The sequence below is a fragment of the Pseudoalteromonas sp. H105 genome (assembly GCF_001469215.1).
Taxonomy (GTDB): domain Bacteria; phylum Pseudomonadota; class Gammaproteobacteria; order Enterobacterales; family Alteromonadaceae; genus Pseudoalteromonas.
This window is the reverse complement of sequence record NZ_LOFH01000009.1, coordinates 1-115,343: the sequence shown is the minus strand read 5'-3', so window position 1 is coordinate 115,343 and position 115,343 is coordinate 1. Positions and strand designations below refer to the sequence as shown.

85 protein-coding genes, 6 tRNA genes and 1 other RNA gene (1 of these 92 running past the window's edge) are annotated in these 115,343 nt (G+C 40.3%); 27 read left to right on the top strand and 65 right to left on the bottom strand.

The window, feature by feature from the left end; genetic code table 11:
• Together rimP and ATS75_RS15215 are read right to left on the bottom strand one after the other, a co-directional pair.
• Positions 1 to 264, bottom strand: the 5' portion of a protein-coding gene (rimP, locus tag ATS75_RS15220) for a ribosome maturation factor RimP (RefSeq protein ID WP_058561276.1). Its footprint begins 192 nt before the window's first position; 264 of the gene's 456 nt are visible here — the first part of the coding sequence; the start codon lies at positions 262 to 264; its stop codon lies beyond the left edge, outside the window.
• Between the two features lie 329 nt (positions 265 to 593).
• Positions 594 to 670, bottom strand: a tRNA-Met gene (locus tag ATS75_RS15215).
• 380 nt (positions 671 to 1,050) lie between these two features.
• Between ATS75_RS15215 and ATS75_RS15210 the strand changes: the two genes are divergently transcribed.
• Together ATS75_RS15210 and ATS75_RS15205 are read left to right on the top strand one after the other, a co-directional pair.
• Positions 1,051 to 1,521, top strand: coding sequence for a globin (locus ATS75_RS15210; protein ID WP_058561275.1), 471 nt, complete (start codon positions 1,051 to 1,053; stop codon positions 1,519 to 1,521).
• 157 nt (positions 1,522 to 1,678) lie between these two features.
• Positions 1,679 to 3,232: a cryptochrome/photolyase family protein gene (locus ATS75_RS15205; protein ID WP_058561274.1), complete on the top strand. Its 1,554-nt coding sequence runs from the start codon at positions 1,679 to 1,681 to the stop codon at positions 3,230 to 3,232.
• Positions 3,233 to 3,331: 99 nt separating this feature from the next.
• Here ATS75_RS15205 and ATS75_RS15200 read toward each other — a convergent pair whose 3' ends face one another.
• Positions 3,332 to 3,778, bottom strand: a complete 447-nt coding sequence (locus ATS75_RS15200; RefSeq protein WP_058561273.1) for an Hsp20 family protein — start codon at positions 3,776 to 3,778, stop codon at positions 3,332 to 3,334.
• Positions 3,779 to 4,056: 278 nt separating this feature from the next.
• Here ATS75_RS15200 and ATS75_RS15195 point away from each other — a divergent pair, with 278 nt between their 5' ends.
• From ATS75_RS15195 to ATS75_RS15180, 4 genes are all read left to right on the top strand, one after another.
• Positions 4,057 to 4,551 (top strand): TlpA family protein disulfide reductase, encoded by a 495-nt coding sequence (locus ATS75_RS15195; RefSeq protein ID WP_058561272.1) that lies wholly within the window; start codon positions 4,057 to 4,059, stop codon positions 4,549 to 4,551.
• Between the two features lie 127 nt (positions 4,552 to 4,678).
• A complete protein-coding gene (locus ATS75_RS15190) occupies positions 4,679 to 6,757 on the top strand; it encodes a TonB-dependent receptor plug domain-containing protein (protein ID WP_058561271.1) in 2,079 nt (692 codons plus the stop codon).
• 137 nt (positions 6,758 to 6,894) lie between these two features.
• A complete protein-coding gene (locus ATS75_RS15185; protein ID WP_058561270.1) occupies positions 6,895 to 7,158 on the top strand; it encodes a GrxA family glutaredoxin in 264 nt (87 codons plus the stop codon).
• A 161-nt stretch (positions 7,159 to 7,319) separates the two neighbouring features.
• Positions 7,320 to 9,140: a DEAD/DEAH box helicase gene (locus ATS75_RS15180; protein ID WP_058561269.1), complete on the top strand. Its 1,821-nt coding sequence runs from the start codon at positions 7,320 to 7,322 to the stop codon at positions 9,138 to 9,140.
• A gap of 784 nt (positions 9,141 to 9,924) precedes the next feature.
• Here the strand turns inward: ATS75_RS15180 and ppiD are convergent.
• The 11 genes from ppiD to ATS75_RS15125 form a co-directional block, all read right to left on the bottom strand.
• Entirely contained in the window at positions 9,925 to 11,829 is a 1,905-nt protein-coding gene (gene ppiD, locus ATS75_RS15175) for a peptidylprolyl isomerase (RefSeq protein ID WP_058561268.1), read from the bottom strand.
• 170 nt (positions 11,830 to 11,999) lie between these two features.
• A complete protein-coding gene (locus tag ATS75_RS15170) occupies positions 12,000 to 12,302 on the bottom strand; it encodes an HU family DNA-binding protein (protein ID WP_290209683.1) in 303 nt (100 codons plus the stop codon).
• A gap of 184 nt (positions 12,303 to 12,486) precedes the next feature.
• Complete coding sequence (gene lon, locus ATS75_RS15165) at positions 12,487 to 14,847, bottom strand: endopeptidase La (protein WP_058561267.1); 2,361 nt, start codon at positions 14,845 to 14,847, stop codon at positions 12,487 to 12,489.
• A gap of 145 nt (positions 14,848 to 14,992) precedes the next feature.
• Positions 14,993 to 16,276 (bottom strand): ATP-dependent protease ATP-binding subunit ClpX, encoded by a 1,284-nt coding sequence (gene clpX, locus ATS75_RS15160; RefSeq protein ID WP_058561266.1) that lies wholly within the window; start codon positions 16,274 to 16,276, stop codon positions 14,993 to 14,995.
• 136 nt (positions 16,277 to 16,412) lie between these two features.
• Positions 16,413 to 17,033, bottom strand: a complete 621-nt coding sequence (gene clpP, locus ATS75_RS15155) for an ATP-dependent Clp endopeptidase proteolytic subunit ClpP (RefSeq protein ID WP_058561265.1) — start codon at positions 17,031 to 17,033, stop codon at positions 16,413 to 16,415.
• A 166-nt stretch (positions 17,034 to 17,199) separates the two neighbouring features.
• The gene (gene tig, locus ATS75_RS15150; protein ID WP_058561264.1) at positions 17,200 to 18,504 is read right to left on the bottom strand and encodes a trigger factor; all 1,305 of its coding nucleotides are present in this window, start codon (positions 18,502 to 18,504) and stop codon (positions 17,200 to 17,202) included.
• A gap of 394 nt (positions 18,505 to 18,898) precedes the next feature.
• Positions 18,899 to 18,975 (bottom strand) — tRNA-Pro (locus tag ATS75_RS15145).
• A 70-nt stretch (positions 18,976 to 19,045) separates the two neighbouring features.
• A tRNA-Pro gene (locus ATS75_RS15140) sits at positions 19,046 to 19,122 on the bottom strand.
• Between the two features lie 16 nt (positions 19,123 to 19,138).
• A tRNA-His gene (locus ATS75_RS15135) sits at positions 19,139 to 19,214 on the bottom strand.
• A 24-nt stretch (positions 19,215 to 19,238) separates the two neighbouring features.
• A tRNA-Arg gene (locus tag ATS75_RS15130) sits at positions 19,239 to 19,315 on the bottom strand.
• Positions 19,316 to 19,441: 126 nt separating this feature from the next.
• Positions 19,442 to 19,518 (bottom strand) — tRNA-Pro (locus tag ATS75_RS15125).
• Positions 19,519 to 19,865: 347 nt separating this feature from the next.
• Between ATS75_RS15125 and folD the strand changes: the two genes are divergently transcribed.
• The gene (folD, locus tag ATS75_RS15120) at positions 19,866 to 20,720 is read left to right on the top strand and encodes a bifunctional methylenetetrahydrofolate dehydrogenase/methenyltetrahydrofolate cyclohydrolase FolD (protein WP_058561263.1); all 855 of its coding nucleotides are present in this window, start codon (positions 19,866 to 19,868) and stop codon (positions 20,718 to 20,720) included.
• A gap of 60 nt (positions 20,721 to 20,780) precedes the next feature.
• Here the strand turns inward: folD and ATS75_RS15115 are convergent, their stop codons facing one another.
• The gene (locus ATS75_RS15115; RefSeq protein ID WP_058561262.1) at positions 20,781 to 21,677 is read right to left on the bottom strand and encodes a DMT family transporter; all 897 of its coding nucleotides are present in this window, start codon (positions 21,675 to 21,677) and stop codon (positions 20,781 to 20,783) included.
• A 140-nt stretch (positions 21,678 to 21,817) separates the two neighbouring features.
• Positions 21,818 to 23,197 carry a cysteine--tRNA ligase gene (cysS, locus tag ATS75_RS15110; RefSeq protein WP_058561261.1) on the bottom strand — a complete coding sequence of 460 codons (1,380 nt, stop codon included), beginning with the start codon at positions 23,195 to 23,197 and terminating at the stop codon, positions 21,818 to 21,820.
• 151 nt (positions 23,198 to 23,348) lie between these two features.
• Between cysS and ATS75_RS15105 the strand changes: the two genes are divergently transcribed.
• Together ATS75_RS15105 and ATS75_RS15100 are read left to right on the top strand one after the other, a co-directional pair.
• Positions 23,349 to 23,840, top strand: a complete 492-nt coding sequence (locus ATS75_RS15105; protein ID WP_058561260.1) for a peptidylprolyl isomerase — start codon at positions 23,349 to 23,351, stop codon at positions 23,838 to 23,840.
• Between the two features lie 69 nt (positions 23,841 to 23,909).
• On the top strand, positions 23,910 to 24,641 hold the full coding sequence (locus ATS75_RS15100) for a UDP-2,3-diacylglucosamine diphosphatase (protein WP_058561259.1): 732 nt from the start codon (positions 23,910 to 23,912) through the stop codon (positions 24,639 to 24,641).
• Positions 24,642 to 24,949: 308 nt separating this feature from the next.
• Here ATS75_RS15100 and ATS75_RS15095 read toward each other — a convergent pair whose 3' ends face one another.
• From ATS75_RS15095 to ATS75_RS20765, 4 genes are all read right to left on the bottom strand, one after another.
• Positions 24,950 to 25,588: a type 1 glutamine amidotransferase gene (locus ATS75_RS15095; protein WP_058561258.1), complete on the bottom strand. Its 639-nt coding sequence runs from the start codon at positions 25,586 to 25,588 to the stop codon at positions 24,950 to 24,952.
• Positions 25,585 to 26,274, bottom strand: coding sequence for a hypothetical protein (locus tag ATS75_RS15090; protein ID WP_058561257.1), 690 nt, complete (start codon positions 26,272 to 26,274; stop codon positions 25,585 to 25,587). The genes ATS75_RS15095 and ATS75_RS15090 overlap by 4 nt, the downstream gene beginning before the upstream one ends.
• Positions 26,275 to 26,807: 533 nt before the next feature.
• Positions 26,808 to 27,566 carry a tRNA isopentenyl-2-thiomethyl-A-37 hydroxylase MiaE gene (miaE, locus tag ATS75_RS15085; protein ID WP_058561256.1) on the bottom strand — a complete coding sequence of 253 codons (759 nt, stop codon included), beginning with the start codon at positions 27,564 to 27,566 and terminating at the stop codon, positions 26,808 to 26,810.
• Between the two features lie 58 nt (positions 27,567 to 27,624).
• Complete coding sequence (locus ATS75_RS20765) at positions 27,625 to 27,747, bottom strand: hypothetical protein (RefSeq protein ID WP_268801573.1); 123 nt, start codon at positions 27,745 to 27,747, stop codon at positions 27,625 to 27,627.
• A 23-nt stretch (positions 27,748 to 27,770) separates the two neighbouring features.
• On the opposite strand from ATS75_RS20765, the gene ATS75_RS15080 reads away from it, so the two are divergent.
• Positions 27,771 to 28,370 carry a Yip1 family protein gene (locus ATS75_RS15080; protein WP_058561255.1) on the top strand — a complete coding sequence of 200 codons (600 nt, stop codon included), beginning with the start codon at positions 27,771 to 27,773 and terminating at the stop codon, positions 28,368 to 28,370.
• 136 nt (positions 28,371 to 28,506) lie between these two features.
• On the opposite strand, the gene purF is transcribed toward ATS75_RS15080, so the two are convergent.
• From purF to fabB, 10 genes are all read right to left on the bottom strand, one after another.
• On the bottom strand, positions 28,507 to 30,033 hold the full coding sequence (gene purF, locus ATS75_RS15075) for an amidophosphoribosyltransferase (RefSeq protein WP_058561254.1): 1,527 nt from the start codon (positions 30,031 to 30,033) through the stop codon (positions 28,507 to 28,509).
• Positions 30,034 to 30,051: 18 nt separating this feature from the next.
• Positions 30,052 to 30,546: a CvpA family protein gene (locus ATS75_RS15070; protein WP_058561253.1), complete on the bottom strand. Its 495-nt coding sequence runs from the start codon at positions 30,544 to 30,546 to the stop codon at positions 30,052 to 30,054.
• 61 nt (positions 30,547 to 30,607) lie between these two features.
• Complete coding sequence (locus ATS75_RS15065; protein ID WP_058561252.1) at positions 30,608 to 31,270, bottom strand: SPOR domain-containing protein; 663 nt, start codon at positions 31,268 to 31,270, stop codon at positions 30,608 to 30,610.
• Between the two features lie 11 nt (positions 31,271 to 31,281).
• The gene (folC, locus tag ATS75_RS15060; RefSeq protein WP_058561251.1) at positions 31,282 to 32,547 is read right to left on the bottom strand and encodes a bifunctional tetrahydrofolate synthase/dihydrofolate synthase; all 1,266 of its coding nucleotides are present in this window, start codon (positions 32,545 to 32,547) and stop codon (positions 31,282 to 31,284) included.
• 25 nt (positions 32,548 to 32,572) lie between these two features.
• A complete protein-coding gene (accD, locus tag ATS75_RS15055; protein WP_058561250.1) occupies positions 32,573 to 33,448 on the bottom strand; it encodes an acetyl-CoA carboxylase, carboxyltransferase subunit beta in 876 nt (291 codons plus the stop codon).
• Between the two features lie 151 nt (positions 33,449 to 33,599).
• Complete coding sequence (truA, locus tag ATS75_RS15050; RefSeq protein ID WP_058561249.1) at positions 33,600 to 34,394, bottom strand: tRNA pseudouridine(38-40) synthase TruA; 795 nt, start codon at positions 34,392 to 34,394, stop codon at positions 33,600 to 33,602.
• 432 nt (positions 34,395 to 34,826) lie between these two features.
• The gene (locus tag ATS75_RS15045; RefSeq protein WP_058561248.1) at positions 34,827 to 39,743 is read right to left on the bottom strand and encodes a FimV/HubP family polar landmark protein; all 4,917 of its coding nucleotides are present in this window, start codon (positions 39,741 to 39,743) and stop codon (positions 34,827 to 34,829) included.
• A gap of 308 nt (positions 39,744 to 40,051) precedes the next feature.
• Positions 40,052 to 41,068, bottom strand: a complete 1,017-nt coding sequence (locus ATS75_RS15040; protein WP_058561247.1) for an aspartate-semialdehyde dehydrogenase — start codon at positions 41,066 to 41,068, stop codon at positions 40,052 to 40,054.
• A 10-nt stretch (positions 41,069 to 41,078) separates the two neighbouring features.
• Positions 41,079 to 42,224 carry a 4-phosphoerythronate dehydrogenase gene (locus ATS75_RS15035; protein WP_058561246.1) on the bottom strand — a complete coding sequence of 382 codons (1,146 nt, stop codon included), beginning with the start codon at positions 42,222 to 42,224 and terminating at the stop codon, positions 41,079 to 41,081.
• Between the two features lie 109 nt (positions 42,225 to 42,333).
• Positions 42,334 to 43,548, bottom strand: a complete 1,215-nt coding sequence (fabB, locus tag ATS75_RS15030; protein WP_058561245.1) for a beta-ketoacyl-ACP synthase I — start codon at positions 43,546 to 43,548, stop codon at positions 42,334 to 42,336.
• A gap of 181 nt (positions 43,549 to 43,729) precedes the next feature.
• Between fabB and mnmC the strand changes: the two genes are divergently transcribed.
• The 4 genes from mnmC to ATS75_RS15010 all read left to right on the top strand — a co-directional run bounded on the left by mnmC (position 43,730) and on the right by ATS75_RS15010 (position 48,572).
• Entirely contained in the window at positions 43,730 to 45,754 is a 2,025-nt protein-coding gene (mnmC, locus tag ATS75_RS15025) for a bifunctional tRNA (5-methylaminomethyl-2-thiouridine)(34)-methyltransferase MnmD/FAD-dependent 5-carboxymethylaminomethyl-2-thiouridine(34) oxidoreductase MnmC (RefSeq protein ID WP_058561244.1), read from the top strand.
• A gap of 48 nt (positions 45,755 to 45,802) precedes the next feature.
• Positions 45,803 to 46,129: a hypothetical protein gene (locus ATS75_RS15020; RefSeq protein ID WP_058561243.1), complete on the top strand. Its 327-nt coding sequence runs from the start codon at positions 45,803 to 45,805 to the stop codon at positions 46,127 to 46,129.
• A 143-nt stretch (positions 46,130 to 46,272) separates the two neighbouring features.
• Positions 46,273 to 47,094, top strand: a complete 822-nt coding sequence (locus tag ATS75_RS15015; protein ID WP_235591194.1) for a substrate-binding periplasmic protein — start codon at positions 46,273 to 46,275, stop codon at positions 47,092 to 47,094.
• Complete coding sequence (locus tag ATS75_RS15010) at positions 47,091 to 48,572, top strand: methyl-accepting chemotaxis protein (protein WP_058561241.1); 1,482 nt, start codon at positions 47,091 to 47,093, stop codon at positions 48,570 to 48,572. Before ATS75_RS15015 ends, ATS75_RS15010 begins: the two co-directional genes overlap by 4 nt.
• A gap of 324 nt (positions 48,573 to 48,896) precedes the next feature.
• Here ATS75_RS15010 and ATS75_RS15005 read toward each other — a convergent pair whose 3' ends face one another.
• Positions 48,897 to 50,465, bottom strand: a complete 1,569-nt coding sequence (locus ATS75_RS15005) for a methyl-accepting chemotaxis protein (protein ID WP_058561240.1) — start codon at positions 50,463 to 50,465, stop codon at positions 48,897 to 48,899.
• 52 nt (positions 50,466 to 50,517) lie between these two features.
• Positions 50,518 to 51,042, bottom strand: a complete 525-nt coding sequence (locus ATS75_RS15000) for an SCO family protein (protein ID WP_058561239.1) — start codon at positions 51,040 to 51,042, stop codon at positions 50,518 to 50,520.
• Between the two features lie 512 nt (positions 51,043 to 51,554).
• Between ATS75_RS15000 and ATS75_RS14995 the strand changes: the two genes are divergently transcribed.
• Both ATS75_RS14995 and ATS75_RS14990 read left to right on the top strand, forming a co-directional pair.
• Positions 51,555 to 52,379 carry a hypothetical protein gene (locus tag ATS75_RS14995; RefSeq protein WP_058561238.1) on the top strand — a complete coding sequence of 275 codons (825 nt, stop codon included), beginning with the start codon at positions 51,555 to 51,557 and terminating at the stop codon, positions 52,377 to 52,379.
• A gap of 70 nt (positions 52,380 to 52,449) precedes the next feature.
• Positions 52,450 to 53,520, top strand: a complete 1,071-nt coding sequence (locus tag ATS75_RS14990) for an HNH endonuclease signature motif containing protein (RefSeq protein ID WP_058561237.1) — start codon at positions 52,450 to 52,452, stop codon at positions 53,518 to 53,520.
• Positions 53,521 to 53,525: 5 nt separating this feature from the next.
• On the opposite strand, the gene ATS75_RS14985 is transcribed toward ATS75_RS14990, so the two are convergent.
• The 13 genes from ATS75_RS14985 to ssrA all read right to left on the bottom strand — a co-directional run bounded on the left by ATS75_RS14985 (position 53,526) and on the right by ssrA (position 70,386).
• Positions 53,526 to 53,891, bottom strand: coding sequence for a hypothetical protein (locus tag ATS75_RS14985; protein ID WP_058561236.1), 366 nt, complete (start codon positions 53,889 to 53,891; stop codon positions 53,526 to 53,528).
• A 328-nt stretch (positions 53,892 to 54,219) separates the two neighbouring features.
• A complete protein-coding gene (locus ATS75_RS14980) occupies positions 54,220 to 55,287 on the bottom strand; it encodes a macro domain-containing protein (RefSeq protein WP_058561235.1) in 1,068 nt (355 codons plus the stop codon).
• Positions 55,288 to 55,294: 7 nt separating this feature from the next.
• Entirely contained in the window at positions 55,295 to 55,903 is a 609-nt protein-coding gene (locus ATS75_RS14975) for a DUF4433 domain-containing protein (RefSeq protein ID WP_058561234.1), read from the bottom strand.
• Positions 55,900 to 56,739, bottom strand: coding sequence for a hypothetical protein (locus tag ATS75_RS14970; RefSeq protein WP_058561233.1), 840 nt, complete (start codon positions 56,737 to 56,739; stop codon positions 55,900 to 55,902). Before ATS75_RS14970 ends, ATS75_RS14975 begins: the two co-directional genes overlap by 4 nt.
• Positions 56,740 to 56,742: 3 nt before the next feature.
• Complete coding sequence (locus ATS75_RS14965) at positions 56,743 to 57,288, bottom strand: hypothetical protein (protein WP_058561232.1); 546 nt, start codon at positions 57,286 to 57,288, stop codon at positions 56,743 to 56,745.
• Positions 57,289 to 57,324: 36 nt separating this feature from the next.
• Positions 57,325 to 60,477 (bottom strand): type I restriction endonuclease subunit R, EcoR124 family, encoded by a 3,153-nt coding sequence (locus ATS75_RS14960; protein ID WP_058561231.1) that lies wholly within the window; start codon positions 60,475 to 60,477, stop codon positions 57,325 to 57,327.
• 18 nt (positions 60,478 to 60,495) lie between these two features.
• Positions 60,496 to 61,755: a restriction endonuclease subunit S gene (locus ATS75_RS14955; protein WP_058561230.1), complete on the bottom strand. Its 1,260-nt coding sequence runs from the start codon at positions 61,753 to 61,755 to the stop codon at positions 60,496 to 60,498.
• A gap of 1 nt (position 61,756) precedes the next feature.
• Positions 61,757 to 64,522 carry a type I restriction-modification system subunit M gene (locus ATS75_RS14950; RefSeq protein WP_058561229.1) on the bottom strand — a complete coding sequence of 922 codons (2,766 nt, stop codon included), beginning with the start codon at positions 64,520 to 64,522 and terminating at the stop codon, positions 61,757 to 61,759.
• A 613-nt stretch (positions 64,523 to 65,135) separates the two neighbouring features.
• Positions 65,136 to 66,020: a TerB family tellurite resistance protein gene (locus tag ATS75_RS14945; protein WP_152996233.1), complete on the bottom strand. Its 885-nt coding sequence runs from the start codon at positions 66,018 to 66,020 to the stop codon at positions 65,136 to 65,138.
• A 951-nt stretch (positions 66,021 to 66,971) separates the two neighbouring features.
• A complete protein-coding gene (locus ATS75_RS14940; protein WP_058561227.1) occupies positions 66,972 to 68,018 on the bottom strand; it encodes a replication initiation factor domain-containing protein in 1,047 nt (348 codons plus the stop codon).
• Positions 68,011 to 68,223 (bottom strand): helix-turn-helix transcriptional regulator, encoded by a 213-nt coding sequence (locus ATS75_RS14935; protein WP_058561226.1) that lies wholly within the window; start codon positions 68,221 to 68,223, stop codon positions 68,011 to 68,013. Before ATS75_RS14935 ends, ATS75_RS14940 begins: the two co-directional genes overlap by 8 nt.
• Positions 68,224 to 68,616: 393 nt before the next feature.
• On the bottom strand, positions 68,617 to 69,810 hold the full coding sequence (locus ATS75_RS14930) for an integrase domain-containing protein (protein ID WP_058561225.1): 1,194 nt from the start codon (positions 69,808 to 69,810) through the stop codon (positions 68,617 to 68,619).
• Between the two features lie 219 nt (positions 69,811 to 70,029).
• Positions 70,030 to 70,386: a transfer-messenger RNA gene (ssrA, locus tag ATS75_RS20175) on the bottom strand.
• A 272-nt stretch (positions 70,387 to 70,658) separates the two neighbouring features.
• On the opposite strand from ssrA, the gene ATS75_RS14925 reads away from it, so the two are divergent.
• Entirely contained in the window at positions 70,659 to 72,284 is a 1,626-nt protein-coding gene (locus ATS75_RS14925) for a DUF342 domain-containing protein (RefSeq protein ID WP_058561224.1), read from the top strand.
• Here the strand turns inward: ATS75_RS14925 and rnt are convergent.
• Positions 72,268 to 72,960 (bottom strand): ribonuclease T, encoded by a 693-nt coding sequence (rnt, locus tag ATS75_RS14920; RefSeq protein ID WP_058561223.1) that lies wholly within the window; start codon positions 72,958 to 72,960, stop codon positions 72,268 to 72,270. The two genes, ATS75_RS14925 and rnt, sit on opposite strands and share 17 nt — an antisense overlap.
• Before the next feature lie 235 nt (positions 72,961 to 73,195).
• Here rnt and ATS75_RS14915 point away from each other — a divergent pair, with 235 nt between their 5' ends.
• Positions 73,196 to 74,074 carry a flagellar protein MotY gene (locus ATS75_RS14915; protein WP_058561222.1) on the top strand — a complete coding sequence of 293 codons (879 nt, stop codon included), beginning with the start codon at positions 73,196 to 73,198 and terminating at the stop codon, positions 74,072 to 74,074.
• A gap of 11 nt (positions 74,075 to 74,085) precedes the next feature.
• Here the strand turns inward: ATS75_RS14915 and ATS75_RS14910 are convergent, their stop codons facing one another.
• A complete protein-coding gene (locus ATS75_RS14910; RefSeq protein WP_058561221.1) occupies positions 74,086 to 74,988 on the bottom strand; it encodes a DMT family transporter in 903 nt (300 codons plus the stop codon).
• Between the two features lie 401 nt (positions 74,989 to 75,389).
• Between ATS75_RS14910 and ATS75_RS14905 the strand changes: the two genes are divergently transcribed.
• A complete protein-coding gene (locus ATS75_RS14905; RefSeq protein ID WP_082665495.1) occupies positions 75,390 to 76,589 on the top strand; it encodes an aromatic amino acid transport family protein in 1,200 nt (399 codons plus the stop codon).
• Positions 76,590 to 76,928: 339 nt separating this feature from the next.
• Here ATS75_RS14905 and ATS75_RS14900 read toward each other — a convergent pair whose 3' ends face one another.
• A complete protein-coding gene (locus tag ATS75_RS14900) occupies positions 76,929 to 79,934 on the bottom strand; it encodes an EAL domain-containing protein (protein ID WP_201020971.1) in 3,006 nt (1,001 codons plus the stop codon).
• A gap of 368 nt (positions 79,935 to 80,302) precedes the next feature.
• Between ATS75_RS14900 and ATS75_RS14895 the strand changes: the two genes are divergently transcribed.
• Positions 80,303 to 81,460: a chorismate mutase gene (locus ATS75_RS14895; protein WP_058561220.1), complete on the top strand. Its 1,158-nt coding sequence runs from the start codon at positions 80,303 to 80,305 to the stop codon at positions 81,458 to 81,460.
• Between the two features lie 42 nt (positions 81,461 to 81,502).
• On the opposite strand, the gene tyrA is transcribed toward ATS75_RS14895, so the two are convergent.
• The 7 genes from tyrA to ffh form a co-directional block, all read right to left on the bottom strand.
• The gene (tyrA, locus tag ATS75_RS14890) at positions 81,503 to 82,636 is read right to left on the bottom strand and encodes a bifunctional chorismate mutase/prephenate dehydrogenase (protein WP_058561219.1); all 1,134 of its coding nucleotides are present in this window, start codon (positions 82,634 to 82,636) and stop codon (positions 81,503 to 81,505) included.
• 194 nt (positions 82,637 to 82,830) lie between these two features.
• On the bottom strand, positions 82,831 to 83,700 hold the full coding sequence (locus ATS75_RS14885; RefSeq protein WP_058561218.1) for an MYG1 family protein: 870 nt from the start codon (positions 83,698 to 83,700) through the stop codon (positions 82,831 to 82,833).
• A gap of 202 nt (positions 83,701 to 83,902) precedes the next feature.
• A complete protein-coding gene (gene rplS / locus ATS75_RS14880) occupies positions 83,903 to 84,262 on the bottom strand; it encodes a 50S ribosomal protein L19 (protein WP_058561217.1) in 360 nt (119 codons plus the stop codon).
• Positions 84,263 to 84,295: 33 nt separating this feature from the next.
• Positions 84,296 to 85,063, bottom strand: coding sequence for a tRNA (guanosine(37)-N1)-methyltransferase TrmD (trmD, locus tag ATS75_RS14875; RefSeq protein ID WP_058561216.1), 768 nt, complete (start codon positions 85,061 to 85,063; stop codon positions 84,296 to 84,298).
• The gene (rimM, locus tag ATS75_RS14870; RefSeq protein ID WP_058561215.1) at positions 85,063 to 85,599 is read right to left on the bottom strand and encodes a ribosome maturation factor RimM; all 537 of its coding nucleotides are present in this window, start codon (positions 85,597 to 85,599) and stop codon (positions 85,063 to 85,065) included. Before rimM ends, trmD begins: the two co-directional genes overlap by 1 nt.
• A 17-nt stretch (positions 85,600 to 85,616) precedes the next feature.
• Entirely contained in the window at positions 85,617 to 85,865 is a 249-nt protein-coding gene (rpsP, locus tag ATS75_RS14865) for a 30S ribosomal protein S16 (RefSeq protein ID WP_058561214.1), read from the bottom strand.
• Between the two features lie 259 nt (positions 85,866 to 86,124).
• Entirely contained in the window at positions 86,125 to 87,504 is a 1,380-nt protein-coding gene (gene ffh, locus ATS75_RS14860) for a signal recognition particle protein (RefSeq protein ID WP_058561213.1), read from the bottom strand.
• A gap of 258 nt (positions 87,505 to 87,762) precedes the next feature.
• Between ffh and ATS75_RS14855 the strand changes: the two genes are divergently transcribed.
• The 3 genes from ATS75_RS14855 (at position 87,763) to ATS75_RS14845 (ending at position 91,123) form a co-directional block, all read left to right on the top strand.
• Positions 87,763 to 88,569, top strand: coding sequence for an inner membrane protein YpjD (locus ATS75_RS14855; protein WP_058561212.1), 807 nt, complete (start codon positions 87,763 to 87,765; stop codon positions 88,567 to 88,569).
• Between the two features lie 61 nt (positions 88,570 to 88,630).
• On the top strand, positions 88,631 to 89,899 hold the full coding sequence (locus ATS75_RS14850; RefSeq protein WP_152996232.1) for an HlyC/CorC family transporter: 1,269 nt from the start codon (positions 88,631 to 88,633) through the stop codon (positions 89,897 to 89,899).
• A 387-nt stretch (positions 89,900 to 90,286) separates the two neighbouring features.
• Positions 90,287 to 91,123 (top strand): mechanosensitive ion channel family protein, encoded by an 837-nt coding sequence (locus ATS75_RS14845; RefSeq protein WP_058561211.1) that lies wholly within the window; start codon positions 90,287 to 90,289, stop codon positions 91,121 to 91,123.
• 59 nt (positions 91,124 to 91,182) lie between these two features.
• On the opposite strand, the gene aroC is transcribed toward ATS75_RS14845, so the two are convergent.
• Both aroC and prmB read right to left on the bottom strand, forming a co-directional pair.
• On the bottom strand, positions 91,183 to 92,280 hold the full coding sequence (gene aroC, locus ATS75_RS14840) for a chorismate synthase (RefSeq protein ID WP_058561210.1): 1,098 nt from the start codon (positions 92,278 to 92,280) through the stop codon (positions 91,183 to 91,185).
• A 66-nt stretch (positions 92,281 to 92,346) separates the two neighbouring features.
• Complete coding sequence (prmB, locus tag ATS75_RS14835; protein ID WP_058561209.1) at positions 92,347 to 93,282, bottom strand: 50S ribosomal protein L3 N(5)-glutamine methyltransferase; 936 nt, start codon at positions 93,280 to 93,282, stop codon at positions 92,347 to 92,349.
• 126 nt (positions 93,283 to 93,408) lie between these two features.
• On the opposite strand from prmB, the gene smrB reads away from it, so the two are divergent.
• Positions 93,409 to 93,966: an endonuclease SmrB gene (gene smrB, locus ATS75_RS14830; RefSeq protein ID WP_058561208.1), complete on the top strand. Its 558-nt coding sequence runs from the start codon at positions 93,409 to 93,411 to the stop codon at positions 93,964 to 93,966.
• Positions 93,967 to 94,004: 38 nt separating this feature from the next.
• Complete coding sequence (locus tag ATS75_RS14825) at positions 94,005 to 94,928, top strand: AEC family transporter (protein WP_058561207.1); 924 nt, start codon at positions 94,005 to 94,007, stop codon at positions 94,926 to 94,928.
• A gap of 85 nt (positions 94,929 to 95,013) precedes the next feature.
• Here the strand turns inward: ATS75_RS14825 and ATS75_RS14820 are convergent, their stop codons facing one another.
• From ATS75_RS14820 to sixA, 5 genes are all read right to left on the bottom strand, one after another.
• Positions 95,014 to 98,244, bottom strand: a complete 3,231-nt coding sequence (locus ATS75_RS14820) for a TIR domain-containing protein (protein ID WP_058561206.1) — start codon at positions 98,242 to 98,244, stop codon at positions 95,014 to 95,016.
• Between the two features lie 2 nt (positions 98,245 to 98,246).
• Positions 98,247 to 100,517 (bottom strand): RyR domain-containing protein, encoded by a 2,271-nt coding sequence (locus ATS75_RS14815; protein WP_058561205.1) that lies wholly within the window; start codon positions 100,515 to 100,517, stop codon positions 98,247 to 98,249.
• A 234-nt stretch (positions 100,518 to 100,751) separates the two neighbouring features.
• A complete protein-coding gene (locus ATS75_RS14810) occupies positions 100,752 to 101,489 on the bottom strand; it encodes an SDR family oxidoreductase (RefSeq protein ID WP_058561204.1) in 738 nt (245 codons plus the stop codon).
• A 128-nt stretch (positions 101,490 to 101,617) separates the two neighbouring features.
• Positions 101,618 to 101,968, bottom strand: a complete 351-nt coding sequence (locus tag ATS75_RS14805) for a RidA family protein (RefSeq protein WP_058561203.1) — start codon at positions 101,966 to 101,968, stop codon at positions 101,618 to 101,620.
• A gap of 108 nt (positions 101,969 to 102,076) precedes the next feature.
• On the bottom strand, positions 102,077 to 102,553 hold the full coding sequence (sixA, locus tag ATS75_RS14800; RefSeq protein WP_058561202.1) for a phosphohistidine phosphatase SixA: 477 nt from the start codon (positions 102,551 to 102,553) through the stop codon (positions 102,077 to 102,079).
• Between the two features lie 173 nt (positions 102,554 to 102,726).
• Between sixA and ATS75_RS14795 the strand changes: the two genes are divergently transcribed.
• Both ATS75_RS14795 and ATS75_RS14790 read left to right on the top strand, forming a co-directional pair.
• Positions 102,727 to 105,447: an insulinase family protein gene (locus ATS75_RS14795; RefSeq protein ID WP_058561201.1), complete on the top strand. Its 2,721-nt coding sequence runs from the start codon at positions 102,727 to 102,729 to the stop codon at positions 105,445 to 105,447.
• A 133-nt stretch (positions 105,448 to 105,580) separates the two neighbouring features.
• On the top strand, positions 105,581 to 107,734 hold the full coding sequence (locus ATS75_RS14790) for an EAL domain-containing protein (RefSeq protein WP_414858291.1): 2,154 nt from the start codon (positions 105,581 to 105,583) through the stop codon (positions 107,732 to 107,734).
• Here the strand turns inward: ATS75_RS14790 and ATS75_RS20505 are convergent.
• From ATS75_RS20505 to ATS75_RS14775, 3 genes are all read right to left on the bottom strand, one after another.
• Complete coding sequence (locus ATS75_RS20505) at positions 107,731 to 107,922, bottom strand: hypothetical protein (RefSeq protein WP_058561199.1); 192 nt, start codon at positions 107,920 to 107,922, stop codon at positions 107,731 to 107,733. The genes ATS75_RS14790 and ATS75_RS20505 overlap by 4 nt on opposite strands.
• A 162-nt stretch (positions 107,923 to 108,084) precedes the next feature.
• A complete protein-coding gene (yeiP, locus tag ATS75_RS14780) occupies positions 108,085 to 108,657 on the bottom strand; it encodes an elongation factor P-like protein YeiP (RefSeq protein ID WP_058561198.1) in 573 nt (190 codons plus the stop codon).
• A gap of 146 nt (positions 108,658 to 108,803) precedes the next feature.
• Positions 108,804 to 115,343 (bottom strand): Ig-like domain-containing protein (locus ATS75_RS14775; protein WP_152996231.1); only part of this gene is annotated, 6,540 nt, incomplete at its 5' end.

Below are 115,343 nucleotides of genomic sequence, written 5' to 3'. Positions count from 1 at the left end.
TTTGAATAATGGACGATCAACACCAGGAGACGATACTTCCAAATCATATTCATTTGTAATTGGGTCTTCGACATCTAAAATTGCACTTATTTGACGACTCGCGTCAGCACAGTTATCTACCGAAATCCCCGCTTCATGATCAATATAGACCCTCAGCGTAGAATGGCGACCAGCTTGCACAAACTCAAGACCATGTAGTTCAAAGCCTAACATCTCAACGGACGGTGAAAGCATGGTTAGTAAATCTTGCTCAAGTTTTGTCACGAAAATCCTCCATACAAACAAAAAAAGGGCTTATAGCCCTAAAATACTTCGTTTATTTCTTGGTACAAACCAAGTGGTGCAGATACAACAACGCCCCGAACCAAGCGGGGCGTCACACCTAAAGCATAAAACTGTGTGGCCATGGGCCAAGCTTGGCTGCGGGTAGCTATGCCACCTAAATAAACTCAATAGCTTAAACGCAAAACGCGCATTACATAGAATGCGCGACTTCATACAAACAGTAGACTTAGCCACCATCTATATGTTGGCTTTAGAATGTAAAGCACTAGCAAATGCGAGTTGCTTACTATTCTTAATCCAACTTAGATTGGTTGCGGGAGCCGGATTTGAACCGACGACCTTCGGGTTATGAGCCCGACGAGCTACCAGGCTGCTCCATCCCGCGCCAACTGTTACTTATTGCTAAGTAACTATTTAGCTGTATCACACCAAGCTAAACAATGCGGCTATTATAAAGGCTCTTGGCATAATTAGCAACCAATAAACCGATAAAGAATAACACTGTGAAAATGCAAATTTTATGTTTGGTTAATGTTATAAATTAGTAGTCAAAGGCAAGGTTCACATTTTTCATTTTATCCCTTGTAGGATATTCAAGAGTCATCTCACAGTCACTTTTACACGTAGCCGGTGGCAATAAATAAAAAACTTAAACTGGGAAATTTGTGCACGCCCCCCCAAATGTAAGTTGTTAGTTACTTACCCATGATAGTTTATATTGTCTATAGTTAAGGAAATACGATAGATACTTTCTCGGGGGTGGTTATGGGAATCAATACGTTCGAAAAACAGCTACTACTCAATAGTCTTACTATTATTAAACCAAACTTTCACTGCTTTTCATATACGTTTCAAATGCATGTAAAACGAGAGTCTCTCGATATGCTTTGTCTGTCTAGTAGTAAAATCAATGAAAAAACGTATATTCTTTACTGTGTACTTGAACGCATTGTTATGCACCTTGATGACCTTAGAACAGTGACACCTTTTATAAAACACTATGCTAATAATTTAAGTAACATGGGCATGAGTTATGAAGACACGGACATTCTATGTAACTCATTCTTAGCGACTTTAAAGATTCACTTAAAAGGCTGTTATTCCCCTAAACTTGAAAACGTTTGGCAACAAGCAATAAGTATATTTAGAAGCATTGTCACAGGTTATTTATTCAATACTAGCAACATCGTACATCTCAATGATTTCATTAATAAGCAACAAATAAATCAGTTCTAAAAATAAGCCTAATAGCACCTAGCTTTGTATTATAGTGCTGTAACAACACGTTTTTAGCTTTTTAATGTTATGGACAAATCGATCCCTGCACACTATGAGTTCGTATGGTCTGTATTGTTTATTACCGCATGTACTATATATTTATTTGGCTTATTTTATGAAATACAAAACTCTTAGGTTTATTTTTGGGGATCAACTTAACCCTAATCATAGTTGGTATAAAGAGCACCAACAAGACGATGTTCTTTATGTTATAGCGGAATTAAAACAAGAAACAGACTATGTAAAGCACCATATCCAAAAAGTAATTGCTTTTTTTAGTGCCATGGGGAATTTTGCAAACGCGTTAAAAAGTGCAAGGTTAAACGTGCTACATCTCACTTTGGACGATACCAAAAATGACAAAACACTTAACTGCCTGTTAGCGCGATTAGCACAACATTATGATTGCACTAACATCGAGTACCAGTTCCCTGACGAATACCGCCTACAACAACAAATGGATAACCTTAAAAAAGGCTGTGCATTTAAGGTTACAGGATTTGATACTGAGCATTTTTTATTACCCTTTGAAGATATTGATAAACACTTTAAAAAAGATAAACATGTCAAAATGGAATTTTTCTACCGCATGATGCGAAAGCGTTTTGATATCTTGATGCAGGGTGAATCGCCACAAGGTGGCCAATGGAATTTCGATCAAGATAATCGTAACAAACTCAAAAAAGCAGATTTACAAAAAATACCTCAAGCTAAAATTTTCCAAAACGATGTTCAAGCTATTGCTACGCGCATCAAACACCATAAAGTAAGTACATTTGGTCACTGCTCAGACACGTTACTTTGGCCAACAAGCCGTAATCAAGCAAAGCAATTACTCGATTATTTCTGTGCTCACTTACTCCCTCTTTTTGGCCAATTTCAAGATTCGATGACCTGTAATAGTACTGAACAATGGAGTTTGTATCATAGCCGCATCTCATTTGCGTTAAACACAAAAATGCTTCATCCAATGCAAGTCATCAGCCAAGTCCTTGAAGCATTTGATGCTCGTCCAGATGAGATAAACCTTGCACAAGTTGAAGGGTTTATTAGGCAAATTCTCGGCTGGCGTGAATATGTACGCGGTATTTACTGGCAAAATATGCCCGACTACGCAGTTAAAAACGAGCTAAATGCCAGTCGCTCTTTGCCTAAGTATTTTTGGCAGGGGAAAACCAAAATGAATTGTATGAAGCATGCTATTAACCAAAGCTTAGACACGGCATACGCGCATCATATTCAACGCTTAATGATAACAGGTAATTTTTGCTTACTAACTGCAATGGACCCTGCAGAGGTTGATAGTTGGTATTTAGGTATTTATATCGATGCCATAGAGTGGGTAGAAATGCCCAACACAAGGGGAATGAGTCAATTTGCCGATGGAGGGCTGATTGCAACTAAGCCATATGCAGCCAGTGGTAATTACATTAATAAAATGAGCGACTACTGCAAAACGTGCCATTATAACGTTAAAGAAAAGACTGAGGATTCAGCGTGCCCATTCAACAGTTTATATTGGCACTTTATGGATAAACATGAAGAACGACTTTCTCGAAACCCACGTATTGGTATGGTATATAGAAATTGGCAAAAACAAGAACCACTTCAACGCCAAGCCATTCTAAATAGAGCTCAATGGTGTTTGGATAATATTGAAATTCTTTAAACCTATTCGTTTGTCATCATCTTGGCTGGTAATAAAAATGCCGCCTTAAATAAGGCGGCCAAAGTAACACTAATCAGGGAAATGTAGTTTAAAAGTTAGTTATTTACCTTGTAGCAAATTACCACTGCCAATTTCTATTTTACGTGGTTTTAATGCTTCTGGTATTTCACGTTGTAAATCAATACTCAATAAGCCATTTGCTAAATCTGCACCCAATACTTTAACATGGTCGCCTAGTTGAAATTTGCGCTCAAAGTTACGCTGCGCAATACCCTGATGAATAAATTTACGCTCATCAGCCTCGCTTTTATCGGCTTTAATACCGGCTACTTTTAATGTGTTGTTTTCTGATTCTATGGTCAGCTCATTGTCACTAAAACCGGCTACAGCCATAGTGATACGGTATTTATCTTTATCGAGTGCTTCTATATTGTATGGAGGGAAACTTGGCTGCTTGTCAGTGCGAGCCGCTGCATCCATTAATGATGCTAAATGATCGAAACCGATGAATGAACGGTAAAGTGGTGATAAATCTACTGTACGCATAATAATATCCTCATATTTAAGCGATATTTTGCATGTGCTTTTCTGTCGAACAAGCACAAACAAAGTTTAATTTAATACTATATATTTCAATTACTTCTGTTTAATTTGGGACCCATCAGGCGTCCTCACTAAACTATATATGGACGGCAAAATTGTTTTCAAGATTATTTTAAAAAAATATTTATTTTTCAAAACGACTGTTGCCTACTCAAATTAATTAGGATGCGCTGTATACTTTTCAAGGTTAAAATAAATTTAAATAAATCTTCGAGACAAATATGAAGAAACTAAAAAGTCTGATTTTCAACATAATACTCGCTTCAGTAGTGTTTTTTGCTGTTACGGCATACCAGCAGCGTAACTTACTCGCGACTGACAACAGCCCTGCCCCCTATTTTAATTTACCCTTGCTTGATGACAGCGAGCAACGAATCAATGTAGCAATGCTAGGAGGAAAAAACACTGTCATTTATTTCTTTGCCCCATGGTGTACTATTTGCCGATACAGTATGCCCAACTTAGAATCTGCACTGAAAGGCTCTAGCATTAATGCGATTGGCATTGCTCTTGATTACAAAAACCCACAAGAAGTCACTAATTTTGTTACAGACCTAAACTTAACCATGCCTATTGTGTTAGGTAATAATCACACTCAAAGTGATTACAAAATAAGCGCCTTTCCAACCTACTATATCGTCAACGAACAATTACAGATCACCTCACGCTCAATGGGCTATTCAAGTGAATTAGGCATAAAAGTAAGGGCGTTATAAAGCACGTAATATTTTGTAACACCCACCTACATTTAGGTACAATTCACCAACACTTTTCTAAGCATTTATACGCGTTTTATCTCTATCATACGTGGCAATTACATTTGTTCACGACCATGGAAGAAATATGATAGCCAACCCATTGCACTCGCTTTTTCGCTTAACACCGCTTGCACTTTGTTTGCCATTTTTAACACAAGCAAATACTGATAAATCAGCACATACAATAGAACACATTGACGTTGTATATAAACGCAGTAGCATCGCCAGTGAAATAACGGAAAATACAGAAAAACTTGTCACGATGCCTGGCGCTATGGGCGACCCGCTGCGCGCTGTTTTTGCACTGCCCGGTGTTATTGCTGCAGGTGGCTCAATGAGTGAACCGGCGGTAAGAGGCTCATCACCTGAGGACAACTTATTTGAAGTTGATTTTATGCCTGCTGGCTATATTTTCCATGATTTTGGCAGCTCTATTTTTAACAAATACATCATTCAAGATTTTCAGCTTTACTCTGCAGGCTATGGCTCCGGCTATAGTAATGCCACAGGTGCTGTGTTTGATGTATCACTGCGTAACCCTAAGTATCAACCAATCACAACCACGCTTGATTTTACAATGTTTAATGCCGGTGTGTTCATAGAAGGTCAGTTGACAGAGAACACTGCATTTTATTTATCAGGGCGCAAAAGCACTTTACCGCTATTTTTCTCAAAGGGTGAAGAACTTGAAAATGAGGATGGTGAACCCAGTGGCGTTACTATTAATGAGCCACCCGATGACCATGACTATCAAGGGAAGTGGATATGGGATATAAACAAAAAAAATACACTTACCTTTTCATTTACAGGGGCTAAAGATTCAGTGGCAGCCGGTTTCAATCAGCGCGCTGAGTTATCTCTAAAAACCCCGGAATATCAGGGTGATGCTGATTTCATTCGTGAGTTTACCAGCCAAAGTGTTTTATGGGATCACTTCAATAAAAAATTCAGTTTACGTTTGGGTATTGGCTCACTCGATCATTCAGGACGATTAGAGTACGCCAAACGCGCCACCTTGAGTGATGGCTTCTTTGAAGAAGAGCAAGAAAAGCAACTCACCTATAAAGGACGTTTAAATTGGCGTATTAGCAAAACTCAACAATTCATATTTGATGCCGCTTATTTTGATAATAAGACGACTTACCGTTACGACAGTTTTCAATACCTTTGCACGGAGTTAGACCCCGACTGCGATTTAAATAAAGGCGACCGGATCAAAGGTAAAGATAGCCTCGCGCTCGACACATATTTTTTCGGCGCTACACATATTTGGGATATCAATGACCAATGGCAAAGTGAAGTGGGTGTTCAATACCAGAGCAATGATTACACCAATGAAAATTTTGTTATGCCGCGCCTTGCGTTTACCTACTTTATAAATGACAGAAACAGAATCAACGCCAAATATGGTCATTACAACCGAATGCAAGATGTTGATTACCTAATACCTGAACAAGGCAATCCTAACTTACGTTCGCAAACATCAAAGCATAGTAGCCTAGGTTTTGCTCAGGAGCTTGCAAGCGATTGGACATGGTCCGTTGAAGGGTATTACAAAACCATGGACGATTTACCATTAGCATTAAATGACTACCCTGACGCCGCGATTCTTTACAGCAACGATGTTTCCGGACGCGCTTACGGTGTTGATCTATTGATCAACAAAAATAAAACAGACAAGTGGTATGGTTGGGTAGCATTGAGTTATGCAAAAAGTGAGCGTACTGATGAGCGACAGAACATAACTCGTCAGTACTATGCTGACACACCATTAGTCGTGAATATGGTGTTCAATTATCAGATCAGTGAAAAATGGCAAGGCGGTTTTAACTTTACTGCACGCAGCGGACAAACTTATACACCTATCATTGGTGTTAAAGAAAACCCAGACTTCCAAGGACGCTTTTTACCTGAATATGGTGACCCTTTTTCCGAACGATTTGATGTGTATCATCGCCTTGATATTCGCTTCGAGCGTAAAACAAAATTCTTTGGATTGGATGGCCATTTAATTTTAGAGCTGATGAATGCTTACGGCCAAAGTAATGTCAGTAGCATAGATTTAGATTATCAGAAAATAGCCTCGACAAATGACTTAATAATCAAAGAAAATGATGACGATTTTGAAATGCGCCCTTCAATCGGTTTTAGCCTTACTTTCTAATCACATTAATGGGCATGTTCAAGACTTTAAACCTATGCATGCCCATCATTTAAATAGAATTAACTAATCGATTTTATACACTGTTTTTATTTTTAAAATTCGCTACCATACATGAACACTAAATCGAGGAGAGCGATATGTTAACTGTAATTTTTGGCCGTGAAGGCTGCCCTTTTTGTGTTCGCGCAAAAGACGTTGCTGAAAAGCTAGCAAATGAACGCGATGATTTTAAATACCGTTACATTGATATAATCAAAGAAGGTATTAGTAAAGCAGACTTAGAGCAATCCGCAGGAAAGCCTTGCCCAACCGTGCCACAGATATTTGTTGACCAAGCACACATCGGTGGGTTCACTGAATTTGAGGCCTACGCTAAAGAAAACCTGGGCCTTTATAAATAAACTATGTTTCGAACTTGTTAATCAGTTTGGTTTGACTAAAAATTAAACTGATTAAATTTTCACCAACATCAATCACATACAAATTAGTTGTAATTTATACAAGCAATTGCCTCGTATTTCCTATACAATGCGCGCCTCTTTAAATTCGTTGAGGCGTATTAATGTCAGAACCAGTCACGTTTGAATCTTTAAATCTTTCTCCTGCAATTTTGAAAGCAGTTGAAGAGTTGGGTTACAAGACACCATCTGAAATCCAAGCTCAATGTATACCGTTATTGCTAGAAAGAAAGGACGTACTGGGACTAGCACAAACGGGTACAGGTAAAACAGCAGCATTTGCACTGCCATTACTAAACAATATTGACCCGTCTGTGAAACAGCCACAGATCCTTGTACTCACACCTACCCGTGAGCTTGCGATCCAAGTTGCTGAGGCATTTGAACAATATGCAAAAGGTACTCGTGGTGTTGAAGTATTAGCACTATACGGTGGCCAAAGTTACAGCATTCAATTAAGCGCACTTCGTCGTGGCGCTCAAATCATTGTTGCTACTCCAGGTCGACTAATCGACCATATTAACCGTGGCACAATCAAGTTTGACGCTCTGCAAGCGCTAGTGCTTGATGAAGCCGATGAAATGTTACGCATGGGCTTTATCGATGATGTTGAAAACATCATGGAAAAAACGCCGCGCGAAAAGCAAACATGTCTTTTCTCTGCGACAATGCCTAAGCAAATTCAAAACATCAGCAGCAAATATATGAATAATCCTGAACAGGTTCATATTTCTGCGCGTAACTCGACTGTATCTTCAGTTGAACAAGTGTTTTGGAATGCCCATGTACATAAAAACAAAGCAATCGTTCGTTTCTTAGAAGCTGAGCAGTACGAAGGTGCTATTGTTTTCGTACGTACACGTAACGATACAGTACAACTTGCTGAATTATTAGAGCGCGAAGGTTTCTCTGCTGCGCCACTTAACGGTGATATGAACCAGCAAGCCCGTGAACGCACAGTTGATCGCTTAAAAAGCGGTATGCTAAATGTTGTAATTGCAACAGACGTAGCAGCTCGTGGTCTAGATGTTGACCGCTTAAGCTTAGTTATCAACTATGACATTCCACAAGATTCTGAAGCTTACGTTCACCGTATTGGCCGTACAGGCCGTGCTGGTCGTACTGGTAAAGCAATTTTATTCGTTAAGCATAATGAACGTTATTTACTTAAAAATATCATTCGTCATACTAAATCTGAAATCGCTCAGGTTGAATTACCAACAGCTAAAATTGTTGAAGAAAAACGAATCAATGCATTACAAGAAAAGCTTACATTAGCACTTGAAAATAAAGACATTACGTTCTTTAACGACGTAGCTGCTAACATGGCCCAGAAGCTTGAACTTGCCCCTGAAGATTTAGCGGGTGCATTACTATGTTTAGCACAGCAACAGTCACCAATTAAAGTTGAAGAAGTTAAAATTCAGCCTCGTGAACGTAATGAACGCAACCCTCGCAATGAGCGCAGTGATCGTGGTCGTCGTAACGAACGTGGTGGTGAGCGCGCTGAGCGTAAACCTCGCGAGCGCAATAGCCGTGATGCAGGTCCTATGGATACATACCGTATCGAAGTGGGTCGTGAGCATGGTGTTCAAGTTAAGAACATTGTTGGCGCAATCGCTAACGAAGCTGATATCTCAAGCAAGTTCATTGGTGACATTCGTCTGCATGACAGTCACAGTACGGTACAATTACCGCAAAACATGCCTAAAGATGTCCTTGATCACTTCCAAAAAGTGTTTATTTGTAAACGCCCAATGGGTATGACACTGACACAAGACCAAGGTCCAGCTGAGCCTCGTGCAGAACGCTCTGAGCGTCCAAGTGGTGACAAAAAACGTAGCTTTAACAAAGACAACCAACGCGGTGATAAGCGTGGCGGTCCTCGTAAAGAACGTCGTCCGGTTAGCTTTACATCTAACTAATATAGTTATTTAAGCTAATATGCTAAAAGCCTCTTCATTAATTTGATGAGGCTTTTTTGTTTATTGTCATTTAGTTGTTTTAAATAAGAAATTTTTAACGCCGTTAGCGTCAGGTTTAATATCCTAAACTGATTTAGCATTATTGCGGGTTGGTGTGAGCACATACTTTGCTGTTTTTTACTACACTAGGGTCTGTTTACCTTTCAAGGTTAAATTTACAGCAGTCTGTTTGGTATTTAGGCAAGGCAGTGCCTATGTGGTGTGGTTATTCCCCATAAATAGGCGATAACGCAGCTTCAATGCCAAACAGGCGCTGCCCTTCGGGTTCTGGCTAGGGGCTATTTGCTCTTTATTGCTCGGTTTTGACTTAGCCCACTAGGTTACAAACCTCGCGCCGCGATCAAACCACCCCTAGCTTGAACAAATTTTAATCCGCAAAGGTCAACAAATTTCCCCCCACCCATTAAGCCTCCTAGAAAGCTTGCTAGCCCATTTTATATTTTTAGCGAACAAAACCTAACAACCCTGATAAACACCTTTAAAAAACTCTTAGAGAACTCTTAAATTACAGGCTTAACTCAACTTCGCTTTCTTATATGGCTATACCGCGCTCTTCAATTGGGTAGACTATATAAACTCAGTTCTTAACTAAGCTAGCCATCACACAATACACTGTCTTTAATATCATGCTAATAAACACACCATTTAACTCATAAGTAAAATATTCATTAATTTACAGGCATAAAAAAACGCCTTTCGGCGTTTTTTATAAGATGACTAAAACTTACTCAGCAGCGGCTTGCGCTATTGGTATGTTTAATTCTGCTTTAGCCTTCAAAGCATCAATGAACACCATGTAGTTTTTATTGATTTGAGTCATCGTGATATTCTGCTTTTGCTGTGCTTCAATTTCGCCTTGCACAGTACCATTAGTCACTGATTTAAGTGCAACAATTGCAGCATCACCATTATTAAGCTCAACGTTTTCAACCACAGGGCTGCCTGATGGGTGAGCCATTTTAAACACTTGCTGAACAATTGCAGGAGACACGGTATAAGCTTGTCGGGTGAGTGCATCTTCATTACGAAGCTCTAAACCCTGCTCGGATGCAAGCGCTGTTAAACTTTTACCTGATGTTATTTCTGCAAATAATTCAGTCGCTTTTTCTTTAGCTAGCTCCGATGCTTTTTGGCTTACTAAGCGGGCTTTGATTTGCTCTGACACATCTGTCAATGGTTTTGTAGCTGCTGGTACATATTGATTAACACGCACAATTACTACACGCTCATCAGCCACTTCAATAACTTCTGAGTTCATACCATCTTCAAGTACATCGGGTGAAAATATTGCACTCAGTACCGCCGGAGTATTTAACGGCTCAGGTAGCGCATTACGGACTAGCAGTGGTGTTGTTGACACGTCTACATCTACAACTTCAGCTGCGTCCACTAAGTTATCAGACATTTCAAATGCGACTTCGCTCATTAGAGTCTGCTTCTCATAAAATGCATTTACTTTTTCTGTTTGTTCAAGTTCAGTACGTAGATCCGCCTTTACATCATCATAAGCTTTAGTCTGCTGGCTTTGAATATCAGTTAGTTGAATAATGTGATAACCAAATTCAGATTCAACCACATCAGAAAAATCCCCCGTTGCATTCAGTGCAAAGGCTGCATCTTCAAACGCTGGATCCATCATATCGCGTTCAATCCAATCTAAATCGCCGCCCATTTCGCCACTCACAATATCATCAGAAGACGACTGCGCTAATGCAGCAAAATCGGCCCCTTGCTGAAGTTGTGTTAACAAGTCTTCCGCTTTACTTTTAGCCGCATCATCATCTTCACTGTTATCAATTAAAATATGAGAAACACGACGTTTTTCTGGCTCTAAATATTGCGCACTACTTTGTTCGTAGTAAGCTTTTACTTGCTCTTCACTAACATTAGTTTGCAAGTCTAAATTCGCTGCATTTAAATCAATATAGCTAACAGATACTTGTTCTGGCGCCATAAACTGCGACGTGTTTAGGTCATAGTAGTCAGCTATTTCTTGCTCACCGATTTCAATACCTTCTTGAAGCGACTCTTTGCTAAGCACTACATAATCAATAGCACGGGTCTGTTGTTGCAGTGCGACAGCACTTGCTAACTCGTTATCAAGCGCAAAATCAGTTCCAGCCACAGCTGAAATAAGTTGACTGCGTGTCATGTCTTCACGAAGAAACTCACGAAACGCATCTGGCTGGTAGTTCATTTGACGAATAACTTGTAAGTAGCGATCGTTACTAAATTGGCCACCTATTTGAAAGTATGGCAATTCTAAAATTGCTTTTTTGACGCTTTCATCACTTACACGAAGACCTAACTCGTTGGCTAGTTGTGTTTGCAACTCTTGCTGTACTAGGCGATCAACGACACCTTGGCGAATTTGCGCCATATAATTTGGATCAGCAGCGATTTGCGTGAAGTATTCTCCAAACTGCTGTTCTAAGCGATTACGCTCATTCTGATAAGCACGGCTAAATTCTGTTTGGCTAATTTTAATACCGTTTACTTCAGCAACAGGCTGCTCTGTGGTTTGACCTAAGTAACCACCGATCCCCGCTAAAGCAAAAGATAAAATCACTGCCCCTAAAATAACTTTGGCTACCGGGCCTTGCGAGCCTTCTCTGATTTTCTCAAGCATTTATTTATCTCTATTCTATTCTGAGGCAGAAATCGCCTAGCTCATGTAAAAAAAGCGTATCTTACCAGATACGCTTTTTTTCTTGAAGCTGTTGGCGATAAAGATAGCTGTTTGTGCTAAAAAGCGACGAGCTTCTTTAACTACCAAAACTAACTCATTGAAAACAATAATTAGCTATTACATGCATCTTTAAGCGCTTTACCGGCTTTGAAAGCTGGGATAGTCGCTGCGGCAATTTGAATTGTTTCGCCAGTTTGTGGGTTACGGCCTGAACGCGCAGCACGCTCACGTACTGAGAAAGTACCGAAACCTACTAATGCTACTGAATCGCCATCTTTAAGAGCGCCAGATACAGACTCGATGAATGAATCTAGTGCACGACCAGCAGCCGCTTTAGAAATGTCAGCGTCAGCTGCGATTTGATCGATTAATTGAGATTTATTCACAATATCATCCTCTTTCATTGTTATTATCAAGAGCGATTGTTTTTTAAACTAACATCACTGTTTTGAAAATTTGGAGCAAACTATTTCATGCTCGTACGATTGTATTTTTTCTTCAGCCTAGGCCACATAAGGCCTAGGCTTGAAAACCAGTGCTTAACTTATCATACCATCTAGATTTGAAAAGCCCTTTGATGCACTTTTTTTAGGTTTTTTACTGGTTTTTAGGCGTTTCGACTGAAAAACTTTCAACTGGGTGTACAAGTGCTAATTTTAAAACCTCATCAATCCATGTAACTGGGTGAATATCAAGGCCTGCCAATACATTGTCAGGGATCTCTTTTAAGTCACGTTCGTTAATTTTTGGAATAATAACGGTTTTAATACCACCGCGATGCGCCGCTAATAATTTTTCTTTAAGGCCACCAATTGGCAGCACTTCACCACGTAATGTGATTTCACCTGTCATGGCCACATCAGCACGCACGGGATTACCAGTTAAACTGGATACTAAACCAGTTACCATGGCAGCACCGGCACTCGGACCATCTTTTGGTGTTGCTCCTTCAGGCACGTGAACATGAATATCACGCTTTTCGTAAAAGTCGCTATTAATACGGAAAGTATCAGCACGATTACGCACCACCGTCATCGCTGCTTGAATCGACTCTTGCATCACATCGCCCAATGAACCGGTATAACTTAATTTACCTTTACCTGGCACGGCCGCGCATTCGATAGTTAATAAGTCACCACCGACTTCTGTCCATGCTAAACCCGTCACTTGACCAATACGGTCTCCATCTTCAGCTTTACCATAATCATAGCGTTGCACACCTAAGAACTCTTCAAGGTTTTGTTCATCAATTGTGACTACTTTGGTGTCTTTTTCTAACAGGATATTTTTAACCGCTTTACGGCATAATTTAGACACTTCTCGTTCTAAATTACGCACACCCGCTTCTCGAGTGTAATAGCGAATAATACCCACGATAGCACTGTCTTCAATGACAACTTCGTTGTCTTTTAGGCCATTGCGTTTAATTTGCTTAGGAATCAAATGCTCTTTGGCAATGTTAAGTTTTTCGTCCTCGGTATAACCAGAAAGTCGAATCACTTCCATTCTGTCCAATAACGGACCTGGAATATTAAAGCTGTTTGATGTAGCAACGAACATGACATCGGATAAATCGTAATCGACTTCAAGATAATGATCAGCAAAATGGCTGTTCTGCTCAGGATCGAGTACTTCTAACAATGCTGATGCTGGATCGCCACGCATATCTGACGACATTTTATCAATTTCATCCAATAAGAATAATGGGTTTTTGACGCCCACTTTACTCATATTTTGAATCAATTTACCTGGCATAGAACCAATGTAAGTACGACGATGCCCGCGGATTTCAGCTTCATCGCGTACGCCACCTAACGCCATACGAATATACTTACGACCTGTTGAGCGAGCAATCGACTGACCTAGTGAGGTTTTACCAACACCAGGAGGACCTACTAAACACAAGATTGGACCTTTAAGCTTATTGGTACGTTGTTGAACCGCGAGGTATTCAATAATGCGTTCTTTTACTTTATCAAGACCATGATGATCGCTATCTAAAATCTTTTGCGCGCCAGCAAGGTCCTTTTTCACCTTAGAGCGCTTTTTCCATGGAACATTAATAAGCGTATCAATATATGAGCGTACAACGGTGGCCTCAGCCGACATTGGCGACATCATCTTCAATTTAGCTAATTCAGAATTGGCTTTTTCTTGTGCATCGCTGCTCATGCCTGATTCTTGAATACGCTTTTTAAGGGCTTCGAATTCATCAGGCACGTCATCAAGTTCGCCCAACTCTTTTTGAATGGCTTTCATTTGCTCGTTTAGGTAGTACTCACGCTGCGATTTTTCCATCTGTTTTTTAACGCGGGTACGAATTTTTTTCTCAACTTGCAGTAAGTCTATCTCACCTTCCATTAATGCCATTAAATACTCTAATCGCTCAGTTACATTCGCGATTTCAAGTACTTTTTGTTTTTCAGGCACTTTAAGGGGCATATGCGCCGCCATGGTGTCGGCCAAACGTGGTGCTTCATCAATCCCACTCACAGAGGTTAATACCTCTGGTGGAATCTTTTTGTTTAGCTTTACATAACCTTCAAACTGGCTGATTGCACTGCTGATGAAAATATCTTGCTCTTGCTCATCAATTTCATCAGAGCTGATAAACTGAGCATTCGCTACAAAGAAATCATCATTATCAACGAAATCTTCTAATTTTGCGCGCTGTATACCTTCAACCAGTACTTTTACCGTACCGTCTGGCAACTTAAGCAACTGTAAGACAGTCGCAATTGTACCAACACGATATATGTCGTCTTGCTCAGGCTCATCGACAGTTGCGTCTTTTTGCGCAACAAGAAAAATTTGCTTATCTTTATCCATGGCTGCTTCTAGGCATTTAATGGATTTTTCGCGGCCTACAAAAAGCGGGATTACCATGTGCGGATACACCACAACATCGCGCAATGCCAACACCGGGATTTCGACTCGATCTGTTCTCTCAAGCGTCATTATATTCTCTTCGCTCTTCATTTATTTTAATGATTACTCAAGTATATGGGGATAACTCAAGTAAAGTTCAACAATTTATGTGATTTGTAAGAAAAAATGATAAAAAAAGGAGCCTTAGGCTCCTTTTTTTATCAGAGATTAAATTTTACTCTGATGCAGCTTTATCTTGACCTGTACTTTGATAAATCAAAATAGGGTCAGATTCACCTTTAATTACAGTTTCGTCGATAACCACTTTGCTTACCTCTTCCATTGATGGAAGTTCATACATAGTATCAAGTAAGACTGCTTCAACGATTGAACGCAGGCCACGTGCACCTGTTTTACGCTCCATGGCTTTATGAGCTATTGCACGTAGTGCATCTTCACGGAATTCTAATTCTACGTCTTCCATACCAAACAATGCACTGTACTGCTTAGTCAACGCATTTTTAGGCTCATTCAATATTTGCACTAAAGCGTCTTCATCTAGCTCTGTAAGTGTTGCCACAACAGGTAAGCGCCCAATAAACTCTGGGATTAGACCATACTTAACTAAATCTTCAGGCTCTACATCTTTAAATGTTTCACTTAAAGAGCGACTAGCAGCCGATTCTTTAACACTAACACCAAAGCCTATGCCTGTGTTTTTATGGCTGCGTTGCTCAATTACTTTATCAAGCCCTGCGAATGCACCACCACAAATAAATAAGATCTTAGAGGTATCAACCTGCAAAAATTCTTGTTGCGGGTGCTTACGTCCGCCTTGTGGCGGTACTGAGGCAACAGTGCCTTCAATCAGTTTAAGTAATGCTTGTTGAACACCTTCACCTGATACATCGCGGGTTATTGAAGGATTATCCGATTTACGTGAAATTTTATCGATTTCATCAATATAAACAATACCACGTTGCGCCTTTTCAACATCGTAATCACACTTTTGCAATAACTTTTGAATGATGTTTTCAACATCTTCGCCCACGTAACCTGCTTCAGTTAAAGTGGTCGCATCAGCCATTGTAAATGGTACATCAAGTAAACGCGCTAATGTCTCTGCCAATAATGTTTTACCACTACCTGTCGGGCCAATAAGCAAGATATTACTTTTACCCAGTTCAATATCCGAATTTGTATTTTGATTACGTAAGCGCTTGTAGTGGTTATATACCGCTACTGACAATACTTTTTTAGCATGATCCTGACCGATGACGTAATCGTCTAAATGATTACGAATCTCTTTTGGTGCAGGTAACTTATCAGACGCATTGTGCTTAGGCGCAATATCTTTGATTTCTTCCCTGATAATATCATTACACAGCTCGACACATTCATCACAAATGTATACTGAAGGGCCTGCTATTAACTTACGAACTTCATGCTGGCTTTTGCCACAAAAAGAGCAGTATAACAATTTATTACTTTTGTCGCCGTCTGTAGGAGTGTCAGACATTCAGCTACCTCATCTTATACGTTGGCTGCCAAAGTGCTTAGCAGCTATTTCAATACGCTTAACTATACCAAAAAAAAGTGGTTTTCACAGTGTAAACAACTAAAGCTAGTACTTTTAGCTACCAGCTTAATCATTTTTACTTACTATCGCGATTAGTGAACACTGAATCAACTAAACCATAATCAACAGCTTGGCTTGCGCTCATAAAGTTATCACGGTCAGTATCACGTGAAATAACGTCTAATGGCTGACCTGTATGTTCTGACATTAAACGGTTAAGCTTGTCTTTAATAGACAGGATTTCTTTGGCATGTATTTCAAAGTCAGATGCTTGACCTTGGAATCCACCGAGTGGTTGGTGAATCATCACACGCGAATTTGGTAAGCAATAACGTTTACCTTTTGCACCAGCAGTGAGTAAGAAAGCGCCCATGCTAGCCGCTTGGCCAACACAGATTGTACTTACATCTGGCTTAATAAAATTCATTGTATCGTAAATTGCCATACCCGCAGTCACAGAACCGCCTGGTGAATTAATGTATAAAAAGATATCTTTCTCAGGGTTTTCTGATTCTAAAAATAGCATTTGCGCTAAAATTAGATTTGCCATGTTGTCTTCAACTTGACCCGTTAAAAAAATGATTCTCTCTTTTAATAGTCTCGAATAAATATCATACGAGCGCTCGCCTTTCGCTGTCTGTTCAACAACCATTGGAACTAATGCATTTAGAGGATCTGTAATACCAGTGTTATTCATACTTATTCTATTCCTTATGCGCTTATACTTATCTTATTTTTATGAAAAGCATAGTTATCTTTTTGGCAAAATTGAAGGCCACAAACTAAAATGGCTCGGGCACACTGTATAATACAGAGTAACACGAGCCATTTAATCGTTAGCGAGGGCTTAAGTCAATGACTTATTAAGCACCTTGCTGTGGATTCATGATGTCGTCAAATGCTTTTTCAACGTCAGACACAGTTGCTTTAGCTAAAATAGCCTCAACTGCTTGCTCTTCCATTGCTACATTACGCATTTGCTGCATAAGTTGATCATTTGCTTTGTAGTATTCTACTACTTCAGTTGGATCTTCATATGCTGATGCAACATTAGCAATTAACGCTTCAACTTTAGCGTCATCAACTTTAATCTCATTCGCTTTAATTACTTCACCTAGTAAAAGGCCAGTTTTAACGCGTGTTACTGCTTGCTCGTGGAACAATTCAGCTGGAAGCTCAGGCATGTTTTTAGCGTCGCCACCAAAACGTTGTGCTGCTTGCTGACGTAGTGCATCAATCTCTTGATCTACTAGCGCTTTTGGCACATCAATTTCGTTGTTAGCTAAAAGACCCTTGATAGCTTGGTCTTTTACGTTTGCTTTAACTGCTTGGTCAAGCTCACGTGTCATGTTCTTTTTAACTTCTTCTTTAAGTGCGTCAACGCCACCTTCAGTTACACCGAACTTAGTTGCGAATTCTTCACTAAGTTCAGGAAGTTCTTGTGCTTCAACTTTCTTCACAGTGATAGTGAATTGAGCTGCTTTACCTTTAAGATTTTCAGCATGGTAATCTTCAGGGAACGTTACATCAGCAACAACTTCTTCGCCTGCTTTCTTACCTACGATGTTATCTTCAAAACCTGGGATCATACGACCTTGGCCAAGTTCTAGTGGGAAGTCTTCAGCTTTACCGCCTTCAAATACTTCACCATCGATTTTGCCTTCAAAGTCAACTGTTACACGGTCATTTTCGCCAGCAGCAGCATCAACGTCAGCCCACTCAGCATGTTGCTTACGAAGTGTTTCTAGCATGTTAGCTAAATCTTCGTCAGTTACAGTCACAGCAGGTTTTTCTACAGCAATCTTGTCTAAACCTTGAACTTCAACTTCAGGGTAAACTTCAAATGTTGCAGAGAACTCTAAATCTTTGCCAGCTTCTAACGCTTTAGGAGCGAAAGTAGGCGTACCTGCTGGGTTGATTTTTTCAGCTACGATTGCTTCGTAGAAGTTACGTTGCATTAGTTCACCAGCAACTTCTTGACGCACTGCGCCACCGTAACGTTTGTTGATTACAGACGTTGGTACTTTACCAGGACGGAAACCATCAATACGCTGGGTTTTAGACAGTTGTTGTAAGCGTTTTTTTACTTCGGTCTCAACGTTCTCTGCAGGAACGGTGATGGTCAGACGGCGCTCAAGGCCTTGAGTCGTCTCAACAGAAACTTGCATGATTTACCTCAATCTTCAATTTTGGCGACTGTTCGCCTTCCTTACAAACACGGTTATCACTATGTATTTGATACGTTAAAAGTCACTTAAAGGACGTTTAAACTCCATCTTCACTATGAGATACCAATGCTGCTCTGCCCTTCGGGCACTATGTTAAACAATAGACGCGGCATTATAACCTAATATTTATGATAGTCGAGTCATGGGGGCAATTATTTGGTTAGAACGCGAATTATAGAAGCAAAATGAATAAAAAATGTGCTTTTAATGGGAAGTTTAAGAAGGTTGAAGTTAATTTTTACAGAATAAAATATTTGTAAATAAACAATTATTAGCTCTTTAAAGCTTAAATATAGTTTCTGGTGGGGTTACTAAAAAATCTTATTGAAGAAAGTGGTCGGCGATGCAGGATTTGAACCTGCGACCCCTTGGACCCAAACCAAGTGCGCTACCAAACTGCGCTAATCGCCGATATTGAAGTATAAAACTTCTATTTTCTATTGAACACTTAAACGGTGAGTTTAAGACCACTTTAAGAAAGTGGTCGGCGATGCAGGATTTGAACCTGCGACCCCTTGGACCCAAACCAAGTGCGCTACCAAACTGCGCTAATCGCCGATATTCTTTTGTAAATTGGGGTGACTGATGGGGCTCGAACCCACGACAACCGGAATCACAATCCGGGGCTCTACCAACTGAGCTACAATCACCACGGCATTTACATGTTTTCGAAATGGCGCACCCAGAAGGATTCGAACCTTCGACCGACGCCTTAGAAGGGCGTTGCTCTATCCAGCTGAGCTATGGGCGCATCGAAAACTTCATAGCGAACCAATAAGCTACTCTAATAAAAATCATTCGACGATACAAGTGTTTAACTTGTTATTGAATGGGATATACCCAAACCAAAATTTCGACACTTTAAACTTTAAAAAAGTGGTCGGCGATGCAGGATTTGAACCTGCGACCCCTTGGACCCAAACCAAGTGCGCTACCAAACTGCGCTAATCGCCGATGCTTACTATTGTCTGCGAGTGACCTCGTTGACAACGGGGTGCATAATAGTGATTTGGCTGGTTGAGGTCAAACCTTTTTTTAAGAAAATAAATCAATCGGTCATTTTTAGTTCATAATGCCTAAATATTGTAAATATAAGCTAAAAATCACACTGCTTTTTATAATAGTGCTGTTTATGTAAAAAAAGCAACTTGGCGCATTGCTGCTTTTCTGCGAAAATAGAATACTAAATAGTAATGACAAATTGAGCTGATTACATATCTGTCTCGCTCACCCCTTTTAGAGTCGTTTTGTCCTACTAAGTATCAGTATCAAGTTAACTAACCCCCAATTAAAGGTCACCCATGACGGCAAACATCATCGATGGTAAGGCAATAGCTAAGCAAGTACGAAGCGCAGTAGCAGAGAAAGTAAGTGAACGAGTAGCAAATGGTTTACGTGCTCCGGGACTTGCGGTTGTACTTGTAGGACAAGACCCAGCGAGCCAAGTCTATGTTGGTTCCAAGCGCAAAGCCTGTGAAGAAGTTGGTTTTGTATCTAAATCATTTGATTTACCTGCTGACACATCAGAGCAAGCACTGTTAGATCTAGTTGATGAGCTAAACAATGATAAAACAGTAGACGGTATTTTAGTTCAATTACCATTACCTGAAGGCCTTGACGCAGAGAAAATTCTTGAGCGTATAACGCCATTAAAAGATGTCGATGGTTTTCACCCGTACAATATCGGCCGTTTAGCACAGCGTATGCCTGCCCTTCGCCCTTGTACACCAAAAGGGATCATAACGTTGCTTAATTCAACGGGTGTAAAATATAAAGGCATGCATGCTGTTGTGGTTGGTGCATCGAATATTGTAGGTCGCCCAATGGCATTAGAGTTATTACTTGCAGGTTGTACTACAACTGTGTGCCATAAATTTACCCAAGACTTAGAAACGCATGTGCGTCGAGCTGATTTGCTGGTTGTTGCGGTCGGTAAACCTGAGTTTATCCCTGGCGACTGGGTTAAAGAGGGTGCGATGGTCATCGATGTAGGTATTAACCGTTTAGATACGGGTAAGTTAGTAGGCGATGTACAGTATGATATCGCTGAACAAAAAGCGCATTTCATTACCCCAGTACCGGGTGGCGTTGGCCCAATGACAGTCGCAAGTCTAATTGAAAACACACTCGAAGCGTGTGAAAAGTATCACAGTTAAACGCTAAGTTTTTTAGTGTTGTCAAAAAAAGGGTTGCTATTTAAGCAACCCTTTTTAGTATTAATTAATACCTTTAGCTTTTTGTACTCTGCGTTTAACTAACTTGATGACTTGCGGTAATACTGAAAAACATATCATTAAAACCATAATCAAATATTGCCATGCTTGGTATTGCTCATTTAATAAAACGATGGCACAAATAATACCTGCAATGGGGTTGGCAATCGTGCCAAAGGTAAACTCAACTACACTCATCCGCCCAAGAAGCCAAACATATAATGCATAGGCAAGCGCAGTATTGGGCACAACTAGCCAAAATAGTACAAACCAGTGCCTTGGAGTAAACGCCTGAGCCAGTATTTGATAAGCCTGTGGCTCAATGTAAAGTGCTTGAACTAACGCTGCAATAGCCAACAATGAGCCTCCTAAAATTAATTGCCAAGTCAGCACTGTCCACCAATGAATATGCGTAGTGATCTTCTGCACCAATGTACTACCAATAACGATTGTTAATAGTGCGCCTATCAGTGCTGCAATCCCTAGCAAGTTAAGCGTAACGTATTGTGGATCGAATAACCGCCATGCCAAATAAACTAAGGCTAATGCACACACTGACTGAAGTAGCGCTGGTCGTTGCCCTTTAAAAAGCCACGCATACAACAAAGCCACCACTGGCACGGAGACCATACCCACTCCCGCAATGGCCGCAGGTAAGTTAATCGCCATGACAAAGATAAAACTAAAAAATAACGCGATATTGACTGTTGCTAATATCATTAAACCACGCCACTGACTTAATTGCGGCCAAGTCGGCTTGATAAGTAATAACAATAAACCTGCAGGTAATGCCCGTATAGTACCAAGTAAAATGGGTGGCCAATCAGGCGTAGCATACTTGGTTACAGCGTAGGTGGTGCCCCATAAAAAAGCAGGGATCATGGCAAGCAGAATATTCATTTCATTCCTTTTTATATTTAAGAAATGCCAGGGTAAGACCTCAACTTTGGTTTAGGTCAATATACAAAAACAAAAAAGGTTGCCAATGTGGCAACCTTTAACGCGTTCAAAAAATAAATTTACGCTTTACGCTTTACGCTTTACGCTTTACGCCACGTAGTTTTACCGGCTGAATCTTCAAGTACAACTCCTAATGCATTTAATGCATCACGGGCCTCATCTGCAGCAGCCCAATCTTTATTAGCACGCGCATTGTTACGGTTTACAATCAATGCTTCGATTTCTGCGACTTCATCATCCGCTTGGCCGCCTTGTAAAAACACTTCTGGCGATTGTTGAGCAACACCAAGCACTTCACCAATACTACGTAAAATATAAGCAAGCTTACTCGCTTGTTCAGAGTCCGTATCTTTAACACGATTAAGCTCTTTTGCCAGTTCAAATAAAACGGGTAATGCTTCTGGTGTATTAAAGTCATCGTTCATCGCTTTTCTGAACTTAGCGACATACTCATTACCTTCAAGCTCACACGCAATAGGCTCAACACTGCGTAGTGCAGTATAAATACGTTCAAGTGAAGAACGTGCTTGGTCTAGATTCTCTTGTGAGTAATTTAGCTGGCTACGATAATGACCTGAGATCAAAAAGTAACGTACCGATTCAGCGTCATACTCTTTAAGTACATCGCGTACGGTGAAAAAGTTATCTAATGATTTAGACATCTTTTCTTTATTGACTTGCACCATGCCAGTGTGGATCCACGTATTGACGTATTTACCGTTATTTGCACAGCACGATTGTGCGATTTCGTTTTCATGATGCGGAAACTGTAAGTCTGAACCGCCCCCGTGAATATCAAAATGTTCACCTAAATGCTTAGAGCTCATTGCCGAACATTCGATGTGCCAACCAGGGCGACCCTCGCCCCACGGCGAAGACCATGAAGGCTCACCCGCTTTGGCTTTTTTCCACAATACAAAATCAAGCGGATCATCTTTATCTTGTGCAACTTCAACGCGTGAACCTGCTTGCAGCATAGTTAAATCTTGCTGCGAAAGCGCGCCGTATTGCTCAAACGTAGATACGTCAAATAAGACATCGCCATCCGCAGCAACATACGCGTGGCCTTTTGTGATTAAACGCTCGACCATTTCAATTATTTCATCCATATGCCCTGTTACTGTAGGCTCAATATCAGGGCGTAACATGTTCAAACTATCAAAGTCTTCATGCATCGCAACTGTCATCCGCGAAGTTAAGTCGTTAATAGATTCACCATTTTCATTTGCACGCTTAATAATTTTGTCATCAACGTCTGTGATGTTGCGTACGTACTTTAAATCGTAACCAATGTGGCGAAGGTAACGCACAATGACATCAAACCCTACGAACGTACGTGCATGTCCAATATGGCAGTAATCATAAATGGTGATACCACACACATACATGTCGATTTTGCCTTCGACCATCGGTTTAAATTGCTCTTTTTGACGCGTGAGTGTGTTGTAAATATTGACCATTTATTTTGAGTCCTTGACTGATTACTTGAATAGCTATGTTACCACTTGAAAAGCCCCTGCTCTAGCGCTTTATCAAATCAATAAGCACTTTGTTAATCTGAGCTAACTAAGATAAAATACCCTTTAAATAAATCAGCTAATAGGAAACCTCATGGTTGTTCTACATACAAACTTTGGTGATATCACCATAAACATGCACAAAGAAGATGCTCCTAACACTGTTAAAAACTTTTTACAGTACGCAAATGCAGGCTTTTACGACGGTACTATCTTTCACCGTGTAATTGATGGTTTTATGGTTCAAGGTGGTGGTTTTGAGTCTGGTATGATTCAAAAAGAAGTGCATGATCCTATTCAAAACGAAGCAAATAATGGCCTTTTAAATAAAAAAGGGACACTTGCTATGGCACGCACGCCAGATCCACATTCAGCAACTGCGCAGTTTTTCATTAATGTTAATGACAATGACTTTTTAAACTTCAGCAGTGAAACTTCACAAGGTTGGGGTTACTGTGTGTTTGCTGAGGTTGTTGAAGGCATGGATGTAGTAGAAAAAATTAAGTCTGTAGCAACGGGTAGTTCAGGCTTCCATCAAGATGTGCCACTAGATGACGTTATCATCAAAAGCGTAACTGTAAACTAAGTTAGCTTTAAACTAAAAGCGGGTATTGACTCGCTTTTTTGTCTAATCAGCGTTTAACTTCGAGCCCACATGCGCCAAACCTATTTTATAGCCGACCTACACTTATCTGAAAGCCGCCCTGATATTAGTGCTGCATTTTATCACTTTTTAGATACTCACGTTCTTAATCAAAATATAGATGCTTTATATATTTTAGGTGACTTCTTTGAAGTGTGGGTAGGTGATGATTATGTCACGCCATTATCAAAAGAGGTAGCTGCTCGTCTAAAGCAGATAAGCGATAACGCCACTCCTGTATACTTTATTCATGGCAACCGCGATTTCATTATTCGTGATAAATACGCCAAGCAAGCGGGAATCACCTTACTTCCTGAACAAACCGTCATTAATTTGTATGGCACACCCACCGTTGTTTTACACGGTGATGAAATGTGTACTCAAGACACTGAATACCAAAATTTTAGAAAAAAAGCACGTGGTTGGTGGTGGCCGCGATTAATGCTGGCATTACCTTTATGGTATCGTCGAAGCGTGGCAAAAAAAGCCCGTGAAAAATCAAAACAAAACCAAGCTGGGAAATCACTAGAAATACTCGACGTATCGCAAGAAGCGGTATTGGATGTTTTTGCAAAACACCAAGTAAAGAATATGATCCACGGGCATACCCACCGCCCTAATGTGCATCACTATAAGGAACAAGGTACAGAGCTCACTCGCACTGTCCTTGGTGATTGGTATACACAAGGGTCTTATTTAGTGGTAACACCTGATTCTCAAAAGTTAGTCTCTACCCCTTTCTAAGCTAGGTTAACCTGTAAGCCTAAACCTTATGCAATACAGGCCAACCCTTAGAGCAAGGCGCGTTTTGTATTTATATGTTGTCGACTATTTAAAGTGAGTAATACCAATTCGCTTAATTAAGGGATCTATTTTGAGGAAAGAAAACCTTGTTTTGTTAGCGTCAGGTTTAACACCTGAAAATGATTTAGTATTATTGCGAATTGGTATAAGCACACTACACAAAATCGGCGCCACCTAAATACAAAACGTACTGCATAAAAATCAAACTCGAAAGGTAAGCTAACCTGTTCACATAGAAAAATAAGGCTTCACGCTACCCCGATTGCCCTAATGAACCATGCATCAAGTTGTTTAAACCACCATTTTTGCAGCCCTGCTTCTAATGTAGAATCAACTTTATACAGTGGACAATCATCACCAAATGCATGTTTTAATTTTTCAATTTCGACATTGTTCCACTCTGGGTGAAACTGCGTAGCAAGCACATGTTGTTGGTATGAAAACATTTGGACTTTACAGCGTGATGAGCTTGCTAATAAAATCGCCCCTACCGGTAAAGTAGATTGTTGCTCATGCCATTGCGGCACTAATAATTCCAGCTTATCTGAGGTTAGAACTGACATCCAGCCAAATTCAGGTTCGCCTGATTTTAAAATTTGAGCACCTAAGCTAAACGCTATCAGTTGAGCGCCTAAGCAAATCCCTAATGTAGGTTTGTGTTGACTAATAAAATGATTAATTAATCCAACCTCTCTATTTAAAATTGCGTTAGAGACATCAATATGCATAGGGCCACCTAACACAATTAATCCATCGTATAGCTCAGCATCGCAGGGAAATGGCGTACCGTACTCAATAATCTGCCATTCATGGTTGTTCAAGTTCAACCAATGCTCAATAATTCCTAAACCTTCTGCTTTGTGGTGTTTTATCACAATAAATTTCATTCTAGGTCACCTCGCTCTTCGTAATAGGTGCTCAGATCACTATTTTTAACACCTAATTTTAAAGCGATTTTAGTGTTACCTGAACGTTGTTCATCGTGAGTCATCGTAAATCGTTTAACTAAAGGCCTACTACTGTGAACCCAAAATAAATGATCTACGCCAGGTCTCCCCTTAATTAAACGTGCATAAAACTGACGTTTCACATTATCTGGTGTTAGACGGATATATTCGACGTGCGCCTGTGGCGTCTCATCTAACAGCTCTTTTAGAATGACCTCTTTAATAATCACTGTTTGGTTCGAAAAGATGCGTTTCGCTGAGCGTTCAAAATGACCCAAATATAAATCAGCACCGAATTGCCAAATGCCTTTAACACTATTGAGGCCAAGGAAGTTTATATCAAACCTATCAGGAGATAACGTCCAATATGTTCCGCCACTAACAAGGGATTTTTGTAATTTATCCTGCGCGATTTTATCTTTCAATTCAAAACGAGTGATTAACTGAACGTCATGAGGTTTATGAAACATAGGTAAATGTGAGGCATAAAGTGAAACACCATCTGAAAATAACAGCATACCGTGTAAGCCAAACCTTGCCTCTTGATACTCTTCATTTGTATGGGCAAGTGTCATATTGACCCAACTTGACAGTAGGATACATGCTAATATTGAAAGTAATTTCATTAAATACCCCCACTCTTTATTGAAGAAATCAGCAATGGGCTTTTGAAATGAATGTATTTAAAAATAGCCCTATTAAAAAAGGGAGGCAAAGTGTATGTCGGTTTCTTTATTAGTCTGAATGAAAAACAATAAAACTCACCGTTTTGAGCAAGTTTACTGTAATGCTTAGACGTAGGAGATACTGGAGCTAGGATTAAAAAAATCGAAATAGCTTTTGAAATTGATACACAATGTAATTTGAAATAGCGCATGAAAATGACCGCCACCTTATTATTGGTGGGGCCGTCCCCAATGATAATAGAGCGGTAAGGTCGTCCTTACTTCATAACGTGCAAACAAAATAACAAACAGCACTTTTAAGTGCAATCTTAAAAACCTGTTTTTACCTAGCGCTTATTTTTAACCTTGCGGGTTAACCTCAATAGAGTGTGCATTAAAGGTGGGAGCCCAATAGCGTCGAACATTACAATCTAAAGCGCATTTATTAAATATGCTCACCGCTGTACTGACAAAGCCACGCTATCCATGAGACATCAAACAGGTAAGCCACTATGAAACTTAAAATCTTCATCGGTTGATGAAATAAGTTCAGCTTCTATTTTAGCAAAAAAATCAACGCGTTCAGTGATATCAAACTGAGCAATATCTTGCGCCAACGCTAAATAGTCTTGGTAATGACGCGCTTCAGAACGCAAAAGAGAAATATAAAAATCCCCAAGACGCTTATCCACATGTGGTGCAAGTTTTGCAAAGCGTTCACATGAACGGGCCTCTATATAGGCACCGATTATCAATTTATCGACTAAAGCGTCTGGTTCAAACGTTTTAACATGCCGCAACATCCCTTTAGCATAGCGGCACGGAGTAATACTTTGATATTCAACTCCATACTCATCCATGATCTCCAGTACTTGATAGAAGTGATGTAACTCTTCTTTTATCAACATCACCATTTTATCAATTAAATCTTGGCCATAAGGTGAGTTGGATTTAGGAATGATCGATTTAGTCAGTTTATTTTTTGCTGCTAAATCTCGCCAATTACCCTCACGCTTGTAGATAAGGGTTTCAAATGGTTTAAGCCATTCAAGTAATGCATCACCACTGTCTTTATCAACCGCATATTTACGGATTAAGAACATGGCACTTTGTGCTGCTTTTAGTTCACAGACCAAGTGATCAATTAAAATAACAGGCAGGTTTTCTTTTTTAGTTGCTTTGTCGATCCAACCATGTGGCGTTTCACAGTTTAAAAAATCGTTAATTGGTTGCAAAAGTTCGCTATGTGACACAGTTGGAGTTGCTCTTAAAATAGAATTAATGAGCCAGTATATTACCACGGAACAGCGACTAAAATAAATCAGCTCTGCCGCCACTAATGTCTAATACACCTTCGCAAATAGCACTTTCTTGACAAGGACCAATTACTGAACCATAACTTAATGCAAGCTGTATAAAAATAAAACAGTACATTTATCCTTTTTAAGGGGCACACAATGATTTTAAACCATTTATGGGGCATATATGCTCATCCACTCGAAGAGTGGCAAACCATAGACAACCGTCATGAAAGCCTAAGCTATAGCCTTTCTCACATCCTGCTTATTGCTTTATTCCCATCTGCAATGGGGTATTATTCCTCAGTGTATTTAGGCTGGAGCATAGGCGCTGGAAACCCTGTTTTTTTAACACATGACAGTGCTGTTTTAATTGCAATTGCCATGTATGCGGCACTCATTGTGGGTGTTTTTGCACTTGCCTATTTGTCTCATTGGATGGCTGTTACCTTTGGGGCTAAACCCACTTTTACGCAAACATTAGAGCTTGCAGCTTATACCTCTACACCGGTATTTATGTCTGCACTAGCAGCATTTATACCTGAGTTGTGGTTCGTTGTGTGCGCAGGCATGGTCGCATTAGCCTACTCGGTCTATTTACTATACACAGGCGTACCAATTTTAATGCACATACCCGAAGAAAGAGGGTTCATCTACGCAAGTTCAGTTGTTACATGCGGCTTAATACTGTTGGTAATTATTTTAGCAGTCACAGCCATGTTATGGACGAATGGTATTATTGATCCTGCATTTACATAGGCAACTCATGCAATCACCAAGAATTTTATGAAGTAGAAAACAGGCGTAAAAGTTATTAAATGTGTTTCGTTATTTTCCTTTCCTATACAAAAAAGGAGCTAAATTAGCTCCTTTTTTTATGCGTTTATATATTCAGTTAATCGGAACCATTTTCTTCTTGGTTATGCAACTCTAACCCAGAAGACATTGCACTTTCTCGTGTTGATTTTGCAGAGTCATTACGCAGTTTATCAATGCGATTAAGGTAATCTTGATCAATACCACCGGTAATATATTGGCCATCAAAAACTGACGTTTCAAAACGGCTAATCTCTGGGTTTTCTTGACGAACCGCAGCGATTAAGTCATCGAGTGATTGGAAGATCAAACCATCAGAACCAATGCTTGCGTTAATGTCTTCAACTTCACGACCATGAGCAATAAGCTCCGCCGCCGATGGCATATCAATACCATACACGTTCGGGAAACGAATTTCTGGCGCAGCTGATGCAAAATAAACATTCTTCGCACCAGACTCGCGAGCCATCTCAACAATTTGCGCCGAAGTAGTACCACGTACAATTGAGTCATCGACTAATAATACATTCTTACCTTTGAATTCGCGGTCTATTGCGTTTAACTTTTGGCGCACTGATTTTTTACGCATTTCTTGGCCAGGCATAATGAAAGTACGACCAATATAACGGTTCTTAACAAAGCCTTGGCGATAAGGCAAGTCAAGCACGCGGGCTATCTCAAGCGCAACATCGCACGATGTTTCTGGAATTGGAATCACCACATCTATGTCTTTTTCAGCCCACTCACGTGCAATTTTCTCACCAAGCTTTGTACCCATATTCACACGTGTTGCATACACTGACATACGATCAATGTTCGAATCTGGGCGGGCAAAGTAAACAAACTCAAAAATACACGGTGAATAAGCAGCTTTATCTGCACACGCTTGTGAATAAAATTCACCGGCTTCTGTAACGTAGATTGCTTCACCAGGGGCTACATCACGCACAAACTCAAAACCATCCGTTTTAAGCGCCACACTTTCAGAGGCAAACATATATTCAGTGCCATTTGCTGTTTCACGCTTACCAAAAACTAATGGGCGAATGCCATTTGGATCACGAAATGCAACAATACCGTGGCCAATAACCATCGCTATTGTAGCGTAACCGCCCTGAACTTTATTAATAACTTCCGTTACAGCGGTGAATACATCTTCAGGCTCAAGTTTTAGCTTGTCTGACTTACTTAACTCATGAGCCATAACATTCAGCAAGATTTCAGAGTCCGACGTTGTATTAACATGACGACGAGCTTCAGAAAACAACTGCTCTTTAAGCTGCTCTGCATTGGTTAAGTTACCATTATGTGCAAGCGCAATACCAAATGGCGAATTAACGTAAAAAGGTTGTGCTTCTGACGAGCTAGAAGAGCCTGCTGTAGGGTAACGCACATGGCCGATACCGATAGTGCCTTGTAAACGCTTCATATGGCGAGTGTGGAAAACATCCTTCACTAGGCCATTCGCTTTACGTAAACTAAACGTGTTGTTTTCAATGGTGATGATGCCTGCAGCATCTTGACCACGGTGTTGCAAAACAGTTAAGCCATCATAAATCGCCTGATTAACAGGAGATGTTCCGACTATTCCAACGATACCGCACATGCAATTTTTCCTCGGTGATTAACGGTTGACCGAATTTAAAAAGCTTGAGTTGTTTTCGAGGTACGAAAAGAACCACTCAACAACAAAGCCAAATTCTGGGATCAAAATAGAATTACCCCACCAATGCGTATTTGGCGCACCGGTAAAAGCATCAAGAAAGAAGAGTAACGCGCTCACGACCAACACGCCACGCAGTGCACCAAACACAATGCCAAAGACACGGTCGGTGCCAGATAAGCCTGTACGTTGTACAAGTTCACCTAAGAGGTAGTTTAACATTCCGCCTAACAATAGCGTCGCAAAGAATAATATGGCAATGGCCGCTGCATTTCTTAAAAGGGGTTCAGAAATACTGGTTAGGAAGGAGGCTAAATATTGGTAAAACAAACTAGATATGATGAATGCACCAGCCCAAACAGCTAAAGACATTGCTTCTTTAATAAAGCCACGAATTAAGCCTATGATAGTAGACAGTGCAATAATGCCAAGTATGGCGTAATCAACCCAGATCATAATAACCAACTAGTCGTTAATTTGGGGCGCATTCTATAAGACAACCCGCCCAATTGCCAGATCATTTTGTTACTTCAAATTGAGTAACCTTGCCGTTTAATTTTGTAAGTTCTTTTAATTCAGGTAGTTTGCTTTGTAATTGCGCTTTATCGAGTGATGGGCCTACAAATACTTTTGTTAACGTCCCATTGGGTGTTTTAATTGGACGAGTAAACGTCTTAAACCCTTTAGCCGTTAATTTAGCTTGTAATGACTTAACATTAGCGGCGTGAGAAAAGCTGCCTAACTGAATCACATACGCCATGTGTGTTAGGTTTTCTTCTGGTTGTCGAACAGGCTCCGGCTCTTCTTTTGATTGCTCTTGAGTACTGCTCGGTGCCATTTTTTTTGTGTTAACAAGCTCAGTGGTGTTTGTTGTCGCTTCAACAATAACAGGTTCAGCAGTCATTAGATCTGTCTGCTTGTCTGTCTCATTTTGTACAAATAGTTCATCATCACTTGATAAATCTTCGACTACTTGAGCTTTTGGTTGCTCTGCATGAGCAACAGAATCATCGATTGCTTCTTGTAAATCGATTGTTTTGAACTCAGGACGTTCTGGAATGGCCTTAAAACCTTCTTGGTAATGCACCTTCTCACCATCCAATATATTTGGAATAAATATAATAGCTGCAATCACTACAATGCTGGTGCCGACTAAACGATTTATGAAGCCTGAGTTCACTGTGTTTCTCTCTATTTTTTCCAATATTTAATTGCTGCTGCAACCGTAAAAAATGAACCAAAAATAATGAGTACTGAGCGTTCATCCAGTTTTGGTAGCACACTATCTAGCGCAAGTTCAACATCTTGATATTGTTCAAGCGGTGCGTGAGACTTTACATTATCCATGGCTTTGGTTAAGTTTTTTACTGTCTCACCTCTGAAGCAATCAAGGCCTGCAAGGTGCCAATGCTCAATAACTGAGCTCACCTCATTTAACACAGCGACTTTATCTTTATCTTCAAGCATAGCGGCTAACGCGTGAACTTTAAAGCCTTGATCTCTCAGCTGCTTTAACTTTTTAGTCAAATAGCGCGCTGATTCAGGGTTGTGTGCAACATCAGTATAAACCAAAGGCGATGAGCTCAACCGCTGAAAGCGCCCTTCAACAACCAAATTAGCAAAACAATCACTAATTACTCTCCGTGACGGTAATAAACCTAGCACGGCAAGCGTCGTTAATGCTGTGGCTGCATTTTGGCAAGGAATACTCGGTTTTACAAACTCATAGTCAAACTCTTTAAATTGCCAACTAAAACTGTTTTGATGTTCTTTAAAGATAAAATCTTGGCCTGAAAGGTACATATTTGCAGCAATGTCGGAGCCGTAATCAGTTACTGTATGCGGAATGTTTAAATCACCTATAATAGCGGGCGTATCAATTCTAAAAATACCGGCCTTGTCATAACCTACCAATTCTCGCGTATCGCCTAGGTATTCTTTATGATCTAAGTCTATTGTGGTGATAACACTTGCATAGGGCGTTACGATATTTGTTGCGTCAAAACGCCCACCAAGCCCAACCTCTAGTAGAACATAGTCGACCTCATGACGTTTAAATATTGCCAGAGCTCCTAAAGTACCGTACTCAAAATACGTTAATGGTGTTTCACCACGACCCTGTTCAAGTAAATCAAATGCATCAATATGAAACTGATCATCAAGCTCGGCACCATTAATGCGTACACGTTCGTTATAACGAACTAAGTGAGGGGATGCATAGGTCCCAACACTAAAACCTTGTGCTAATAAGAGTGACTCTAAGCAACGGGCAGTGGTGCCTTTACCGTTGGTTCCGCCAATCAGGATAATTTTGCTCGATGTGTTTAATAAACCAATGTTATTGGCAACATTAGCAACGCGTTCGAGGCCCATGGCAATATTTGCAGGGTGAACACTTTCTAAATAACAAAGCCAATCATCAAGGCTTGATGATTGGCTAGGGATATTTTTTGTCATAGCGTTTAATCAGTTAAGCTGAAATTTACGCTACTCTATGCTCTTGTTCGGTAGAAGGCAAGTTCATAAATTTAGCCAATACACGGGCTAGTGTATCGCGCATCTCACGACGGTCTACAATCATATCGATTGCACCGTGTTCTAATAGGAACTCACTACGCTGAAAGCCATCTGGTAAAGTTTCACGTACTGTTTGCTCTATTACACGCGGGCCAGCAAAACCAATTAACGCTTTTGGCTCTGCGACATTAATATCACCAAGCATAGCCAAAGAAGCTGAAACGCCACCCATAGTTGGGTCAGTCATAACAGAAATAAATGGCAACCCTTTCTCACTCATTTTAGCTAACGCCGCACTGGTTTTAGCCATCTGCATTAGCGACATAAGCGCTTCTTGCATACGTGCACCGCCTGATGCCGAAAAACAAATAAGTGGCATATTGTGCTCTAAACATTGGTCAACTGCATCGACAAAACGTGCACCTACCACCGATGCCATAGAGCCTCCCATAAATGAAAACTCAAACGCAACCGCTGCAACCGGAATACCTTTTAAACGACCTTTCATAGCAACGAGGGCGTCTTTTTCACCACTTGTCTTTTGTGCTGCTGTAATACGGTCTGAGTATTTTTTAGAGTCTTTAAATTTTAAAATATCTTTAGGTTCATGCTCAGTACCAAGCTCTTGGCGATCGGCATCATCTAAGAAGTGCTCTAAACGCTTACGTCCGCTTACTCGCATGTGATGATCACATTTAGGGCATACGTTTAGTGATTTTTCTAATTCTGCTTTATATAAAATTGAATCACAATCTGTACATTTAGCCCAAACCCCTTCAGGGATCTCTTTACGGCCTGAAGATTTTGTCGTTTTAGGTAAGATTTTTTCTAACCAACTCATTTGCAACTCTCTTAATACTGTTCTGTATCGCTTCCTGCCCGAATAAACAGGCAGACAATTTTACCAATTAAAACATGAATTACGCGTCGGCGGTATAAAAAACTGGTCTTAGTAGTGAGATGACCTGAGCTGTTACCGACTTGGAAGTTTTTTATTTATCAGAATCAGCTAAAAACAAAGGCCCTAGCGGGGTTGATGGGATCTCAAATTGTGCAGGGTAATCTACATCAACAAGATATAAACCCGCCGCTTTTGCCGTTGCACTTGCTTTAGCTCGCTCTTTAAAATCAAGCAGCTCTTTAAGCCATATAGGTTGCTGCTTATGCAGCCCAATATCCATCAAACAGCCTGTAATATTACGGACCATATGATGCAAAAAAGCATTCGCTTTAATATCAATGATCACATAGTTACCTTGACGTTTTACAGATAAATGATGAATAGTTCTATTTGCAGTGTTTGCTTGGCAATGCAGTGCACGAAACGAAGTAAAGTCATGCTCGCCAATTAAGTACTGACACGCTTCTTGCATTTTTACTTCGTCTAATGGGTGATGAAAGTGAGTAACCCCTTCATTCATAATTGCTCCGCGGTAAGAGTAATTATAAATAACGTACCGGTAACGTCTTGCTGTTGCGCTAAAACGAGCATGAAAATCTTCGCTGACGGGCTTTGCAAATCGGATTGCAATATCTTTTGGTAATAGCGTATTCATGCCCATAGTAAAGGCAACCATTTCTCGATCTGCATCAGTCTCAAAGTGAACGACTTGGCCTGTTCCGTGAACGCCCGCATCGGTTCGCCCTGCACATACAATTTCAACTGGGTGATTACAAATACGCGAAAGCGCTGTTTCTACTTCTTGTTGTACACTGTTAACGTGTGATTGACGCTGCCAACCACTGTATCGGGCGCCGTTGTATTCAACTCCAAGTGCTACTCGCATAATTACTGCTTTACCTACTGTGCTAATGAACGAGGCATTTTATGCTATAAAGCAACCTAATAAAAGTAACACTATACAAATAAACAATTCGCCTTACCTTTCATTTAAAAGGTGTGAATAAAAAAGGGTCTAAACGTGAATTTAGACCCTCTATAACCAAACCACCTCAGGATGCGAGTCTCAGTTGGAATTAAATGCAATTTAGACAAGACATTGATTCCAAATAATGGTAATTCCCTTGTTAAAATCAATAACGCAGTATTAGTTGCTTTTAAACCAACCCATTGGGAATTCCACTGGTACTTACTCTCATCGTTGTTACTTCTTAAAAGGGAGACCGCCATTCTTGTAAAGAATGGCCTTGATATTAAGCCACTGTGAAACGCCAAATTCTGTATCTTGAGGTGGCTTCGGTATATAAATTAATTGCTATCAAACTAGTTTAGCCTTCAAACTCTGCGCTTCTTGCTGCACTTCTTCAGGACCATTCGCTATGACATCTTCTATTGCATCAAGGGCTGAATCCATATCATCAATCTCAATATACGCTCGCGCCAAATCCAACTTGGCGGAATAGCCACCACTTTCTAAATCAACATCTGTAGGGTTATCACCCGCTAATAACGCATCATATTCACTTAGCCCAACATCCATATCAATGTCGTCATATGGTTCATGATCTGGGTTTGCTTCATCACTTTGCTCTATTAAAGCATCAATATCGACGAAATCATCTGCGGTAGCTTGAGTATCAGTTTGTTCAATTTCGGAGTCGCTTGGGACACTTGTTAATTCATCCAACTCGGTTAAGTCTTCACTGAGTAAAGCCTCAAAATCAACATCAAATTCATCACTGTCTTCAATATTCAAAGGCTCAGGCTCTGCTAACTCACTAAGTAACGCATCAAAATCCGTCTGCGTGAGATCCGCCATAAAGTCATCATCAAGCTCATCATCTGATAAGTTTGTTTCATCAATGCTGCTTTCAAGCTCAGTGGCAACATTAGGTGTCTCGTCCAGCCGCTCATCATTGAGGCCGTCTAGCTGAGCGTCAAATACAGGTTCCAACACTCCATCGTCAGCCAATAACTCATCCCCAATTAAAGGGTCATCGTCAAAATCATTTTCTAATGTATCGGCACTTTCTTCCGCGGACATTGCGTCTGCCAAATCTTGCTCAGCTTGGCTTAATTGTAATTCTGTATTATCGAGTGCTTTATCTTGTGGTAATACCTCAGGAACACTTTCCTCAATTGAATCATCAATTAAATCGTCTACGTCACTTCCAATATCACTTATTTCTTGAACATCGCTTAGCTCTTCATCAAGAGTGTTATTGGCTTCTGGCTCAATAGGTGGGGCTAATTCTGAAGCTGATTCTGATGCATCAATGCCATCATCTAACACGTGGTCGCTAATGAAGTCATCTTCAATTAACTGTTCATCATCGAGATCATGTTCTAAATTATCAATCTCTTGTTCACCGGACATGGCTTTAGCAAGATCTTGTTCAGTTTGACTAGGTGGTGACTCAACATCAACTTGCGTTGAGTCTAAATCGTCAAAATCAAGTTCAAGTTCTGGGTACTCCTCGAGTTCTTGACTCGGAATTACATCTTCAGCTTCTGGTGATTCATCTTCAACTTCTAAATCTATATCCGTTGAAATACCCTCTTCATCGAGTGGATCATCACCCAGATCTATCTCAACTTCCTCAATATCATCATTAAGTTCATCTAATGAAGACCATTGCGGATCAGCAACATAATCATCTTCTTGCTGTAACTCATTAAGTAATTCATCAACGCTTTTTAAAGAAGGATCGTCATATTCATCAAGCAGGTCTTCTTCGTCCATAGAAACATTTGAGGCATCGTCCTCTCCGAACTCAGGCTCTGCTTCAAGCTCTGGCTCTGCTTCAAGCTCTGGCTCTGCTTCAAGCTCTGGCTCTTCTTCAAGCTCTGGCTCTGCTTCAAGCTCTGGCTCTTCTTCAAGCTCTGGCTCAGTTTCAAGCTCTGGTTCAGTTTCAAGCTCTGGCTCAGTTTCAAGCTCTGGCTCTTCTTCAAGCTCTGGCTCAGTTTCAAGCTCTGGCTCAGTTTCAAGCTCTGGTTCAGTTTCAAGCTCTGGCTCAGCTTCGAGTTCTGGCTCTGCTTCGAGTTCTGGCTCTGCTTCGAGTTCTGGCTCTGCTTCGAGTTCTGGCTCAGCTTCAAGCTTTGGCTCAGCTTCGAGTTCTGGCTCAGCTTCGAGTTCTGGCTCTGCTTCGAGTTCTGGCTCAGCTTCGAGTTCTGGCTCAGCTTCGAGTTCTGGTTCAGCTTTAAGCTCTGGCTCTTCTTCAAGCTCTGGCTCTGCTTCAAGCTCTGGCTCAGCTTCGAGTTCTGGCTCAGCTTCGAGTTCTGGCTCAGCTTCGAGTTCTGGTTCAGCTTCAAGCTCTGGCTCTGCTTCAAGCTCTGGCTCTGCTTCGAGTTCTGGATCAGCTTCGAGTTCTGGCTCAGCTTCGAGTTCTGGATCAGCTTCGAATTCTGGCTCAGCTTCGAGTTCTGGCTCAGCTTCGAGTTCTGGCTCAGCTTCGAGTTCTGGCTCAGCTTCGAGTTCTGGCTCAGCTTCGAATTCTGGCTCAGCTTCAAGCTTTGGCTCAGCTTCGAGTTCTGGTTCAGCTTCTAGCTCTGGTTCAACTTCGAGTTCTGGCTCAGCCTCGAGTTCTGGTTCAGCTTCAAGCTCTGGCTCTGGCTCTGGTTCTTCTTCGAGTTCTGGTTCTGCCTCAAAAACAGGTTCATCGGTCAAAGAAGAAGCTATATTTTCAACATCATCAATATTTAATTCATCTTCAACACCTGATAAATCTTCCATTGAATCAGCTAATGCTTCATCAAGCTCTGAGCTATGCTCGTTTACTGGCACTTCACTAGCATTCTGATCGTCTTGACCTGATTGAATTTCATCATCAATTAAATTATCGATATCATCTAAATCGAATTCATCTTCTTCAGCAAGCTCTGTTGGTTCATCAACTTCGTTGTCCGTTTGTTCGGCATTATCAATTAAACCGTCAATATCATCTAAATCAAATTCATCCTCTTCTTCAGCTAGCTCTGCTGGCTGTTCCGCTTTGCTATCTGTTTGCGGCGTATCATCAATTAAGCCGTCAATATCATCTAAATCAAACTCATCTACTTCTTCAACTAGCTCTGCCGGCTGTTCCGCTTCGCTATCTGTTTGCGCCGCATCATCAATTAAACCGTCAATATCATCTAAATCAAATTCATCCTCTTCTTCAGCTAGCTCTGCTGGCTGTTCCGCTTCGCTATCTGTTTGCGCCGTATCATCAATTAAGCCGTCAATATCATCTAAATCAAACTCATCTACTTCTTCAGCTAGCTCTGCCGGCTGTTCCGCTTCGCTGTCTGTTTGCGCCGCATCATCAATTAAACCGTCAATATCATCTAAATCAAACTCATATTCTTCAGCTAACTCTGCTGGCTGTTCCGCTTCGCTATCTGTTTGCGCTGCATCATCAATTAAACCGTCAATATCATCTAAATCAAACTCATCTTCTTCAGTTAACTCTGTCGGCTGCCCTGCTTCGCTGTCTGTTTGCGCCGCATCATCAATTAAACCGTCAATATCATCTAAATCAAACTCATCCTCTTCTTCAGCTAACGCTGTCGGCTGTTCCGCTTCGCTATCTGTTTGCGCTGCATCATCAATTAAACCGTCAATATCATCTAAATCAAACTCATCTTCTTCAGTTAACTCTGTCGGCTGTTCCGCTTCGCTGTCTGTTTGCGCCGCATCATCAATTAAACCGTCAATATCATCTAAATCAAACTCATCTTCTTCTTCAGCTAACTCTGCCGGCTGCTCTGCTTCGCTATCTGTTTGCGCTGCATCATCAATTAAACCGTCAATATCATCTAAATCAAACTCATCATTTGAAGACTCATTCTCTGGGGCTGAACTTTGTTCATCGATTAAAGAGTCAATATCAAAATCATCATCTTCATCTTCATCACTAAGATCAGTCGATGCTTGCTCTTTGTTTTGCTCTTGAGACTCATCATTTGCAAATAAGTCGTCAAGATCACTTGCACTTAATATGTCGCCATCATTATCTGCTGAGTCAATATCATCTGATAAACTATCATCCGTTTGGTCAAAATCTTGTTGTAAAAAAACGTCTAGCTCATCATCCTGGCCTTCCGCTTTTTCATCATCAAAGACAATATCATCACCAAGTAGACCATCTAGCTCATCTTGACCTAACAAACTGTCGCTATCATCAAATGAATCATCAATATTGTCATCAAAAATAATATCGTCATTATCCGGTAGCATGTCGTCGTCAAGGTCATCATCGAGTTGCACGCTCAAATCGTTTAGATCATCTTCGACTGGGTCTGGAATAATTGGGTCAAGTGAAGGGCTTAAGTCGGGTTCATCATCTTGTACGGGGCTTTGTGGTAAAAACTCATCATCGTCGCTGATTTCTTCTTTTTGGTTCGCTCGTTTACGTAAAAACATAACAACAGCAAAAATAATCAACAGGGCTGGAATTGTCATCAGTAAAATGAGGACAAATGGGTTTTCTAGCAATGCGCCAAAATCAAACTCACTCTCCTCTTCCTGCTTTTTTGCTTTTTGTTGCTCTATGATCTCATTCTGTTTATCTATGAGCTCTTTTAATTGCTGTTGAATTTCACTGTCTTGACCTAACTGATTGCGAACATTTTCTAATTCTTTTGAAATACCGGTCAGCTGAGCTTTTAATTTATTATTTTCAACTAAGATTTCTTCAACATTTTCAACTGAGGATTTAAATTGGTTTTGTAGTTCGACTAGTTGAGTGCCCTGCTCAGTTTTTATAGAGTTTATTTCATTTTTTAGCTCTTGCTTTGCATCATCCACATCAATCTTGCGCGCCTGCGTTACTTTTTTTTGCGATGCAATAATTTCACTGTTAGTCAATGTGCCATTTTTTTTCTTTTCCCATAGTTCATCGTCTTGCTCTGAGCGTTGTTTAGCGAGCTCAGGGTTTATGCTGCGGATTTCAGCTAACGTAGGGATTTTTAAGTATGCGCCATCGCGCATGTGGTTGAGGTTTTGATCTAAAAATGAGTTAGGGTTTTTCTCATACAAGGCCTGCATGACTTGGTAAATACTAACAGAATTATCCTGGCGTACTTTTGCAGCTATCCGCCATAGCGTGTCTGTTGGCTTAATTGGGCCAATTGAACGTCCTTGAAGGCCGTAGTCAACGCCTTTAGGGCCCTTAAGCTGACCACCATCTTGGCTGTAGACTGGTGTTACCACCAATGCAGACGCTAATAAAAGAAGTATTGCTAAACCGCGCATGCTGATCCTTTAATGTTTAAATGTTAACGCAGCACTATTAATTAGCGCTTAAACATTGGCTATTACTTACAGAAATAGCGCACATAAATAGTTAATTAGATTTTCCTGCAAGCTTTATTCCATTTGCAAACTATAAACCAGTTACATTGTAATTTCTATTACAAGACTTTGATACTAAATAGCTTAAACTTTTTACGCTGACAGAAGTTTTTATTATTGTAGTTAAGTTTATACGCTTTTAGCCATGATGCGGCAATTATTTGGCAGTAAAAAGTTAAAAGCGGCAAAGATGCCGCTTAAAATAACGATTATAGGTAATTAGCAATTAGCTCTTCAGCTATTTGTACACTGTTTGTGGCAGCACCTTTACGAGTATTGTCGCTAACAACCCACATATTTAATCCATGTGGGTGTGAAATATCTTGGCGCAAACGACCAACATAAACAGTATCGTTACCACTTGCATCAGACACAGGTGTTGGGTAATCCCCCGCATCTTCAATAAGCTCAAGTCCTGGAGCATCATTTAATAACTGTTTGATGTGCTCAAAATCATAAGGCATGCGTGTTTCTATATTAATAGCTTCTGAGTGTCCAAAAAATACAGGCACTCTCACACAGGTCGGGTTTACCGCAATCGTAGTATCACCCAAAATTTTGTGTGTTTCATTGACCATTTTCATTTCTTCGCGGGTGTAGCCGTTTTCTTCGAAAGTGTCTATTTGTGGGATTACATTAAATGCAATCTGCTTAGAAAATACAGCGTTCTCCATCGGGCGCGCATTCATCAAGTTTGCCGTTTGCTTAGCTAACTCATCAACCGCTTCTTTACCCGCACCTGAAACAGCTTGATAGGTAGATACATTGATTCGGTCAATGCCATAAGCATCATAAATAGGCTTTAGTGCCACCATCATTTGGATTGTTGAACAATTAGGGTTTGCGATAATATTACGGTTTCTAAAGTCAGCCAAGCTTGCTGCGTTCACCTCAGGCACGATTAGTGGGACTTCAAAGTCATTTCGAAAATGCGATGTGTTATCAATAACCACACAGCCTGCATCCGCTGCAATTGGCGCATACTTTTCAGACACACTGCCACCCGCCGAGAATAACCCTATGTGTGCTTGGCTAAAATCAAACCCTGCGACATCTTGTACTTCAATATTTTCACCGCGGAACTTAATGTCTTCGCCAGCGCTGCGACTGCTGGCCAATAAAAATAACTGATCAACAGGGAATTTACGATCTTCAAGTGTTTCAATTATCTGACGGCCCACAAGGCCAGTAGCGCCTAATATGGCAACATTGTATTTTTGTGACATGTTTGTTCCTCTAATAACAGTCGCCGTCATGGCCACTGTTTAAACTATTAAATCCAAGTGCTGACAGCATTGACACATTTGTGCCTGCCGCATTGATAGAGATAGTGCTAAATTCGCGTCTAACTGGATAGTTCTTTCTTAAACTATCAAAACCTTGCTCAGCTAAATGACCACGCAAAATACCATCGTCACGACGCACGTCATAAACTAGATGAATTAACTGGCCTAAATCGCTGTAATTGAACGTATCTCGTAGGGTGACCTCAGAAAAGCTTGGCTGAGGTAAAAAGTCAGCTAACGATTTATCGGCCTCTAGTCCCTCTAATTGGCACAAAGCTTGATAAAGCATTTGTGTTCCACGCGCTTTACCTTCAAGTGTATGGCCTGCTATGTGAACACTCGCAAAACGCACGTAATCTAGTAACTCTGTCAAAATAGAGGGCTCGTTTTCCCATACATCGAGTACCAAATCTAGGTTTGCACCATTTTGCATAACCTCAAGCAAAGCGTGATTGTCAATAACATCACCTCGGCTGGCATTAATCAAAATAGCGCCACTTTTTAGTTCCTTCAAACGCGCTTCATTCATTAAGTGCAGCGTACTGTAAATTCCTTCTTTTACTAATGGTACATGAAATGTCACGATATCTGATTGTGCAAGCAGCCTATCCAAATCACAATGTTCGTCTAATAACCCTGCGTCATGTTTAGGTGGGTCGCACAGTAATACGGTGACATTTAATGCAGACAGCTTTTTACGTAAACAACTACCAATACTTCCTACCCCAACAATACCAATCGTTTTGCCTTCAAGTGTGCATGCATTTTCTTGCATCAAAGCGAACAAGCTGCTCAATACATATTCAGCTACGGCCACCGCATTACAACCAGGGGCACTGGTAAATGTTATGTCTCGTTGATTAAGTAAATCGGTATCAATATGATCAACACCTATTGTAGCCGTGCCAACAAACTTTAGTTTATTCGCTTTCTCTAATAGCAGTTCATTAACTTGCGTGACAGAGCGCGTTAAGAGCACATCAACATCAATTAATTGCTCACTCTTTAAAGAACGGCCATCAAAACGTTCTACACTTCCTAGCTCAGCGAAGTATTGTTCAACTAAAGGCATATTTTGATCAGCAAGTATTTTCATTAATGAGCTCGATTATCAATAAGAAGAAACATTGTAACGAACAACGGCCTTGTTGCACAAACGAAAAAGCCGAGCAATTTGCTCGGCTTCAAAATAGGTAGGGCTTAAATTAACCTTTGTATTTACTCATTACAAGTGTGGCATTCGTTCCGCCAAAGCCGAAGCTATTAGACATAACCGTGTTTAACTCAACGTCTTTACGCTCAGTCACAATGTTAAGGCCTTCAGCTTTTTCATCTAACTCATCAATGTTAATTGAAGGGGCTACAAAACCGTGTTCAAGCATTAGCAGTGAGAAAATAGCTTCATGAACACCAGCTGCACCCAGTGCATGACCTGTCATCGCCTTAGTTGCGCTGATCATTGGTGAATTGCCGCCAAATACTTCTTGAATAGCGCCTAACTCTTTAACATCTCCAACCGGAGTAGATGTGCCATGCGTATTTAAGTAATCAATGCCGCCTTCCAGATCTTGCATTGCTTGACGCATACAACGTACCGCGCCTTCACCTGATGGAGCAACCATGTCAAAACCGTCAGACGTTGCACCGTAACCTGTAATTTCGGCATAAATATGTGCACCACGTGCTAGTGCATGCTCTAGCTCTTCAACGACTACAATACCGCCACCACCTGAGATGACAAAACCATCTCGGTTTGCATCATACGTACGTGATGCTTTTTCTGGTGTTTCATTGTATTTAGTAGACAACGCGCCCATTGCATCAAATTCCATTGCAAGCGTCCAGTGTAGTTCTTCACCGCCACCAGCAAAAATAACATCTTGCTTACCAAGTTGGATTTGTTCAACAGCATGGCCAATACAATGTGCTGATGTAGCACACGCAGAACTAATTGAATAGTTAACACCTTTAATTTTGAAAGGCGTTGCTAGGCATGCTGAAGTCGTACTCGCCATTGTACGCGGTACCATATATGGGCCAACACGTTTCACGCCTTTTTCACGTAAAATGTCAGCCGCTTCTACTTGCCATTTTGATGAACCACCACCTGAACCCACTAAAAGACCTGTGCGCTCATTTGAAACCTGCTCTTCATTGAGACCAGCATCTTCGATTGCTTGTGCCATTGAGATATATGAATAAGCAGCTGCATCGCCCATAAAGCGCATAGCTTTACGATCAACAAACTCTTTGACGTCAATATCAATTTTACCAGATACGTTACTGCGTAACTTGTAATCTGCAAACTCTTGGTTAAAAGCAATACCGCTTTTACCAGTTTTTAACGATTCTAATACTTCTTCTTTGTTGTTGCCGATGCTTGATACAACACCGATGCCCGTAATAACGGCTCTTCTCATGGGTAATTACCTTAGCTTGATACTAAATTGTGATCTATTTTACGCTGAATTTTATAACTAAGTGGTCAGCTTTCTAGCGTACACATGTACTCTGAATGCATAGCTTATAAATAACGCCAGACTATTTCAAAGAAAACACGTAAAATAATGAAAAAAAGTACACATTAATTAATTGCAGGCCATGATAAAACACGCTGATATACACTTTAATAGCCAAGGCACTCCTGTTGCGGATAACTTCGACGACGTCTATTTTTCTAACGACAATGGATTAGCTGAATCCGATTACGTGTTTTACCAGCAAAATGATATCCCAGCCCGATTACAAAATCATGACCAGCCGCATTTTGTTATTGCTGAAACAGGTTTTGGCACAGGGCTAAACTTTCTCAATACGTGGCTGCAATTTAACGCTCATTTGGCTAATAGGCAACCTGAGCAAAATAAAGTTCCCACAAAACAAGGTAAAACGGTAAAACGCTTACATTTCATCTCGTTTGAAAAATACCCTTTAAAACGCGCAGACCTTGCCCAAGCACTGCAAGCATGGCCTGACTTAGCCCATTATAGTAACCAGTTACTTACGCACTACCCTATTAATTTAGCCGGGTGCCACCGCCTAGAGTTTGATAGTGGCCGCATAATTCTTGATTTATACTTTGGTGATGTACAAGACTCTATAAATAACATGAGTTATTCACATTCAGGAGTCGTAGATGCATGGTATCTAGATGGTTTTGCACCGAGTAAAAACCCTGATATGTGGCAACAACAACTATTTGAATTAATGGTTGATATTTCACGCTCAAACGCCACTTTGGCAACGTTTACAGCCGCAGGCTTTGTCCGAAGGGGATTAGCTGAGGCAGGCTTTGAAATGAAAAAAGCCAGAGGCTTTGGCCGAAAACGAGAAATGCTGATAGGCACACTACCACAGTCAAACAAAGCGCATTCCGCTCCCCCCTACTATGCAAACGATGCCAGTGCGTTGACCAATGTTGCCATCATCGGCGGCGGTATTGCTAGCAGCGCTGTAATGTATAGCTTAGCTAAACGAGGTATAAACAGTCAGCTATTTTGTCAGGATGAACAATTGGCAATGGGCGCATCCCATAATGTACAAGGTGCCGTTTATCCACATTTACAAGCAAAAAACTCACCTCACAGCGAGTTTTTTGCGCACAGTTTTTTATATGCAAAGCGTTTGTATCAACAATTAACTAATAATGGCTTTAGTTACGACCATCAATGGTGCGGTGTGTTGCAACATGCCGTAAAACAACCATTAGCTGAGCGTCAACAAAATATTGAAACGAAACAGCTGTGGCCAAAGGAGTTAATGCATACTGTGACGGCCGAACAAGCAGATGACATCGCGGGAATTAAAGCCGGGTATGCTGGTGTGTATTTCCCTTTAGCTGGTTGGGTTAATCCACCACAACTTGTAAAAGCACTTTTTAACCAAGCAACCTCACTAGCAAGCATTAACAGCCACTTTAACTGCGATATCGACACGCTTGAAAAAAACCCTAATGGGTGGTTACTAAAAAGTGGCGATAAACAATACGGTCCTTTTTCAGATGTGATTATCTGTGCGGGCGAACACAGCGATCGTTTTGCTCAAACAACCGCACTGCCAATTATTGGGGTACGCGGACAAGTATCGCATGTACAAGCGAGCCCTGCCTCTAATAAGCTTAAAACCGTTTTATGCCACAAAGGCTACTTTACTCCCGCCTACTTGGGCCATCATTGCATGGGCGCGACCTTTGAAAAAAACTCAAAAAGCCGAGCTGTTACCGAACAAGATAATAAAACGAACCGTGAGCAATTACTTCATTTTTATGGCAACAGCGAATTTGCAACAAGCCTAGGTGATATAAGCAATGCCAAAGCCGCTGTAAGATGCAGTTTTATTGATCACTTGCCTATGGCAGGTGAATGGACAGAGCAAGCCGACTACACGAAAGCATTTGCAAATTTACGCCAAGGCAAGCGATATCAATATCACCCCCTTGAAAAGTCACAACAAGGATTACATATATTAACGGGCTTTGGCGCCCGAGGTTTATGCAGCGCTCCCTTAGCCGCAGAACATTTAATTAGCCATTTAAATGGCGAACCTAGCCCTTTGAGCGAACGAGTCAGTCAAGCGATTCACCCTGGCCGATTTATTGTCCGTGATCTAATACGCAATAAAATCTAATAGCATATAGCCTTAAGGAAATGGCTATCCAATTTATAAGGAATAACTGTGAGTAAAGTAATACCCTTTCTATTTACCGCTATGGCATGTGCGGTATGGCCAAGCGCAGCAAACTTCAGTTCAGTACCTGTTCCCTTGGACTATAAAGTAATAATGCACGTTGATAATAAATACCCACTGGTACAAACAGGCTACTCAGCACAAACTATGTCAGAGATTGTCACGTTTTATAACCAACAACTTGGCAAACCTGATTTAAATCGCCATAACACAAGCTATTCTACCTTGTATTATTCCATCAAAGATCAAACGGTTCGTATCAGCCTACTTGAGCGTGATTACAAAACACATATTGCCATAATGATCACTAAATAGCTTTATTCGACTCGTCTGAATATTGAATACGTATGCATAAAACAAACAGTTGAGCTGTGATTGAAACAACCGTAGTTTGTAATTAACACAATTATAACAACACGGTTTTTATGTATTATTTACTCTCAACTTTCTTGCTTTGCGTGAGTTTTTTAAGCTTTTCAGCGCCCATTAAATTACAAAGCTATTCTGGCGATACCTCTTTACCGCATAAATTACTCATAGAGGCTCTCCATAAAGCCAACCTAGATTACGTTCATCCATATGAAAGCGATAAAGACATATCAAACGCCCGCATTTTAAATGATGTTAAAAACGGTCAACTTGATGTCATGTGGAGCATGACATCGCAAGCTTTGGAAAAGGATTATCAAGCCATTTATATCCCTTTATTTCGAGGGCTTCTTGGTATGCGCTTAGCGATAGTTAAACAAAAAAATGTCGAGCTGTTTAAACATGTCGCTAACCTCTCTGATCTAAAAAAATTAACCGCAGGACAAGGAAAAACATGGCCTGACACAACCATTTTAAAAGAAAACGGCCTGAATGTAGTCACCACATTAAAATACCCAAACTTGTTTCCTATGCTGGAAGGTGATCGTTTCGATTATTTTCCTCGTGGTGTAAATGAACCCTGGGATGAAATTGCCCGTTATCAAGATCTAAATCTAACCGTAGATCCCTATGTACTATTAAAATACACCGCGCCATTGTATTTCTTTGTTGCCAAAGAAAACACGCAACTTGCACAAAAACTGACGCAATCGTTAAATAAGATGATCAACGATGGCAGCTTTAACAACATGTTTTTCAGCGACAGCCAAGTACAAATGGTTTTGAAAAAAGCCAGCTTAAAACAACGAATTATTATCCCGCTAAGCAACCCTAATTTAAGTTCAATAACTCCCCTGTCTCGTACAGAGCTTTGGTTCGATCCACTTAATGAGAGTACAACAACACAATGAAATCATTACAATACAAAATAACTTTCGCGCTGAGTATTTGTCTCGTTGTCATTTTTGGCTTTGTTGTGAGTGTTAACTATTACTTACTAAAAAATAGTGAAACAGCGCAATGGCAAGAAAACATCACCGCACTGGATCAACAACTAACTGTCATTTTGGCTGAGCCTGTTTTCTCATACGATAAGCCACTGATTGCGCAAATTATTAATGCTTTTGCTAAAAACCATAATATTCAACATATTGAAGTCGTGGATCATCGCAATAAACTTTTAGGCAACGTAGGTCAACTTGTTAGTGCAAAAAACGCGATCGTTCATCAGTTACCCCTGTCTGTTTCAGAACAAAAAATTGGCACTATAAATATAGAATACAGCCAAGACGAGCTCAATAAAGGCATTTTCAATGCAGTTCAAACCATGGTATTTACTTTAGCTATTTCATTTTTACTACTCGGTGTAACCATTATTTACGTGTGTCGCTTTATCATTATTAAACCGATTGTTGGTGTAAACCAATTAGTTGATGAGCTGGTGCGCGGTGGCGGCGACTTAACCCAACGTATTAACTATCAATCGAGTGATGAAATTGGTTACTTAGTAGCAGGGTTTAATCGCTTTATTAACGAAGTACAACAAATTATTGCCAGCCTTGGTATAACAGCCACTGAACTAGAGGTCATTGCAGGTTCCGTCAACGAAGCAACCGTGCGTTCAAAATGCGAAGCTGAGCAAGAATACGCACTCACCGATGCTGCTACATCATCGCTGAGTCAACTAAGTGAAGCCACCAAAGAAATTGCGTTTGGCGCGACACAAACGGCCGATCAAACCACAAAAGTACAGACCCTGTGCCAAGAGGGTCAGTTAAGTATGGGTAATAACAGCACTCTAATTCATGAGCTTGAAAATCAGTTAGACCATACATCGAGTGTGGTTGAGCAACTTGACAGCCGCAGCAGTGAAATAAGCCAGGTTCTTGATGTAATAAAAAGTATAGCCGAGCAAACCAATTTACTTGCCCTTAATGCCGCTATTGAGGCTGCAAGAGCTGGCGAGTCTGGCCGCGGCTTTGCTGTTGTTGCAGACGAAGTAAGGGCACTGGCGAGTAAAACGTACCATTCCACCTCTGAAATCGAGAACATCATTAGCGCATTGCAAACCAACGCCAGTGAATGCGTGAAAGCATCACAAAAAAGTAAACGCCTTAGCAGCCAGGTCATCCAAGCCAATGAACAAAGCCAACATGTTTTCCGTAATATTGCAGAGCAAGTCGATGAAATAAACTTAATGAACGAGCGAATAGCCGCCAGCTCAGAGCAGCAAACATGCACCACTGAAGGTATTTTATCTACAATGGAAAAAATAAATCATGGGGCAAAATCATTGGCTCAAGAGGCTGAACAACTTGACGGCACAATAAAGCAGTTAAATGAGCTAGAAAAAGGTATCGTTGAAAAATTGGGTCTTTTTAAATACTAACGCCTTACCAAGACATAATAAGACGATATTAAACGTCGCCTTTTTATTTTATCAAATTGAACTCATTTAAATTTATCCTATAAAAAACCGCTATAAGGCGGTTTTTTATAGCTTTGTAATGGAGACACAAAGGTAAAATCGTTTGTTGTTTGCCCTTTAAAAATATACCGAATAACGAGTAAGTAAAAAGACTATGTGTTTTTTAAACCTTGAATGAATTTAAATGTATCTTCGGCTTTTATGTAAATGCCAACTTTCGCAAAGTTGGCTACAGTAATAACTAACAACTGATTCGTCACAAAATCATAATTTTATGCTCAGCATCTAACTATATTTAAAATAACTAATAGATAAACTGATCTGCTTAGATTGCTCCTGCAGTTCAGTAGATTCATCTAAGCCTCTTTTGGCCTCAAGAAGAAATAGCTCTGACACTTCGTTAATAGCATTTGTATTTTTCATTATTTCCTCAGTAACCGATGCTTGCTCTTCTGCTGCAGTAGCTATTTGCGTTGCCATATCCGATATATTTCTTATAGAGTCTTTTATATTTGCAAAACCCTGTGTCGCTTTTTCAGCATCAGACACACTCTTGTTAGCCAATGAATGACACTCGCTCATTGTTTTTACCGCTGACTCTGTGCTCGATTGTAATAGTGATATCATGGCTGTAATTTCTTGTGTGGAACTGTGGGTACGCTGCGATAAAACCCTCACTTCATCTGCAACGACGGCAAAACCTCTCCCCTGCTCGCCAGCTCGAGCCGCTTCTATCGCGGCATTCAATGCAAGCAGGTTCGTTTGTTCTGCAATACTACTAATGGTTTGTACAATACCACTAATTTGTTGACTGTTGCGCTCTAATTCAGAAATCACCTCAGATGCATTGGAGACTTCCTTTGCCAACTGCGTGATTGATTGCTGACAAACGTTCGCGACTTCTCCACCCTCTTCACTAATTTTAACGGTATCATTTGAGGCTGTGGCTGTTTGCTCTGCATTACTTGCAATTTCATGCGTTGCGGATGACATTTGCGTAACAGCTGTTGCAACTTGAACAACCTCTCCTTTTTGTTCGCCAGCTTGATTAGCAAGACTTTGAGCTGAGTTTATTGCGCCCGTTGACTGTGTGGATAAATGGGTAGATACGCTGTTTAATTGAGAAAACGTATCTCTTAACCGCATTAAAAAATGATTGTATTGATCAACCAATAATGAATCATTATTTGAGTTCTCAATTTCACAAGACAAATCTCCACCCGCGGCCTTTTTAACCGCACTAATAACTAAATTAGCCTCTACAAATTGTTTGTTTCCTTCATAAATATAATATGTAGAAATAATCAGGGCTAAAATAGCAAAAAACACATGGTAGATAAATGGGGTCATGATTCCCCATGCAGTTTGCTCCCCCCAAGAGAAAATGCTGATGGGTTGCCCAAACAATTCAACACCTATGCTCTGACAATAAGTAAACAGAATATGATGTAAAACAACAGTTAAAACAAAAATAAGTAAAGGAACAATATCCCTATAACGAATCAAAAGAGTAAAACCAACAAAAAATAGGAAATGCCCTTCGCCCAAGCCATTCGCTTGCTGCACTGTTATAGTGAGTAAACCTGCAAGTGAAGTGGCCATTATAACTCGACTTAGTAAAGTGCCTTTGATTGTTTTATAAGCAGTTAAACAAATAATAGAAACAACCGCGCCACCGATAATACCTAACGTAAAATAACCGTATTGAAAGGAGGTAATGAACGCAACACTGAAAGAGAACACAATCACGGAGAGCAAAAGTATTTTATCAGCCAATTTAAAATCAGATTCAAATGTTTGTTTTAAGTCGTCAGATATTTCGCTGTCATAGTAGGCAAATAATGTTTTAAACATGTTGTTTTCCTAATTAAAAACAATTTTACTAATAAATGAAATGCTGCGCTCATTAATCATATAATTCGCTTTGAAGTGCTGTTAATGAAAGGCTATCAGGATTATAAATTTTAACTAACCGCCATTCGCTCGCGTTTCGCCTTAACAAATACGTTCTACCAAAATGTGAAATCTGACTCCCTTCCTGCTTAATATTTAAGCCAAATTCAGTCGATATTGCTTTTAGTTCCTCTGCCGGAATATGCAGCCCAGTAAATGAGGTGTGGAACTGTTTAGCGAATCGTGATGCATCTTCTGAATTACTACTAACATCAATATCAACAAAAATAACGTGTGGCCACAGAGAGGTGTTTTCCTGCCGATTAAGTAACTGTTTAAGCGTTATCAAAGTCGTAGGGCAGACATCACCACACCCCTGAAACCCAAAAAAAATTAATGCATTGTCGCTACCGTGTTGACTTAAGAAAGGTGTATCCATTTTTTTATCTAAATTAAATGGAATGAAAGGGAAGCCAAATATAACAATAATTAACAGAAGCCATAAAACCAACCCGGATAATATTTTGTGTAAACTCATACAGCTGTTCATTTAAACTAAAAGCAGTGCTAACTACACTATCGACCTATTAACTAGATTTAACAAGTTTTGACAAAGGAATTACTATGGTTCGTTTAAAATTACCGAAATAAACTTGTTACTTGACTCAAATTTCAGCCATAAAAAAACCCACAAATTGATTACTCAATTTGTGGGTTTTTATGGTTTTTAAACTAACGAATTTAAAAACCGATATTGGTGGAGCTGGGGGAAGCCCAATCAACCAAATAACCCTATGTTATTAAAGAGATAACGATATTTTAAATTTCATCTTATGGTACTGGCTGTGGTACTACCAATTCGCTGTCGGAAAGGGATATGAACCGCCGTCTGAAGCCCTTTAAGTAAATGAAAAATAACAAATAATACTTTCAGCAGTTGTATATTATCGTGTATGTTTGAAGATTATAGATGCTGTTCCTATTCAAAGCAATATTTATGCTTTTTACAGCAATTTTAAGCCGTGTATTTTTTCATAATGAGGTGTTTTTATGGCAAGTGATCAACCAACTGCAAATGAAATTGAGAGTATTTATATTGATGGTCAACTCGTTCACCCTTTAGATATAGAAAATCCTGATGCCTTTTTTACAAATTTAGTGCGGGATGAACTTGAAAACTATTTAGTAGAGGAAATACAACAACTCGATAATTTAACAGCAGCAACAAACGTCTTTAATAAAATGGTTGATGAATTCATTAATTACGCTGTAACAACTTATCTTGGGCACGTAGAAACGGACTCTGTAGCTGTATTACAAGAAGAAAGCACCATACTACAAGTTATTGAAGAGTATCGTGAAGCTGACGCAAAGCTAGGTGCAAATGAACTTAACCATAATAATTTAGACATTTTTGATTATGCGGGTGATTTACTAAGAGGGCTGGGAATTCCAAACTTGGGATTAGCCATAAAAGCAAAACGAATTGAAATTATGATTCGCGAGCAAACACAAATTCAACTTGAAAAAATAGGTGGGCTAAAATATTTAAATGCCCAAGCTATTGAACGCGGCAGGCAAGGTGGTCAAAACAAAGCTCTTAAACAAAAAGAAGTTGTGTTTTTTGTTTTAAGGGAATACGAAAATAACTATATGAATTCAAAGCATAGCCAAGCCCGTGCTGCAAAAATGATAAAAGATAAAACCAATGAGCACATCCAAAACACACCAGAACTAAGGGCACAACTCCAGCCGTTTAGCGAAACCTCTGAAGCCGTTTTGAAATGGATCTCTAACTTCAATAGCTACATGACAAACCAAGTTTGGCCGCCAAAAACTTCATCTGCGGTAAAAGTGTATTATGCAAATAGGTAAATTACATCGTCTAAACTATAATCAATTTAAATTACAGTTTCTAATAATAGGAATATAAAGAGGCAAAATAATGGAAGAAAATATCAATTATGAGTTCGTTGAGCTCAATTGGAAAAAATACCCAATTCCAGCTTTAGCAAGCAAGTTTAATTTAAGCCCTATTAAATTTATGCAGTTAATTCGTAAAAGAGGGATATGTAAAGATATACAACCTTTTGAACTCGAATATATAAATGAAAAAATTAATACGGTCCCGTTATCTGAAATAAGGCAACAGCTTGGAGTAACAAAAACGCAGCTAGAACAGCTAATCAGATGTAAGCTATCTAATAAAAGCTCAAATTCATCAATAATAACTTTAGACGACGTTATTTCTAAAACCAAGTGGCTGATAGAAGATAAATTAAAATTGACTCTAGATGACTTTTTACCTAGGTCTATAACAAGTAAGGAATTTTTTGAAGCGGATCTTTATCATTGCATTAAATTTGCTACAGTTCTGAAAGCAAAAGACAGCTATTATAAATCTTTTTCAGCTATCGCATTTCTTGTATGCGAAGCCTACCCTTCTTTATATAAACCTTTCCAATTTAGGCATTCGAAAACTAATGACTATTTCAAAGGGAAAACAGGCAGAAAGAATCTAATTAATGCTGCTATTTGGGTAATTGAAGATAAAATGCATCTATCACCAGAGAGTCTAAAAGCCATATCTAATAGTAGATATTTCCTAAGATCTAGAGATTTAGCATTTTATGGTATCAGCAGCCATTGGTTCAGAATGCATTTTGACTCACACGATGAATTCATAAATTCAATTTTAAGTAATTTTGAAATTACTAAACACACAAACATAACAACGAAACAGCTCAGAGAAATACTATTAGAAAGTGGCAGAAATATCGACAAATGCGAACTAAAATCTTGTCCATTAAAATGCGAAGCACCTGAAATTCATCATATAATTCCTAGGTCAATTCGAACAATTAAGCCAGAAAAGCTTCATGCTCCTGACAATTTACTCGTACTTTGTTCAAAGCATCATACTCAAGCACATCAATTTGATTGGCAAAAGTATAGTTTTGAGGGAGCTAATTTAAGAGATGAATTAATGCTATTCTTAGAAAGTAGTATTAACTAGACAAGCTATGAGGCATTATTTTTGCTGTTTGCAATTTTCTCTCTAATGCCGCTTATTGCTTGCATCCCTTTATCCCTTTTACTCTCAGAGATAGGTTCAATTGGTTCTGGTTTATAAAAACTTGCTTCGTGGCGCTTTTTAGCCTTCGCAGCTCTTAAAATAAAAAATTCAATAGGCATAGCAACATCAATTAATACCTTTAATTCCGATGCGCTTACTTTATGCTTTCTTGCGACATTTGTTATAACTGCTCTCTTTTCACCATAGTTCATAACAATACAATGAACAGCAATATCTGCTGCATGCCCAAGCGCAGAATCGTCCGTATAAGGAATATTAGCTTGGTATTCTTTTACAAGTTCTTTACTCATTCGCACCTCTATTTTAAATGAAGCTTACCCCTCCACCAATCGATATTAGTGCAGATACATGTGTTGTCTGATAACCAACTTGTCGTGCTAGAGTCCGTATCAATATGACAGGAACTTTTGGTAGCTCTTTCACTTGAATACAACTATCAAGGTTTAGCTCAAAACCCTCCTTTGGAGCAACTTTATATTTTCATCAAAAGTCTAACTTAAAGGTTCTCTAACATTTATTAAACTTTATAGCCCTTTAAAATGCATCCTTATTAGGGTGGATTCAGCCCTTATCTTCTATATTTTTATATATAAAAAAGCTTTCCCTTTAAAAATAGCCCTAGGCTATTTGTGCCTGTAGGCTTAACCAATTTTCTTTTTTTAGCTTGTTCCAAGCAGCAAGAATATGGGCTGGCTTCATTTTCGACTTTCTTGCATTCCAGCTATGTACTGTATTAATAAGCACTTCATCAGTAATGTTATTGGCTTTTAGCTCATTCGTTGCAACCCAGTGCACAGTTGAAAGTAATTCCATACCGTTTTGCGACTCAAACCCTTCTATTAGCCTAGCGACTTTATCAAACCGCTGTTTTGTTTCAGGGCATGCTTGCAAATAATTAAGCGCCTCAATAGCCGCATCATCTTTAAGCACAATTGGCGTATCTGGCTTGTTTATGCCATCTGCATAACCGCTAATAAAGTGACCTTCCATTTTATCTAACACATGGCGCAGCACATCAGCATAAGGGCCATAATGATGTTTTTTAAATACAACTTTATTTAAAGGCTCACCTGCCGCTGTTAAAAAGTAAACGAGCTTTTGCACTTCCAATAAAGACAAACGATACCCAAACCCTGTAGATATGTAACGCTCTATCAACCCAAGTACAGCGGCTCTGCCTAGCGTCATTTCAGGTCTTTTAGTTTTATTAGGCATCGCCTGGGCCGTTGGTGCATTTTGTGGTGGGTACACACGCCATTCAACATCTGGCAATTCACTTAAAGAGTTGTGTATAAGTGAATCAACAGCATCCCAATCTAAGCCCCCTAAGCCGCTTCCCAGTGCTGGTAAGGCGACTGATTTAAGCCCTAATCGCTTCACTTCAGCTTTTAGGCTGTTCAGCCCTTGCTCTATATATTCAAGCTTAGAGCGACCTTTCCAGTGCGCTTTAGTAGGAAAGTTAATAATATAAAATGGTGCATTAATAGAGTTAAGCTCAACGGTTAACACTTCACCTGTTACCAGTTTTTTATCATCACAGGCTTTTTTGTATACTTTAAAGTTATCAGGAAAGGCCTTTTTAAACTGCAAAGCAAGCCCTTTACCCATTACCCCTACAGTATTGACTGTATTGATAATAGCATCAGCTTGATCATGTAAAATATTGCCTGTTTGATAAGTAATCATCTTAACCTCAGTAGTACCACTGCGGCCTAACTACGACCTCAGGTTTATGCTGCGCATTTTGAAGTAGCATATTTACTTCATTAGCAACATCTTGTGTTTTTACGCCTATTTGGCGAATAACTGTCCATTGTACAGATTCAAACGCTAAAAACTCAGCTTGTTTTTCTTCTTTAAAGTCCTGCCAATAGCGTTCATTAATAATGCGCTTAATATCCAACTCATTAATACGCGTAAAATCATCAATTTGCTCTGCATAGTCTAAGTCAGCATGAATATCTGTAAAAAAGCAATGTTGGTTTCCCAGACGCACTGTTTCTGTGTCGCTAATTAAGTGTAATACCTTATCTTGCCCACCGTCAAAGTCGTCATGTCCACAATGAATCACATACAACATGACTGAACGCGGGCAAAAGTTAAACGGCACATACTGGCCAATCGTACCACCCGCAGCCACTTTTACAGGGCGAACTAAACGGCGTTGCTTAATATGACTATAACCAATATTTTGGTTAACCAAGCCAAGCTCAATACGTTTAGCGTCAGACCATAGACAACCTTGACCTAAAATACTAGCCAAGTTATCAATATGTGTAATGTGCGAGACTTTGACCGTCATAATAAGTCCATAGCCTGTACCGAGTTAGCTAAACGTCTTTCATGGCCTAACGGTGTTGTATAAAAGCGTTGTTCGATACCATATAACAAGTACTTTAATTCATCATCAGTTGTTACTTCAAATTTACTGTTATCTTTATCAAACTTAAGCTTTTGCTCACAGTAGCTATGAATATAAGAACACATTTGGTCTCTATCTTCAGCAGCCATAGTAGCAAGAGTGTCCATAGCTAAAGCGACTCTCTTGCGATTTGGCTTCGATACTTTTTTGGTACTAAAATCGCCTGAAAGCTCTATAAAATCTTCTTCAAGAAAGCTTTCAACTTCTTCATTGGTCGCTTCTTTGTAAAGCACATCGATACCTTTAAAAACACTCGATATAGAGGCGAGGCTTCGAAAAACTAATCTATCTTTTTCTTTAAAGTACACAGCATCAGCAAACTCATTAACTACTAAACGCCTTTCAGTACTTTCAATTTCCGCAGCCTCACCAAAAGCAATCATCTTCCTTGTAACAAATAAAGAAGGTGTTATTTTTTGAAAATAGAAATCACCCGCTTGAATGGCTAATAATAAATTAATACTACTAAACTTATCTTTTGAAAGGTCAAAATAGTCCTTTGAGTCAAATTCCTTTTTCAATATATCAAGGCAATATGATTGCTTACTAAAGTTATCAATTTTAAACCATGAATCCTCATCCAAATTATGATCAGGAGCATAGTCAACGCAGGCCTCATCTGTAACGAACAGCTTATTAAACAGCGTTTTTTCTGATATAAGTTTAAAAATTTTCCTTTTACCATGTCCTTTTATTTTAGCTAGTACGTGATCCATCAACTATCTCCATTCAATAAATGTGTAATTATTAATTCGGTGAGCTTCCTTAATAATTATTTCATCAGCGGTTTTGTATTCATGTCTGCTGATCAAAAAGATTGCTCCACCACTTTTAGTTTTTATATTGTAAAACTCAAACCCAAACAGTAAAAAAAGAGGATTAAAATATAAGGCCTGCGATAAAAATGTAAAAACGAATAAAACACCGTAAACAAAAAACAAGGTTTCCCAGTTCATAATGCTTAAGGCAACAAAAAAGTAACCCAAATAGCTCGGCAAGAAACTATTATTTGCGTGCTCCATATCTATAACTTGACCAACTTTAAAGTCGTCCTTACCTAGGTATCGACTTAAATAGATACTCACCCCTGTAAAAATAACGGGCACTGTAAAATAAAGCCCGTAAGACACCATGTTGTGCATTTCCACAAGGAACGTACAATTATCAAAGAAGTGTCCTAAGGTATAAGCTTTTTGTACTAAAAAAATAATCACCAGTAACGAGGTAGCATTAAATGTGAGTAGCAATCTAAATAGCAAATTCATTCAACTTAATCCTTTTCTGTTGGCAAAATTAAAAGCTTAATCTTCTAAAATAAAGTCTTGTAGGTGCTTATCTACCTTTATTCTTAGTTTAAAAGGAGGAATACTACTACCATCCTTACCCTCAAAGTATGCTTTAGCTTTAATAATATCAACTGTCGCTTTTAGGTTATCAAATCGGCCAAATTGGTTTATGTTTTTTTCATTAATTACACTGCTCATTAGCTCAATTAAAAGCGATTTATCAACACCTAAATCATCAACTAATTCGTTAATTTTTTTGTTTTCTTCGCTGTTTTGGTAATCGTTTATGTAATCTCTAAAACTATGGCCATCTACTAACTTAGCATCACCGCGCTGTAAGTCGTGCAAAAACAATTTAGCGTACTTTTGCTCGTGTTGAGTGAGCGATGAAAACGACTTATGTAGTTCATTAAGCGTACGCTCAACACTAGCTTTATCCTGGCCTTGATCCAGTTCTTTTAAATATTTATCAAAGCGACTGTTCATATAGTCGGTATCGATTTTACCGGTATCAATTTCCGTTAAGTAACCGCTAATATCAAAAGGTACTTCGCCGCCACCAGCGCCGCCACCACCATCTGAGCCAGCAAGTTCTCTATAACGTAGTACTAAGGTCAAGTAGGTTTGTTCGTCTACTGCTAGCGTTACTTCACGCTCATTATTGTCACCAAAAGTGTGCGTAAGCTCTTCCCAGTGTAAGCCCTGCACTTTTGCTGCTTCTAAGTGCTGGTTGAAGGTTTTAAATAAATCTGCAAACTTAGCGCAGGCTTCAAGATCTTCGGGTAGCTTTTCAAAATTTTCAACGTTAGCACTTTCAAATAGCTCTGTTATATCTGCTGCTATTGTGTTCATCGCTTCAAGGTTGCTTTCTAAGCGGTCAACAAACAAGCCTATGGGGCGATCCCCTGAATAGAGTTTAACTGCATCGTTAATGTGTTGTTCCATGGTGTGTGGATAGCGGTAGTAACGAATAATACCGTGTGGTTTATCTGGCCCAAATAAGCGGTTAGTGCGTGAGAAGGCTTGAATAATATTTTGATATTTAATCACCTTATCCAAATACAAGGTGTTAAGCCACTTAGAGTCAAAGCCTGTCAGCATTTGATCTACCACTATTAGTAAATCTAACTGTTTTTCTGGCTCTGTGTGTATGCGCTTATAGGGCCTTTTATGAGCAAGACGTGCGGCTAAATCTTTTTTAAACTTACCATGTTTTGCAAAGTCAAAGTCTTGTCCATAACGTGCATTATAATCAGCCATAATCTCGTCTAAGCCATCACCTTTAAAGGTCGGTCCACGATCACCGCTACCGTCATTATCAATATTCGGGTCAAAAAGTGCTGATATTTTAAGCTCTGGTTTAGCCGCTTTTAAACGGCGGTAGTAGTCAATGGCTTCAGCAATACTGTTAGTAGCTAAAATTGCATGAAATTTATTAGCCTGGCTTAGCACATCCCATTTGTCTAAAATGTCGCTTACCACTTTTTCTTGGTGGGCATCTGTTAAGTATTGGCTTTTAGGCACATAATCTTCAATACCCTTATGGTACTTACCCGTCGCATCTTTTTTGCCTGCCATAAGCACATCATTCATAAAGTGGTTAAACTTTTTCTTTTTAGCGGGGCTACTCATAGCATCAGCCACCGAGTCTGCTTTTGCTTCGGCTAAAGCCACCTCTTTTTTTATGTCGCTATCTTTAAAAGTAGGTACTTTATAAGGGTCAAAGCCTAATACGTTGCCGTCGCGTATCCCATCAGCAATACTGTAGCGATGTAATTCGCTACCAAATACAGTGCTGGTGGTATTGCCGCTTTTTTCATTCTCTTCTTGGATGGGCGTGCCCGTAAAACCAAAAAACAATGCGCTAGGAAAGGTACGCTTAATGGTAATCAACATATCACCAAAGGTTGAGCGATGCGCTTCATCAATAATAAACACCAAACGCTTGGCTTGTATTATTTCAATATCGGCAGAGTTAGTCGCTGTGCCTTCATCATCAACCGCTTCGAATACGTTACTCATTTTTTGAATAGAACTAACAATTAGCGTTTCAGCCGGATCTGTACTTTTTAACTTAGAAATTAATACACCCGTATTCTCTGTTGCTTGTACATCTTCATCGTCGCTAGCAAAATTGCGGTATTCTGAAAGTGACTGTGTACCTAACTCAATTCTGTCCATTAAAAATATAACTTTGTCAGCATCTTTAGATTGCGAGATTAACTGTGCAGACTTAAAACTGGTCATGGTTTTACCTGAACCTGTGGTATGCCATATATACCCCCCTAGACGTTCGGTATTAGAGTTTATTTGCTTCCAATTAGTTTTAGCTACTTTATCGGATATCGCATTAGCAGCATAATACTGGTAGCTTCGCATTACCTTAAGCACACCGTCGGTATCGTCGGCCACGGTATAAAAACCAATCAACTGATGCGCCATAGGAATAGACAACAAGTCAGATGCTATATCTTTCCAGTAATTTTTGGGCTCATTCATAAAGTCGGCCCAGTTAAATTGGTAATCGGGGTTAAAGTTGCCGTCTAAGCCTGGATTGGCAAAATATTTAGTCTCATTCGGCTCCATAGCTACAAACACTTGAATAAGCGAAAACAGTCCGCTAAAAACGCCTTCTTCACTGTATTTTTCAATTTGATTTACTGCTTGGCTTACCGGTATACCGCTGCGTTTTAGTTCTACATGAATAACGGGCATACCGTTAATTAATAATACTACGTCGCCGCGTCTATCGTTACGTAAAGGACTACCACGCTCAAATTTTGGTTGTTGTACTATTTGGTAACGGCTTTGGCCTGCTGCTATTTCTTGGCGATCATAAATTTTTAAGCTAACCTCTTTACCTAAACGTTCAGGGTGGGCTGGATTATCACGCTTAATTGCTACTGTTTTGCCATTAATTAAACCGTTGAGCTTTAAAGGGGTTTTAAGCTCTTTTATTTGCTCAATAATCTGCTGAATTTCACCGTTGGTAAGCGGTACATCGTTCAAGCGGTCTTGTTGCCGGTTGTTTTCAAATAAAATATTTGCCCAGTTTTGTAATAAATCAGCTTCTGTTTTATTTTTTAATATTTCAGCTTCCCACCCTTTTTGGGTAAGTACTTCAATAAAAGCCTGCTCAAATTGTGCTTCGGTTTTAAACGTGGTCATGTTTTTTACTGCTCCTTGCTAAACAAACATTTTTCTCAAGCAGGCCTTCTTGATGTTTTTGAGTTTGGTGATTTGTTGTTGATGTTGGTTTATCAATACATCGAGTTGATTAAAGTACTCGCCTAATTTAACTTTTTCTTTTACCGTTGGAGGTAACTTAATTTTAATCAATCTTATATCTTCGACAGTAATATTTGCGTGAGATGAAGATTTTGTTAGTGTTTGGAAGTACTCTTGCCCAACCTTAGAAAGCAATTGGTGAATAATTACCAATCCATCGGAAGCACACTTCAATTTACATATTCCAACAGCTCCACCGACCAGTGACTTTTCTGGTAACTGATAAAAACCAACATTTCCGATTTTTCCAGATATTGAAATAAGAACAGATGGAACATCTATAAGTATCCTTGGATATTTATTTGCAACTTCACAAGGAATAAAGAAGTCGGTTTCCAGATTTATGTTTGGACCACTAAAATCTTTATTTTGTATAAATGAGAATGTTTGACTACTTTTTGTCCTCACCAATGAGGGCTTGATTGTCGCCGAATAGTCAAAACCAGTTTGCTTAGTTATGAGGTTACATAAATCATCAAGTTGCTTCTCTTCCCACTCTTCACTAAACCCTTTAAAACGAATTTCTGGAATGGTTTTTCCTTGTTTAGGAAACATTTTTTCCAGCATGGCTTTTTTAATGCTGCTTAGCTTGTCATGCTTTTGTTGGTGTTGGTTGATTAAGTTGTCGAGCTTTTGGAAAGTGTTACCAATTTGAGTTTGTTCAGGTTCAACAGGCACATTTACTTTCTGATTCTTAACTATGTCAGAATTTAGGTTGACTTGACTTCCTGGCTGACCATATTGCTGCCACTTTGGTTCAAATGATTTTAACCATTGGTACATAAACTCAAGTTGAAAAGTAGGTTTTTTAAATATTAAGAATCCATCGTGAACCCCTGTCTCAACATAATTCACTACAGGCTTACCAACACTAGCTGCAATACTTAAAAGCAGGTGCTTTTCATGTAATACTCGCGTTTTTTCTTGGCCAAGTTTCGAAATTCTTTGCTTTAAATGGTGGATTCTACCGTCTTGCTCTGTTACATCTCTAATGCGTAACCAACCAACGCTTGATTTAGCATCAAACCATTTAGGATCTTCTATAGGCCGAGGGCTCGCTCCACGAACAATTTCCGCTAACTCATCTAGCTCTTTCTCATACCACTTCCCACTAAACCCTTTAAAGCGAAGTTCTGGCACGTTTGAATCTAAGCTCATCTTAAGCGCCCTTCAACAAGTTAGTAAGTTCATTTAAGCCTTGTATGTCAAACTCATTGCCCGTGAGTTCACACATCAACCCAGCTAGCTCTTGCTCGCTGGTTTTGATATCCTTAGCGACTTGCGAATAAGTCACTGTATATTTATCAGCTAAAGCTTGTACTTGAAGGGTAAGTTGGCGAATAACATTGCTTGGCATAGCGTCTAATTCTCGGCTAAGTGGCTCTATCCACTTTAGCTGTAGCAGCTCATTCACTTGTTCATCGGTTAAACTTTCGATGGTAGTTTTGGTTTTCAGGTGTAGTTCTTTAGCTTTATCTTTAATATCACCCTTAAGCTCAGTTTGTTCTGTTAACAATTTATCTGCTTGAACGAGCTTTCCTTCGAAGGTTACTAGAGGAAATTCAAACTGAGCTCTTAAGGTTTGTAAATAAACATTTATCTTACCTTTTCCGTATGTGCCGTCCTTACTCGCTTCAATATTAGTCCAGCCAACATGAGAGTGAGCAGTAACAAATGCTAGCTTTTCTTGCTTTTTAGCTTTGTTATCGAGAATTGAAATGTATTCATTGATCGTTCTAATTTCTTCTGAATCAACATCGGCGTATATTTCTTTTATTTTTTTGGTTAACTCTCCTTTCACGAACCCATCATTATTGTCATTCAGGAACGGCGAATCTTTTTCTTCTTCTGTAAGTGATTCAATTATCTCTTCAATTTGTGTTGTAACTTCTGCCAGTTTTAATTCTTGGCTTTGTAATTCTTGCAAGCCGTCTTTTAAATACGTTTTCTGCACTAACTCGAAGGGTAATATGTGGCCTTTCCAGCCATCTTGCACTTCAGTGTCTTTCCCTTTGACCTTTTTGATAACGATATTTGGATCCACTTGTTTAGTGGAGGCAAAACCCTCTGTTTGCATCATTTCCAAATCAGCACTTATAATTTGCCATTGATTATTTTGATATTGGTAGGCTAAATATTTGTCCACCAGCGCAATAGGCGCTAAGCGTTTAAATAGCTCCTCACTGAGGTCAGCCTCTACTTGATTACAGTTAACCGTTTCCCATCCTTTAATAAGCGTAGCATTTAGGTAATCATCGTAGCCATTAAATACGTGGTTATAGGTAGTGATAAACTCACGCACTTGTGGATGGTCGCTAATGGTGGCGTTCACATCTTTTTTAGCAACTGTAAGCTCGCTATAAGCGGCTGACTTAGGCGTAAACAATGCAGAGTGCAATTGCGGTAAAGCTTGCCAATAAGTTTGTAGCTCGGCTATTTCAGTATTAGGAATACCACCAAGCATAGTGGCGTGTAGATCCCAACTCTCTACGGCGGCTGAAGAGTCGACATAACGCGGTATATTTAAGTTGTAGTCATTTTCACGAAGAGTGTACTTACTAACCACTTTTGAAAACTTATCGATACTTTCACGATTAATAACCGCATCAGTCACTCGTTTTATATCACTTGCTTGTAGCTTGTTGTTTTTGCCTTCTTTAATAAAGTGTTTAGAGGCATCAACCACTAGTACATCAGTGTTTTGTCGTTTTTGTTTGAGCACAATAATAACGGTTGGTATGCCTGTACCAAAAAAGATATTAGCCGGTAAACCAATAATCGCGTCGATGTGATTATTTTCGATCAATTGTTTACGTATTTGGCCCTCTTCACCACCACGGAATAGTACACCGTGTGGCAGTACTATGGTCATAATGCCATCGGGCTTTAAATGATAAAGGTCGTGTAGTAAAAAAGCAAAATCGGCTTTGGCTTTCGGCGCAAGGCCAAAACGCGAATAGCGAGGGTCGCTGTCTTTAAAGCTTGGATCCCAGGCTTGTGAGTAAGGTGGGTTTGATACAACTGCATCTACGTATAAAGAGTTGTATGTAGCAAGCGGATCGCTTTCATCAAAGTATGGCCAGTCGTCTTCTAAGGTATCTCCATTACGTGTAGTAATGTTGTCGGGTAGAATGCCACGCATGATCAGGTTCATACGGGTTAAGTTGTAAGTGCTTTCTTTTAGCTCTTGCGCGTAGTATTTAATATCGTCTTTACTTTTTGCATATTTAGCAACTGAGCTACCTATGTTTATTAGTAATGAACCTGAGCCACTGGTTGGATCGTAAATTTCAATTTTATCTTTATGTTTTAGTTCATGTGCTGTGATTTCTGACATGAGTAGTGACACTTCGTGAGGCGTATAAAACTCACCGGCTTTTTTACCTGCATTGGCGGCAAACTTTTCAATTAAGTATTCGTAAATGTAGCCCAGTACATCGTAACCAACATTACCGCCCATAGGGATGCTTTTAATTAAGTGTAGTAAATCACTTATCGCTTTAGTACGTTTAGGCGCACTTTCACCTAGTTTGCTTAAGCCTGTTTCAAGTGTGGTAAAAATACCCTCAAATAGCTTTTTATGATTAGGGTGAATAAGACGGCTAAAAGCAGAAAGTGCATCACGCACGTTAGATTCATCAAAGTCTGACTTTGGATCAACCCAAGTAGAAAACAGGTTATTGTAAGATATAAAGTAACCTAAGTTGCTTTGCACATATTCTAAGGTTTCAGGGTCATCTTCGCCAAGGGCTTTAATTTCATCTTCGGTCATGCCTTGCTCTTTAACAAAGCTAACCAATTGATCACTTACGTACTTGTAAAAAATAAAGCCTAAAATAAAGTCTTTGTAGTCGTTCGCTTCAATTTTTGAACGCATTTGGTTGGCTGATTCCCAAATTTTGGCTGCTAGTTGTTGCTTATTCATAAATAAAACTATTTCCTAATACTTAAGTAAAACGCAAACAGGTAATGTTGCTTACGCTTCGAAAAATTCTTCGTTTATCTTTTTCAGGTGTAATACCTGCTCATCTCAGCTGCCAATGTTGTATCGCAGGATGAGTTTTGCTAATTCTTTGCCATTTATGAGGACGATACGCATACCTATGTCTTTAGCTTTTTGCACGGCTAATGGAGTATGGTAGTAACGTAACTTTACCCATTAATAAGTCCCTAGTGATGGCCTTTAAAGAAAAGATTGGATAAGCTTTTAGTTATCTTGGAACATACGTTACACCTTTGTTTATCTATCCAGGCTTCAAGATCTTCACCTTCAAAACACCATGAACCATCAACTTTAAACTCTGGCAACTTGCCCTCGTCTGCTCACAGATAAAATGTTTTTTAGTTAAGCTTTAATTACACCGCAAGCCCTTATGTTATTAGTATTTAACCACTCATTTCTTTGTCTCTAACTATGAGCAAAAGTAGAGTATGAGAAAATTACGGAATGGTCAATTTAATGCTTTATAAACCCAAATATACAAGCACTATAAATAACAATAATAGAGCTGTGCCATCGATACTTTGACTTTACTTTGTTACTTAACTTTTGTGAGTTGTTCCCACTTAGACCAGTCTCTGCAACTTTGAGAAGCCTCTTTTTCACGGCCTTTATTTGTACCTACCATACAAAAGCCGCTATTATTACTCTTAGAGTAAGTTATAAAATAACCACCTTTCGTTTGTCTTCTTCCTTGCCAATAGGAACAAGTTAAGCAATTTTTTCCAGTACCATTAACAACAGAGCCAGAACTTTCTCTCTTTTTAGGCGCTTTGCTTTTTTTACTTGAACCGGAGCCTAGCAACACATCAATGGCACAACCTCCAACTGCAAGTGCCCCTAAACCAATAGTTGATGCTATTTTACTTGTTGTTTGTAATAACCTTTCCTGCTTTTGGTTCGATAAGTTCAACCCTAAAGAGTCAGCTAGCTTTTCATAACTTGGAATCTCAATATCAAGTCGCTCTGCTACTTTTTGAATGAAGCTAAACTCCTCCTTATCAAGAAAGCCATCTGCGGCTGCCACTTTAATTAAAAACTTTAAAGTAGCGAGGTTTGATTTTTTTACTCTTTGCTCAAAGCATAAATCCAAAAGATCACTATTATGAATACGTCTAGATAGACGGGCTTTATATGCCAAAGCGAAGGCTGTCATTTCGTATTGGTTTTTGCCTGTTACATCCAAAGATAACTTTTTAATAGTCTCTTGCTCTATATCGTCTTGCGCACCATCTGAAATTGCTAACGCACCTGCCAAAGCACCGCGCAAATAAAAAAGTCTTAGCTTTTTATCTTCAAACGCCTCAGGGAAGTTTTTTAACCAAAACTCATCAACCTCTTTTAACTTATCTTGATTAGATTTCTCAGACTGACAGTCGAAGCATTGTGGTGAAACACCCAACGAGAAAGTGTCATCTATCATCCCATGAGTAGAGCATGTAATGGGTTAGTTATTAGCACAATCCACACACAAAAAATCTTTTCTTTTATCACCAGGTAATTGTTCTTGTATTACCCTTTCTGGAAATGCATGCCTGGCACTTTTCCTTATATCTAACCCTGCGTAATTAAACGCTATTAACTTCCTTTTATTCTGACAAGTCAGACATTCATTATTTGCCATACATACCACTTAAAATATTTGTATTCATAAATGATCAAGGCTTGAAGACCCAAGCCATAACTAGATAATTTACCCAAACCTTACGCTCATAAAAAATGAGCGTAAGGTTTGGGTAAAGCTTTAGAATTTTAAATCATTTCTATAAAATTTAATACCTTACCTTACTTAAAGTTAATAATTTTCAAAAATGACTTCTTCATAGGATAGAAATTTACACTGATTAAGCAGATAACGATACTTGCTTTGGGAGTATGCTTTTAGTCATAAACTCATGAATTGTTGGCGACTAAGTGATGTTATTTTTCGAGTTGTTAGAGCTATAAGCCCTATGGATGAGCCAAGCCACAGCATGCCCATCAATATTTTAGCAATTTTGCCACAATTACCTGAATGACAAACTTTGCCAAATGACAAAAAAAGTGTCATTTTAATCAGCGATTTATGCACTCAGTGAATAAAAACAAACAAACAAATTCAATAAGTTAGTTGTATCAAGTGAATAAAGACAACCTGAGCATTCATTTTAGTTACAAACAAAAAGCATAGGTTTTAGCGTGCCAAACTCTTTAAAACAGCGCTTTGATTGCTGATTATTTGACTAAACAAACCCCCAAAATATACAAAAATGGCAAACTCTTACTCTGAAGTTTTCATAAAAGACCTCTGAGCCCTTTGTTCACGAGGGCTCGCATGGTCATGGAAGTAACACCGATCTATCTGTGATCTAACATTTAGCAGCAGAAAAAATGACTATGAAATGGCCCTTTGTTCTTGAAGTAGTGCTATTGGTAATGAGGGCTGATAACTTTTACTAGCTCGAGCAATGCGCCTTATAATTTCCGTCTCTGTCATTGTTTGATTTGCAAGAATTATTGTAGGCCCATACTGGTTACGTAAGTGTGCAAGCCGCTTATCGAGCGTTACTTTACAACGTGCTTTTACTTCTCGAACAATCGCTCTTGGTTCAACACGCTTGAGCATACGGCTGTATGCCCTTGGGTATGCTGCAACAAAATAGCTGTCTGGTGCTGTAAATATATCAAGCGGTATCGGTTGAGTCCGCTTACCTTGTAAACGTAATTCGTGACGCGTCCAATCTTTGTAAAGGGTTTCATCTACAGGTAGTTTGAGTTGCTTACCCTTTTCATAAATTGCCATCTTTTTATGAGAGCTATTAGCACCTATATAAATTGTTCTCCCCTCGTTTGATTTGAGATCCCGTCGAGTCGGGGCAGTACCGGACTTAGGCGAGTAGTCACCTTTACTAAACGACTTTTGAACATGACGTATGTTGTATTTACCGCTTAAATCATCGAGCGCTAAATCAATTCGCCTAATGTCCAACTTAGCAAACTTATCGAGTTGCAATAGTGGAAAAAAATAGCGGTCATCTAAATTTATTAACTCACATGCAAAACCTGTTAGCTCCAATCGAATACTTGTTTTATTGTTAGGCCATTTAATTGCACCGCAATTTTGTTTTACCACATCATAACTGTGGAGTAATTGCCCATCATCAAAGTGTTTTAACTTAGGCTTAAACTGACTGACTTTAATCAATAGTGACTTTAACCAGTCTTTGAGCTTTTGCATAACCTCATCAAATTGGCCCTTACAAACAAGTACTAAATTAATCGTTACATAATCAATTCGTGTTTTAATATTATTGTTTACTAAAAAAAGACAATCTGTCTTTGTTAATGACTCTTTATATAGCCCTGTAAGTGTATTGTTTTTACTTACTTTATTAGTACTATCTGTCGGTGTTAATGCCCCTTTTATGATCTTATTATCCATTAATGCATGCCTCCATCCAGTTTAAGATGTCGGATAATCGCCATGCTGTGGTTCTTTTATTTAATTGAATTCGCTTTGGAAACGTTCCCGCCTGTTCCATCTCATAACGTGATGTACGTGATAGCCCTGTAATATGCTGGCATTCTTTTTCTCTAACAAAACGGTCAATGCTTGGTGTTTGCTGTTCACTATGATTTGTATTCATGTCAATTTCTCTATTTTTTATTTCGATTCGATCGAGTGTGATCGCATCAGTTCGAGAGCTATTAAATAGAAAAATTAAAAGTCTGAGAATCGAGCCTAGCTGCTAGGCTCAGACTTTTTTAGAATTGAATAAATCGAAAAACCACTTCTACGGCATAAAAATGAAACAGCAAGCAATTGATTTAAAATAACTAATAACAAAAGGTGGAATGCTTCATACAAAGCGGGGATTTATATAGAAGTTTAGTTGAACGTAGGCTAAAAAATTACTATTGATAATAATGAGTTATTAGTAGGATGTTCAAGGCCTCTTTTTTGTCAAAAGATAGCCTTGATTATATGGCATGATTTAAGGGGGGTTACTCGCTCAGATTTGTTTCATTTGAACTAACTATTAACTCGCTTTTGCTATGTGTTGGCTCCACCAGTCCATTATTTCTCGCCTGCGGTCAATATACTGTGCTCGGTTATAAGCGCGTCTAACTTCATTTTTTTCGACATGTGCTAACGCTGTTTCAATTAAGTCTGGATCAAACCCTTGCTCATTTAATATGGTGCTGGCGAGTGCACGCATACCATGAGCCACCAGCGCACCTTCAAGCCCCATTCTTTTTAATGCCGCATTCGCGGTTTGTGCATTGGTATGACTTCGTGGGTTTCTATCCGCAGGAAAAATATATTCTCTGTGGCCGCTAACTGGTTTCATTAATTCTAGTAAATGAAGCGTTTGTTTAGTCAAAGGTACTTTGTGCTCTTTCCTCATTTTCATACGCTCGGCAGGAATTATCCATAACCCGTCATCAAAATTGACTTCAGACCATTTAGCTGCCGCGGCTTCCATTGGTCGGCACATTGTGTGTAACTGCCACTCAATCAAACATCGAGTCGTGTATTTTATGCTCGCACGATTCAACATTGTCATTAATTCAGGCAATCTTTCTGGCTCAATCGTACTCATGTGAGTTCGTTTTGGTGATTGAAATGCACTGCGGATCCCTGCTAGCGGGTTTGACTTTATCAAACCCACGTTCACAGCGTAGGTCATGACTTCATTCACTCGTTGGCTTAATCGTCTAATTTGTTCAAGCACACCTTTTGATGCTAGTGGCTTCATAACGGCGATTACCATGGGTGCTGTTAATGTGTTGATAGGTCTGTTTGCGAGTTGAGGAAATAAGTGGTTTTCAAACGAGCGCCAAATATCTTCTGCATAGCCCTCACTGACCGATGCACGCTTTACATCGAACCATTGCTCTGCAACATATTTAAAGGTGTTTTGGGTTTCGTTAAGTACATCGGTCTTTTCTTGCTCGGCCTGCTCCTTTGGATCAATGCTTTTTGCAAGGAGTGCACGTGCCTGCTCTCTTAATACTCTGGCTTCTTGAAGTGTGATTGTAGGGTATGCACCCAACACCATATTGTTACGCTTTTTAGTGTATGGACGGTAGTAGCGGAATATCCAAGATTTATTACCTGAAACGCGTATTCTTAAGTAAAGACCGTTGCCATCTGCAAGTTCATAATCTTTATCTTTTGCCTTTGCGCGCTTTAATTGGGTGTCGCTGAGGGGTTTGATCAATTTTGCCATTAGTTACCTTCTTAAACTTAGCTACAATCAACTGAAATTTATAGTAAAAATGCTTTTTGGTACCACAAGTTTGTTCTCAGCGGTTTATGGTACTTGCAATGGTACTTAGTGTTGCGAATAGTACCATACATCTTCGAACCCTTTAGAAACAAAAAAGCCCTTAACTCGTTAAAAGTTAAGGGCTTTTTGAACGTATTCGGCAGTTGCCGAACACTATATTGGTGGAGCTGGGGGGATTTGAACCCCCGTCCGAAAAGCCTCGACCGTCGGTACTACATGTTTAGTATTGTCATTTAATTAACCTTTAAGTCCCGGACAAACACGGTAAATAAAGGCGAGGCCGCTTAGTTTTAACGCTTCAACCCCGGCCAGGGTTTCCGTCGCGATCAGGTGTTAGGGTGACACTCCAGAATCCAGTCCACAAGAATACATGGAAGGAGCGCTAGCCAGCCTAAGCTGCTAGAGAGTAGTTATCGTCGTTTGCGATTACTTTAAATTGCGGCTTTTTTACGAGGCAAACCGCACCTCGACATGCACCTCGGGCTTCTTGAATTCCGTCGAATCCTAATCAGCCCCTGAATTAGTAAACTCATTCAGAGTGTGCGAAGAGTATAACTGACTAAGGCCGCGATACTCAAGGCTCTTCACAACTTTATTTTCGAAAAGTACTTTAGTTATAATCAATTACACGAAATGTTGTTAACAAGTACTAATTTCAGGAAAAATAAATGGAACATTTACTTAACATATGTTCCTAGTTGTGCTCAAATACCATACATAATCGCCTTTTAGTATTGTACTTTGGTGAATGATAATAAAAAACAGGCATAGTTTTATAGGAAGTCGTAATGTCGCTGTTTATCCATGATACGCAAACTGGTTTTGTATCTATTGCCGAGCACCCTAAAAAGAGTGGCTTCCCTGTCACGGGCTCACAATTAATTGAACTATTAGAACAATCTCAATTCGCTGATTTTGAAGTAATTACTGCAAACATAGGGAAACTCTTTACCCCTAGCAATGGATTAGGCAATGACTCTCTAAACATCGCGAAGGCTGTTGATGCCTCGGTAACTATAAAGATTGATGAAAAAAATATGGTTGCAGAAGCGACACTTACCACGGCACGTGGGGGTGAAATAATGTCTGTAGATAAAGCCCGAGAAGTGCTGTTAGAAGCCGGTGTTGTTCAAGGTGTAAGTGCACGGGCTCTCGATTCGTTTTTAGGGCAGCAGTTTGAAAAACCACCCGGCGTTTCGTTTTCTGCAATTGTTGCGCATGGGCGACGCCCAAAAGAAGGGGCAGATGCAAAATTTGTCCGTTTGTGTTCAACGGCGCAAGATAGAGTTTTAAGTCCACAAGCTAAAGAAGGCGGTAAGGTAGATATGCGCGATTTAGGCGCAATCATAACGGTTAAACCTGGCACGCCTTTAATGCAGCGCATTGCAGCTACGAGTGGAGAAGATGGCTATACCGTTTTTGGAGATCCGATTCCTGCTTGCCCTGGTAAAGACTTACCTTTACAACCTTTTGAAGGCACCAAATTAGATCCCGATAATTCAAATATCCTAATTGCAGACTGCAAAGGTGTACCAGTGGCACTGCCGCGAGGTATGCGTGTTGATGATGTACTGTGCTTCGATAACGTAGATATTGGTACAGGTCATGTTGATTTTGACGGCAGTGTTATTATCAGCGGAGATATAAAAGACGGTATGCAAGTCCGTGCAAGCGGCGACGTTACTGTATTAGGGTTTGTTGAATCTGGTACTATTGAAAGCGCCAGTGCAGTGACCATAATGCAAGGTGCTATCGGCAGGAAACGTGAAGAAAATGAAGCATTTAGCTGTAGAATCAAAGCAGCCAGAACGATTTCAATTGGGTATGCACAATATTGCACTGTCGAAGGTGAACAAGATTTATTTATTGAGCGCCAAGCGCTGCATTGTGACTTAAGCGCACGACGCTTGATCAGAGTCGGTAAAGCAAATAACCCGCGCGGTAAAATCATTGGCGGAAGCGTATTAAATGCAATGCGAATTGAAACGGGTGAGTTAGGTGCACCATCAGGGACGAAAACACGTATATATCTCGCACAAAACTGGCATGATTTACGTCAAAAACAAGTGCAAGTAACTGACTTTGAAAAGCTTCTCACGACCAAGTCGGCGGCGCTCAAACAAGCGCGAAAGAAAGCAATTAAAATTCCATTCCCTGAGAAAAGGCAGTTACTCCTCGATAAGATTACGGCAAGTGAAGAACAAATAAACATGAAGGTTGCGAGCACTAAGCGTAAGAAGCAGCTTATTAAACAAAAAATAACACAGCTTTTGTCTATCAGTAGAGTTAAGGTCAATGAGCTCATGCACCCAGGCGTAGAGCTCAAAATAGCAAAAGATTCGAAAAACTTTTCGCGTATATACCCTCCCCACTCAGTTAAAATGAGTGAAGGAAAAATTACTCAGTCGTTTTAACGACTGAGTCTTCCAAAATAACGTCGTCACTCACTTCTTGTGCCTCTTCTGCAAGCGGCCATCCACCAAGTTGCTGCCAACGATTGACAATCAGGCAGTAAAGCTCTGCAGTGCGCTCAGTGTCATACAACGCTGAATGAGCTTGCTTATTATCAAACTCGATGCCTGCAGCCCGACAGGCTTTTGCTAAAACAGTTTGTCCAAGGGCTAAACCCGCTAATGAGGTCGTGTCAAAGCTAACAAACGGATGAAATGGTGTGCGCTTTATATTATTACGCTCAATGGCTGCATTCAAAAAGCCATGGTCAAAAGCAGCATTGTGAGCAACAACGACCGATCGTTGACATCCAGCTGCTTTTTGGGCTTTGCGTACAGCTTTACAAATTTCTTTTATTGCTTCATCTTCGGGGACTGCACCACGCAAAGGTGAGAAGGGATCAATACCGTTAAACTCGATGGCCGCTTGTTCAATATTAGCTCCTTCAAAAGGTGCGACATGGAAATGCACAGTATGATCAATACTTAACAATCCTTCGTCATCCATTTTTAAAATAGAGACTGCAATTTCTAGTAGCGCATCAGTTTCTTTGTTAAAGCCTGCTGTTTCAACATCTATGACAACAGGGAAAAAGCCACGGAAACGTTTTGCGAAAGGTGTTTGTTCTGTATTTGCCATAGTTTTCTTGGTTTATGAATGTAAGCCTTCTATTATGACAAAGTTGACAGCCACTAGGCTAGAGGGTTTAAGTATTAATTACAGGTTTAATTTATAGGCATATAAATTGCTTGTTAGTTAAGTATATGCATATTAATACTTAACTCAGTTGCTTTATTGAGCCATAGACCTTGTGGAATTGCCAAAATTTTGACTAACGTATTAACAAAGTAACTTATTGTTGGAGTCGACTACTGTGAAATTATCATTACTCTCTGTTGGTATCACAACAATTGCCTTATTCTCTAGCGGTGTCGCCAATGCAGCTATGCGACAATACAGCGCTAATGCTGACACTTCACAATGGCAGGTTGTAAAAACCACGCGGTTGCAATGCCAATTAAATCATGAAGTCCCCTTCTATGGCGAGGCTATATTCAGTGCGAACGCCAGCAAGAACAAAGATCTGTTATTCAACTTAGACATGGTAGTTAGGCCTGATAGTTATAATGTTGCAGGGCTAAAATCAGTTCCTCCTGCGTGGCGTGCTGGCCGCCCAGTGCGTGATCTTGCAAATATGAAACTATTACGTAAGTTTGACGGTGAACTGGGCAACAAAACCGCTTGGGAAATGCTGACTGAACTTGAAAAGGGCTACCATCCGACTTTTTATTACGAGGACTGGCAAAATAGTGCCGACAAAATTGCCGTTGGTTTATCGAGTATTAATTTTAAACAAGCCTACTGGGCTTTTTTACAATGCCGTGACGAATTATTGCCTTATAACTTTGAGGATATTTCGTTCACAATAATGAATTATCAACCAAATACCAGCAAGCTGACTAAGTCATCACAAAAGCGACTTGATAAAATAGCTGAATACTTAAAGTATGACACAAGTATCTCGTCTATATCGATTGATTCATATACAGACAGCTACGGTGGTCGTTGGAATAACCTTGAGCTTTCAAAAAAGCGCGCAAAAGCGATAAAAGATTATATGGTAAGTTTGGGCGTTGATGAGTCAAAGGTTGAAACACAGGGCTTTGGTGAAAAGCGCCATGTCGCAACCAATGACAATATTTTGGGCCGTGATAAAAACCGTCGCTTAGTCATTCAAATAGCGAAGATATAATTATAAGAGGGTTAGAAGGTAAGCTTATTTCGCTTACCTTTTCTATTAAACCACCCTTCACCGAACTGAAAAATAGCCAAGCTAATCAAGATAATTCCTGCACCTAAGCCTAGTTGCATACTAATAGGCTCATTGTTTAACCACGCACCGAGCCCAATAGCAAAGCTGGGCGTAATTAAAGTAGTCAGTGCAACCGTGCTTGCCGTTAATTTTTGCAGAACATGAAAATACGCCAACGCCCCGACGAGAGAGCCAAATACACCCAAGTAAACGATTGACCAAATAGATTTCACTGACCACGCTTGAGTATCTAACTGCCCACCAAATAACCACCAGGTAACAAAGAACAACGGCGTCACAAATATCAAAGAGCCAAATGTTGTTGCCATTGGGTGTATTGCTATACGAATCCGCTTTATCATTACACCACTGAGGCTAAAAAAACACACTGCCAAAGCAACATAGACAAACCCCTGCATGTGTGCCAAAGAGCCTTGAATATGTTCTTTACTTACCAAGTACAAGCCAAATAACGCACAGAGCAATGCCAAACTCTTTATTAAACTAAACTTGGGTTCATTTAGTAAGCGCTGCGCAAGCAACCCAGATAGAATGGGAGCCAAGCCAAATATTAATGAGATTAATCCTGAAGGGACCGTTTTAGCCGCCATATAACTGAGTAACATACCGCCGTAAATGCCCATACTCGAATAGGCATACAGACAACATGCTCGACTATGCCATGGGATTCTCACATTCGCGATCGCGACCACAAACGCAGCCAAAACAAGCCCTATAGACATGCGTAGTAACACCGCTAAGGTTGGCTCAACGGTTTCGCTACTAAATACGATACCCAGTGGCGTTGTTGACCATATCAACACCATTAAAAAATAAGAAACTTTGACGTTCACCCGGCTATTCCTTTATGGAAGCGGTATAACACAGAGGGAAATAGATTCTAACCGCGTTTTACCGCGATTAAATATAAAGATTATACTTTTTCGCGAGCCAAACATGAGCACATGACTGATAAGGTCAGCCATGGACAAAGTGTTATGAGGACTCGGTTAGTTAGTTGCATTTAATCTTCTTCGTTCGTTGAATTTATAAAGCTAAAAAACACTAATAGAAATAACAGAGCTGGTTAATAAGTCAACACTTAACACGCTATTTTTTTGTTTAATTTATTGCTCTGTATTAAGCATGTAAATCATAGGTTACATTTATTTTCTTTGATTTATGACAAAACTATTTAAGTTTACGTCAAGTAGTTATATCTTGCTTGCCTCTCACGATGTTTCAGGGGCAAAGAGTGCTTAAGAATAAAACAATAGGCAGCATGTTAATTGTTGCAGGTACTACCATAGGCGCGGGAATGCTCGCGCTACCAATAGCTAGTGCAGGGCTTGGGTTTACGACCGCACTTACATTAATTATTGCTACATGGGTGCTCATGACCTACACCGCCTTACTCATGCTTGAACTTCACCAGCATGCAGAACGCGATGCAACGTTAAACACACTCGCTAAATCATGGCTTGGCAAGCGCGGGCAATACCTTGCCAACTTTTCCGTTATGTTTTTGTTTTACGCACTGTGCGCAGCCTATATCGCTGGCGGCGGAGCGCAATTGCAAGAAAAAATTAATGCAGGCCTTAATCTAAATATTGCCCCACAGGTCGGTTCAGTCATCATTGCAGTCATAATTGGTACTGTCGTTACATTAGGAACAAGCAAGGTGGATAAACTAAACAGAATTCTATTCACCGTTAAAATTGTTGTACTGGCCAGTTTATTTTATATGCTTACCCCTTATGTACATGGGCAGCACTTACTTGAAATGCCGATAGAGCAAGGACTTATCTTATCTGCCATCCCAGTCGTTTTTACATCATTTGGTTTCCATGGCTCGATCCCATCTATTGTGAAGTATGTCGGGCTTGAGATTAAAACATTGCGTCGTGTCATGATCGCTGGTGCTGCGCTGCCTCTTGTTATATATATTTTTTGGCAACTCATCAGCCAAGGGATCATGAGTCAAAGCGAACTGCTTTCAAGTTCAGGTCTTCCTGGGTTTGTTACAAGTATGGCTAATATTGCTAATAACTCAGCGGTAGCCTCTGCTGTTAATTTATTTGCCGATTTAGCATTAGCAACTTCATTCTTGGGTGTAAGCTTAGGGCTATTTGATTTTTTTGCAGATGCATTTAAAAAAGGCGATGAGGGCAAGGAGCGCATCAAAACGGCGCTAATAACCTTTACTCCGCCATTGGGCTTTGCTTTGTTTTATCCTCAGGGGTTTATTATGGCATTGGGTTATGCAGCAATTGCGCTGGTTGTTTTAGCCGTGTTTCTACCTGTTGCAATGGTTTACAAGCAACGACAACAAAAACAATCTGGATACACGGTTATTGGTGGCAATCTTGGACTGATGGTTGCCGCGCTATGTGGCGTACTTATTATCAGTGCGCAAGGATTGCAGATGGCAGGGTTCATTCCTGCTATTGGCTAAATTCTAAATACGCTTTTACACGTTTTAATAAAAACGGCACCCTAAGTGCCGTTTTTGTTTGTTATATCAACTGTGATGCATTTGGAGCACTCTGACTCTCTATACACAGGGTGTGTTGACCTTCAAGGTTGAATTACAATAGTCTGTTTGATATTTAGTCAAGGTAGCGCTTATGTGGTGTGGCTATTCTCACATAAATAGGCGAGATGGTGGTAAGGGGCGTGAGCAGGACGCGCAAGCTTTACTTGGTTCTTACTTCGTTCACTAGGTTATAAACCTCGCGCCCGATTAAACCGCACCTAGCTTGAAGAAAATTTATTTCGCAAAGGTCAACAAATCCTAGAGCCTTTTACTCAAGTTACTTAGCTTTTCAAATAGCTTGGGTAATTCCCTTTCAGGTATTGGCTGGCTATAAAAATAGCCTTGTACAATAAAGCAGTTATTATTTTGTAAAAACTCAACTTGCTCAATTGTTTCAACCCCCTCAGCGACTACATCTAGTTTAAGCTTTTGAGCCATAGCAATGATTGCCGCTGTGATTTCCATATCATTCGGATCATCGGGTATATCTTGTACAAATGAGCGATCGACTTTAAGAATGTCTACTGGGAAACGCTTCAAGTAACTCAGTGATGAGTACCCCGTACCAAAATCATCAATAGAAATCGACACACCAAGCGCTTTTAGTTGATGCAGCTGAGCTATTGCTGCCTCGACATTGCCCATTAGCATGCTTTCTGTTAACTCTAAATGTAAGCTCTTAGCCGGTACATGTGTTTCTTGAATGATTGATGCCAACAAAGGCACTAAATTCGCATCCTTAAACTGACGTGCTGATAAGTTAATGGAAATATTATTGTCACGGCCCTGCGTGGCAAGCCTTGCTGCAAATTGACACGACTCCTGCAGTACCCACGCGCCCAGTTCAACAATCAGCCCCGTCGCCTCTGCAATAGGAATAAACTTAGTCGGGGGGATCATTCCTTCAGCCGGGTGGAACCAGCGAATTAGCGCTTCATAGCCGACAACTTGATTCGTTCTGCAGTCTACTTGAGGCTGGTAGTACAACACAAACTGATTTTCTTTGATTGCGTTACGTAATTCGTTCTCTATAAATAACCGTTCATTTGCCGCAGCATTTAACTCCTGGCTATAGAAGTGATACGTGTTGCGCCCTTTTGCTTTTGCTTCATACATTGCTAAGTCAGCATGTTTCAGTAGCTGATCTTCTTCTTGGCTATCATACGGCGCCATTGTAATACCAATACTGGCACTGATGATCACTTCATTATTACCCAACATAATAGGTTCATTAAGGGTTTTTTGAATCGTATTAGCCACTTCCGTTGCGTGGTCTTGATGTTCAATACCACTGAGCAATACAGCAAACTCATCACCACCTAAGCGCGATATAGTGTCTTCAGCACGAAGACGCTTCTTCAACCTATTGGCAACTTCTACCAATAATTGGTCACCCGCATCGTGGCCTAACGTATCATTAATGCGTTTGAATTCATCCAAGTCAAAATAAAACAATGCAAAGGCATAGTGGCCACGCTCTGCAAGTGCCATGGATTTACGTAACTGCATTCTAAAAAAGGTTCGATTTGCTAAGCCTGTTAAGGTATCAAAATAGGCTAATTGCTCCATTTTACGTTGGCTTTCTTTTACGAACGAAATATCTTGCGCGGATGCGACATAACTTGTTATTTCGCCCCCCTCTTCGCGTATCGGTGAAATACTTAATGATACCCAAATAGGCGCTTTATTATTTCCTTGAATTAGCGTATCACCACGCCAGTAATTTCTGCTACGAAGATCGATGTCTATATCATCCACCAGAATAGCCATTTCTTCAGCTACTATACTCAACAAGGCTGAATTCATAAAATGACTTTCATCAAAACCAGACATTTCGAGCATCTTCGGGTTCACGTATTCAATGACAAAATGATGATCGGTGATCACAACCCCAGTCCCAGAAAACGAAACCGCTTTTGAAAGTCTGTTTGCCGCTTTTTCCGCAATTTCCTTTTCCGTGATACGCTGGTTTAAACCATCGATAAGCTTACGAATTTCAACCGCCATATCTCGAAATGAGCCATTTAATGTGCCGATTTCGTCTTTATTCTCTTTTGGAAACTCAATTTGTAAATGGCCTTTACCAAAGCTAGTTACTGCGTGCACTAATGAATGGATACGCCTAAGTACAAGTTGGTAAAGCGCTTGATGAAGTAATAACGCAACTAAAATTGCATACAAAATAAATAAGCCAAAAAACTTCACCTTCAGCTCTTGTAATGCAGAAAGGGCTGATGAGCGCTTTTTATATATCCCAATATACCAGTCTAAATACTCAACTTTACGAATATTAATGATGTGCGTTTCACCATCTTGAATAAATGAATCTGCATTTTTTGGTAGCTTCATTTTAATCGTTTGGTTTATGAGTCCTTGCAAGTCAGTATTTACAAAGTCACTATTATTAAGACGCTTACCACTTTGGCCATATTCCTCGTACTTGTTTTTAGTCAGCTTTGGATGTGCAAGGAGTTGACCTTGGCCATCAAACACAAATAAATGTTTATCATTATCACCGATAGGAAGCTGAGAAATTAATGTATCTAATACTAAGTCACTGCCTGTCACACCCAAAAATTCATTATTAAGGTAAATAGGCACAAGGATACTAATGACCCATTTGTGCGAAATTTTGTCATAATAAACATCAGACCACACAGCTTCGCGTGTTGGATTTTGTGCTTCTTGAGCGTAGTTAAAGTTACTGTCTTTTGTGAATTGATGATCACCCGCAACACTGAGCGCCCAATTAGACGGCGCGATACGAATAAAGTTATCTTTAGTGATTAAGTAAAAATTCGAAAAATCTTCTATAAGCGTAGGTGATAATATTTTCCACAACGACTCTGAGTCATGTATTAACTTTTTGTAAAAAGGAGTGTAGTTTTTTTGGGGTAAAAACGCAGCTGAAAAGCCATCATTCGATGAGCTGCGGATACTGCCATCCGCCTCAAAACTTAATACCGCATTTTGATTATCAGCCAATTGAGAAGAACTGTAAAAAAGCTGATTTGTTACAACCCGATTAGCCTGTTCAGCAATATTAATTTTAGTTTTCACTAGGTTATTAAATTGCTGACTCAAACGATTACTTGAGAGCTTTAATACTTCATGCTCTTCAAACACAAGCTGTTTTTCTTCAGATTTAAGCATCAATGCTGCGGCACAAATGCCTGCAATTAAACAGATCGCTGAGATTAACAGCGAAAGCTTCATACTTAATGAGTTAACACCAAAACGTGATGGTGGGCGTCTATACACCACAATCCAACCTTATTTATTAATAATTGTTATTATTTGAATCTACACTCAGAAATATACCAGATCCCCATTTAGATTTATAAATTTTTTGTAAATATTCGCGAAAAAACTTTAATCTAAAAATAAACCAGTACGAAAGCGCTATTAAACACAATAGAGTGTTGACTTTAATGATCAGTCTACATACATTGAAAGGATGAATATACATTTCTCGCGTTTGATTTTTAAGTTTATTAGCTTCTTTTTCTTTATTAGATGAAAGAGGCTTAACTGTTTGCGAGATTTAATCAACCGAATAGAAAAAGCCTCCCAACTGGGAGGCTTTTTTGTTTTTACTACCTTATCGGTAGCTTTTGGAATGAGGAACCCAAATGACAAATGATGTATTAAACACGCTCAGACATGATATCAATGAGATTGATTCTGACTTACTTGTATTACTTGCCAAGCGCCGCCGTATTAGTCATGGCGTTGTGGAATATAAAATAGCGAACAATAAACCAATTCGTGATGAAGCAAGAGAGCAAGCATTACTTGAAAAGCTTATAGGTTATGGTAAATCACTCGGATTGGATGCCTACTATGTTAACAATGTTTTTCAAACTATCTTGGAAGACTCCGTACTTAATCAACAAGCCATGCTGCAAAAAAACCTTAACCCAGGTGCAATGAGCGAAACTCACCGCGTGGCCTACCTAGGGGGTCAAGGAACATACAGTCAACTGGCGTGTCATAAATACTTTAGCCGCCGCCCAGGTAAATTAGTTGAGCTCGGTTGCATTAGCTTTGAACAGATAACAGGTAAAGTTGAAAGTGGCCAAGCGGATTTCGGTTTATTACCTATCGAAAATACCAGCTCTGGCAGTATCAATGAAGTGTTTGATTTACTCCAACACGCACAAGTGTCAATTGTTGGTGAAGTCACTCATAGCGTAGAGCACTGTTTATTAGCCTCTCCTGATACTGAACTGAGTCAATTAAGTAAAATTTTCGCCCATCCTCAACCTTTCGCACAATGTAGCCGCTTTTTACAAGGGCTAGGTGACATACAGCATGAAACTTGTGATTCTACGTCAAGTGCACTTCAATCAGCGTTAGATACACCAAATAGTGCAGCTATAGGTTCAGCACAAGCAGGCAAACATGTTGGCCTTGAGGTACTGAAGTCCGGTCTAGCAAACCAACGAGAAAACCACAGTCGTTTTATTGTTGTTGCACGTCAACCATTGCAAGTTTCAAAACAAATCCCGACAAAAACCAGCTTAATCATGGCCACAAAGCAACAAGCAGGTTCATTAGCCGATGCGTTGATGATTTTTAAAGAGCACAATATTAACCTGGTAAAATTAGAATCGCGACCAGTGCCCGGCAATCCGTGGGAAGAAGTATTTTACGTTGATTTAGAAGCCAACTTAGCTGACAACCATGTGCAACATGCTTTAGAGCAACTAAAGCAACACACGCAGTACGTACGCGTATTGGGCTGCTATCAAAGTGAGTCATTACAAGCCGTTACCGTCGAAGGCTAAAACGAAAAAAGGGCCATAAGGCCCTTTTTTATTAACCCTATTTTAATCAAGCACTTTAGCGTCATTCGCTTTATTTAACAGACTGCGGCTTTGTGTTAAAAAGTGGGCTGTGGAATCTGAAAAATACGCCTTTGCTTCACCAAATGCATCTATTAATGCCTCTTTATTACCTGCTCTTAGTTTCTCCAGTGTGCTTGCAAAGGTCTCTTGATACTGTGCCAATAGATCTTCAACATTATCAAATTGTGCAAGCATAATATCAGAATAAAGCTCTGGTGATTGCGCAAACAAACGTCCTACCATCATTAGTTCTAATTGGTATATCGGTGATGAACAACTCCTAAGCTCCTCTAAGGTGTGCCCTTGTTTTGCCAAAAACTGCCCATAGACAAACGTGGTTAAATGCCGCATGACTTGGATTATTTGCATAGCTTCATCGTGTTTTTTTGCATCAAGTTCAACAAGCTGACAGCCCCACACTTGCAATTGAGATAGCAGACCTTGAGCAACATCATGATTTCGCCCTTCACATACTACAACGGTCTGTTTTACCCAGTGAGATATATCTGGACCAAACATTGGGTGTAAACCGACTACAGGGCCGTTATGCGCCCTTTTTAATACAGCTAATGGTGACTGCTTGACCGATGTTATATCAACTAACAAGCAGCCATCATCCAATTTAGGGAGGGCATTAACCACCGACTCAAGGGCATTGATAGGGACACTTACCATAACAAGTTTTGCCCCATCAAGTATGTTACTTGCTTGATGCTGCTGTGATTTATCGAGTATTTTCACTTCATAACCAGAGCGCTTAAATTGATTTGCAAAAAGCTGGCCCATTGCACCTTCACCACCTACTATAACAATAGGTGATAATTCAGGTGCAGCGCACGCTAGCTTAGCTTGCTGATTTTGGTAGGCTTCACGCATCATACGCCTAAGAATATCTTCAACTAGCTCAGGGTTAACGCCTTGACTTATCGCTTCTTGGCGCCTTGCTGCTAAAAGAGACGCTTCACGATCTGGGGCATGAAGTGGTGCACCAGTTTGTTGTTTAATCGAACCGATTCGTCCTGTGATTTTATTTCGTCTAGCAAGCAGTGCGACTAACTGTGCATCACACTCATCAATTTCTTTTCTTAACTGATCTAACTCATCTTTATTTGCCACGAACCCTACCACCTATCACACACAAAAACGGAAACTTAAGTTTACATAAAAGTAAACTAATCGATACGATAAATACTAACAGGAACATTGAATCGTTAAAAGCGAAAAAAAAGAAAAAGATTGGTAGATAAATGCGTGGAGAGAACATAAGAGATCAGCCGCACAAATTATCCAGCGCGGCTCTATGAATGTATTTAATTCTGCAGTGCAAGAGACGCCATAATCATAATACTAGCAAATGAGTCAGCACCTGCGATGAATAACCCATTATGACAAAAATTAGCATCCTTAATACCTGTGACAGTTTGAAGTTCTTCGCCCGATAGACCAGCCCACTCTTTGGGTAACGGCTTTCTGTCCTCAAATGAGCCTGGCTCTACTGGCACAGTTTGTATAATCCATTTACCTGAGTGGGATGGATAAATCATATATAAAGCTTGCTCTGATAAACTATGAACCGTTTTTTTCCATGGGGTGTATTGTTGAAGAATAATTACGCGGGGGTCATCTGCATCACTAATTGCTTTAGCAACTATTTTTTTAGCGGCTGCACTGCCACTTGCAGAAGCAATAAAACGCTTTAGTAAACGCTGTGCAAATTCCACCGCTTCACTAAAACATTCGTCAAAATTACCGTCTTCTTGCCATGTTGGATTAAACATTGAAATTGTCTGGCTTAGACTTATACCCGTTTCTACCCCTTCAACATAACCGCAGTCTATCGCGTCAATTGTTGATACTAACCCTGCATCAACAGAATCTGCAACAACTTGGTCTCCTTGACAAAGGTCTAGACCATACTTTTTCCACACCAAACCAAACGATGAAAAAGGAATCCCGTTTTCTCGCGTACCCGCGCCACCGCGTTGATGATGATCAAAACGCCCTATATCAGGGTCATACTCATTTCCTACGTCAATAACAATATTAGCTTGGCTAATAATTTGCTTGTCTCGTGTTCTAATTAGCGTGAGCGTCGGAAAAATAATTTTAAGTACTGCAATACTGAATACATCATCAGCATGAAAATTACCATCGTGGGTAACCACTGTCATATCGGTCATTGATTCATCATTTTTAATAAAGAGAGAAAAGAAGTTACTTGAGCAAATAGTGTTGCAGGTTGAGTATAACGAAGCTCACCGTTAAATGCAGTAAGGACAAGGTGTGTTAAAGCCACTATTGAAAATTAGTGCCTTAAAAACCAAAACAGGTTGTAACCCGAAGGCTACAACCTGTTTTATCTGCGTTGCTAAACAGCGCGTATTAGTTAAGTTTTTCTCTAATACGTGCAGATTTACCAGAACGCTCACGTAGATAGTAAAGCTTAGCACGACGAACTGCACCGCGACGCTTAACTGTTACGCTATCGATTAGAGGGCTGTGCGTTTGGAATACACGCTCAACACCTTCACCGCTCGAGATTTTACGAACTGTGAATGCTGAGTGAAGACCACGATTACGCTTAGCGATTACAACACCTTCAAAGGCCTGTAGACGCTCTTTAGCACCTTCTTTTACTTTTACCTGTACAACCACTGTATCACCAGGGCCAAATGCAGGTACGTCTGTTTTAAGCTGCTCATTTTCAAGCGCTTTAATAATATTTTGGTTTACTTTTGCCATTATGTTTCTCACTTTCCTAGGTGTAACTGTCTTCTAGCCACAAGCTTTTTGGTACTCTTGCTGAAATTTTGCGAGTAATACCGCTTGCTCCTCAGTCAGAGCTAGGTTATGCAACAAGTCAGGACGTCGTAGCCAAGTTCTACCTAAAGACTGCATTTGCCGCCATTTAGCTATCTCTTGGTGGTTTCCACTGAGTAATACAGCAGGCACCTGTTTGTCGTCCAATGTTTCTGGCCGTGTATAGTGAGGACAATCTAACAAACCATCCGAAAATGAATCTTGTTCTGCTGACTGGTTATGCCCTAACACCCCAGGCACCAATCGCGCGACTGCGTCAATTAATGTCATGGCCGGTAGTTCACCACCACTCAAAATAAAATCACCAATTGACCATTCTTCGTCAACGTATGATTCTATTATTCTCTCATCTATACCTTCATAGCGACCGGCAATTAAAATCAGTTTTTCAGAGCTTGCGAGTTCGCTTGCTCCTTGCTGATCTAATTTGCGCCCTTGCGGGGACATATAAATTACTTTTGCACCATCTCCTGCCGCTTTTTTTGCGTCAAGAATGGCTTGTTTTAATGGTTCAACCATCATTAACATGCCTGGTCCGCCCCCGTAAGGGCGGTCATCCACTGTTCTATGCTTATCAGTTGCATAATCTCGTGGATTCCAACAGTTAAAATCAATCAAACCATTTTTTACTGCGCGACCGGTTACACCTTGCTGTGTAATTGCATCAAACATATCCGGGAAAAGGCTGATAACCCCTACCCACAACGAACTTGTTTGACTCATTAAAAGCCTGGATCCCAGTCTACGGTAATTTCTCTTACTTCGTGCTTAACTTCTTTAATAACTGAATCAGTTAAAAACGGAATTAAACGCTCAGCTTGGCCAAATGCATCTTTATTATTTGCTTTCACAACTAATACATCATTTGAGCCTGTCTCCATCAGGTCATCAACAGTGCCTAAGTTATAACCTTTATCAGTTACAACCGACATGCCAATGAGATCTCGCCAATAGAATTCACCTTGCGGTAATTCTGGTAGCTGCGCTGAATCCACAGAGATTTCAACATTGGTATAAGCCATTGCTTGGTCTCTGTCGTTTACTTGCGCAAACTTAGCGATAAAGCCTTTGTTGTGGCGACGCCAGTCGACCACTTCTAAGGATTGCCATTTACCTTGCTGCCCTATCAACCACGGGCTGAAATCGAAGATCCCTTGGGGATCATCAGTAAATGAATGTACCTTAAGCCAGCCCTTTATACCATACGGGGCACCGAGCTTTCCTACGACAATTATTGATGAGGTGTTCTCTTGACTCATGGTTACACTTACGCCTATTAAGCCGCTTTACGAGCGTCTTTAACTAACTTAGCTACACGATCTGAAAGACCTGCGCCTTGACCTACCCAGTGATCAACACGAGATAAATCTAAACGAACTTTTTCTTCCTGACCTGAAGCAATTGGGTTAAAGAAACCTACTTTCTCGATGAAGCGACCGTCACGCGAGAAACGGCTATCCGCAACCACAATTTGATAGAAAGGGCGTTTTTTAGCGCCACCACGTTGCAAACGAATAGTTACCATACCGTCCTCTAAATAGATTGACTGTTTTCATTAATAAGATTTACTCCCCAGTATGGGGAGCTGGGGAATTGTACGAGTTTTTAGCAACAATGCAAGTAAGAAGTGATCTAAAATGCCAGTTAAGTAGATTAAACACTGATCTGTGCGTGGAATAAGGCAACGTAAACGATTGAATGCATAAATTATCCACAAAAAAAGAGGCTTTTTGCCTCTTTTTAAAATTTATTTGTTTATTTAATAAACAAAACAGTGCCAATAATTAAAACTTAGGGCCACCGCCGCCCATCATGCCCGGTGGTAACATCCCTTTCATACCGCGCATCATTTTCTGCATGCCACCTTTACCTTTCATTTTTTTCATCATTTTTTGCATTTGTGTAAACTGTTTTAGCAGTTTATTGATTTCTTGTACTTGCGTACCAGACCCTGCTGCAATACGTTTTTTACGCGAACCTTTGATGATTTCAGGGCGTGCACGTTCTTGTTTCGTCATTGAGCTAATAATAGCTTCCATTTGAATGAACGTCTTATCGCCCATCTGGCCTTTTACTGCATCAGGTAAATTTTGCATACCCGGCAATTTATCAAGCATCGACATCATGCCACCCATGTTTTTCATTTGCTTTAACTGCTCAGCAAAGTCATCAAGAGTAAAGCCACTGCCTTTAAATACTTTTTCAGCAACTTTGGCAGCCTTTTCCTTATCTACTTTCATTTCGACTTCTTCGATTAATGAAAGTACGTCACCCATACCTAATATACGCGACGCGATTCGGTCTGGATGAAAAGGCTCAAGTGCATCAGTGCGCTCACCTACACCCATAAACTTAATAGGCTTACCGGTAATATGACGAATAGATAAAGCAGCACCACCACGTGCATCACCATCTGTTTTAGTTAAGATAACACCTGTCAGCGGTAATGCTTCATCAAATGCCTTAGCAGTATTAGCCGCATCTTGACCTGTCATCGCATCAACAACGAATAAAGTCTCAATAGGATTAATCGCACTGTGTAGCGCTTTGATTTCATCCATCATGTCATTATCAACATGCAAACGACCCGCGGTATCGACTAATACAACATCAATGAATTTCTTTTTTGCATGAGAAATTGCCGCATTAGCAATATCGACCGGTTTTTGTGAGATATCACTTGGGAAAAAATCCACATCAACTTCAGTCGCTAACGTTTCAAGCTGTTTAATCGCCGCAGGACGGTACACATCGGCACTCACTACCAGCACAGATTTTTTCTTGCGCTCTTTTAAAAACTTCGCCAGCTTACCAACACTGGTGGTTTTACCTGCACCTTGTAAGCCTGCCATCATTACGACCGCTGGAGGTTGCGCATTGAGGCTTAGCTCTTCGTTCGCTTCGCCCATGGCTTTTTCAAGTTCTTCTCGTACAATTTTTACGAAAACTTGGCCTGGGCTTAAGCTTTTAGTGACTTCAACACCAACTGCACGCTCTTTAACTTGTTTAACAAACTCACGAACAACGGGTAACGCAACGTCAGCTTCTAAAAAAGCCATACGTACTTCGCGCAATGTATCTTTTATATTGTCTTCAGTTAGGCGTCCGCGCCCGCTAATATTTTTTAAGGTTTTACCTAGTCGTTCTTGGAGATTCTCAAACATATAAAGGGTCCGATAAAACATAGTACCGATTGCGTGTCTGCGCTTCACTCACTAGGCAAATACGTCAACAACGCAAAGTTCGGTATCAATTCAAATTTTAATTAAAAACAGTATACCGTAAATTTAGGCGCACAATACAGTATTCAAGTACGCAGTTTGAGTTTCTTTTTACAAAGTCTAGGTTTTTTCCTAACTATAAAATACAATGGCATTAACTTAACAAGGAATATTTGACTCAAATTGAGTGGCCAAAGCACTATGCTAATTATTAGTTTAACTATTATTGCCAGTTTATTTTACGTATTAGCGACTTCGCACGTGTTGTCTCGCTTGTTCCATCAACAAGGTCCAAGCCAGAAACTCACCGTGATACTAAGTACAGTTGCAATATTAGCTCACATGCTTTTGTTAGTTAACTCTGTATTTCGAGCTGATGGTCAAGACCTAAGCATTGTTAACGTAGCATTGCTGACGTGCTGGGTGATTGTAGTCTCAGTGACCACGGTATCACTTAAATTTCCTGCAACTCTTCTATTGCCTGTTGTATATGGATTCGCAGCGATTTTAACCTTTGCTAGCTTATTTATCCCACATCATATCTTATTACAAAGCATTGACGTTGACATAGCTCTCGTAACCCATATCTCATTGTCTTTACTTGCATACTGCGTACTTATTATTGCTACATTATATGGCGTGCAATTTTACTTCATTGATAAGCGCTTAAAACGTAAGGACCTCGCAATTGTCCATAGCCATTTACCCCCTTTAATGGTGGTTGAGCGACAGCTCTATCACCTTCTTACACTAGGTACAACTCTACTCACTGCTGCTTTGTTATCTGGGTTTATATTCTTAGATGGTATGTTTGATAGTGAGTTTATTCATAAGACTATTTTATCATTAGTTGCGTGGGCTATATTTGCTATTGTGACTGTTGGGCATATAGTTAAAGGCTGGCGTGGCAAACCTATCGTCTTGGCTATAATGACAGCCGCATTTGTGTTAACACTCGCCTATTTTGGTAGCCGTTTTATACAAGAGGTTATTCTTAATAAGTTTTAACTTGACTCGCGCTGCACACTGCCGCTTAATACGCATTGATTTATAAAAAAAGGATCCTTCTTTGGACAGCATATCTACGAGTGTTTTATTCATAATACTCGGTATTTTAATTTTATGTTCTGCATACTTTTCTGGCTCTGAAACGGGCATCATGTCAATCAACAGAATTCGTTTGCGCCACCTAGCTAAAGAAAACCATCGAGCCGCTAAGCGTGTTAACAAGCTTTTAAGCCGACCTGACCGCCTTATTGGTCTGATCCTAATTGGTAATAACTTAGTAAACATCGCTGCCGCCCAAGTCGCAACGATTATTGGCATTCGCTTATATGGTGATTTAGGTATTGCAATTGCAACCGGCGCACTCACCCTTGTAGTGCTTATATTCGCCGAAGTGACCCCTAAAACATTAGCAGCATTGTACCCAGAGCGCGTTGCATTCCCAAGTTCTGTTGTGCTCAAAGGGTTACTCAAAATTCTATTCCCATTTGTTGTCGTAGTTAATTGGATGACCAATGGTATGTTACGCTTATTTGGTATTAGCGCTGCGCAAATCGATGAGCACAGCATGAGTAAAGAAGAATTAAAATCCGTACTAAATGAGTCTGGCGCGCTTATCCCCGCTCGCCACCAAAGTATGTTGACCTCTATTTTAGATTTAGAACAAGTCACTGTTGAAGATATTATGATTCCGCGAAATGAAATTATCGCGATTGATATCAACGATGATTGGAAGCTTATAAGCAAACAATTGACACATGCTCAACATACTCGAGTATTACTTTATCGTGACCAAATTGATGATGCTGTCGGCTTCATACATTCACGTGATGCACTTCGTCTTTTAACTAAAGAGCAATTTGATAAACCCTCTTTGCTACGTGCCGTACGCGAAATCTATTTTATCCCTGAAGGGACTTCGCTTAATACCCAACTATTTAAATTTCAACAATCCAAAGAACGTATTGGCTTAGTTGTTGATGAATATGGCGACATTCAAGGTTTAGTGACCTTAGAGGATATTCTTGAAGAAGTCGTAGGTGATTTTACAACGACCCAAACGCGTACGCCGAGTGAAGAAGTTATGCCTCAAGAAGATGGCTCATTTCTGGTCGATGGTGGCGCAAATGTACGCGACCTCAACAAAGAAATGAACTGGGAATTCCCGTTAGATGGTCCAAAAACGTTAAGTGGTTTAATTGTTGAATACTTAGAAGATATTCCAGATGCAAACCTTAGCTTACGCATTTCAGGCTACCCTATAGAAGTGGTTGAAGTTAAAGAAAACATGATCAAGCTTGTACGTGTGCAAGCAAATAAACGCACAATATAAACCGCACCTGTGAGTAGAGCCCTCTGCTCACAATTTTTATCTCTATTTCTGAATTTTCTGCTGTTACTTCTTCTCTTAGTCATAAATACTAGGGTCTGTTGACCTTTGCGGATTAAAATGTGTTCAAAATAGGGGCGGTTTGATCGCGGCGCGAGGTTTGTAACCTAGTGGGCTAAGTCAAAACCGAGCAACAAAGAGCAAATCGCTCCTAGACAGAACCCGAAGGGCAGCGCTTGTTTGGCATTGATGCTCTATTTATGGGGAATACCACACCACATAGGCACTGTCTTGCCTAAATACCAAACAGACTGCTGCAAATTTAACCTTGAAAGGTAAACAGAGCCTAGACTACTATCTATATGCTAAATTTACTTAATGGAGAACCCAATGGAAGAAATTTCAATTGAAACAATTTATGCCCAAGCGATAGAAATATTGATGCTGTATGGGCCTAAATTCCTGCTGGCAATTATTGTTTTCGTTATTGGCTGGTGGTTTATTGGCCGCATTTCAAACATGATCGAAAAATCAATGATGCGCGTCAAGTTCGAGGCAGGACTAACGCACTTTTTAGTGTCTTTTACATCCGCGATTTTAAAAGTCCTACTCGTTATTTCCGTTGCTTCAATGATTGGCATAGAAACAACCTCTTTCATCGCCATGCTCGGTGCTGCTGGTTTGGCTATTGGTATGGCACTTCAAGGCAGCCTTGCTAACTTTGCCGGCGGTGTGCTTATTTTATTCTTCAAGCCATTTAAAGTTGGCGATGTAATTGAAGCACAAGGTTACATGGGAAAAGTCACTGAGATCCAAATCTTTGTTACGGTCCTTTTAACCTATGACAATGAAAGAATTATTATTCCAAACGGTACGCTATCAAATGGCTGTGTTAAAAATAAATTTGCAGAACAGACTCGCCGTGTCGATATTGAGTTTGGTATTAGCTACGGTGATGATGTAATTAAAGCACGTGAAGTATTAATGGGTGTATTGAGTGACTACGACCTAGTACTTAAAGACGACGATAAAAAACCGGTCGTCCATGTAAGTCAACACGGCGACAGCCATATTGGCATGCTAGTGTGGGCGTGGGTTGAATCTGAGCACTATTGGCCTGTTTATTTTGGGCTATTTGAACGTGTTAAAATTGCGTTTGATAAGGAAAACATCACTATTCCTTTCCCACAACGCGATGTCCACATACATCAATTTCCTGGTAAGTAAGCGATACCTCCTAAAACAAAAAACCACCCTGTTGGGTGGTTTAGGCATTTAACTATTACTCAAACAGCGCCATCAATTGGGCCATGTTCATGGTTAACATGTGGGTTTTGCCCACGTTGGCGCAGTAAGTGATCCATTAACGTAATGGCCATCATTGCTTCTGCTATCGGTATCGCCCGAATGCCCACACACGGGTCATGACGACCTTTAGTTATCATCTCAACAGCTTCGTTTTCAGTGTTGATACTCTTACCTGGTATGGTAATGCTTGAAGTAGGCTTGAGTGCAATAGACGCAATGATATCTTGCCCAGTAGAAATACCAGCAAGAACACCGCCCGCATGATTTGATGTAAAACCATTAGGGGTAAGCTCATCACGGTGCTCAGAGCCTTTTTGATCGACCACATCAAAACCATCACCAATTTCGACACCTTTTACTGCATTGATACTCATCAGCGAATGAGCTATCTCCGCATCGAGCCTATCAAACACGGGCTCACCTAAACCTACGGGTACATTTTTAGCGACTACTTTTACTTTTGCACCCACTGAGTCACCTTGTTTTTTAAGATCACGCATGTACTCGTCTAATACTTCAATTTTACTGGCGTCAGGGAAGAAAAAGAGGTTATTTTCTACTTCATCCCAATCATAGTTCTCAGCTTTAATCGGACCAAGCTGGCTTAAGCATGCACGTACTTCAATACCATGAAATTGTTTGAGGTACTTCTTTGCTATACTGCCTGCAGCTACACGAATTGCAGTCTCACGTGCTGAAGAACGTCCACCACCACGGTAATCACGAAGTCCATATTTATGCCAATAAGTGTAATCACCGTGACCTGGACGAAATACGTCTTTAATTTTACCGTAATCTTTTGAGCGCTGATCGGTATTTTCGATTAATAAACCAATACTGGTTCCTGTCGTCTTACCTTCAAACACGCCGGATAGAATTTTAATTTGATCGTCTTCACGGCGCTGCGTAGTGTATCGACTTTGTCCGGGTTTACGACGGTTCAAATCTATTTGTAAATCGGCCTCTGTGATTTCAAGACCTGCTGGCGTGCCATCCACAACGCCACCTAACGCGACGCCATGGCTCTCACCAAATGTGGACAATTTAAAAAGTTGCCCTATGCTATTACCTGCCATTAACTTTCCTCATTCCTAATGACTACTGAGAACCGAGCCTATGACTCGGCTTTAAATTTTGCGTGTTCAGTCAACAAAGTAATCAACCAGTTGTTTTTTACTGATCACAAACACACCTAACCCACCTTGCTCAAATTCAATCCATTCAAAGGGAGCGCCAGGGTAAAGTGCATCCATGTGTACCATAGAGTTGCCTACTTCGACAAATAACAAACCGTTATCAGTTAGATGCTCAGCGGCTTCGCTTAGGATTGTGCGAGTTACATCTAACCCATCATGTCCTGATGCAAGCCCAAGTTCAGGTTCGTGATGGAATTCACGTGGCAAATCTGCCATATCCTCAGCATCAACATAAGGCGGATTTGCAACGATCAGATCATATTTTTGTCCAGGTACGCCACTAAATACATCCGATTGAATTGGCAATACACGATCGCTCAGTTGGTAGTCAGTAATGTTAATATCTGCGACTTCAAGCGCTTCATAAGATATGTCAACAGCATCCACTTGGGCAGTTTCAAACGCTTGTGCCAATGCAATTGCAATACAACCCGATCCCGTGCATAAATCTAAGATGCGGCCCACTGATTCAGGCTGCTCTAGCCATGGCGTAAAACGATTATTAATTAGTTCGGCAAATGGCGAACGCGGAATCAAAACACGCTCATCTACATAAAATGGCATATTCGCAAACCATGCAATATTAGTCAGATAAGGAACCGGTGTGAAATCATTGATTCGTTCTGCAATTAAACTCGCTAACCGATTTTTCTCAGTGCTTGTTAAACGTGCATGCATCAATTCTTTTGGCGCATCAACAGGTAAACTAAGTGCTGGAAGTAATAAACTTACCGCTTCATCCCATGCATTGTCAGTTCCGTGACCAAAGAAAATACCACTGCTGGCGAACTGGCTTGTTGTCCAACGTAACCAATCATGCAATGTTGAAAGTTCTGCAACAGCTTCATCTAAGGTTGCTTCTTCTATTAGTAATTCGCTCATGTGTGTTATCTGCCTGCTTATACTTTCAAAATATTAACTCAACCGAGGCACAATTAAGGCCCCATGATTGCCCTATTGTAACGCTATTTACTCGATTTTTAGCATTTTTTTGTTTAGACTGCCGCAATGAAAAAAGATACTCACTCCAACAGCCCAATCAGCAATGACGACATAGACTTATTTCGTCAAAGTATTTCGGGTGCGCGTGTCATTAAACAAGACACTCACCGCTTTGCTAATAAACCTAAAGTGTCACAAGCGAAGCAATTTGCCCAGCAAAAAAAGCAACAACAGTCAGAATTTTTCTTTTCAGATGAATATGTTCCAGATATAGACACAAATGGAACCGTGAATTATGTGCAAACAGGCCATGACCGCTTTTTAGCAAAGCAATTGCGTCGTGGCGATTTTATTCCAGAATTAACCCTTGATTTGCATGGTTTAAATAAAGAAATTGCCAAAGACGAATTAGCTGGCTTAATCCATGAATGCAAGAAAAAACATTATTACTGCGCTTGTGTGGTGCATGGTATTGGAGGGCATATTCTTAGACACAAAGTACCCCAATACCTAGTACAACACCCTGATGTGATTGCAATACACCAAGCACCGCTTGAATACGGTGGTAAAGGCGCGGTTTTAATACTGATTAATCTACCACAAAGCGATGAGTTTAGGCGTTAACCTCTTGCCAAACACTTGCTGTTAAAGGCCACTATACAGTGCATATTGTTTCAATTATTTTCCCGTTGGTCTTTATTGTTTTATGTGGATACTTGTCTAGCCGCAGTACTTTTTTATCTGAATTCCATGTTGCTGGGCTAAGTAAATTTACGTTTTACATTAGTGTGCCAGCCTTTTTATTTCTAAATATGTCGAACGCTAATTTACAGGGTAGCGTGAGCCTAAATGGTTTTTTAAGTTTTTATATCCCCGTGTTATTTATTTTTTCATTCGCTCTGGTAGTTGACCGCTTTTATTTATCTAAAAATCGCGGCTACGAGCGCCACAGCGTTTTTGCTTTAGGCAGTAGTTACTCAAACACCGTGCTAGTCGGTTTGCCTATTATTATTGCCGCGCTTGGTGAGCAAATGATGGGGATTGTGTTTATGATAATCACCTTTCATAGCGCGTTACTTTTTACATTAACATTTTTGATTAGCGCAAAAGGTAATAACACTGCATTTTCATGGCCTAAATTCACCAAAAACATGCTACTTAATCCTGTGGTGTTGAGTATAAGCTGTGGAATTGTGGTTAATTTAAGTGGCTTTACTTTATTTCCTAATCTTAACTCAGGGCTGTCATTACTCGGACAACCCGCTTTGCCATGTGCGTTATTTGTGCTTGGGGCAAACTTAGCTTTCTATAAAGTATCAAATAATTGGCAAGCAACGATAATCGCATCAATCCTCAAGCTTGGGTTATTGCCCTGTTTAGTGCTTATTATGGGGCGGTTTGTATTTAATTTGGATTCTGAACTTTTAAAAGTACTCGTATTATTAAGCGCGTCGCCTTTAGGAGTAAACGCATACCTAATTGCTTGTCAGATAAAGCAACATGAAGCAACACTTGCCAGTACCGTTGTTATGTCAACGGTACTCAGCGTAGTGAGTTATACAATATGGTTAGCTTTATTACTGTAACACGCGCTAACGTTTACTCCCTCCTCTGAGCACTGCGCTTTAGAACACACACTAAAATATTATCTGTTAGAAAACGAGAGTATTCCTATTTCATTAGTGAGCAGTTTCGCTGTTGCGTTTGCAGCTCACTCAAAGGTGACATAAAGTTATCGTCGCGTTGCTTTTTACTCAGGCAATTTTGCCGCTTTGGCAATACATTAATCGCAGCATCAATGATCTGAAAGCTCATCGCTGGTAAGTTAAACAACTTACCCTGATTTGAAAGTAGTACTAAGCGGTCATTCTTTTCATCAAACGCTATGTTTTGATCCTGGAAGTTATCTGACTGATAAAATAATTTACCGGTTGCTAGTTCATAAATACTAGGCCGCCCATTATTCACAATTAGATACTTACCAGATGCAGTTAAAGACAGCTTTGCAGCTTTCTCAACCGTATTAAACCGTGCGGTTTCTTGCCCTGTTTGACTTTCAATTCTTACTACAACAGCCTCTTTTAAACCAATAATTAACTCACTGTCTTTTACTAACATTGCCGTTATGTCTGAGCTAAAGGTAAGCTGCTTGAGTTGCTTTCCTGTGTAGGTATCTAATATGTTTATGACTCGTTTGTCCGTTTTTATGGCCAAACGCGCAGTATGAGATATAAACACACTCTCAATTATTCGCGATATCTCCTTTGTTTGAAAAAGAAATTCTTGTGTCTTAAGATCAATCAGTGAGACGCCTGCTTTATTATTTCCTAACAACACGTATTGCGCATCATCACTCAAACTAACAGAGTTCATTGAAGTATCTCGCTCGAGTGGAAATTCAGACATTAATTTACCACTATTTAATTCTACTAAATAAAGTGATTTCTCTCGCCATGAATCCTTTATTAACAAAGCCGTGTTTTGATTTTCAATAATTTTAATATCGCTTATATCGCCAAACTGTTCTGCATCAAATGTAAGCCATGTATTATCTGTTAGGTCATAAACACGCGGATTATTAAAGCCGCATTTTATAACTATGTAACGTTTCGCATTGACCAAATCATTGCTATCAAACTTTGCGTTTTCACACAGCGTTAGCATCGTCTTTAACTGTCCACTTTGGCTAAAGTAAATATATACTAAATGTTCTTTATCATTGTTTACTGCCGCGATAAGCTGGCCGTTTTGACTAAAAGCGGCTCGCCAAAGATTCAGGTTTTCATCCAATATAAAGCTTGGCTTATCGTTGAGTAATTGCCAGATTGAAATTGTTTTATCTTCGTTTGAAACACTCATCAACTGCGAATTAGTCAACGTTAATCCCATCCGCTTATTTATTTTGAAGCTGTTTAACTCAGTGCCTGTGCTTACATCCCATACCCTGACATTATTGTATGAAAGTGTGATCAAGAGTTTACCGTTTGGCGTGAATGCAGCATCATCCACTCTAGAAAAGTGGCTCAATTGACCACCCAAGTTTGTTTTTATATTCCACAGTGTAGGTGCGTTTTCTAAGCTTCGTACAAAATCAGCATTCTCGGCGCTTGATTGCACCTGTTGCGAGGTTGCCATAGCGAGTAAGTACTCATTTTTACTATCCATAATAGTGTGAATATTTGACGTAACCCCCTGCGCCTGCCCTGTAATAATATTTTCGACTCGCGTTCCGTTTAAATCGTAAATGAGCAAACCTTTACTGTCTGCAGTAAATTGAGTTTTTCTTGCAATACTATTATTTGATAAATAATTAAACCCGATAGTGGGTTTACGAATAAGCTGGCCATCTGCGGCATTTAGAATACGCACTTCGCCAACAATCTCTGGGGTCATTAAAAGGTATTGGCCATCGCTACTGAGCTGCAAATCACCGCTTGTAAATTGTTGTGAATGCTTAATATCGTAAATAATCTCCTCTTTATCCACAGACCAAGCAATGAGTCGCTCAAATAGGCTTGTCATATACACTGTTTTTGCATCTGGGCTAATAACGAGACTATTGATATCTGCATCCACAGAAATACTGTTTATGGCACTCAGTGATGGTAAATCCCATAGCGTGACAGTGCCTTGTTTAGAGGCAGTCACTAGTCTATCGCGCTGTTTATTTAATGCAAATGCTTGAATAGGTTGTTCTGATTCGAGCTGTTTATCTAAACCTTCCTCCGTTACTGAAATCAGTAATAGCTTACCGTTGGTTAACGTATAGATGGTCTGTTCACCAAAAAATTTAACTTGCTCTATCTTTTCTGGTGCAGAGTAATGAAATACCTTATTGTTGGCATAAATCGCTCGCCTTAATTGCCCTATATCTCCTAGCATTGGCCTATCCCCGCCATACAAGCCGGGCAAAGCATTTAAGCCTAATAAAATTGCGATGCCATGCTCTCCATCATCATTTGCTTGACGAGATCTATCCATTAAAAAGCGGCTCTGATTAAGAAGTGATGCATCTCGCTGCTGTGTGGCTAACTGCTCATTTTTTACCGCGCGTTGTTGAGCAAAAAAAGCCAAAACACCTGCGACTATTGCAACCATAGCCAACAGTGCCACACCACTTAACCATTGACGCAGTCGCTTTGCTTTTTGCTGAGCAAGCTCAAGTTGGTAGGCTTGATCACGTTTTGTCAACGCCCCTAGGGGAACACCTATAATGCCAGCTATAATTTTTAGCAACATTAACTGCTGCTGAGCTTGATAGTTGGTTACCCGCTCGTTTATGACTTTTCCCGACACTGTACCCAGTGACTTTAAATATTGCCGATATGCTTCTATAGATGCCCAGCCTTGCTCCAGCACCCCATCGTGGTTTACTCTAAAATCAGCCGCTAATGGCTCTGCAAGTTGTGTGGTCGGTTCTCCGTGCTCATCATAAGCATACTGTAAAGGTGTCGGAAAACACTCATCTTCAGGTGTAAAACCTTGCTTTTGCTTACTCGTATCCCAACTTGCATTCGGCTCGCCAGCTATCATAGCGGCGATAATTTGATCCGATCGGCCTAGCTTTTTAAAGTAATCAATTTCATCAGCAACATACGTTGAAGCCACAGCATTGGGAGAACATAAAACAATTAACAACCCCGTATTATCAAGTGCGCGGGTAATGGCATTGGCTAAATCTGCATCAGCAGGTAGCTCCTCTTCATCACGAAAAATCGGAAAAATCCTCTCGGGAATAGTTTCTCCCCGTGCGTTTTTTTGCCCCACTAAATCTTTTGGTATTTCATATGTCTCAATCGCTTGATGAAGCCATGTAGCCCATTGGCGACCTGTTTGTTTATTATCAGCATGACGATACGAAATAAAGGCTAAATATTGATGCGAGAACTGCGAGTCACTCATGTTTATTCATCTCTGGCGAAGTTGATAATATAAGCCTCACCTTTATCAATTACCGATTTTAATGGGTACTTCACCGCAAACGCTTCTGGCACTTTATTCTGCCACCAATCAACCACATCTGCTGTCCCCCCTAGCCCTCGACTTTCTTTTCCATCCCAGATTGCGATAAGATCATCAGCGAACGTGACTAGATGTGCTCCTAAAGAGGCGTATTGACGAGCACGCGCAGATTGAGTGTCTGCTTCCATGTCAGCGACATGTTGATAAATCGGAGGAATTTCGCTATACCAAAGAGCGCGGTAGATATATTGTTCGAACTCGTTATTATCATTTTCAAAATCTGTTTTATAAAGCTCATAGGTCATTGGTAGCAATGCAATGAATGGTGCGTTTAAAATTATTCTCGCTCGCTCAACAACTAACCTGTCTGCTCCCTGTGCCAAGCCACTCACAAGTTGAATGTGGTCATGCGGGTAGCGCAGCTTAATTTTCAATAAGGTGTTGTCAATTTCTTTAACCAGCTTACTATGCTGGGCAGGTGATAAGGCATTAAAGCGATGCCCTGTCACAGCGATTGTTCTTACACGCTGTAACCCAAACTCAAATTCTCTATTTTTTGCCATCGCTTGCAAGTCGTTAACTGTATTAGTAAAAAATTCATTATTGCCTTGTTTTTGTTGTGCATTAAGTTCATCCCAGGGCTTTAATAATGGATGTTGTTTTATTAAGTTAGAGCGCACATTATTAAACTGCCAGCCATCAATACGGCGTTCAGCGCACCATCGAGTATGCTCCATAGCGGACATTAAATTAAGCTCATCGCTACTAAGCTGAACATTATGGTTGGCTGAGCAAAATTGCACACCAACCGCCGCAAGCTTATTATGCCAGCTCAAAGCGAATTCACGATTTGCTTCTTTTAGGCTATAAGGTAACTCTTGCCATGAAGTACATTGGGCTGGGGCTTTATTACCAACAACATAACTGTGCTCATGAGTGCGCTTTGCTAATAGCGAACCTTGTGGCTGGGTAATCGAACTGATATTGATGTCTTTGCTGTTATTATTGAAAGCAAATAAATTATCTGGTATTTCTTGCGTATGCGGATTAGGGCTACCCCTTACCTCATTATGATCCGTGGCATAAATAATAGGTGCCATAAATAAGCTGTTTTTTAACATGATATTTCTCAAAGCCAAAGCAACTGAAAAACTATTTATTTCTTCATGTTCGAATATAAATACCTGTGTTGCATTCGTCATTAAAGGTAATAATCGATGTGGTTGATTAATTAACTCCAATGCACTTTCATCAATTAAATGCAGCTCAGTTGCCGCGGAGATAGCCGTTAACTCGACTTGTAAAGCAGCATTTTGCTGACCCGTCACCATAGTAATAATGGGCGCCTTTAAGGTTTTATAAATGGCACTTTTTGCCATCGTTCTTGCCAGATCAAGCGCGTTATCATTGCAACCAAATATAATAACATTCGCGCGGGAAACTCCCTGGATATTAGCATAACGTGCCAAAGGGTACTGTTGTAATAGGTGCTCAGCAAGTACGTGGCTTTTTCGCCAAAAGTGTAGTTCTGTTTGCGTATTATTTATAAACCGGGGTAATTGCTTTAACTGCTCTGCCAAAATTCGACTATGTAAATGGACAAAAATGTGCGGAGTGCATGTGCTATTAGTCTGTTTGAGAAGAGGCAGCACTTGCTCTGCAGTCGCTATGTTTTTATTGTCATCACCGCAGCAAAAGAAAATATTTTTTGCACCGCTAACATTGATCTTTTTTACTACCTTTGCATTAATCTGACCATTAAAAACTATCGCACCACGCTTCTTTAACATAGCAATATTACTATTTTGACTTTGCAGCTCTATCGCAATCACTTTTTTGCCCTGCTCAAGCGCCGAAACCGCAATGGCCGAGCCCTTATTACCAAGGCCAATTATCAATTCAAAGCCATTACGAGGACGTAACATATGAGCTATTAACTGTTTTGCGCCATCAAAAATTAAGACAAAGAAAATTAAAGCCGTGGTTAATGGCGCAGCAAAGCGTGCAAACTCAATAAATAGATTCATATGCTGATGTTTATGGAGGTCTTGAGTCCAATCACCGCTGAACGCAAACAAACCAGCTATTGCATAAATATTGTTTGCTAACGGTTCATCCCATTTGGGCGTCAATGAGATCCCCAATAGCCCAACCAGCATAATGAAGATAAATAACCCAAATAAAAACAAGCTCGATTTTTTTTCAGTATCCATAACACCTAATTATTATTGTTTGTAAATACACACTTTTATAATAACGGCACATTGTGGTTACTGCCACTTATAATAAGGAAGGTCATTGCGATACTTTAGGCGGCTTCAAATGTTTAATAAGGTACGAGCTGCTATAAGTTGTGGATTGATAACATGTTCACTTTCTATCTTAAGTGGGTTTAGGTTCTGTAGAGGAAATCTAACTAACAGCCTTTTATATCTGTTTTACTCTGTTTATAAGCCTCCAGCCACATCAATAAAAGCGCCTGTTGTAAATGATGATTGCGCTGAAGCTAAAAAATATATTGCAGCAGCAACTTCTTCTGGGTAGCCGCCCCTGCCTAATGGCAAGTTATGTTTCAAGCGATCGACACGACCAGCCTCGCCACCATCTCGGTGCATATCTGTATAAATCAATCCCGGTCTGACCGCGTTTACACGCACACCCTGCTTAGCCACTTCTTTTGCTAAGCCAATCGTTAAACTATCTATTGCCCCTTTCGATGCAGCATAGTCAATGTATTCGTGTGGAGACCCTGTACATGATGCTCTGGACGAAACATTAACAATACTGCCACCCGTACTCATGCGTTTAATCGCCTCACGCGAGCATAAAAAAGCGCTAGTCACATTCGTGCTCAATACGTCATTAATGCGTGCAGCATCCATATCGAGCAAGCTCATCTGAGGCTTTAAAATGCCTGCATTATTTATTAGAACATCAATCTTGCCAAAGAGATGATCTAATTTAGCAAACATAGCAACGACGTCACCTTCATTAGATACATCACCTTGAACTACTTCAGCTCTCACACCCAAACTACGCACTTGCAGAGCAACATCATTTGCTTGTGTCACGTTATCTTTATAGTTAATACAGACATCATAATTAAAGCGTGCAAAATACACCGCTGTTGCAGCTCCTATTCCTCGGCTGGCGCCAGTAATGAGTACTACGGGGTTGTCTTTCATACACAGTCCTTTCAAAAGAAGGTTTGCTTTAATAGCAAAACGATAATGGCAGTAACAGGTATACAGTATATGGAATTATAGCGATTGATTGAACAGCAAATCCGATTATTCGCCGTTCAATAACAGGGTCATTTAAGCGCTGCGATAACTGAAATTTCAACAAGTAACGCATCACGAGCCATTTTAGCTTCAACACATGCACGGGCAGGTGCATATCCTTCAGGCACCCATGCATCCCAAATAGCATTCATATCAGCAAAGTATTCCATGCTTTTTACATAAATAGTGGCACTGAGCATATGCGATTTAGAGCTACCCGCTTCTTCAAGCAATGCCTCTACTTTATCAAGCATAGTTTGTGTTTGTTCTTTTATACTCTGCTCAGCATCTGCGCACACTTGACCACATAAATAGACAGTACCGTTGTGTTTTACGATGCGGCTCATGCGTGCACCCGTTTGAAGACGTTCAATAGTCATTGTTATTCTCAACTTAATTAGTGTGGCAGTAATTTAGCAAAAAATAGAGGGGAAAGGTTAGTTTTACGATTGAAATTAATTAATGCACATTTTACTGAAAGTTTAGGTTTAAACAGGCACACTTGCAGGCGCGTGAATACTTAGGTATTGGCTTTTCTGAGTTGTATCGTCGTAGCTAATAACAGCAACCCCACCCGTGTTAAAAATAGGCATATTACCCTGGCTCAACTGATCGACTAAGTAACTCACAATCGGCATATGAGCAACAACCAACCAGGTATCACACTCTGGGTGCATTGCAATGAGAGTTTCGAGGTAATCAGCAGCAATTTGAGGGTTTCCATCAGGAGTGATGTCTGTGCATGTTTCTTCAAACGTAAATGCATTATGTTTTTTAACACCCGTTGCTGTTTGCTGAGCACGGACATAAGGGCTCACTAACAAAGCCGTTGGTTTATGGGTTGCCTGAAGCCACATGCCCATTTTTTCAGCTTGTTGCTGACCAACTAAAGTGAGGTTTCTTGTTGTGTCGTCAGCTTGCATCGGTGTTGCTTCGCCGTGGCGCATTATTAGAATTGTTTTCATAAAAAATCAACCGATTAAAGAATATAAAACAGTAGCCAGTTTGCCAGTTTGTCCGCTATATTAAAACAAAGCAACATCTATCGCGCATGATATTCAGGTTTAAAGGCAATGCGAAAACATACCTGAGCATATCACCATTTAGAACAGATAAACGCGACTTTCAGGAGCATCATTTGAATATCAGCCGCAATGATAACAGAACATACCACGCCCTAACACTGGACAATGGTCTAAAAGTACTGTTAGTGCAAGATAAAGATTCGACAAAGGCTGCTGCGTCGATGGCTGTCAATGCAGGTCATTTTGACGATCCTCTTGATAGGCAAGGTCTCGCACATTTTTTAGAACACATGCTTTTCTTAGGCACTGATCAATTTCCTGAATCAAATAGTTTTAGTAATTTTGTTTCTCAAGCGGGCGGCAATACCAATGCATGGACTGGGACTGAGCATACCTGTTATTTTTTTGATATAAACAACCAAGAGTTTGAACATGCCTTAACACAATTTAGCCGTTTTTTTATCGCGCCTTTATTAAGCCCTGCCGAAACAGAAAAAGAGCGCAACGCCATAGATGCTGAATTTAAGTTAAAAATAAAAGATGATAGCCGCCGAATTTATCAAGCTCATAAAGAAACCGTTAACCCCGCCCACCCTTTTGCAAAATTTTCAGTTGGTAGCCAACAAACATTAGCCGATCGTGAAACATGTATTAGCGATGAATTGCGCCATTTTTTTAACCGCTTTTATCAAGCACAATGGATGACGCTAGTGCTGTGCTCTGATGCTGATATTGCCTCAATGCAAAAATGGGTTACCACTTTATTTAGCGATATAAAAGGCAGTGATAAAAACAAACCTGTCATCGAAGCTGAGCTCTATCGCCAGCAAGATCTTTGTAAAGTGCTACATATTGAACCTCATAAACATATGCAGAAACTAATTGTAAGTTTTGCTATGCCAAACATTGATGAGTTTTATCGCCATAAAACGGTGAGTTTTATTGCTCACTTACTCGGGTATGAAGGGCAAGGTTCGCTCTACTCTATTTTAAAAGAGCAAGGTTGGATCAATGCATTATCTGCCGGTGGCGGCATAAACGGCAGTAATTTTAAAGACTTCAATATAAGCATGGCGTTGACTGATGAAGGCATTGAGTATTACGAAGACATTGTTGAAATGGTTTTCGAATATATTTGTCTAATCAATCAAAATACGCAAAAGCTCCCAAGGCTCTACCAAGATAAAAAAAACCTATTGAAAATTGCATTTGATAACCAAGAAAAAGCGCGCTTAATAGATTGGGTCAGTAACTTAAGTATTAATATGCAGCACTACGATGAAGCCAATTACGTGCAAGGTGATTACTTAATGGAGGGGTTTAATCTGCGCGCACATGACACTGCGATGCAATGGCTCACTCCTCGCAATATGCGTTTGGTACTTATTCATCCTGATGTAGAACCTGAGCATAAAACACAGTGGTACCACACTCCGTATCGGGTAGAAGAACTTTCAAGCTGCTGGCTTGATGCTCTAACTGAAATAAATACGCCTTTGCCACACATGCTATTGCCCACAGCGAACCCGTATTTAACAAAAGACGTAACCTTATTAGATGTTGAGCATCCTAAAACCCAACCTACGTTACTGGTGAAAGAACCGGGCTTTGATTTTTGGTTTAAACAAGACAATACATTTCGCGTCGCTAAAGGTCACTTTTACCTAGCTATGGACTCTCATTGTGCCGTAAAAGATATTAAGCATATGGCACTCACTCGTTTATTCGCTGACTTATTTATGGATAGTGTCGCTGAGCAATTTTACCCTGCAGAATTAGCTGGGCTTAGTTACCATTTAACATCACACCAAGGTGGTTTAACCCTTCATACCGCAGGTTTATCTTCGAGCCAATTGGCATTAGTTAATGAGTTACTAAGCGCATTATTTAACGTTGAAATATGCGCTAAGCGTTTTGCTGAATATAAAAAACAGCTAGTTAGGCATTGGCGAAATAGTAATCACAATAAACCTGTGGGTGAGTTATTTAGTGTTCTTGGTGCTAAAGTTATGCCATGGAACCCGCAACCAGATCAGCTTGCCAACGCACTTAAAGACACCAGTTTCCATCAATTTAATTGCTTTAGAAAAGCGTTTTTCAATGCCCTGCATGTGGAGTCTTTTTTACATGGAAATTGGCAAGAAAAAGATGCCATTGAGTTTCAAAAAGAAGTCGCTAACCACTTAGCCAAATCAGCAACGATTCAAGATTTAACACGCCCATTGCACGTAATAGAAAAAGTGTCTCGAGTGGAGCTTGAGTTAAACTGCAGCGACAATGCAATGGTCATTTATTATCAAGCACAGAGTGCTGAAGTAAGTGAAAAAATAAAAATGATGGCGCTAAATCACCTGATCAACCAAGATTACTTTAATGAGCTACGAACAAAGCAACAACTAGGCTACCTCGTTGGCGCTGGGTACGCACCTTTTAATACACGAGCAGGCATTGCCTTTTACGTGCAATCACCAGACTATTGCCCATCAACCTTACTAGCACGCCATAATGAATTTATAACCCTTGCGCTAGAAAATTTAAATCAATTAGACGAAGCACAATGGCAAATTCAAAAACACGGCCTCAAAACACATATTGCTGAAAAAGACAAAAATTTACGACTTCGTTCACAACGTTTATGGTTAGCAATTGGAAATCAAGATCACACATTTAACATGCAAAAAAAGCTGTTGAGCGCGCTTGAGGCACTGACAATAGATGAAATCAAAACATATATGCGTGAAACCTTTGATGATGATCGCGCAAGATATGAGCTACTGAGTTACCCTAAGGCAAAGAAACTTGCAAAAGATTCAGTTTCCTCGCATTCCCTTTGACACAACCAAAGCGTTCATTTAGATTATCAAGTGCAAACTAAAGAAGTGCATAATGATAATAAAAATAACGTTCAACCTGACATTACTTGTAAGCCTTGTTTTAAGCTTTAGCGTTTTGGCTAATAGCGGTCAAATGTTTGATCAAAAAACCTTACAATTTTATATACCCAGTGCATTTGTTGCACTGGTTTTGCCGTACCTGTTATTTACCATTCACAGACTTCGCCGATCACGTAAGCAACTACGACTATCAGAACACCGCTTAAAAAGTACCGTTGAAGGCAGTGGAGATACCCTATGGGATTGGAATGTAAAAACAGGTGAGATGTTACGCATAAACGACAAGTATATGATGAACAGTGATACCCAAAAGAGCTTCCCTCCTAATAAATCGCTTATACATCCAAATGATTTACCCAATGTCGAGCTACTTTTAAAACAACATTTTGCTGAACAGAGCGCTTTTTTTGAGGCCAGCTATCGGATAAAGGATAGTTTTGATCGATGGCGCTGGGTACTCGACCGTGGAAAAATCATTGAAAAAGATGCCAACTTAAAACCGCTTAGAATGACAGGGACCGTTCGCGATATCACTCGTTTAAAGTCTACTGAAGCGCGTCTTAACTTATTCGCAAAATGTGTAGAATCACTGACAGACGCCCTCGCTATCTATGATAGAAACTTTAACCTTGTTGACCTAAACCCCAGCTTTTTAAGCCAGTTTGGTGGTACTCGAGAGCATTATTTAAATAAGTCATTTTCACTCGTGGGTTATGAAGAAAGCTACATCGAAGAAATAAAAGACACCGTTAGACGCACCGAGCATTGGCAGCAAGAAGTCAAACTACGCAATGGTGAGCGTAAAATACTGCCCTTTGAAATTTCTATTGACGAAATTAAAAATGAATACAACCAAGTATGCAACTACGTCGTTGTGTATTCTGATTTAACTGAACGTAAAAAAGCAGAGTCTCAACTGCATAATTTATCCAATAGAGACAGAACGACGGGTCTTCCTAATCGCAACTTATTTTTCACTGACTTAAAAAAATTAGCTAAGAAAGATGATCATCATGCGTTATTGGTGTTTGATTTAGATGATTTTAAAAAAATAAATGACTCCTTAGGACACCAATTAGGCGACAGTCTTCTAGCAAAACTAGCAATGCGGTTAAACAAGCTCACTCGTGAAAAAGATGTATTTTACCGCTTGGGTGGCGACGAATTTGCGTTGGTCATGTCGGGGACTAATGATATTCACACCATCACACGTATGGCTAAACAATTTTTAGCAGCCATTGCGACTCCTTTTAAAATGGCAGGCCACGAATTAGTAATTACATCAAGTTTGGGCATTGTGCTGTACCCTGAGGATGGCAACACCCCTGAAATACTGCTAAAAAATGCGGACACCGCGATGTATCACGCTAAAAAGAAAGGCAATAGCTACTTATTCTTTAATGACACCATGAATCGCCAAGCAGTAAAACGCTTACAAATCGAAAACTTGATGCGTTTTGGTTTAAAAGAAGACCACTTTGAAGTGTATTACCAACCTAAAATGAATATTCGCACGGGTAAGTTTACCGGTATGGAAGCGCTCGTTCGCTTTATCACCCCTAAAAAAGGCATTATTAGCCCAGGCGTATTCATCCCTATCGCAGAAGAAACCGGGCAAATCATTGAAATCGGTGAGGTTGTTCTCAACAAAGCGTGTCGCGATGTAAAAGAGTGGTTAGATGCCGGCTTATTTAATGGTCGCGTTGCAGTTAACCTATCAGCAAAACAATTTAGCTTGCCTGATTTAACCACACGTATTGATATCATTTTGCAAAAAAATGAACTTCCGTCTTATTTCTTAGAGCTTGAAATAACGGAAGGTACAGTAATGGATGACCCACAAGACGCGATTTCTATTATGCGCTCATTAAGCGCACGAGGAATTCATTTAGCAATGGATGACTTTGGTACAGGGTATTCTTCACTGGCCTATTTAAAACAATTTCCACTCAACACACTAAAAGTAGATAAAGCTTTTATTGATGATATGGAAACTGAGCGTGGCCGCAACATGGTTGATTCAATCGTCACAATCGCTCACAACCTTGATTTACATGTGGTTGCCGAAGGGGTGGAACAAGCCAAACAAATTACAGTGCTAGAGCAACTCAATTGCGAAACAATGCAGGGATATTATTACTCTAAACCACTCTCAAAAACTGAGTTCACTGCGTTTTTGAAGAAACAATACAGCGACTCACAACCTAGCTTAATTCACCAAGCTTAAGGGCGCCAGACACACGCATCAGCGCCAACAGTGCGAAGTAATGCTCTACGATAGTGAACGTTAAATAAGTACCAGGCTATGGGCCCGAGTAACCCTGCCAGTACAACCCAACGCTTAACAGGCATGCCTTTTTTATTCACGTCTAAATACATAATGGCGATAAACACGACGCTGATCACAAAATACAAAGCGGGCCTCTTTAGGGTGGTTAATAAATGAGCGCGAAGTTTACCCAATCCATAGGTTGATTAAAAGTTTTGATTCTAAATAGCTGTCATTTTCTAAAATGATACTGAAACAAAAAAGCCGACAGTAAGGCGGCTTTCGTATATCTTCACTAAACTGCTAATTTATTTTTCAGCGCGGCCCATGAACTTTTGCTCAGCAGTATTAATACGAATACGATCACCCGTAGAAATATGCTCCGGTACTTGAATAATTAAACCCGTTGATAATCGCGCTGGCTTTGAGCGAGCGCTCGCTGAAGCGCCTTTAATTGAAGGGTCTGTTTCTTCTACAACCAGCTCAACACTTGATGGTAAATCTAAGCCGACAGGTGCGCCATCAATAACAATTACGTGAACGCCTTGTGTCTCTTCGTTTACAAACAAGATTTCTTCACTGATAGCATCTTTATTTAGGTTATATGGTGTGTAATCTTCATTATCCATAAACACATATTCATCCCCATCAATGTAAGAAAACATTGATTCACGACGAATTAAATCAGCTAATTTAAGCATGTCACTGTCTTTGAATGTTTCGTCAACTTTACCGCCTGTCACTACATCGTATAAACGCATACGGTATAAGCTTCCGCCAGCACGGCCTTGAGGCACAGAACGAACAATATCTTTAACCACTAACACGCGGTTATTGAACTCAATAGCAGTACCCTTTTTAACTTCACTTGCCTTAGGCATTGGTGTCTTCCTGTAATTTATTAATCCACAGAAACATACCACGAAATCAGCATTGTTCAATAAAAACCAAGTAACTTCGCAGAAGTTTTTGTACAACCTAGTAACTAACGCCAGAGAATACTGGCGTTAGTTATCTTCTACTTAACCTAAAAGCCAACTTTAACCCCTGCAGATAATTCACCAACATCGTTTTCAGCCACTTTGTAATACGTGTATTTTAGCAATAGTTCCGTATTTTCATACACTGCATACCCCACGGAAACACCTGCATAAGGGCGTGTATCGGTTTCTTTATACTTTAACATTGCCCCGCCCGTCATTTCACTTTGTGTTTTATACTGATGATGATAAGCCCCCAAAAATAGCGTTGAAGAAAGGGATTTTGATGGAATAAAACGATAACCTATCTCTGCTGCAATACCATTTGGCAAAATAGGCACATAACGAGACAAGTCAGAGTGTATATCGTTTGGCGTCGTCGTGTTTGCTGTTAGCTCAACACGCCCTTGCCCTAAATCAATATACCTCAAACCCATTTGCCAATTTCGAGTTAAGTTATAATAAGCGCCTAATGACCAACTGGTATCCTCATCGTCAACTAAAACAACACTTGCGTTTTGTTTTGGTGCAGGCAAGGAAGTTTTGGCTTTAGCTTGACCTACAGTTCCCTCAAACGTCCATGCGTTTGCCACTGCACCTGAGCTGAGCAAACACCCCGTCGTGACAACAGCAAAAGCAGGTAACAGTGATTTTCTGCGACTAATAACAAGCACTGAAATTAACAATAACCCTAATCCTCCCATACTCCCTCCTGATGACTTGTTACTAATGGCAACCGATTTAACAGCCTTTATAATTACCTCAACCTGTGCTGAAGACTGTGCACCTTTACTATCTCTGATAGTGTAATCAATCGTATCAACCCCTTCAAAGCCAACTTTTGGTGTGTACTGCAATGTACCATTTATATTAATTGAAGCGGTTCCTTGTGTAGCTTGTGCATCGACAATAAATAACTCATCACCATCTATATCGGTATCATTTCGCAGTACGTCTATTTCTATTGATGCCTGATCTGTTGTTGAAGCTGTGTCAAACACCGCTGTGGGCGCGTTGTTAGTTACAAGGTTCACTTTAGCCGTACTGTTAGATGTACCGCCTTGACCATCACTTATGCTGTATTCAATAGTCGCAACCCCAACAAAAGATGCTGGTGGAGTATAGAACAACTGATTGTCAACAATACTGACTTGACCAAAATCAACGGTTGCACCTGTTAATAACAGTGAATCATCATCTAAGTCGGTATCATTATTTAATACATTAATAGTAATAGATTCTCCTGCCCCGATTGTTACTTCATCTGGTTTAGCTTGTGGTAGTTGATTTGTGGTACGAACAACGGCGACACCACCTGGATCAACAATAGAGCGGTTTGCTTCACCATCATCATCGTTTGGCCCCCCATCAACAATCTGTAGTTGAACACACCATGAACCTTCAACTAACCCTGTAGTCCATTCATTACTCAATGGTGGAGGGCAATAACCAGGCTCACCGGCTGCCGAGAGTATTTGGTTTCCATCCGTTGTAACAAAGTCTACCCATTCACCGTCTTTCAGTTTTCTGTATACCGAGTTTTCAGAGATTGGATTTCTCTGAGGGAGCACAATACTATAAGTGTCGCCGGCATTTGGTAAACCAGACGCAATAAAATCAAACAATCCGCCAATGTTTATCGCATCATCGTCAGCAGGTAACTCACTGTCAAGCAGCTGTACACCACCTGTTTCATTTTGAGATACTGTTACCCCTTTTCGGATACATACGCCTGGCTCACCTTCAACCAAGAACTTATTACTGTCTTTAACTTGCTCCTGCATAACATTACATTCACTGATTGCGTCAAGGTAATCTGGAATACCGTCATTATCACTGTCACTGTAGCCTTCTTGATCGTCTGGCACTAAATCACCATCACTATCTTGTTGCGAGAGTGTTTCAAGTGCTTCGATGACCTCAATATAGACATCTCTTGTTGATGAAAGACGTGGTTGCCCATCATCCTCTGCAGTAACTGAAACCTTATAGATGCCTACACCCAAAGACTCTGTTGAGAAAGTAAACTCACGTTCATTGCTGCTGATGTTGGTAAGTGTCTCATCAGCAGAAAGCCAACTTAAACTAACATTGTCATTGGGGTTAACATCTTCTGCGGTGCCAGTAATGGTGACAGGCTCATCACTAATGGTAACCAATGTTCTTATTTGGTCTCCTTGCTTAACCGATGTTGTAATTGTAGGTGCGACATTCTCTTCAACAATATCAATGGTGGTGGTTGATTTAGCGCCTAGGTTTATAGTATCCGCGAGCGACACTGTAATTGTTTCGTTGCCTTCTACCTCTGAATCAGCAAATACAGTGAAAGTCACACGGCCTTCAACCCCCTCTTCGATAACGATTTCGCCAGATGTTAAGTCATGATCTGAACTATCAGAAGAGCCCGCTACAGTGTAAGGAATAACGACCGGATAAACTGGAGATTCACCATTTAAAAAGACACTAAATCGATGATTCTGATCTTCAGCTACTTGGCTATCTTTACTTAAGGAAATGAGCGGGAACACATTAATTGTTTGTGTCGCGATTGCTTCAAGACCATTACCATCAACGGCTTTCCAATATACCAAATGATTACCTGGTGAAAATAGCAAGTTTGAATCAACCAAAGACACACCAATGCGATTCCCTTGGCTATCTGATGCTAGCGGTACACCTAAGTCAACTTTCGTGAATAACCCTTTTGCGTCAACATCGACATCTAGAGGAGTTTCAATTGTTGGTAAATTATCGCCTAATTGATTTAACGTTAATCTAGCTGTTGATTTACTGCGCGCTTTGTCAGGGTCTTCAATCAAGTAATTAATCTGGATTGTTCCCTGTGTACTTGCTTGAGAGGTGTAAACTATCAACCCATTTTCAATAGTAACCGATCCTACACTCGCGCTTGCACCTATTATGCTTAATTGCTGTTCATCAGCATCGGTGTCATTTTCTAGTACATCAAGCGTGTAAGTATTTTGTTCATTTTCATCAAACTCGAAAATATCAGGGTTTGCTACCGGAAGATCGTTCACCGAAGATACATCTAAGTTTACCGTCGCCAGTGCTGATTGTTCTAACCCATCACTAGCTAAGTATGTAAAGCTATCACGACCAAAGTAATTTAGGTTTGGCGTGTAAGTAAACGACGTGCCTTGCAGGGTTAATGAACCAAACTGTGGCTGCGAGTTAATAACTAAAGTTATTACATCCCCATCGGCATCCATGATTGTCGGTGAGAACGTGATGGCATCATCCTCAAGTAAATTCAGCGTAGCATCTTGTGCAACAGGTGCTTCATTTGTGTCATTCACCTTAATTGAAAATGACGCTAAGCTTGCAGTCATGCTGCCATCACTAACACTGATCACAATGCCAGCTTGTGTACCCACATCCTCATTTGTTGGTGTGCCACTTAGTCGCCCTGTTGTGGTATCAAAGCTCGCCCAACTTGGCTTATTCGTGATGCTAAAGCTTAATGTGTCACCGTCCATATCTTGTGCACTTGGCGTAAAGCTGTACGTTTCATCCTCGTTCACTTGCGTCGCGGGCACGCCACTGATACTCGGCGCATCATTGGTGTTAATTACCGTTATGCTAAATGGCGCTAAGCTTTGCGTTTGCGTGCCATCACTCACACTGATAATGAGGTTGCTGTAACTACCAACTTGTTCATTCAGTGGCGTACCGCTCAATTCACCCGTTGCGCTGTTAAAGCTTAACCAACTGGGTTTGTTACTGATACTAAACGTTAAGGTGTCGTTGTCGGCATCACTCGCTGTTGGAATAAATTGATAGCCGCTGTCTTCGTTCACTGACGTTGCAGGTGCACCGCTTATCAACGGTGCGTCATTTATACTCGTCACTGTGATGGCGATATTCGCCACCTCTGAGTTTAGCTCGCCGTCATTGGCGACAACACTGACTGAGTCACTGCCATTAAAGTCACTGTTTGGTGTGTACACCAAACTATTGCCCGTTAAGCTTACGCTGCCATTGACCGCGTCCGTCACCACGGTATAACTCAGACTTTGTCCTTCAATGTCTTCACCCGATAAAGTCACTGTTAGTGGTGTATCTTCATCTGTTGACAAGGCTTGCCCTGCGAGCGTTGGTTGGTCGTTAATCGGGGTTATCGTTAATGATACCGTCACAGCATCCGAGTCAACCTCACCATCATTGGCTACAAACGTAAAGCTGTCTGCGCCGTTGGCGTTCGCGGTTGGGGTGTAAAGCCAGCTGTCATTACTTTGCTGTACCAAGCTGCCTTTTGTGACTTCATCAACAATACGGTAGCTCAAGGTGTCTTGGTCGACATCGGTTGCCACTAATGTCAATAGAATTGAACCGTCTTCATCCAGTGTTTGCGCTTGTGCGCTGGCCACTGGCTTGTCGTTCACTGACGTTACTGTCATCGTGACCGTAGCCACATTTGAAACTGCACCTTGGCTGTCTTTTACTGTGTACGTAAAGCTGTCATTACCAAAGAAGTTGGCATTCGCCGTGTAAATAATTGCCCCGGTATTGGTAACGCTTGTTTGACCGTTCGTTGCATCACTCACCACCGTGACACTGCTTACATCGAGGCTGTCGCCTTCGTCAACATCACTGTCATTACCCAGTACATTGACTTCAAACTGCCCCTCCTCTTGCAGCTGCGCAGTGTTATCAAGTGCCACGGGCGCATCATTAATCGCATTGATTGTCAGCGTCACAGTCGCGGCCTCTGAAGCCAGCCCTTCACTGTCTGTCACGGTGTAAGTAAAGCTGTAAACACCGTTGATGTTTGTCTTCGGTGTAATGGCTAAACTGCCATCGGCATTGACACTCACACTGGCAAAGCTGTATTCACCTACGCCATCTCCTTTATCTTCTAACAATACATTCGCGCCATTGAACCCTTGGTCTTCAACGTCTGAATCATTCGTTAGAATGGCAATACTCGTGGCGGTATCTTCGTCTGTAGTTACTGCATCATCAACCACTACTGGGCGGTCATTCACGGCACCAATATTAATCGTCACCGTTGCGGTGTTAGAGGCTAAACCTTCGCTGTCTGCAATGGTGTACGTGAAAGTGTCTTGGCCGACTTCGTTACTGTTCGGTGTATAAACAAAGGTACCTGCGGTCTCATCAATGCTTACTTGCCCTTTATTTGGTGAGCGCACAACCGTGATTGCACCTGTGGGTATAACATCTTCCACATCAGTTGTTTGCGATCTTAGCACGGTGACAACAGACGCTGTATCTTCTAATGTATTAACCTCTATAGCAGCTGCAACGGGTGCATCATTGACTGGTGTAATATCAACAGTCACTGTTGCAGTATTTGATGTATTCCCTGCAGCATCTTTAACTGTATACGTAAAGCTATCAGTACCTGTTTCGTTTTGTGTAGGAGTATACGTCGCGACACCATTGGTAATGCTGACATTACCTTTAGTCGGTGCCACTAACACGGCAGCTGATGCAACGACCATATCACCTTCTGCATCGGTGTCATTATCGGTCAAGCTAAATGTAATGCTGGTATCTTCATTAGTTTGCGCCGTATCATCCTGCGCCACTGGTGCGTCTGCTATGGCGTTAATCGTCAGTGTTGCAGTATAAAGCGGTGACAATTCGTCTAAACTATCTTTAATTTGATAGGTAAAGCTGTCAGAGTTATCTTCCCCGCCATTATGCGCATAACTAAAGCTACCATCGGCTTGTGCTAATAACTCACCAAATTGCGGCTGACTTACAATAACCAAAGACAAGCTGTCTCCGCTATCGATGTCGTCATCAGTGGCGTTACTTAATAAGCCGGTGGCACTTGTCACCGTTAATGTTTGTGCTTCATCCAATGTAAATGCAGCGTTTTGTCCCACCGGTGCATCGTTGGTGTTGGTCACCTCAATCGCAAAGACCGGTAAGCTGACGCTCACAGTACCATCCGATGCACTTATTACAATGCCTTGCTGTATGCCAACATGTTCATCCGTTGGTGTGCCGCTGATTGCCCCCGAATTAACATCAAAATTAAGCCAACTTGGCTTATTACTAATGGAGAACACAAATACATTGTTATCAACATCAGTGATTGTAGGCGTGAATGAATAAGTACTGTCTTCTGCTATGGTTGTACTCGGTGCGCCCGATATCACAGGCGCATCATTAATATTAATGACCTCCAAGCTAAATGCAGATAGTGCTGCAGTCATGCTGCCATCACTAACACTGATCACAATGCCAGCTTGTGTACCCACATCCTCATTTGTTGGTGTGCCACTTAGTCGCCCTGTTGTGGTATCAAAGCTCGCCCAACTTGGCTTATTCGTGATGCTAAAGCTTAATGTGTCACCGTCCATATCTTGTGCACTTGGCGTAAAGCTGTACGTTTCATCCTCGTTCACTTGCGTCGCGGGCACGCCACTGATACTCGGCGCATCATTGGTGTTAATTACCGTTATGCTAAATGGCGCTAAGCTTTGCGTTTGCGTGCCATCACTCACACTGATAATGAGGTTGCTGTAACTACCAACTTGTTCATTCAGTGGCGTACCGCTCAATTCACCCGTTGCGCTGTTAAAGCTTAACCAACT

Coding starts and splice junctions, on each gene's coding strand:
- ATS75_RS14845 (WP_058561211.1), top strand. CDS start 90,287: ATGGAAGAAATTTCAATTGAAACAATTTATGCCCAAGCGATAGAAATA.
- mnmC (WP_058561244.1), top strand. CDS start 43,730: ATGATAAAACACGCTGATATACACTTTAATAGCCAAGGCACTCCTGTT.
- ATS75_RS15190 (WP_058561271.1), top strand. CDS start 4,679: ATGATAGCCAACCCATTGCACTCGCTTTTTCGCTTAACACCGCTTGCA.
- rpsP (WP_058561214.1), bottom strand. CDS start 85,865: ATGGTAACTATTCGTTTGCAACGTGGTGGCGCTAAAAAACGCCCTTTC.
- ATS75_RS14960 (WP_058561231.1), bottom strand. CDS start 60,477: ATGACCACGTTTAAAACCGAAGCACAATTTGAGCAGGCTTTTATTGAA.
- ATS75_RS15080 (WP_058561255.1), top strand. CDS start 27,771: ATGATTTTAAACCATTTATGGGGCATATATGCTCATCCACTCGAAGAG.
- lon (WP_058561267.1), bottom strand. CDS start 14,847: ATGACGCTTGAGAGAACAGATCGAGTCGAAATCCCGGTGTTGGCATTG.
- ATS75_RS15200 (WP_058561273.1), bottom strand. CDS start 3,778: ATGCGTACAGTAGATTTATCACCACTTTACCGTTCATTCATCGGTTTC.
- ATS75_RS14805 (WP_058561203.1), bottom strand. CDS start 101,968: ATGACTATTGAACGTCTTCAAACGGGTGCACGCATGAGCCGCATCGTA.
- ATS75_RS15095 (WP_058561258.1), bottom strand. CDS start 25,588: ATGAAATTTATTGTGATAAAACACCACAAAGCAGAAGGTTTAGGAATT.
- rnt (WP_058561223.1), bottom strand. CDS start 72,960: ATGGCAAATACAGAACAAACACCTTTCGCAAAACGTTTCCGTGGCTTT.
- smrB (WP_058561208.1), top strand. CDS start 93,409: ATGAAAAAAGATACTCACTCCAACAGCCCAATCAGCAATGACGACATA.
- ATS75_RS14815 (WP_058561205.1), bottom strand. CDS start 100,517: ATGGATACTGAAAAAAAATCGAGCTTGTTTTTATTTGGGTTATTTATC.
- ATS75_RS14945 (WP_152996233.1), bottom strand. CDS start 66,020: ATGATAGATGACACTTTCTCGTTGGGTGTTTCACCACAATGCTTCGAC.
- rplS (WP_058561217.1), bottom strand. CDS start 84,262: ATGGCAAAAGTAAACCAAAATATTATTAAAGCGCTTGAAAATGAGCAG.
- ATS75_RS14895 (WP_058561220.1), top strand. CDS start 80,303: ATGACAAATGATGTATTAAACACGCTCAGACATGATATCAATGAGATT.
- ATS75_RS15000 (WP_058561239.1), bottom strand. CDS start 51,042: ATGAGTTTACACAAAATATTATCCGGGTTGGTTTTATGGCTTCTGTTA.
- ATS75_RS15035 (WP_058561246.1), bottom strand. CDS start 42,224: ATGAAAATACTTGCTGATCAAAATATGCCTTTAGTTGAACAATACTTC.
- ATS75_RS14980 (WP_058561235.1), bottom strand. CDS start 55,287: ATGATTACTTATCAAACAGGCAATATTTTACATGATCAAGCTGATGCT.
- ATS75_RS14970 (WP_058561233.1), bottom strand. CDS start 56,739: ATGGATCACGTACTAGCTAAAATAAAAGGACATGGTAAAAGGAAAATT.
- ATS75_RS15185 (WP_058561270.1), top strand. CDS start 6,895: ATGTTAACTGTAATTTTTGGCCGTGAAGGCTGCCCTTTTTGTGTTCGC.
- ATS75_RS15045 (WP_058561248.1), bottom strand. CDS start 39,743: ATGCGCGGTTTAGCAATACTTCTTTTATTAGCGTCTGCATTGGTGGTA.
- purF (WP_058561254.1), bottom strand. CDS start 30,033: ATGTGCGGTATCGTTGGAATAGTCGGAACATCTCCTGTTAATCAGGCG.
- trmD (WP_058561216.1), bottom strand. CDS start 85,063: ATGAGTCAAACAAGTTCGTTGTGGGTAGGGGTTATCAGCCTTTTCCCG.
- ATS75_RS15105 (WP_058561260.1), top strand. CDS start 23,349: ATGGTTGTTCTACATACAAACTTTGGTGATATCACCATAAACATGCAC.
- ATS75_RS15010 (WP_058561241.1), top strand. CDS start 47,091: ATGAAATCATTACAATACAAAATAACTTTCGCGCTGAGTATTTGTCTC.
- ATS75_RS15210 (WP_058561275.1), top strand. CDS start 1,051: ATGGGAATCAATACGTTCGAAAAACAGCTACTACTCAATAGTCTTACT.
- ATS75_RS15180 (WP_058561269.1), top strand. CDS start 7,320: ATGTCAGAACCAGTCACGTTTGAATCTTTAAATCTTTCTCCTGCAATT.
- ATS75_RS15195 (WP_058561272.1), top strand. CDS start 4,057: ATGAAGAAACTAAAAAGTCTGATTTTCAACATAATACTCGCTTCAGTA.
- ATS75_RS14790 (WP_414858291.1), top strand. CDS start 105,581: ATGTTTGATCAAAAAACCTTACAATTTTATATACCCAGTGCATTTGTT.
- ATS75_RS14930 (WP_058561225.1), bottom strand. CDS start 69,810: ATGGCAAAATTGATCAAACCCCTCAGCGACACCCAATTAAAGCGCGCA.
- accD (WP_058561250.1), bottom strand. CDS start 33,448: ATGAGTTGGTTAGAAAAAATCTTACCTAAAACGACAAAATCTTCAGGC.
- sixA (WP_058561202.1), bottom strand. CDS start 102,553: ATGAAAACAATTCTAATAATGCGCCACGGCGAAGCAACACCGATGCAA.
- ATS75_RS14990 (WP_058561237.1), top strand. CDS start 52,450: ATGGAAGAAAATATCAATTATGAGTTCGTTGAGCTCAATTGGAAAAAA.
- tig (WP_058561264.1), bottom strand. CDS start 18,504: ATGCAAGTTTCTGTTGAGACGACTCAAGGCCTTGAGCGCCGTCTGACC.
- ATS75_RS15115 (WP_058561262.1), bottom strand. CDS start 21,677: ATGAATATTCTGCTTGCCATGATCCCTGCTTTTTTATGGGGCACCACC.
- prmB (WP_058561209.1), bottom strand. CDS start 93,282: ATGAGCGAATTACTAATAGAAGAAGCAACCTTAGATGAAGCTGTTGCA.
- ATS75_RS20765 (WP_268801573.1), bottom strand. CDS start 27,747: ATGTACTGTTTTATTTTTATACAGCTTGCATTAAGTTATGGTTCAGTA.
- ATS75_RS14950 (WP_058561229.1), bottom strand. CDS start 64,522: ATGAATAAGCAACAACTAGCAGCCAAAATTTGGGAATCAGCCAACCAA.
- folD (WP_058561263.1), top strand. CDS start 19,866: ATGACGGCAAACATCATCGATGGTAAGGCAATAGCTAAGCAAGTACGA.
- ATS75_RS14955 (WP_058561230.1), bottom strand. CDS start 61,755: ATGAGCTTAGATTCAAACGTGCCAGAACTTCGCTTTAAAGGGTTTAGT.
- ATS75_RS15100 (WP_058561259.1), top strand. CDS start 23,910: ATGCGCCAAACCTATTTTATAGCCGACCTACACTTATCTGAAAGCCGC.
- ATS75_RS14985 (WP_058561236.1), bottom strand. CDS start 53,891: ATGAGTAAAGAACTTGTAAAAGAATACCAAGCTAATATTCCTTATACG.
- ATS75_RS14935 (WP_058561226.1), bottom strand. CDS start 68,223: ATGAATACAAATCATAGTGAACAGCAAACACCAAGCATTGACCGTTTT.
- aroC (WP_058561210.1), bottom strand. CDS start 92,280: ATGGCAGGTAATAGCATAGGGCAACTTTTTAAATTGTCCACATTTGGT.
- ATS75_RS14820 (WP_058561206.1), bottom strand. CDS start 98,244: ATGAGTGACTCGCAGTTCTCGCATCAATATTTAGCCTTTATTTCGTAT.
- clpX (WP_058561266.1), bottom strand. CDS start 16,276: ATGTCTGACACTCCTACAGACGGCGACAAAAGTAATAAATTGTTATAC.
- ATS75_RS14810 (WP_058561204.1), bottom strand. CDS start 101,489: ATGAAAGACAACCCCGTAGTACTCATTACTGGCGCCAGCCGAGGAATA.
- ATS75_RS14995 (WP_058561238.1), top strand. CDS start 51,555: ATGGCAAGTGATCAACCAACTGCAAATGAAATTGAGAGTATTTATATT.
- ATS75_RS14940 (WP_058561227.1), bottom strand. CDS start 68,018: ATGGATAATAAGATCATAAAAGGGGCATTAACACCGACAGATAGTACT.
- rimM (WP_058561215.1), bottom strand. CDS start 85,599: ATGAGTCAAGAGAACACCTCATCAATAATTGTCGTAGGAAAGCTCGGT.
- ATS75_RS14925 (WP_058561224.1), top strand. CDS start 70,659: ATGTCGCTGTTTATCCATGATACGCAAACTGGTTTTGTATCTATTGCC.
- ATS75_RS15040 (WP_058561247.1), bottom strand. CDS start 41,068: ATGTCACAAAAATACAATGTTGCCATATTAGGCGCTACTGGCCTTGTG.
- ATS75_RS14975 (WP_058561234.1), bottom strand. CDS start 55,903: ATGACGGTCAAAGTCTCGCACATTACACATATTGATAACTTGGCTAGT.
- clpP (WP_058561265.1), bottom strand. CDS start 17,033: ATGAATAACACTGGTATTACAGATCCTCTAAATGCATTAGTTCCAATG.
- ATS75_RS14885 (WP_058561218.1), bottom strand. CDS start 83,700: ATGACCGATATGACAGTGGTTACCCACGATGGTAATTTTCATGCTGAT.
- ATS75_RS15090 (WP_058561257.1), bottom strand. CDS start 26,274: ATGAAATTACTTTCAATATTAGCATGTATCCTACTGTCAAGTTGGGTC.
- folC (WP_058561251.1), bottom strand. CDS start 32,547: ATGACAAAAAATATCCCTAGCCAATCATCAAGCCTTGATGATTGGCTT.
- ppiD (WP_058561268.1), bottom strand. CDS start 11,829: ATGCTTGAGAAAATCAGAGAAGGCTCGCAAGGCCCGGTAGCCAAAGTT.
- yeiP (WP_058561198.1), bottom strand. CDS start 108,657: ATGCCTAAGGCAAGTGAAGTTAAAAAGGGTACTGCTATTGAGTTCAAT.
- cysS (WP_058561261.1), bottom strand. CDS start 23,197: ATGGTCAATATTTACAACACACTCACGCGTCAAAAAGAGCAATTTAAA.
- ATS75_RS15005 (WP_058561240.1), bottom strand. CDS start 50,465: ATGTTTAAAACATTATTTGCCTACTATGACAGCGAAATATCTGACGAC.
- truA (WP_058561249.1), bottom strand. CDS start 34,394: ATGCGAGTAGCACTTGGAGTTGAATACAACGGCGCCCGATACAGTGGT.
- ATS75_RS14965 (WP_058561232.1), bottom strand. CDS start 57,288: ATGAATTTGCTATTTAGATTGCTACTCACATTTAATGCTACCTCGTTA.
- ATS75_RS14855 (WP_058561212.1), top strand. CDS start 87,763: ATGCTAATTATTAGTTTAACTATTATTGCCAGTTTATTTTACGTATTA.
- ffh (WP_058561213.1), bottom strand. CDS start 87,504: ATGTTTGAGAATCTCCAAGAACGACTAGGTAAAACCTTAAAAAATATT.
- ATS75_RS15205 (WP_058561274.1), top strand. CDS start 1,679: ATGAAATACAAAACTCTTAGGTTTATTTTTGGGGATCAACTTAACCCT.
- fabB (WP_058561245.1), bottom strand. CDS start 43,548: ATGAGAAGAGCCGTTATTACGGGCATCGGTGTTGTATCAAGCATCGGC.
- ATS75_RS15070 (WP_058561253.1), bottom strand. CDS start 30,546: ATGATCTGGGTTGATTACGCCATACTTGGCATTATTGCACTGTCTACT.